The 115,343-nt window shown below is 41.2% G+C and carries 111 protein-coding genes and 6 tRNA genes (2 of these 117 running past the window's edge); 34 read left to right on the forward strand and 83 right to left on the reverse strand.

Annotated features, from left to right (window positions below):
- The 20 genes from QNM16_RS09195 to QNM16_RS09290 all read right to left on the reverse strand — a co-directional run.
- A protein-coding gene (locus tag QNM16_RS09195) for a baseplate assembly protein (protein ID WP_284020206.1) crosses the window boundary here: on the reverse strand, nucleotides 1–92 show its start. Its footprint begins 748 nt before the window's first position; 92 of the gene's 840 nt are visible here — the first part of the coding sequence; the start codon lies at nucleotides 90–92; its stop codon lies beyond the left edge, outside the window.
- A gap of 52 nt (nucleotides 93–144) precedes the next feature.
- Entirely contained in the window at nucleotides 145–438 is a 294-nt protein-coding gene (locus QNM16_RS09200) for a tail fiber assembly protein (protein WP_284020207.1), read from the reverse strand.
- Nucleotides 439–1,407, reverse strand: coding sequence for a hypothetical protein (locus QNM16_RS09205; protein ID WP_284020208.1), 969 nt, complete (start codon nucleotides 1,405–1,407; stop codon nucleotides 439–441). It lies immediately after the preceding gene.
- 62 nt (nucleotides 1,408–1,469) lie between these two features.
- Entirely contained in the window at nucleotides 1,470–2,384 is a 915-nt protein-coding gene (locus QNM16_RS09210; RefSeq protein ID WP_284020209.1) for a hypothetical protein, read from the reverse strand.
- A 3-nt stretch (nucleotides 2,385–2,387) separates the two neighbouring features.
- The gene (locus tag QNM16_RS09215) at nucleotides 2,388–2,942 is read right to left on the reverse strand and encodes a phage tail-collar fiber domain-containing protein (RefSeq protein ID WP_284020210.1); all 555 of its coding nucleotides are present in this window, start codon (nucleotides 2,940–2,942) and stop codon (nucleotides 2,388–2,390) included.
- A 16-nt stretch (nucleotides 2,943–2,958) separates the two neighbouring features.
- Complete coding sequence (locus QNM16_RS09220) at nucleotides 2,959–3,765, reverse strand: phage tail protein I (RefSeq protein ID WP_284020211.1); 807 nt, start codon at nucleotides 3,763–3,765, stop codon at nucleotides 2,959–2,961.
- Nucleotides 3,758–4,789, reverse strand: a complete 1,032-nt coding sequence (locus tag QNM16_RS09225) for a baseplate assembly protein (protein WP_284020212.1) — start codon at nucleotides 4,787–4,789, stop codon at nucleotides 3,758–3,760. The genes QNM16_RS09220 and QNM16_RS09225 overlap by 8 nt, the downstream gene beginning before the upstream one ends.
- A 353-nt stretch (nucleotides 4,790–5,142) precedes the next feature.
- Nucleotides 5,143–5,499 (reverse strand): hypothetical protein, encoded by a 357-nt coding sequence (locus tag QNM16_RS09230; protein ID WP_284020213.1) that lies wholly within the window; start codon nucleotides 5,497–5,499, stop codon nucleotides 5,143–5,145.
- An 11-nt stretch (nucleotides 5,500–5,510) separates the two neighbouring features.
- Nucleotides 5,511–6,098, reverse strand: coding sequence for a hypothetical protein (locus QNM16_RS09235; protein WP_284020214.1), 588 nt, complete (start codon nucleotides 6,096–6,098; stop codon nucleotides 5,511–5,513).
- Nucleotides 6,099–6,206: 108 nt separating this feature from the next.
- The gene (locus QNM16_RS09240; RefSeq protein WP_284020215.1) at nucleotides 6,207–6,668 is read right to left on the reverse strand and encodes a hypothetical protein; all 462 of its coding nucleotides are present in this window, start codon (nucleotides 6,666–6,668) and stop codon (nucleotides 6,207–6,209) included.
- A gap of 14 nt (nucleotides 6,669–6,682) precedes the next feature.
- Nucleotides 6,683–7,459, reverse strand: a complete 777-nt coding sequence (locus tag QNM16_RS09245; RefSeq protein WP_284020216.1) for a hypothetical protein — start codon at nucleotides 7,457–7,459, stop codon at nucleotides 6,683–6,685.
- A 61-nt stretch (nucleotides 7,460–7,520) separates the two neighbouring features.
- Nucleotides 7,521–7,790 carry a hypothetical protein gene (locus QNM16_RS09250; RefSeq protein WP_284020217.1) on the reverse strand — a complete coding sequence of 90 codons (270 nt, stop codon included), beginning with the start codon at nucleotides 7,788–7,790 and terminating at the stop codon, nucleotides 7,521–7,523.
- A 9-nt stretch (nucleotides 7,791–7,799) separates the two neighbouring features.
- Complete coding sequence (locus tag QNM16_RS09255; RefSeq protein WP_284020218.1) at nucleotides 7,800–8,354, reverse strand: phage tail-collar fiber domain-containing protein; 555 nt, start codon at nucleotides 8,352–8,354, stop codon at nucleotides 7,800–7,802.
- Between the two features lie 25 nt (nucleotides 8,355–8,379).
- Nucleotides 8,380–9,390 (reverse strand): phage tail protein I, encoded by a 1,011-nt coding sequence (locus QNM16_RS09260; RefSeq protein ID WP_284020219.1) that lies wholly within the window; start codon nucleotides 9,388–9,390, stop codon nucleotides 8,380–8,382.
- Between the two features lie 2 nt (nucleotides 9,391–9,392).
- The gene (locus tag QNM16_RS09265) at nucleotides 9,393–10,229 is read right to left on the reverse strand and encodes a baseplate assembly protein (RefSeq protein ID WP_284020220.1); all 837 of its coding nucleotides are present in this window, start codon (nucleotides 10,227–10,229) and stop codon (nucleotides 9,393–9,395) included.
- Nucleotides 10,230–10,347: 118 nt separating this feature from the next.
- Complete coding sequence (locus QNM16_RS09270) at nucleotides 10,348–10,596, reverse strand: hypothetical protein (RefSeq protein WP_284020221.1); 249 nt, start codon at nucleotides 10,594–10,596, stop codon at nucleotides 10,348–10,350.
- On the reverse strand, nucleotides 10,593–10,991 hold the full coding sequence (locus tag QNM16_RS09275; RefSeq protein WP_284020222.1) for a 3TM-type holin: 399 nt from the start codon (nucleotides 10,989–10,991) through the stop codon (nucleotides 10,593–10,595). The genes QNM16_RS09270 and QNM16_RS09275 overlap by 4 nt, the downstream gene beginning before the upstream one ends.
- Nucleotides 10,988–11,407, reverse strand: a complete 420-nt coding sequence (locus QNM16_RS09280) for a glycoside hydrolase family protein (protein WP_284020223.1) — start codon at nucleotides 11,405–11,407, stop codon at nucleotides 10,988–10,990. The genes QNM16_RS09275 and QNM16_RS09280 overlap by 4 nt, the downstream gene beginning before the upstream one ends.
- Before the next feature lie 15 nt (nucleotides 11,408–11,422).
- The gene (locus QNM16_RS09285) at nucleotides 11,423–11,782 is read right to left on the reverse strand and encodes a hypothetical protein (RefSeq protein ID WP_284020224.1); all 360 of its coding nucleotides are present in this window, start codon (nucleotides 11,780–11,782) and stop codon (nucleotides 11,423–11,425) included.
- The gene (locus QNM16_RS09290; protein ID WP_284020225.1) at nucleotides 11,757–12,032 is read right to left on the reverse strand and encodes a helix-turn-helix domain-containing protein; all 276 of its coding nucleotides are present in this window, start codon (nucleotides 12,030–12,032) and stop codon (nucleotides 11,757–11,759) included. Before QNM16_RS09290 ends, QNM16_RS09285 begins: the two co-directional genes overlap by 26 nt.
- A gap of 585 nt (nucleotides 12,033–12,617) precedes the next feature.
- Between QNM16_RS09290 and ettA the strand changes: the two genes are divergently transcribed.
- From ettA to QNM16_RS09315, 5 genes are all read left to right on the forward strand, one after another.
- Nucleotides 12,618–14,282 carry an energy-dependent translational throttle protein EttA gene (gene ettA / locus QNM16_RS09295; RefSeq protein ID WP_284020226.1) on the forward strand — a complete coding sequence of 555 codons (1,665 nt, stop codon included), beginning with the start codon at nucleotides 12,618–12,620 and terminating at the stop codon, nucleotides 14,280–14,282.
- Between the two features lie 110 nt (nucleotides 14,283–14,392).
- On the forward strand, nucleotides 14,393–14,755 hold the full coding sequence (locus tag QNM16_RS09300) for a PilZ domain-containing protein (protein WP_284020227.1): 363 nt from the start codon (nucleotides 14,393–14,395) through the stop codon (nucleotides 14,753–14,755).
- Nucleotides 14,756–14,778: 23 nt separating this feature from the next.
- Nucleotides 14,779–15,183 (forward strand): DUF350 domain-containing protein, encoded by a 405-nt coding sequence (locus tag QNM16_RS09305; protein ID WP_063360354.1) that lies wholly within the window; start codon nucleotides 14,779–14,781, stop codon nucleotides 15,181–15,183.
- Between the two features lie 9 nt (nucleotides 15,184–15,192).
- Nucleotides 15,193–15,786, forward strand: a complete 594-nt coding sequence (locus QNM16_RS09310; protein ID WP_284020228.1) for a DUF1190 domain-containing protein — start codon at nucleotides 15,193–15,195, stop codon at nucleotides 15,784–15,786.
- Between the two features lie 28 nt (nucleotides 15,787–15,814).
- Nucleotides 15,815–16,984, forward strand: coding sequence for a glutathionylspermidine synthase family protein (locus QNM16_RS09315; RefSeq protein ID WP_284020373.1), 1,170 nt, complete (start codon nucleotides 15,815–15,817; stop codon nucleotides 16,982–16,984).
- A gap of 29 nt (nucleotides 16,985–17,013) precedes the next feature.
- Here QNM16_RS09315 and QNM16_RS09320 read toward each other — a convergent pair whose 3' ends face one another.
- A complete protein-coding gene (locus QNM16_RS09320; RefSeq protein ID WP_063360357.1) occupies nucleotides 17,014–17,847 on the reverse strand; it encodes a CheR family methyltransferase in 834 nt (277 codons plus the stop codon).
- 16 nt (nucleotides 17,848–17,863) lie between these two features.
- Nucleotides 17,864–18,796 carry a chemotaxis protein CheV gene (locus QNM16_RS09325; RefSeq protein WP_039608536.1) on the reverse strand — a complete coding sequence of 311 codons (933 nt, stop codon included), beginning with the start codon at nucleotides 18,794–18,796 and terminating at the stop codon, nucleotides 17,864–17,866.
- Nucleotides 18,797–18,936: 140 nt separating this feature from the next.
- On the opposite strand from QNM16_RS09325, the gene flgA reads away from it, so the two are divergent.
- From flgA to flgN, 3 genes are all read left to right on the forward strand, one after another.
- Entirely contained in the window at nucleotides 18,937–19,644 is a 708-nt protein-coding gene (gene flgA / locus QNM16_RS09330; RefSeq protein ID WP_284020229.1) for a flagellar basal body P-ring formation chaperone FlgA, read from the forward strand.
- 71 nt (nucleotides 19,645–19,715) lie between these two features.
- Nucleotides 19,716–20,039: a flagellar biosynthesis anti-sigma factor FlgM gene (gene flgM, locus QNM16_RS09335; RefSeq protein ID WP_284020230.1), complete on the forward strand. Its 324-nt coding sequence runs from the start codon at nucleotides 19,716–19,718 to the stop codon at nucleotides 20,037–20,039.
- Nucleotides 20,032–20,460, forward strand: coding sequence for a flagellar export chaperone FlgN (gene flgN, locus QNM16_RS09340; protein ID WP_284020231.1), 429 nt, complete (start codon nucleotides 20,032–20,034; stop codon nucleotides 20,458–20,460). The genes flgM and flgN overlap by 8 nt, the downstream gene beginning before the upstream one ends.
- Before the next feature lie 53 nt (nucleotides 20,461–20,513).
- Here the strand turns inward: flgN and QNM16_RS09345 are convergent, their stop codons facing one another.
- The gene (locus tag QNM16_RS09345) at nucleotides 20,514–20,984 is read right to left on the reverse strand and encodes an LPP20 family lipoprotein (RefSeq protein WP_284020232.1); all 471 of its coding nucleotides are present in this window, start codon (nucleotides 20,982–20,984) and stop codon (nucleotides 20,514–20,516) included.
- A 131-nt stretch (nucleotides 20,985–21,115) separates the two neighbouring features.
- Here QNM16_RS09345 and QNM16_RS09350 point away from each other — a divergent pair, with 131 nt between their 5' ends.
- Nucleotides 21,116–22,306, forward strand: coding sequence for a flagellar assembly protein T N-terminal domain-containing protein (locus QNM16_RS09350; RefSeq protein ID WP_284020233.1), 1,191 nt, complete (start codon nucleotides 21,116–21,118; stop codon nucleotides 22,304–22,306).
- A 397-nt stretch (nucleotides 22,307–22,703) separates the two neighbouring features.
- Here the strand turns inward: QNM16_RS09350 and QNM16_RS09355 are convergent, their stop codons facing one another.
- Nucleotides 22,704–24,596 carry a DUF4365 domain-containing protein gene (locus QNM16_RS09355; RefSeq protein ID WP_284020234.1) on the reverse strand — a complete coding sequence of 631 codons (1,893 nt, stop codon included), beginning with the start codon at nucleotides 24,594–24,596 and terminating at the stop codon, nucleotides 22,704–22,706.
- Between the two features lie 249 nt (nucleotides 24,597–24,845).
- On the opposite strand from QNM16_RS09355, the gene QNM16_RS09360 reads away from it, so the two are divergent.
- Complete coding sequence (locus tag QNM16_RS09360; protein ID WP_284020235.1) at nucleotides 24,846–25,061, forward strand: hypothetical protein; 216 nt, start codon at nucleotides 24,846–24,848, stop codon at nucleotides 25,059–25,061.
- Between the two features lie 42 nt (nucleotides 25,062–25,103).
- Here the strand turns inward: QNM16_RS09360 and QNM16_RS09365 are convergent.
- A tRNA-Arg gene (locus QNM16_RS09365) sits at nucleotides 25,104–25,180 on the reverse strand.
- A gap of 385 nt (nucleotides 25,181–25,565) precedes the next feature.
- On the opposite strand from QNM16_RS09365, the gene QNM16_RS09370 reads away from it, so the two are divergent.
- The 5 genes from QNM16_RS09370 (at nucleotide 25,566) to QNM16_RS09390 (ending at nucleotide 30,759) form a co-directional block, all read left to right on the forward strand.
- Entirely contained in the window at nucleotides 25,566–26,177 is a 612-nt protein-coding gene (locus tag QNM16_RS09370) for a hypothetical protein (protein WP_284020236.1), read from the forward strand.
- 173 nt (nucleotides 26,178–26,350) lie between these two features.
- Nucleotides 26,351–27,685 (forward strand): MvaI/BcnI family restriction endonuclease, encoded by a 1,335-nt coding sequence (locus QNM16_RS09375; RefSeq protein WP_284020237.1) that lies wholly within the window; start codon nucleotides 26,351–26,353, stop codon nucleotides 27,683–27,685.
- A 42-nt stretch (nucleotides 27,686–27,727) separates the two neighbouring features.
- Nucleotides 27,728–29,479 (forward strand): DNA (cytosine-5-)-methyltransferase, encoded by a 1,752-nt coding sequence (gene dcm, locus QNM16_RS09380; protein ID WP_284020238.1) that lies wholly within the window; start codon nucleotides 27,728–27,730, stop codon nucleotides 29,477–29,479.
- Nucleotides 29,480–29,538: 59 nt separating this feature from the next.
- Entirely contained in the window at nucleotides 29,539–30,066 is a 528-nt protein-coding gene (locus tag QNM16_RS09385; RefSeq protein WP_284020239.1) for a hypothetical protein, read from the forward strand.
- Nucleotides 30,067–30,084: 18 nt separating this feature from the next.
- Nucleotides 30,085–30,759: a hypothetical protein gene (locus QNM16_RS09390; protein WP_284020240.1), complete on the forward strand. Its 675-nt coding sequence runs from the start codon at nucleotides 30,085–30,087 to the stop codon at nucleotides 30,757–30,759.
- Nucleotides 30,760–30,796: 37 nt separating this feature from the next.
- Here the strand turns inward: QNM16_RS09390 and QNM16_RS09395 are convergent, their stop codons facing one another.
- The 18 genes from QNM16_RS09395 to QNM16_RS09480 form a co-directional block, all read right to left on the reverse strand.
- A complete protein-coding gene (locus QNM16_RS09395; RefSeq protein ID WP_284020241.1) occupies nucleotides 30,797–32,170 on the reverse strand; it encodes a relaxase/mobilization nuclease domain-containing protein in 1,374 nt (457 codons plus the stop codon).
- Nucleotides 32,167–32,751 carry a hypothetical protein gene (locus tag QNM16_RS09400; RefSeq protein ID WP_284020242.1) on the reverse strand — a complete coding sequence of 195 codons (585 nt, stop codon included), beginning with the start codon at nucleotides 32,749–32,751 and terminating at the stop codon, nucleotides 32,167–32,169. The genes QNM16_RS09395 and QNM16_RS09400 overlap by 4 nt, the downstream gene beginning before the upstream one ends.
- Before the next feature lie 81 nt (nucleotides 32,752–32,832).
- Nucleotides 32,833–33,264 carry a hypothetical protein gene (locus tag QNM16_RS09405; protein WP_284020243.1) on the reverse strand — a complete coding sequence of 144 codons (432 nt, stop codon included), beginning with the start codon at nucleotides 33,262–33,264 and terminating at the stop codon, nucleotides 32,833–32,835.
- A 554-nt stretch (nucleotides 33,265–33,818) separates the two neighbouring features.
- Nucleotides 33,819–34,799 carry a ComEC/Rec2 family competence protein gene (locus QNM16_RS09410; RefSeq protein ID WP_284020244.1) on the reverse strand — a complete coding sequence of 327 codons (981 nt, stop codon included), beginning with the start codon at nucleotides 34,797–34,799 and terminating at the stop codon, nucleotides 33,819–33,821.
- Complete coding sequence (locus QNM16_RS09415; RefSeq protein WP_284020245.1) at nucleotides 34,786–35,481, reverse strand: response regulator; 696 nt, start codon at nucleotides 35,479–35,481, stop codon at nucleotides 34,786–34,788. The genes QNM16_RS09410 and QNM16_RS09415 overlap by 14 nt, the downstream gene beginning before the upstream one ends.
- The gene (locus QNM16_RS09420; protein WP_284020246.1) at nucleotides 35,478–37,631 is read right to left on the reverse strand and encodes a sensor histidine kinase; all 2,154 of its coding nucleotides are present in this window, start codon (nucleotides 37,629–37,631) and stop codon (nucleotides 35,478–35,480) included. Before QNM16_RS09420 ends, QNM16_RS09415 begins: the two co-directional genes overlap by 4 nt.
- Before the next feature lie 179 nt (nucleotides 37,632–37,810).
- On the reverse strand, nucleotides 37,811–38,221 hold the full coding sequence (locus tag QNM16_RS09425) for a hypothetical protein (protein ID WP_284020247.1): 411 nt from the start codon (nucleotides 38,219–38,221) through the stop codon (nucleotides 37,811–37,813).
- A 62-nt stretch (nucleotides 38,222–38,283) separates the two neighbouring features.
- Nucleotides 38,284–38,925 carry a hypothetical protein gene (locus tag QNM16_RS09430; RefSeq protein ID WP_284020248.1) on the reverse strand — a complete coding sequence of 214 codons (642 nt, stop codon included), beginning with the start codon at nucleotides 38,923–38,925 and terminating at the stop codon, nucleotides 38,284–38,286.
- Between the two features lie 97 nt (nucleotides 38,926–39,022).
- Nucleotides 39,023–40,606, reverse strand: a complete 1,584-nt coding sequence (locus tag QNM16_RS09435) for a tyrosine-type recombinase/integrase (RefSeq protein WP_284020249.1) — start codon at nucleotides 40,604–40,606, stop codon at nucleotides 39,023–39,025.
- A gap of 637 nt (nucleotides 40,607–41,243) precedes the next feature.
- Nucleotides 41,244–41,885, reverse strand: coding sequence for a FlgO family outer membrane protein (locus QNM16_RS09440; RefSeq protein WP_284020250.1), 642 nt, complete (start codon nucleotides 41,883–41,885; stop codon nucleotides 41,244–41,246).
- 5 nt (nucleotides 41,886–41,890) lie between these two features.
- Nucleotides 41,891–42,547, reverse strand: a complete 657-nt coding sequence (locus QNM16_RS09445; RefSeq protein WP_284020251.1) for a FlgO family outer membrane protein — start codon at nucleotides 42,545–42,547, stop codon at nucleotides 41,891–41,893.
- An 11-nt stretch (nucleotides 42,548–42,558) separates the two neighbouring features.
- Entirely contained in the window at nucleotides 42,559–43,149 is a 591-nt protein-coding gene (locus tag QNM16_RS09450) for a FlgO family outer membrane protein (protein ID WP_284020252.1), read from the reverse strand.
- A gap of 127 nt (nucleotides 43,150–43,276) precedes the next feature.
- Nucleotides 43,277–46,033 carry a SpaA isopeptide-forming pilin-related protein gene (locus QNM16_RS09455; protein ID WP_284020253.1) on the reverse strand — a complete coding sequence of 919 codons (2,757 nt, stop codon included), beginning with the start codon at nucleotides 46,031–46,033 and terminating at the stop codon, nucleotides 43,277–43,279.
- Nucleotides 46,034–46,193: 160 nt separating this feature from the next.
- Nucleotides 46,194–47,003: a fimbrial biogenesis chaperone gene (locus tag QNM16_RS09460; RefSeq protein ID WP_284020254.1), complete on the reverse strand. Its 810-nt coding sequence runs from the start codon at nucleotides 47,001–47,003 to the stop codon at nucleotides 46,194–46,196.
- 9 nt (nucleotides 47,004–47,012) lie between these two features.
- The gene (locus tag QNM16_RS09465) at nucleotides 47,013–47,438 is read right to left on the reverse strand and encodes a DUF4402 domain-containing protein (RefSeq protein ID WP_284020255.1); all 426 of its coding nucleotides are present in this window, start codon (nucleotides 47,436–47,438) and stop codon (nucleotides 47,013–47,015) included.
- 76 nt (nucleotides 47,439–47,514) lie between these two features.
- Nucleotides 47,515–48,111, reverse strand: coding sequence for a DUF4402 domain-containing protein (locus QNM16_RS09470; protein WP_284020256.1), 597 nt, complete (start codon nucleotides 48,109–48,111; stop codon nucleotides 47,515–47,517).
- 147 nt (nucleotides 48,112–48,258) lie between these two features.
- Nucleotides 48,259–48,852, reverse strand: a complete 594-nt coding sequence (locus QNM16_RS09475; RefSeq protein WP_284020257.1) for a hypothetical protein — start codon at nucleotides 48,850–48,852, stop codon at nucleotides 48,259–48,261.
- Between the two features lie 270 nt (nucleotides 48,853–49,122).
- The gene (locus tag QNM16_RS09480) at nucleotides 49,123–49,974 is read right to left on the reverse strand and encodes a thymidylate synthase (RefSeq protein WP_284020258.1); all 852 of its coding nucleotides are present in this window, start codon (nucleotides 49,972–49,974) and stop codon (nucleotides 49,123–49,125) included.
- A gap of 229 nt (nucleotides 49,975–50,203) precedes the next feature.
- On the opposite strand from QNM16_RS09480, the gene QNM16_RS09485 reads away from it, so the two are divergent.
- The gene (locus tag QNM16_RS09485) at nucleotides 50,204–50,347 is read left to right on the forward strand and encodes a hypothetical protein (RefSeq protein WP_284020259.1); all 144 of its coding nucleotides are present in this window, start codon (nucleotides 50,204–50,206) and stop codon (nucleotides 50,345–50,347) included.
- 414 nt (nucleotides 50,348–50,761) lie between these two features.
- Here QNM16_RS09485 and QNM16_RS09490 read toward each other — a convergent pair whose 3' ends face one another.
- The 7 genes from QNM16_RS09490 to rppH form a co-directional block, all read right to left on the reverse strand.
- Nucleotides 50,762–53,902: an efflux RND transporter permease subunit gene (locus QNM16_RS09490; RefSeq protein WP_284020260.1), complete on the reverse strand. Its 3,141-nt coding sequence runs from the start codon at nucleotides 53,900–53,902 to the stop codon at nucleotides 50,762–50,764.
- Between the two features lie 12 nt (nucleotides 53,903–53,914).
- A complete protein-coding gene (locus tag QNM16_RS09495) occupies nucleotides 53,915–55,639 on the reverse strand; it encodes an efflux RND transporter periplasmic adaptor subunit (protein ID WP_336620301.1) in 1,725 nt (574 codons plus the stop codon).
- A 94-nt stretch (nucleotides 55,640–55,733) separates the two neighbouring features.
- Complete coding sequence (locus QNM16_RS09500; RefSeq protein WP_284020262.1) at nucleotides 55,734–56,222, reverse strand: DUF411 domain-containing protein; 489 nt, start codon at nucleotides 56,220–56,222, stop codon at nucleotides 55,734–55,736.
- A 139-nt stretch (nucleotides 56,223–56,361) separates the two neighbouring features.
- Nucleotides 56,362–56,790, reverse strand: a complete 429-nt coding sequence (locus QNM16_RS09505; protein WP_284020263.1) for a hypothetical protein — start codon at nucleotides 56,788–56,790, stop codon at nucleotides 56,362–56,364.
- A 96-nt stretch (nucleotides 56,791–56,886) separates the two neighbouring features.
- Nucleotides 56,887–57,681 carry a prolipoprotein diacylglyceryl transferase gene (gene lgt / locus QNM16_RS09510; protein ID WP_284020264.1) on the reverse strand — a complete coding sequence of 265 codons (795 nt, stop codon included), beginning with the start codon at nucleotides 57,679–57,681 and terminating at the stop codon, nucleotides 56,887–56,889.
- 460 nt (nucleotides 57,682–58,141) lie between these two features.
- Nucleotides 58,142–60,427 carry a phosphoenolpyruvate--protein phosphotransferase gene (gene ptsP / locus QNM16_RS09515; protein WP_284020265.1) on the reverse strand — a complete coding sequence of 762 codons (2,286 nt, stop codon included), beginning with the start codon at nucleotides 60,425–60,427 and terminating at the stop codon, nucleotides 58,142–58,144.
- 13 nt (nucleotides 60,428–60,440) lie between these two features.
- Nucleotides 60,441–60,959 carry an RNA pyrophosphohydrolase gene (rppH, locus tag QNM16_RS09520; RefSeq protein WP_063360376.1) on the reverse strand — a complete coding sequence of 173 codons (519 nt, stop codon included), beginning with the start codon at nucleotides 60,957–60,959 and terminating at the stop codon, nucleotides 60,441–60,443.
- A 425-nt stretch (nucleotides 60,960–61,384) separates the two neighbouring features.
- Here rppH and mutH point away from each other — a divergent pair, with 425 nt between their 5' ends.
- A complete protein-coding gene (gene mutH, locus QNM16_RS09525; protein ID WP_284020266.1) occupies nucleotides 61,385–62,059 on the forward strand; it encodes a DNA mismatch repair endonuclease MutH in 675 nt (224 codons plus the stop codon).
- Between the two features lie 68 nt (nucleotides 62,060–62,127).
- Here the strand turns inward: mutH and eno are convergent, their stop codons facing one another.
- From eno to rlmD, 5 genes are all read right to left on the reverse strand, one after another.
- Entirely contained in the window at nucleotides 62,128–63,420 is a 1,293-nt protein-coding gene (eno, locus tag QNM16_RS09530) for a phosphopyruvate hydratase (protein ID WP_284020267.1), read from the reverse strand.
- Between the two features lie 146 nt (nucleotides 63,421–63,566).
- Nucleotides 63,567–65,201 carry a CTP synthase gene (locus QNM16_RS09535; protein WP_284020268.1) on the reverse strand — a complete coding sequence of 545 codons (1,635 nt, stop codon included), beginning with the start codon at nucleotides 65,199–65,201 and terminating at the stop codon, nucleotides 63,567–63,569.
- A 114-nt stretch (nucleotides 65,202–65,315) separates the two neighbouring features.
- A complete protein-coding gene (mazG, locus tag QNM16_RS09540) occupies nucleotides 65,316–66,095 on the reverse strand; it encodes a nucleoside triphosphate pyrophosphohydrolase (RefSeq protein WP_284020269.1) in 780 nt (259 codons plus the stop codon).
- A gap of 9 nt (nucleotides 66,096–66,104) precedes the next feature.
- Entirely contained in the window at nucleotides 66,105–68,261 is a 2,157-nt protein-coding gene (gene relA / locus QNM16_RS09545) for a GTP diphosphokinase (protein ID WP_284020270.1), read from the reverse strand.
- Nucleotides 68,262–68,267: 6 nt separating this feature from the next.
- Nucleotides 68,268–69,581 carry a 23S rRNA (uracil(1939)-C(5))-methyltransferase RlmD gene (gene rlmD / locus QNM16_RS09550; RefSeq protein WP_284020271.1) on the reverse strand — a complete coding sequence of 438 codons (1,314 nt, stop codon included), beginning with the start codon at nucleotides 69,579–69,581 and terminating at the stop codon, nucleotides 68,268–68,270.
- Nucleotides 69,582–69,663: 82 nt separating this feature from the next.
- Between rlmD and barA the strand changes: the two genes are divergently transcribed.
- Nucleotides 69,664–72,432 carry a two-component sensor histidine kinase BarA gene (gene barA / locus QNM16_RS09555; protein ID WP_284020272.1) on the forward strand — a complete coding sequence of 923 codons (2,769 nt, stop codon included), beginning with the start codon at nucleotides 69,664–69,666 and terminating at the stop codon, nucleotides 72,430–72,432.
- Nucleotides 72,433–72,516: 84 nt separating this feature from the next.
- On the opposite strand, the gene QNM16_RS09560 is transcribed toward barA, so the two are convergent.
- The 8 genes from QNM16_RS09560 to pspA form a co-directional block, all read right to left on the reverse strand.
- A complete protein-coding gene (locus QNM16_RS09560; protein WP_063360383.1) occupies nucleotides 72,517–72,861 on the reverse strand; it encodes a 4a-hydroxytetrahydrobiopterin dehydratase in 345 nt (114 codons plus the stop codon).
- Nucleotides 72,862–72,871: 10 nt separating this feature from the next.
- A complete protein-coding gene (phhA, locus tag QNM16_RS09565; RefSeq protein ID WP_237135288.1) occupies nucleotides 72,872–73,669 on the reverse strand; it encodes a phenylalanine 4-monooxygenase in 798 nt (265 codons plus the stop codon).
- A gap of 213 nt (nucleotides 73,670–73,882) precedes the next feature.
- Nucleotides 73,883–75,061, reverse strand: a complete 1,179-nt coding sequence (locus tag QNM16_RS09570; protein ID WP_284020273.1) for a trans-sulfuration enzyme family protein — start codon at nucleotides 75,059–75,061, stop codon at nucleotides 73,883–73,885.
- Between the two features lie 175 nt (nucleotides 75,062–75,236).
- Nucleotides 75,237–76,253, reverse strand: a complete 1,017-nt coding sequence (locus QNM16_RS09575; RefSeq protein ID WP_284020274.1) for a TIGR01620 family protein — start codon at nucleotides 76,251–76,253, stop codon at nucleotides 75,237–75,239.
- Nucleotides 76,250–77,656, reverse strand: coding sequence for a YcjX family GTP-binding protein (locus QNM16_RS09580; RefSeq protein WP_284020275.1), 1,407 nt, complete (start codon nucleotides 77,654–77,656; stop codon nucleotides 76,250–76,252). The genes QNM16_RS09575 and QNM16_RS09580 overlap by 4 nt, the downstream gene beginning before the upstream one ends.
- A gap of 53 nt (nucleotides 77,657–77,709) precedes the next feature.
- The gene (gene pspC / locus QNM16_RS09585; protein ID WP_063360388.1) at nucleotides 77,710–78,111 is read right to left on the reverse strand and encodes an envelope stress response membrane protein PspC; all 402 of its coding nucleotides are present in this window, start codon (nucleotides 78,109–78,111) and stop codon (nucleotides 77,710–77,712) included.
- Nucleotides 78,108–78,341, reverse strand: coding sequence for an envelope stress response membrane protein PspB (pspB, locus tag QNM16_RS09590; RefSeq protein WP_063360389.1), 234 nt, complete (start codon nucleotides 78,339–78,341; stop codon nucleotides 78,108–78,110). The genes pspC and pspB overlap by 4 nt, the downstream gene beginning before the upstream one ends.
- A gap of 75 nt (nucleotides 78,342–78,416) precedes the next feature.
- Nucleotides 78,417–79,076 carry a phage shock protein PspA gene (gene pspA / locus QNM16_RS09595; RefSeq protein WP_284020276.1) on the reverse strand — a complete coding sequence of 220 codons (660 nt, stop codon included), beginning with the start codon at nucleotides 79,074–79,076 and terminating at the stop codon, nucleotides 78,417–78,419.
- A 183-nt stretch (nucleotides 79,077–79,259) separates the two neighbouring features.
- On the opposite strand from pspA, the gene pspF reads away from it, so the two are divergent.
- The 6 genes from pspF to QNM16_RS09625 are packed head-to-tail and all read left to right on the forward strand — an operon-like array spanning nucleotide 79,260 to nucleotide 85,667.
- Entirely contained in the window at nucleotides 79,260–80,345 is a 1,086-nt protein-coding gene (gene pspF, locus QNM16_RS09600) for a phage shock protein operon transcriptional activator (protein ID WP_284020277.1), read from the forward strand.
- Nucleotides 80,346–80,359: 14 nt separating this feature from the next.
- Nucleotides 80,360–82,003 carry an ABC transporter substrate-binding protein gene (locus QNM16_RS09605; RefSeq protein ID WP_284020278.1) on the forward strand — a complete coding sequence of 548 codons (1,644 nt, stop codon included), beginning with the start codon at nucleotides 80,360–80,362 and terminating at the stop codon, nucleotides 82,001–82,003.
- The gene (locus QNM16_RS09610; protein WP_284020374.1) at nucleotides 82,000–83,034 is read left to right on the forward strand and encodes an ABC transporter permease; all 1,035 of its coding nucleotides are present in this window, start codon (nucleotides 82,000–82,002) and stop codon (nucleotides 83,032–83,034) included. Before QNM16_RS09605 ends, QNM16_RS09610 begins: the two co-directional genes overlap by 4 nt.
- Nucleotides 83,021–83,914 carry an ABC transporter permease subunit gene (locus QNM16_RS09615; protein WP_284020279.1) on the forward strand — a complete coding sequence of 298 codons (894 nt, stop codon included), beginning with the start codon at nucleotides 83,021–83,023 and terminating at the stop codon, nucleotides 83,912–83,914. The genes QNM16_RS09610 and QNM16_RS09615 overlap by 14 nt, the downstream gene beginning before the upstream one ends.
- Entirely contained in the window at nucleotides 83,914–84,921 is a 1,008-nt protein-coding gene (locus QNM16_RS09620; RefSeq protein WP_284020280.1) for a peptide ABC transporter ATP-binding protein, read from the forward strand. The genes QNM16_RS09615 and QNM16_RS09620 overlap by 1 nt, the downstream gene beginning before the upstream one ends.
- Complete coding sequence (locus QNM16_RS09625; RefSeq protein ID WP_284020281.1) at nucleotides 84,906–85,667, forward strand: ATP-binding cassette domain-containing protein; 762 nt, start codon at nucleotides 84,906–84,908, stop codon at nucleotides 85,665–85,667. Before QNM16_RS09620 ends, QNM16_RS09625 begins: the two co-directional genes overlap by 16 nt.
- A 69-nt stretch (nucleotides 85,668–85,736) precedes the next feature.
- Here QNM16_RS09625 and QNM16_RS09630 read toward each other — a convergent pair whose 3' ends face one another.
- The 11 genes from QNM16_RS09630 to QNM16_RS09680 form a co-directional block, all read right to left on the reverse strand.
- The gene (locus QNM16_RS09630; protein WP_284020282.1) at nucleotides 85,737–87,650 is read right to left on the reverse strand and encodes a SurA N-terminal domain-containing protein; all 1,914 of its coding nucleotides are present in this window, start codon (nucleotides 87,648–87,650) and stop codon (nucleotides 85,737–85,739) included.
- Nucleotides 87,651–87,809: 159 nt separating this feature from the next.
- On the reverse strand, nucleotides 87,810–88,082 hold the full coding sequence (gene hupB / locus QNM16_RS09635; protein WP_039608493.1) for a nucleoid-associated protein HU-beta: 273 nt from the start codon (nucleotides 88,080–88,082) through the stop codon (nucleotides 87,810–87,812).
- A gap of 209 nt (nucleotides 88,083–88,291) precedes the next feature.
- Nucleotides 88,292–90,661, reverse strand: a complete 2,370-nt coding sequence (lon, locus tag QNM16_RS09640) for an endopeptidase La (RefSeq protein WP_284020283.1) — start codon at nucleotides 90,659–90,661, stop codon at nucleotides 88,292–88,294.
- A 122-nt stretch (nucleotides 90,662–90,783) separates the two neighbouring features.
- Nucleotides 90,784–92,067 (reverse strand): ATP-dependent protease ATP-binding subunit ClpX, encoded by a 1,284-nt coding sequence (clpX, locus tag QNM16_RS09645; RefSeq protein WP_284020284.1) that lies wholly within the window; start codon nucleotides 92,065–92,067, stop codon nucleotides 90,784–90,786.
- Nucleotides 92,068–92,299: 232 nt separating this feature from the next.
- Nucleotides 92,300–92,908 carry an ATP-dependent Clp endopeptidase proteolytic subunit ClpP gene (clpP, locus tag QNM16_RS09650; RefSeq protein WP_284020285.1) on the reverse strand — a complete coding sequence of 203 codons (609 nt, stop codon included), beginning with the start codon at nucleotides 92,906–92,908 and terminating at the stop codon, nucleotides 92,300–92,302.
- A 189-nt stretch (nucleotides 92,909–93,097) separates the two neighbouring features.
- The gene (gene tig, locus QNM16_RS09655) at nucleotides 93,098–94,405 is read right to left on the reverse strand and encodes a trigger factor (protein WP_284020286.1); all 1,308 of its coding nucleotides are present in this window, start codon (nucleotides 94,403–94,405) and stop codon (nucleotides 93,098–93,100) included.
- A 274-nt stretch (nucleotides 94,406–94,679) separates the two neighbouring features.
- Nucleotides 94,680–94,756: transfer RNA gene (locus QNM16_RS09660), tRNA-Pro, on the reverse strand.
- A gap of 21 nt (nucleotides 94,757–94,777) precedes the next feature.
- A tRNA-Pro gene (locus QNM16_RS09665) sits at nucleotides 94,778–94,854 on the reverse strand.
- 22 nt (nucleotides 94,855–94,876) lie between these two features.
- Nucleotides 94,877–94,952, reverse strand: a tRNA-His gene (locus QNM16_RS09670).
- Between the two features lie 28 nt (nucleotides 94,953–94,980).
- Nucleotides 94,981–95,057 (reverse strand) — tRNA-Arg (locus QNM16_RS09675).
- A gap of 49 nt (nucleotides 95,058–95,106) precedes the next feature.
- A tRNA-Pro gene (locus QNM16_RS09680) sits at nucleotides 95,107–95,183 on the reverse strand.
- A gap of 392 nt (nucleotides 95,184–95,575) precedes the next feature.
- Between QNM16_RS09680 and folD the strand changes: the two genes are divergently transcribed.
- Nucleotides 95,576–96,430, forward strand: coding sequence for a bifunctional methylenetetrahydrofolate dehydrogenase/methenyltetrahydrofolate cyclohydrolase FolD (gene folD / locus QNM16_RS09685; RefSeq protein ID WP_284020287.1), 855 nt, complete (start codon nucleotides 95,576–95,578; stop codon nucleotides 96,428–96,430).
- 19 nt (nucleotides 96,431–96,449) lie between these two features.
- Here the strand turns inward: folD and QNM16_RS09690 are convergent, their stop codons facing one another.
- The 4 genes from QNM16_RS09690 to cysS all read right to left on the reverse strand — a co-directional run bounded on the left by QNM16_RS09690 (nucleotide 96,450) and on the right by cysS (nucleotide 99,594).
- A complete protein-coding gene (locus tag QNM16_RS09690; RefSeq protein ID WP_284020288.1) occupies nucleotides 96,450–96,863 on the reverse strand; it encodes a hypothetical protein in 414 nt (137 codons plus the stop codon).
- A gap of 130 nt (nucleotides 96,864–96,993) precedes the next feature.
- Nucleotides 96,994–97,275: a hypothetical protein gene (locus QNM16_RS09695; RefSeq protein ID WP_284020289.1), complete on the reverse strand. Its 282-nt coding sequence runs from the start codon at nucleotides 97,273–97,275 to the stop codon at nucleotides 96,994–96,996.
- 119 nt (nucleotides 97,276–97,394) lie between these two features.
- Nucleotides 97,395–97,853: a RidA family protein gene (locus tag QNM16_RS09700; RefSeq protein ID WP_284020290.1), complete on the reverse strand. Its 459-nt coding sequence runs from the start codon at nucleotides 97,851–97,853 to the stop codon at nucleotides 97,395–97,397.
- A gap of 361 nt (nucleotides 97,854–98,214) precedes the next feature.
- A complete protein-coding gene (cysS, locus tag QNM16_RS09705; RefSeq protein ID WP_284020291.1) occupies nucleotides 98,215–99,594 on the reverse strand; it encodes a cysteine--tRNA ligase in 1,380 nt (459 codons plus the stop codon).
- 207 nt (nucleotides 99,595–99,801) lie between these two features.
- Between cysS and QNM16_RS09710 the strand changes: the two genes are divergently transcribed.
- The gene (locus QNM16_RS09710; RefSeq protein WP_284020292.1) at nucleotides 99,802–100,296 is read left to right on the forward strand and encodes a peptidylprolyl isomerase; all 495 of its coding nucleotides are present in this window, start codon (nucleotides 99,802–99,804) and stop codon (nucleotides 100,294–100,296) included.
- A gap of 52 nt (nucleotides 100,297–100,348) precedes the next feature.
- Entirely contained in the window at nucleotides 100,349–101,068 is a 720-nt protein-coding gene (locus QNM16_RS09715; protein WP_284020293.1) for a UDP-2,3-diacylglucosamine diphosphatase, read from the forward strand.
- A 47-nt stretch (nucleotides 101,069–101,115) separates the two neighbouring features.
- Here QNM16_RS09715 and QNM16_RS09720 read toward each other — a convergent pair whose 3' ends face one another.
- The 5 genes from QNM16_RS09720 to QNM16_RS09740 all read right to left on the reverse strand — a co-directional run bounded on the left by QNM16_RS09720 (nucleotide 101,116) and on the right by QNM16_RS09740 (nucleotide 106,255).
- Nucleotides 101,116–102,039, reverse strand: coding sequence for a glycosyltransferase family 2 protein (locus QNM16_RS09720; RefSeq protein WP_284020294.1), 924 nt, complete (start codon nucleotides 102,037–102,039; stop codon nucleotides 101,116–101,118).
- Nucleotides 101,996–103,135, reverse strand: coding sequence for a polysaccharide pyruvyl transferase family protein (locus QNM16_RS09725; protein WP_284020295.1), 1,140 nt, complete (start codon nucleotides 103,133–103,135; stop codon nucleotides 101,996–101,998). Before QNM16_RS09725 ends, QNM16_RS09720 begins: the two co-directional genes overlap by 44 nt.
- A 225-nt stretch (nucleotides 103,136–103,360) precedes the next feature.
- On the reverse strand, nucleotides 103,361–104,050 hold the full coding sequence (locus QNM16_RS09730) for a sugar transferase (RefSeq protein ID WP_284020296.1): 690 nt from the start codon (nucleotides 104,048–104,050) through the stop codon (nucleotides 103,361–103,363).
- Between the two features lie 2 nt (nucleotides 104,051–104,052).
- The gene (locus tag QNM16_RS09735) at nucleotides 104,053–105,309 is read right to left on the reverse strand and encodes a WecB/TagA/CpsF family glycosyltransferase (protein ID WP_284020297.1); all 1,257 of its coding nucleotides are present in this window, start codon (nucleotides 105,307–105,309) and stop codon (nucleotides 104,053–104,055) included.
- A gap of 202 nt (nucleotides 105,310–105,511) precedes the next feature.
- Nucleotides 105,512–106,255: a hypothetical protein gene (locus QNM16_RS09740; RefSeq protein ID WP_284020298.1), complete on the reverse strand. Its 744-nt coding sequence runs from the start codon at nucleotides 106,253–106,255 to the stop codon at nucleotides 105,512–105,514.
- A gap of 237 nt (nucleotides 106,256–106,492) precedes the next feature.
- Here QNM16_RS09740 and QNM16_RS09745 point away from each other — a divergent pair, with 237 nt between their 5' ends.
- The 7 genes from QNM16_RS09745 to QNM16_RS09775 form a co-directional block, all read left to right on the forward strand.
- Nucleotides 106,493–108,121: an LruC domain-containing protein gene (locus tag QNM16_RS09745; RefSeq protein ID WP_284020299.1), complete on the forward strand. Its 1,629-nt coding sequence runs from the start codon at nucleotides 106,493–106,495 to the stop codon at nucleotides 108,119–108,121.
- 13 nt (nucleotides 108,122–108,134) lie between these two features.
- The gene (locus QNM16_RS09750) at nucleotides 108,135–108,746 is read left to right on the forward strand and encodes a hypothetical protein (RefSeq protein WP_284020300.1); all 612 of its coding nucleotides are present in this window, start codon (nucleotides 108,135–108,137) and stop codon (nucleotides 108,744–108,746) included.
- Nucleotides 108,747–109,003: 257 nt separating this feature from the next.
- Complete coding sequence (locus QNM16_RS09755) at nucleotides 109,004–110,452, forward strand: sigma-54-dependent transcriptional regulator (protein ID WP_284020301.1); 1,449 nt, start codon at nucleotides 109,004–109,006, stop codon at nucleotides 110,450–110,452.
- 175 nt (nucleotides 110,453–110,627) lie between these two features.
- Nucleotides 110,628–111,869: an oligosaccharide flippase family protein gene (locus tag QNM16_RS09760; RefSeq protein ID WP_284020302.1), complete on the forward strand. Its 1,242-nt coding sequence runs from the start codon at nucleotides 110,628–110,630 to the stop codon at nucleotides 111,867–111,869.
- Between the two features lie 10 nt (nucleotides 111,870–111,879).
- Complete coding sequence (locus QNM16_RS09765) at nucleotides 111,880–112,887, forward strand: glycosyltransferase family 2 protein (protein ID WP_284020303.1); 1,008 nt, start codon at nucleotides 111,880–111,882, stop codon at nucleotides 112,885–112,887.
- Between the two features lie 206 nt (nucleotides 112,888–113,093).
- Complete coding sequence (locus tag QNM16_RS09770; RefSeq protein ID WP_237139613.1) at nucleotides 113,094–114,365, forward strand: polysaccharide biosynthesis/export family protein; 1,272 nt, start codon at nucleotides 113,094–113,096, stop codon at nucleotides 114,363–114,365.
- 10 nt (nucleotides 114,366–114,375) lie between these two features.
- Nucleotides 114,376–115,343, forward strand: the 5' portion of a protein-coding gene (locus tag QNM16_RS09775) for a GumC family protein (protein WP_284020304.1). The gene runs 433 nt beyond the window's last position; only the first 968 of its 1,401 coding nucleotides appear in the window; its start codon is at nucleotides 114,376–114,378; the stop codon falls past the right edge of the window.

The raw sequence follows: 115,343 nt of genomic DNA on the forward strand, positions 1-115,343 counted from the left end.
TCCTTACGGGCTTGATATATACGTTCATAGTCCAGTGGCTCAATGATATCTGGCGCTGGGAGCGCAGAAAAATCAAAGTACTGGGAGTTCATAGGGGATCTCTAGGTGGGTTTTATAAATAAAATTTAAGCTTTATACTGAAACTTACGGAGATACAGGCCACTCGATGTCTTGTGGCTCAACCGTTTGAGCAGGAATATCACGCAACGCTTGACGATAATCAAGCCACGCTTGTTTTTGCTCTGATGTCATATCGACGTCTGTAATTTGTGTCCAGTCACACTGAGCAAGCAATTGATTGCGCTTAACTCTAGCGCCCTCCCAAGCTTGGTTTAACAAAGACTCCTGTATTATAGATTCAGGAACCCCCTCAGCTAACAATGCATCTGTATTGAAGTTAATATATTCAATATTGTTGTAAGTTAATGAGATATCCATTTAAAGTACTCCATGGAAATGAGTTGTATTATTGGCTTGAGTAAATTTAGTTTGTGTTAAATCAGTGCCATCATTCCAAACTCGAATAATGTCGCAGACCTTACCCGTTTCCGTGCTTCCGACCTGTTTACAACCATGTTTAGTACAAGACAAGTAACGCCCTTGATGTGACCAAGAGCCGGCCCCTAACCACGCACAATTTTGTTTAGAAGTAAACCATCCTGGGTTCGAAACTCTGTGAAGCTCACAACCTACAAAAGTCACTGAAATGTTGCCAATACCAACACCTTCTGGATGTACAATACAGTCATAAGTTTTAAAAGTAGTATGGCTAAAATAAAAACCGATATCTCCCATATCGCTATTATAACTTGGAATATTAAACATCCCATGACGATAAGGTGCAGCAGTTGCGCCTTCCAGTATTTCTTGCTCTAAAGTCACAGTGCGAACCCTGATATTCGCTCCAGCTGACAACCTCATTGGTGCAATATAATGGTATGACTTATCATCATATTGCTTGTGAAAAGCCCTAAATTTAATTTGGCTCGTTTCTTGATTTGAACCTTGAATAGTCAAACCACAACCAACTGGGATCATGATAGTAGACCCCCAGTAACACGTTGTATTTTCTGGAATATTTACTTTCACATTTTGATTACCAGCTTCAAACAGCTCATGTACTTTTGGCGCAATATCAACTCCAGATTCAGCGTTTAATTGTGCATCAATGACAGCCCCCGACCCTTGATACTTTCGATTGGCGGTGTTCATAAATGTATTAAAGTTGTTCTGAGAATCGATGAACTTTGTATCTAAGGCGCTCTTTGCTTGAGCAACTTTTGTGTCAATATCCTGCATTTTACCAATCACGGTCGCAGTCAACTGTTCGTTCGCAGACACCAACTCACCATTAATCGAATACAGCTCAGTGAGCTGCTCTTCAAGCGTTTTAGCTTGTGTAGCCATAAATATTATCCTTAATTTAAATTAGAAATATAAATAAGTAATTGGAAAGGGAAACTATTTGATTAGGCGCTTGCTGTAACCGGTGGGGCAATGTGATTTAACCCCGTTACTTTCGAGATCAAGTAACATCCAGGTGCTAGCTCAGCACCCGGATTAGACAATTGATCACAATGCATATCAACGTTATTAAATACTGCCAATACGGCACCGCCCACTGGAGCTGTATCCAAGCGTATATGTGGCATGGGTTCATAAACAGCTTCACCTGCAATATTGACTACTTTCGAAGCAAATACGACATTACTCATTGATAACAAGCCGATTTTGCTAAACTTAGCGTAATTTGCTGCAACAAAGTAAGGAAAGAACTGACCTGACGTACTTCGATGAAACACCACCACTGGGTAGGTTGTAGTATCACTACACAATGAATAAGTTGCTTTGCCTAAGTTTTCAAATAATCGATTTCCCGCCATCAAAATGGTTTTTTGGAACTCGCCAAACAGTTCAAGCGAAATAGATGCATTGTCACCACTGGTATTAAATGCAATAGCACCTGAAAAATGCATTTTCAAGCCGGTGGATTGCCAATCAGCTTGAGTATACGTATTAAAAATAACAGTGCAGTCTGGGACCAAAAGAGTCGATGAAACATGCTCAACATTATTTGCAGCCAGCATAATGCGAGCAAAGCAGCCTGGTATGAGTTTAGCCACTGCGGCTTTTATCGTATTTAACGGTGTTTGCGCACTTAACCCATCGTTGCTGTCGCTACCAACTGCGCCATCAGCATTAACATACAAAGTCTGCTCCAATGTATTTTTTATTTCACCGCCCACTTTGGAAAACGCTGTATCAACTTTAGTATCAACATTCTGTAACAGATGATTGATGTCACTTGTCAACTCACTACATCGCTGAACCAAAGTCGCATTGTTATTGGCAAGCTCTGCTACGCTCTTAGATAAACTAGACATTACCTACCCCTCTAACTTTAAAAGGCGATCATTAAAGTGAATCTGCCTTAAATTAGATTGAATTTGTGCTGTGAGCGCTTTGGTTTGTGCAATGGTCAACGCAGCAAACTCATCGGCATAATATAGACTCAAATCGCCCGTAACATTAAAATCTAAGCTTTGGGGCGGAACAGCTGTTAAAAGCAAATCGAAACCTTGCACAATTTTTGCGATTGGGGTTTGGAAAAACAGTACATTTTCAGGGTGAGACCAGATTGCAAACAAAGTCCGTTGACTTTCTTGTTCATGATCGTTTAAATAAAACCCTACTTCTTTGACAGCATATTGCTTATCATCAGTGAACTCTGCAGTCACATGGAACTGACCATTACCAACTACTTCAGCACCCGATACTGATGCTGTATTTTTTTGACTTTTCAACGCCGTTTGATGTCTATCAGGTGTATACCCTGAATCACCAACAGCGATATGACCAATTTGAATTTTAACCCCTTGTTCAAGGGCACTGACCGCCGCATTTATCCCCTGCTGGGTCACAACAGGCGTATATACATTCATAATTTGTACCTCAGATTTATAAATTAAGCGTGATATTTTGCATTAAAACGGTATAGGCACCGCTCGTGATTGAACTTTTTGATATGTGTTGTGAATTTGGAGCGTCTTTAAAGAGAGCATTCGATAACGATGCCGTAACTGCAGTAGATGCCACTCTCACTTTGCTTAAGCTAAAGTCAAAACTTGGCTTATCCACTAATTTCGGCATATTTAAACTGACGCTCTGGGTTGCTGCAAAATTGCAAATATTAACTGGTGCAAAATTAAATACTGGATTATCTCGATGCAAAGCGGCTTGCATCAAGGTGCTTTGCCCGCCACCGACAGCTTGAACTTCCGTATGTAAGTTAACACCAATATTAAAGTCAATATGAGTGCGCAGAGGTTTAGTCGCCACCACAGAGTGCCACATTTGCGCCTGTAACTTAGGACTCAAAAATGTGCTGCCATTACTATCCAGATTCTCATTAGCAATGGCTGATAATTTCGCACTATGAGGAACGCCTCCATACTGCCACCACTCTTGTAGTTCGACTTTCGCGTTAAGCACCTTTAATGCGTTATTTACCGCGCTCACAGTTCCTTTGTATCTGTGTCTTGGCACACTATCCGCTATCACTTTACGCTGCACATGCTCAGGCCATCGACTATCCCAAACATCAACACTTAATGCATCCGCCAACCAAGGCAAGAATGCGACAGGGCATTTCCAAGGGTCCCATAACTGCTCGGTAGTTACGGGAATATCTAATATACGGTCACTGCAATGTTCAAGCGCAAGCTCTAACTCAGTGGTACTCCCTTGCAACGTATAGTTAGACATGCTCCTCTCCCAACGAGATAATGGCTCGAGAGCAAAACGCAGCCTGATGCGCCTGCACGGCAATATCCCACTGCGGCACCTGCAGCTCAACTCGCTGCACTCCCTCTCGATGTAAGACCGCATATAAACCAGACAGAGAAATGTCATGGCCCAATTTATGGTGTTCAGCCAACCACGCCGCTAAACTTGCTTTGGCTTCCTCAACCAGTGCAGGCCCATCCATACCTGGATAAATATGTAATACCGCATCTAGTTCAAACTCGATGATATCTGCAGATTTAATATGCACTCTATCAGTCAGTGGTCTCACATTTTCCTTGTTTAACTGCGTTCTGACTTGCTCCATTATGTCGGTCGTTGCGTGACCATTTCCTTGACTTGTAAGCAGCGTCACCACCACATCTCCTGGTACAGGCTCTGACGGTTCAGCGCCTGACAATACTTCTGGCGTTAAACCTGCGTCATATGTACACACCAGTAGCCGTGCACTTGGTGGTAGTAAACTCGATACTTGCTCCGGCAGGTCGACATACGCAAACTCAGGCGCATCTACAAACACATCCTTGACATATTGCGAGCCCTTTAGTGCATGAAATGCATATGCGCCTGCGGGGCCCGCGGTGCTGAATCCTTCCAGCGCAAGTGCAATACGTTCACGATACCGCTCATCACTTTCATAAATAGCGGCTTTAGGTGGTATCTGTGTATTGTCAGCTGGCTCTAATACTGCGCGCGCAACTTCAAAGCGATTACCCAAATAATCAAGCTCGCTACTTGTAGCATGAGCAAGTAATACGCCATGTGCACTATCATTAATACGCTGACGCAGCAATAACTCCCTGTAAGCAAATGACTCCACTAACTTAACCACCGGATCACTGATTAGGTTAAGCTCTGCGTCGGGAAAACGTGTTTTAAAATCATCTAAAATCTCAGCCCTAATCTTTTCAAAGCTTAGTGACTCAATGAGGTTTGGCGCCGGCAAACGGCTGAGATCTATGGCGCTAAAGTTTGTCAATGACATAACTAAGCTCTTAAATTGATTATTGAAAAGTGCCTGCCGAACTAGTTCAGGCAGTGTATGAATTGGTATAAGCTTAATACTTTGAATGGCTTGCTATCGAGTTATAAATTAAGCACCGCTAGCAAAGTTGTTTTGAAACCTGACATATTTGATAGCTTTTTAAAACTCAGCCAACTTTCAACAACGATTTGATAAAGCCTTTTCCCCAGTGCTATGTCCGTAACTCGAATACCAAAAATACTTAGCCTTGGTATCAGCAATTTTGATGTAAATACACTCCTTTACCCACCTTCAAAATATCCAACCCACCTAATAAATGGGCTGGTTTATTTATCGTTCAGTACATTGATTTTTTACAGTAAATTACTGACACCATGAGCCCGCGTAAGCGCTTCATCTAACGCTGCAGTCTGACCTTTTACTTGATAAGGTAAATTAATCTCGCCACTGGCTACTTTTCCTTCAACAGCACCAATGATATTTTTTAACGACTCAGCTGATGACTTTATTTCTTCAAGGGAATTGGCTGCCGTTAATTTATTGACAAAAATGCTCAGCTCATAAAGTAATATGTGGGTTACATCTGAAGTAGAACCCAATAAACTACCATCATCAGCAACGCGATTATTTATTTTCTGTCTAGTAGAGAGACGTTGATTTGCATGGCTTATTTGGTTTTCTACTTCTGTTGATAGTTTTTCTGCATTCATGACCTATCTCCTTATAGTAAAGCTTCTGGGTTATCGATTATTTCTACATCACCTTGTTTAAGTAATGTGCCATTACCCACTTTCAACGCATTAACATTTAAAGTAAGGAAGTACTTGTTTTTGAATGACAACCTGAGATAAATATGATTATCTTTGCCAATATAAGATGCTGGCTCATGTGACCCTAAACACTGTACATTTAAGTGCGTCTGTGAGTTTGTGTAACAATAGCCGACAAAAGTAGCATCTATGATACGTGGCTCATTTTCATTATCATGGGCTGCACCATAAGCGTAACCTTCAACGGTTAGATGGTACATTGCATGGTCCCTGTCAACTCTATAGGGAAGCTTGATATGAATATTTGTAGGGCCGACTTCAGTTACGAAATAGTCAGCAATTGACATACTTTTCCTACCAAATACTCTGGTATTTGCCAATGACTCATCAACTCTTGCAATCTCTCTTGATATCGTTGTATTGACCTCAGCAACTTTGTTATTTACTGTCGTGTTAATATCTTCAATTTTTGTATCTACGATGCCAGTTAGCTGCTCTGCTGCACTGACTACATTTGCAATGTCTTGCTCTAAAGACATAATTTACCTCCAATTTAAAATAAAAAAGCCCACCAAATGGTGGGCTTCACGTTTGCGTTTTTTAACTCTGCATCAACACGGTGTGCTCAGAACCGTGTAATGCCTGACTTACTTTGCTTTAATAACAGTATCAACGCCGTTTGCACGCGTCATAATATCTGTCATCACCGCATCTTGACCTTTGGTCTGATAAGGAAAGCTCAGCTCACCTGCTGCAACTTTTGTTTCAATATCGCCAATTGCCGCTTTAAGTGATGTCGTAGAAGTACGCATCTCAGCTAAGGTGGATGCATCGCTTAATTTATTCACAAAGCTACTCAACTCATTAAGTAACATATGAACTGTGTCTGACGTTGTGCCCAGCAAAGACTCGGTATCAGCTACTTGCTGCTCAATAGATAAACGTACATCATCACGGCTCTTTTGCTGTGCTTCTTCAACTGATAATTCGACTGAGAACGTGCTGCCTTTACCAAAGTTTTCTTCAACCAATTGAGCTACAGCGTACTGCTCCATACCGGCATCAAAAAACTGCTCGACCACTTGTCCATTTACGATTAATTTAGCCATTTAATTTTTTCTCCTTATGCAATCACGTCGTATGCAGCGTCACCGATGTAAGCAAACTGACCCCAAGATTTATCCAAAGGTACATGACCTGTCACAACCGCTGGCAGTGCAACCTGAATAACGCCTGTTTGATCAGCCGGTAAGTTTCTGCCTGGCACATAGGGGTGGCAATGCGTATAGTGATTTCGACTATTGTGGTGAATATGAAGTCCGCATACTTTGGCAGGCTCTCCGGCTTTAAGACCGTGACACCAAAAGTTTGTAGGCACAGGTCCACGAATGTGCTTAACAATGGCACCTGCTGTTATATGCGTTGGCCTTCTTAAGTACTGATACATTAAATAGGCATCGACATGGCTGCTATCACCGCCTCGGTTCGGTGCATATTCCAGCTCCCAAATATTGAAGTTTTGTGCAAACCACTTTGTATCTGAATTAACGGCTTTGAGGAACTCTCTTGCCAATGGCGTACGCTGATCAGCTTCTACACCCGTTTCAACCTTTTCTAGCAAAGTCGCTTTTGTTACTAAGCCACCAGCCCAAGCTTCTGGGAAGCTACCAGCTTGATTTGCCACTAAGGCTTGGTTTTTTGTCACGCGAAAATGTGACTGGCGCTCTTCATAAGAGTTCAGTAAGGCATCAGCGCTGGCTAGATGGGCATCCACCTTGGTTTTAGTCTCAGCCACCGCGGTGTTTAATTTGTTCGTGATTTCACTGATCTGATTATCAACGGTTGCTGTCAGCCCTTCAGTGGCCTCAACAACGCGTGTGATATCTTGTTCTAAAGACATTTACATTCTCCATTTATGCAAAAAGCCCGCTTAAAGCGGGCTTTTTAAAATCTGTTTTGAATTATTTTTCATGAAATTTAGGATAACGCGCCTGCACAAACTTTCGCGCATGGAGCCATGCTTGTTTAGCATCACATGCTTGTTGACTATGCTCGCCATATTCAGCCTTTGCCGCCAAATATTTGAACGCTAAACCATCACTTTGTTGTTGGTAGCCCAAAATGCGAGCCGCCTGACATTGCGCTTGTTGCTGCAGTGCTTTCGCTTCTTGCATCAACTTAAGGGCTTCCTCTGCTAATGTTTGTGCACGCTGGTTATCTACTTTTTTCATGAAATTTCCTTACAAAATACCTTTGTCAATTAATGCAAACTTTTGTTTTAAATGACGATACATATTCATGATCTGTGAACGCGCCATTTTGGCAAGCTCAGGGGCTATCAAGATATTAAAATCGACCCCTTTATCAATAATGGTGATAGCATCGCCCGGTACACCTGTCAGTGTCAGGTCAAACGCCAATAACAGATCAATATCATTTGATTTATACGCAATCGGATCTATTGCTGAATAAACAGCAAATAACACATGACGTATTTGTCCGTTTACTTCTTCTTCAGTATAAAAACCGACCTCGTTGACAAAAAATCCGTCATCCGCCACTTTAGAGTCGTCGCGTACGGTTAAGTGAAGCTGTTTATTTGCTTCATCATATTCTGCACAGTCAATATCCAGACGATATCGCTCTGCTTTCAGATTGGTGGTGTTTTCATCCACTTGATGCACACCTGAGCCAATCCCGATTTTGGTGATTTTGGCTTTAAAGCCATTTTGCTGTGCTCTGAATACAGCAGCCAGTCCCGCTGACGTGATCACCGGTTGTAAAATCGTGCTCACTATTGCACTCCTTGTTTATCAAAATTTACGATGCAGACACTGCATTGAAGTACAAACGACAGACCGTCGTTTGCTTTGCGCTGTTTGACATAGCGCCCGTAAGACGGCCGCTAAATTCAATCAAACGCGAAGGCATGGTTTGATCACTGCGTATATAGGTCCTAACAACTTGGCCTGACCCAGTAGAGAGTGCCGCGCCAAACCCGAGTTTGGCACCCGCTTTTAACTTTCGCTCACTGGCAGTGTTGATGCGCTGGCGACTAACCAAAGGCACCTTTTTTCTAATAACAAGGGCGCAGCCTGTTTGAGCTGATGATGTGATCTTGCGCTCAGAAGAAGAGGCTGCATAATAGCGAGAAGAGGCTGTGCGATGCCCAGAAATAGCACCAGCGATTGAAAGTGTATTGCTGCCCGCACGTTCTTTAGTGTGCGGCATAACCTTGGCATAAAGTCGACTTGAGGCAAAACCGTGACCACTGGTGGCCGCAGCAATTGGCGACGACATCTTCATGCCAACTAAAAAATCAAAATGTGCCCGTTGAGGCTTGGTTTGGTTAGTCACACGATGTATCGCATCATACAGCTTTTGGTCAAGCACCACAGCGCGACTGGTATAAGGCACTGCGTTTGCCCACGCAATAAACGTAAACGTATGTGGCTCGCCACTGTGATGTGGCGCTATATAAACATCATCGATATCTTCAAACCATTCAAAAAACTCTATTTCTAGACCGAGCGATGCCAGTGCGCGTTTAACCGCGCCCACCGTCCCTTTGTGCTTATGCACAGATACAGAGTTAGCTATCATTGCCCGCTTGGTTTCTACAGGCCAATCTTCTTTCCATTCATCAACCGACAGCGCCCATGCCAACCATGGCAATAACGCTTCAGGGCAAGTCAACGGGTTCCACTGCGAGCCAATATAGTCAGGGATCACAGTTGTAGTATTAAATTGCTCACGTGTATGTGATAACTGCTGCTCAATTTTTTTTTCTAATTGAGTCGTATTGTGAGGCAAGAGTGACTTTTCGCTCATAGTTATGCCTCATCGGGAAATTGTAAATTAATATTCAAGCTATATGCTTGATTAACCGCAGGCTGTAAGTCTTCCGTGGGCGTCAATAACTTCACTTTTCGCACTCCTGGCTGATGCAATGCATCAATGATACCCGAGTGAGGGATCTCTGAGCCTAACTTACAATGCTGGGCAATAAAAGCATCGAGTGCCTGCATAATCGCCAGTTCAACTTGTTGCTTATTAGCGCCAATATTTAAATAGATTTGTGCACTCAGCGTCTCAATTGTTGGCATTACCCACAGGGTGACAACTTTGTCTGTAATAGGTCTAATATCTTCGTCATTAAGCCTGTTATCAATATCTGCTTTAATTTCGTTGGCTTGCGATTGTGTCATGGTATCTATCAGCGCATATATATTTACATAGCCGGGACTATCCGAGTCTACATAAACATCTCTAATTTTATCGTTGGCAGAGAAGGTATGATATTCATATGCCCCTTTAGTACCAGCCATGCTATAGCTCTCTAACGATAGAGGGATTCTTTGGCGATAGCGTTCATCACCTTCATTTTCGGCGCGTCCAATGCCAAACAAAGCACCTAAATTATCTAAGTCGCTGCCTTGCGAAAACGCCAACATCACTGATTTTGCCGCGTCATTAATCCTTTGTCTGAGTAAAAGTTCGCGATACGACGCAACTTCAATTAATTTAATCGCTGGATCAGAGGCTAATAAAGCATGATCCGGCAACTTTTCGAGCAGAGCCTGCTCCATTTGCTTATAAATCTCATCATAACTAAGCGCTTCAATAACCTGAGGTGGTGGCAGTTTAGCTAATTCGATGGCTGTACTCACAATTCGTCTCCTGATAATACGTTTGCGCACGAACGCACATGCAATCTCATAGCTTGTGCACATGAATTTAAGTGATTAATTACAAAAAAGGGATTTTTAAACAGTGCCCACGTAGGCCTTATGGGTTAGTACGCTTTGCACTTAACAGCGCATCCAATTTTTTATCAATTGAATCAAGACGCTTTTCAATCCGTTTTTGATCTTCCTTACGGATCTGTTTTAAGTGGGCTAGCTCTTGAGAATTAGAAGTAATGCGTTTATCTAAATCGCTTAGATACAAGATGCTTGATACAACCAAGGCAATCGTTGTAAGAATGTGGGCTAAACTCAATTCCTTTTTCATTTGCCAGTTTTCAGGTTGTCTCACTTTGCCACTCCTTTCAACTTTTCAATGGTGCGAAGGCCTGCTAACCCCAACATACCTAAAGTCAACTCCAACATCACTTCAAGTGGCAGCACAGGTACTCCTTGCTCAGGAAATAACCACTGTAAAATCGGGTTGATCACAAAAGCAAATAAAAAACCAAACCCACATACCCACATCAAGAATGGTCGAGCACCGGCAACGAACCGACTTCGATGACTTGCTTGTACTGAGTTAATATGTGCTTGTATTTCACTTTGCTTATTAAGTAGCCTCGCTTTGATTACATGCTGTTCGAGCACTTCTTCTTCACTTGTATACAGCTCATCTATAATTTCACCGACTACCTGCAATGGCTCTCTCACACTGCCAGTGAACAAATTTGTAAGCCAGTTCATGATTGCCACTCCCCACTTAGCATTTGCTGCGCTAATTCTTGTGCTCTGCTTGGCACTTGATTTGCCCAGCGACTATCAAGCATTTCAACAGCGGCACTTTCAAACTCTCCTTGTTGCACATGTTCAAGCATCCTTTTAAATCCCATCAATCCTTGCAAACCAATATTGAATGCCATATTTGTCAGCACGGCTATGCGCGCCTCATTACAATGTGATATATCAATACGACGCTTTACGCCTGCTAATGCATTTTTAATATCTTGTGCAAGTAAATACTCTGCCTCTTCTTTATCTACTCCTTTACTGTCTATATTTCTGCCATAACCTATCGTTAATCTGCCTCCCGTACAGTAATACGGAAAGCGTCGATAGCCCTCATGTTTCTTGATTTGCTCAACCGTATTCATGATCGACATATGTTTTCCTACGTGTTAATAGCTCAGCTCCAACATGAGTGTTTTTTCGGCCTTAACTAACCAAAACTCTGCAGAGCGCTTTGTATCAAAGCCAAGCATTTTTGCCGCTTGGCTTAACTCAACATCCAACAAATACTTTGCTCGTATTGCACGGATGCATTCTGGCCGCAGTTTGCTGATTAACTGCCCCAGTAATTCAATTTCTTCTGGTACATTCATCATGTCACTAGAGAAGTAATTACTATGACCCCCTCCAGTTTGCTCTGTTATTGCTTGGCGGCTAAAGCCCTTGCCCTGCTCTTGCTGTCGCCAGTATTTACCCCAGCGCCTCAAGGCACTGCGAATTTGTTTAATGGTTATTTGTGTCGCAATCATTGAGCTTTCCTATTACTTCTATAATATCGAGTGAATAAACGTCTTCCACCAGGCCCACCACATCGTTCCACTTTGGGCTATATTCCCTATTTTCCCAGCGCCTCAGCGTTCGCTCTTCAATGCCATAGTTGGCGGCTGATTCCGCTTGAGTGAAACCGCGTATACGCCTTGCGAAACGGAGGATTTCCGCGCCAAGCGGTGTTCGTTTATCTTTAAAAATTCTGTTTGATGAGCAACTTGACTGTGTCATTGCGATCCTTACTGATTGTGCAGTTAAGCTTCGTGGTGATATGGAGTTATTTTCAACTTACTGTGAGTGATTGGAGCCATAAGCTGTGAAGTTGTGATTGACTGTCTAGTTAGGCAATTAGATAAAACACCTTGTTCAGTCCCCTCCTTTTTAAAGGCGGCATTAATACTCATTAAGGATATGAGTCTTTATTTTTTGCTCGGATTGAAATGAAGAAAGTTAACAGCTTTTCTCAATAACTTTGCTGAGCATAGGTAAATAATACCTTTTTTTAGGGATTCAAACAGGTCAAAAATGCCCTAACAATAAAGACTTAAAGAATATGCGTATTTTCATACATAAAAAACAGATACATGTATTTCCATTTTGCTTTCATATGTAAACAAAAATAACAAGGCAAATTTATTGCAAAAAGCAACGAGCGTTTGGTGGTTTTATTTACTTAAACCTAGCTATGTTTACACAAAAAACGTTCATTTTAAAAATCTGCGCCAACGCTTATTTAGTGAATCTACTTACTTACGTTGAATGCACCGTAAGTTGTAACTACAATAGCGGAAATAAAAAATAAGTCGGACTATATTTATGGCTCAATATATATATACAATGTCGCGGGTGAGCAAAGTTGTGCCGCCTAAGCGTACTATTCTTAAAGATATCTCTTTGTGCTTTTTCCCAGGTGCCAAAATTGGTGTGCTTGGTCTTAATGGTGCAGGTAAATCAACATTACTGCGCATTATGGCAGGGGTTGATACAGAATTTGAAGGTGAAGCACGCCCACAACCTGGCACAAAAATTGGTTACCTCCCTCAGGAACCAGTACTGGATGAGAGCAAAACGGTGCGTGAGACCATCGAGGAAGCAGTAAGTGAAGTAAAAAATGCACTCACTCGTTTAGACGAAGTCTATGCAGAATATGCTATGGACGGTGCTGATTTTGATGCACTAGCGAAAGAGCAAGGCGAATTAGAAGCCATTATCCAAGCACATGATGGTCATAACCTAGACAACGCGCTTGAGCGTGCAGCCGATGCACTGCGTCTACCAGAGTGGGATGCAAAAATTGAGCACCTTTCAGGTGGTGAAAGACGTCGAGTGGCAATTTGTCGCCTACTCCTTGAAAAGCCAGATATGCTTCTACTGGACGAACCAACCAACCACCTTGATGCTGAGTCTGTCGCATGGCTTGAACGCTTCCTACACGATTACGAAGGAACAGTGGTGGCTATCACCCACGACCGTTACTTCTTAGATAATGTTGCTGGCTGGATCTTAGAGCTAGACCGTGGCCATGGTATTCCATGGGAAGGTAACTATACGTCTTGGCTTGAACAAAAAGATGCACGTCTTAAGCAAGAAGAAAAATCTGAAAAGGCACGTCAAAAGTCAATCGAGAAAGAGCTTGAGTGGGTGCGCTCAAACCCTAAAGGTCGTCAGGCAAAATCAAAAGCGCGTATGGCACAGTTTACTGAGCTACAGCAGTCTGATTACCAAAAACGTAATGAGACCAATGAGCTCTTTATTCCACCAGGTCCACGTCTGGGCGATCAAGTTATAAAAGTCAATAACCTGAAAAAAGGCTTTGGTGATCGAGTCCTAATCGATGATTTAAGTTTCGCAATGCCAAAAGGTGCGATTGTCGGCATCATTGGCGCCAACGGTGCGGGTAAATCAACACTATTTAGAATGTTAAGCGGTGAAGAGCAACCAGATAGCGGTGAGATCAAACTAGGTGACACGGTTGAGCTAGCTACTGTTGAGCAGTTCCGTGACAATATGGATGATGGCAATACCGTTTTCCAAGAGATTTCTAACGGCCAAGATATTTTAAAGATCGGCAATTTCGAAATCCCAAGCCGCGCCTATGTAGGCCGCTTTAACTTCAAAGGCAACGATCAACAGAAGTTTGTTAAAGAACTTTCAGGTGGTGAGCGCAACCGCTTACATCTAGCCAAGCTACTTAAAGCGGGTGGTAACGTTATCCTACTGGATGAGCCAACCAATGACCTTGACGTCGAAACTCTCCGAGCACTGGAAAATGCGATTTTAGAGTTCCCAGGCTGTGTCATGTGTATCTCGCACGACCGTTGGTTCCTTGACCGCATCGCGACGCATATCCTAGATTACCGTGACGAAGGGAAGATTAATTTCTTCGATGGTAACTACACAGAATACGAAGAGTGGTTAAAGAAAACATTTGGTGCAGAGGCTGCTGAGCCTAAGCGCATCAAATACAAAAAAATTGGTTAAGTCTATACACAATTAAACAAAAGCCCTGAAAAATTTCAGGGCTTTTTTATAGCTGGTTAGTCAGCCAAAAAATGACTAAACTTGATATATCCATACGACGAGATCGACTTATGACAGAACGCAGAAAGTTTTCCAGAATCTTATTTTCTAATACCGCCTTTTTAATGACAACAACTGGCGATTACCAGTGTGAAATTATAGATTTGTCCCTAAATGGTGCACTTATCACACTACCAACTGGGCTTTCGCCCCTCAAGGGACAACCTGCGAGTTTAAAGTTTCATTTACCCGGTAGTGAGATAGAAATAAATATGGAAGTCGAAATTCGCCACATTGAAGAAGCACATTTAGGGCTGCATTGTGCTCAGATAGATATCGACAGTGTAACCCACCTCAAACGTTTGATAGAATTAAACATTGGAGACGATGATATTCTCCACAGAGAACTAGAGCATTTATTACTTCACGAATAATAAAATAATAGGTTAATACAATAATGATTTTGGAATCTTTACAGGGATTTATTCCATTTATTTTATATTTTCTAATTGGCTATTTGCTAATATTGTCATTTTTATACGTCTATACGAAAATTACGCCTCATTGCGAATGGAAACTGGTTAAAGAAGACAACCCCTCAGCTGCCGCAGCTTTCGGCGGTACTCTCATTGGCTTTACACTGCCTATTGCCAGCGCTGCAGTCAATGCAGTATCACTAGTAGATTTTGCTATTTGGGGCATTATTGCCGGTGTGATGCAGTTGCTTACTTTCTTTTTAGTACGACTGTATATGCCAAAGTTATCAGAAAAAATAGAAAATAATCATATTAGCGCAGGCCTGTTTTTAGGTGGAGCATCACTGGCTACAGGTATTCTCAATGCCGCCTGCATGACCTACTAAGGAGTGAGTATGAAACGCAGTAAGCAGATCAAACTCACCTTAATGATGGGCACTTCTGTAGGCTTGATCGGGTGTTCAGACTCAGAAGAGTCAACATTGCTTTTTAAAGATGTAGATGATTGTACGTCATTTGGGGTAGAAACAGAGTCATGCCTTTTTCATTACGAGCAAGCACAAGATCAACACTTATCTGAAGCTCCTCGTTATGCCACTGAGCAGCTCTGCGAGAGCGATTTTGGTTATGAGCGCTGTGAAAATAATGGCGGCTTATGGAGACCAGTCATGGCCGGTTTTATGGTGGCACTGCTCGCTGAAGCGGTTGATGAAGGTCTCGACGCGATGAAAAAGCGCAAGAAAAGGAAAGCCGCTTTTTTAAGTGGCAAATACTATTCAGGTGCGAAACCTCTCTATCGCAGTAAAGATGACTTTTTTAATTATCGTAATGCGCAAAACAGTGTCGTCGCCAGTGTTAACTCTGCAGGTACCACCACAGTCAAAAGCAAAATAGTTAACTATAAGCCAAAACCGAGCAAAACAATCACCCGTACCAAAAGTCGCGGTGGATTTGGTCGCAGTGCCAGTTCAAAAAGTTGGGGCGGTTAAAGCCCCCTTTAAAACATCACACATTACCATGATTAGAGTTCCTATTGAGCCAAGAGCTGACTGGCAAGCCCAAGCCAATGCCCTGGGTTTTAAATTTCATACAATGCACGGTGCCCCTTATTGGGACGAAAGCGCGTATTACCAATTCACCCTGTCACAAATTGAACGAGACATCGAACAGCCAACGCAAGAGTTGCATGACATGCTGTTATACCTTGTAGACAAGATATGTGATGATGACGAATTAATGCGGCGATTTGCTATTCCTGAGCCCTACTGGCAGATGATAAGACGTTCATGGCTGCGTAGAGACCCTCATTTATATGGACGTTTCGATTTTTGTTATGATGGAGTCTCAGCTGCTAAACTCTTAGAAGCAAACTATGACACGCCAACTTCTCTATTTGAATCAGCATACTGGCAATGGATGTGGTTAGAGCAACAGGTAAATACTGGCGTACTTCCACCGCACAGCGACCAATTTAATAGTATTCAAGAGCAGCTAATTGCGCGATTTTTACATATTCACAAATTTAACCGCACTAAAACACTGCACTTTAGCTGCTGTAAAGAGACAGAAGAAGATAAAGGCACTGTAGATTACCTAAGAAGTTGTGCATTAGAAGCCGGCATTCCCTGTCAATTTACCTTTATCGAAGATATTGGCATCAATACTTTGCAGCAATTTGTTGACTTGAATGACAAGCAAATAGACTGGTGCTTTAAGCTCTACCCGTGGGAGTTTATGTTTGATGACGAATACGGCAAGTCGCTCAACAACATGTCTACACAATGGTTAGAACCAGCATGGAAGTCACTGCTCTCAAACAAAGCTATATTAGCGCTACTGTGGCAATATTTTCCAAATCATCCCAATTTGTTACCCGCTTACTTTGACGATCAAAAACACTTACTCAATAAGAATAAGGGTATAGTAAAAAAGCCTATTTTCTCTCGTGAAGGGGCAAGTATAGAAATCATCAAAGCAGGTAAATTACTCGCCAAATCAAGTGGAGAATATGGTAAAGAGGGCTTTATCTACCAAGCATTTAAAGCACTGCCTAAATTTGCCAATGAACATGTTGTGTTAGGAAGCTGGGTGGTCGGTAATAGTCCTGCCGGTATGGGATTACGTGCAGATCCCAGCCTTATCACGCAAGACCTCAGCCGCTTTGTGCCACACATAATTTTGGCTTAAAAAAAGCAGCCTGTAGGCTGCTTTTCAATTTAAGACTTTTTCTGATAAATGATCCCAGGGTTGCACCTGAGCATTTCAAAATCATCACTTAACCCAGCCATTGACTCCGAAGCGCCTAAAAATAGGTAACCATTCGGGTTTAATGCTTGTGCAAACTGAGAAATAATTTTTGCTTTTACTTCAGGCGAGAAGTAGATCAGAACATTTCGGCAGAATATCACATCAAATTTGCCCAGTAAGGCATAGGAGTCCAACAAGTTCAAATGACGGAAATTCACCATTTTACGGATCGGATCAACGACTCTGGCCATACCATTACCACTGTCAATAAAGAACTTTTTGCGTCTCTCCGGCGATAAGCCACGAGCCAATGCCAATGCGTCATACTCTGCATTTTTACACATATCCAGCATAGTGTTAGAAATATCAGTGCCCACAACCTGAGCGCCCATTTTCATCGCACCTGGATTCTGAGATTGATATTCACTCGTTGACATCGCTATAGAGTAAGGTTCTTGACCTGACGAACTCGCTGCAGACCATATCTTCACCGGCCTTCGCAAATCTTTAAACTCTGGATAAATTTTCTTTTTAAGTAACTCAAACGGATATTGATCTCTAAACCACAATGTCTCGTTCGTCGTCATTGCATCCACAACTGCAGCACGCAACTGCCGTTCATGCGGACTCAAGGTTTTTGTCACTAGCGATGATAATGAATCAACATTAAATCGAGACATCAAAGGCGCAAGGCGGCTTTTCACCAAATAAAGCTTATTATCACCAAGTACTATGCCACACTGCTGTTCTAAAAAGGTGCGAAACTGATCGTACTCGCTCTGCTCTAAATGTTTATTTTCCAATGTTTACCACCACTTATTAATCACAATGGACCCACTTTTTCACTGCCGAAGCCAGTTCATCAGGGTTAAATTTAGCAATAAAGTCATCTGCTCCCACTTTTTCAATCATTGCCTGATTGAATACGCCACTAAGAGACGTGTGCAAGATAACATGCAAAGGTGCAAGCTTTGGATCTGCCTTAATCTCTGCGGTCAACGTATAACCATCCATTTCAGGCATTTCAACATCAGAGATAAGCAAACCGACACGCTCTGTGATGTCATTTTGGCAATCAACTTCTGCAATCTCTTTCAGTCGAATGAGCGCTTCTTTACCATTTTTGGCCAGTTCAGTTTGCACGCCTAACGGCTCAAGTGCGCGTTTTACCTGATTTCGCGCAACCGCCGAGTCATCAGCGATAAATACGATTCGCTCACCGAGATCTTTTTGCATCTCACCGTCAGCGACAATCTCTTCACTAACTTCAGTATTAATAGGACAGATTTCATTCAAGATTTTTTCAACATCCAGAATCTCTACAAGCTCTTCTTCTATCTCAGTCACTGCTGTTACATAGGAGTACCTGCCCGCACCAGATGGCGGTGGCATGATGCGCTCCCAATTCATATTGACAATTCTTTCTACAGCGCCAACTAAGAAACCTTGAACAGAACGGTTGTACTCTGCAATGATCACAAAACAGTTTTTAATATCTTCAATTGGAGGGCCACCCACGGCCAGAGACATGTCAATAACGGAAATGGTTTGCCCACGAATATGCGCGACACCGCGCACATATGAATTTGATTTTGGCATAGCTGTAAGAGGTGGACACTGAAGCACTTCTCTTACTTTAAAAACATTGATACCGAAGCGTTGCCGCCCCTTCAAACGAAAGAGTAATAGTTCAAGTCGGTTTTGACCCACCAACTGAGTTCGTTGGTTAACTGAGTCTAAAATACCTGCCATTTCATTCTCCTACTCAAAATACAGCTTATCGGAACAATGTTTGCTTGTTATATAGCATTCAAAGTTGCCCTTGAAGCGGTGAAGCAATTCACGCAAAATCTTTATACCTTGTTTCACCCCATAAGCATAGTCGAAACATCATGAGTTTGTTAAAAAATACAATTGCAGTTCAATTCTTTCTCATTCTGGCTTACTTTTTAGCCAAGCAGCCAGTGTATGCTCAGAACTACGAGCCAGTAAAAATTCAGGAACTCGCAATAAAGTATGTTCAAGCGCACAGCACGCAAGACCCTAAAGGGGTACTGAATATATCTGCGTTACCGTTAGATACAAGAATCCCAAGTAGGCAATGCCAATCTCCATTAAAAGTTTCCAGCAAAGCAAGCCCGCCATTTAATCGACAGGTCACTGTACAGGTTAGATGTACAGATAAAAAGAACTGGGTACAGTTTGTGCATGTCAAAATAGAGACCTTATATCCTGTCATTGTAACGACACAACAACTTGATAAAGGTACAGTGTTACAGGCTGAGGATATGAAAGTAGCCATGCGACCTAAACACTTTGTTCGCGCATCTAATATTGACAGTATTGATATGCTAGTTGGTAGTAAAACAAAGCGACGAATTCAAGCAGACAAGGCAATTAACCTTCGCCAAATATGTATGATATGCAAAGGTGACTCAGTCATCATATTTGCAGGTAACGAACATTTTGCGATTAAAACCCAAGGTATTGCCTTGCAAGATGGCAATATAGGCGAACAAATTCGGGTAAAAAACGTTAAATCTGGAAAAACTATCAGAGCAAGAGTAAAAGATGTTGATTCCGTTGCAGTCAATATTTAAAATTTTTGCTAAAGTTAGTAGTGGAATGGTCGATAAAAAGACTGAAACAACTATTTATATGGGTCACTATCATGGTTAATAACATTAACGGTCAAAACCAGCCGAACAATGTTGCTAATAATCTTAAGCAACAACGTGCTGAATTGCAAAGAAATGATGCAAATAATGCAGCGGCCAAACCTGCCGCTCAGCAAAAATCAGCTGCAGACTCTGTCAGCTTGACATCACAAGCGCAGCAATTAAAAGGACTGCAAGATAAAGCGCAACAAGCGCCGGCATTCGATAGCAAAAAAGTCGAGGAGCTTAAAAAGGCCATTGCAGAGGGTAAGTACCAAGTTGACGCTGAAAAGCTCGCAAAAAATATAGCCGCATTTGAATTTGATTTATATGGATAAAGCACTTGAGCTGTGTGTACAGCAGTTAACAACACAAATTTCTTCATTAGAAGCGCTGACCCTGCTTCTTGATGAAGAGTTGAATGCGTTAAGCTCCCGAAATGGAGATGGTCTAAAAGACATCGCGCGGCAAAAAATTACCCTGTTAAATAGCATTCAAAAAACAGACAAAGACCTGTCATCATATACAAAAGAGTTGTTTCAAAGCCCAGACGTTACCCCGTTAACTGAACAAATAGATTTGCTGCTCATCAAATGTAAAAATCAAAATGAGGTCAATGCAAAAGCGGCACACTTAGCGCAAATGACAGTGCGTGAGTTAAAAGAGATTCTTATAGGTAGACCGACATCTACAACCTACACAGAAGATGGTAGTGTAGTAGAGAATGTTGGTGAAATCGTTAAGAACTTAAAGGCTTAAGTTTTAAGTTTGTAAAATAGAGCACGGCTAACACCGTGCTTTTTTGTTCTCAATTAATAGTAAGTGACTCTTTTAATCTTTTTAGGCTTAACTTGCCCGATATAAAGGTCATATACGGTCTTCATATCCAGCTCTAGCTCAGTGGTATAAATGTCACCGACAGCATATGATTTGAGTACACGCGCACCTCTTATTACACCTTGGACCTGACTACGTAGACCATCATTTTGAGCGACGACACCGCGCACTGTAGTTGTCGCATTGAGTTGGTGGCCATACACTTGCTCTGCAAGCTCACGGTATGCCTCTAGTTTAGACACCTTGATTGCCATCAACATTTTCTCACTATCTGTTGCTCCAGGCTGTGCATCCAGCGGTGCATAACCAATTGCTTTTAATACGGGGTAATTATCAGGTTGTACATGACTATATTCCACATGTTTGTCGATAATTGAACTACAGCCTGCAAGACTAACAACTACACTGATGGCAAAAATTTTGCTAACTTTAAGTAACCCACGCATACGTTACCGACTCCTAATTACATAAGTTTGCTTCTGTGCTCGAATACATGCACAAATTAAGCCAATACGGTTGGCACAGGACTTGCTGAAGTAAATATAGGATAGACTAAGTTTTGATACGGTATTAAACGATGAAAAGAGCGAGCATTACAGTCTTCACTGCCTGTTTATTAAGCTTTGGTGCCCAAGCTGAATGGTTTGAAGTAACTGGATACGCGAATGCGTATACCGCAGACCGCGCAGCAGCACGTCAAGAAGCTGTGCAAGATGCAATAACACAAGCGCTGATTTTCTCTGGTGCTACCGTCACTAGCGTGCAAACACTGGCTGATGGTGTGCTTGCTCAAGATCACATCAAAATTAAAAGCCATGGTGAAATACAAGAGATCAACCTCGTATCTGAAAATACCAAAGATGGTGTAATGAGTGTCACTTTACACCTAGACATTTTTCCTAAACAACAGCAATGTCCAGAAGAATCCTTCAATAAACAGATCACAATTACGCAAAGCCAGCTTATGCAACCGCACCAAGCAAGACTTGGTCAAATTTTTGACATACATAAATCAGCCAGCGAACGTATGTATCAAACCCTTATGCAGCGTAATATGACTGTCAAACCAATCCCCTTTATTGATAAAAGTATCAACGTACGGGCTTTTTTCTCACAAAACTTTGATTACGATGATAAGCTTATCGACAGCTTAACAACTACAAGCAATAGCCAATATGTTCTCCTTAGCCAAATCACAGATTTGGCTCAGACACATCAATTGAACAGTGAATATGCTTTTTGGCAAGATGATGAATATGTCAGGAGCTTTAAGATAGATTTCGTAGCCTTTGACGCGATAAGCAAAGACAAAGTATGGCAGCAACACTATAGCATAACGGGCATTTGGCCTTATGAGAAAACCAAAATAGTCGACGTATATAGTGATACTTTTTGGCATACAGATTATGGAAAACGCATTCAAGGCGTATTTAATAGCCTCGCTCAAGATTTAAATCAAGCATTTGCGTGTTTACCTACGCGAGGGCGCATACTTCATAAAGACCACGATCAATTGGTCATCAACTTAGGGCGTGCGCATGGCCTCAAGGTAGGTCAGGTACTCAGTATTGCACATAGGAGCGATGTGGCAGGAGAAAGAAACCAATTCTTCACTCGCAGTATTCAAACCATCAACCGTGTCAAAGTCACTCAAGTCAACGCTCAAAATGCCATCGCCACAAATATTCAAAGTAGGCCAATGAATAACATTCAAATTAATGACATTGTGGAGCTAATTATCACGCCTGCTGAGGATTTTGCTTTATAGCAGGCCGATTATTTCGTATTGAATAAGCATGATGGCGTCCCTGGTAGGAATCGAACCTACATCAAAGCCTTAGGAGGGGAATGTCAAGCGCCTTTAGAGAACAAAAAACTGATGTTTTACAGTGTTTTCATTTTAAACCATAGCTTCACCGTAGTATACAAGCCACTAAATTATATTCGCTAGAGCTAATATATGGTTTTGAATTAATAAACTATCAAGTCGAGGCACTACTATCGGCTTGAAGTTTTATACTGACAAAGATAGCTAATGATTGTTTATTTATGAAAGCCTCTATGATTTGTTAAATTCTATAAGAACAAACACATCCGTAACGCTAAAAGTACCAAGATTTAATTAGAAAGCGTGCCCTTTGACCTTTGAGCACGCTCCGATATTATCAAACTCTACGCTTCTCAATCGCTTTCATACTTTTCATCAGTGAGTTGGCTGAAGTTAAATGAGTACAAAGCTTTTCTAAATCTAGCTGAATGTCACAATTTCGATCATCCAAGAGGAATTGGTAACACCTCAAAATTAGATCTAATCTGAATGAATTACTTGTCCCGGAATCTGCATCTTCAATTTTAGATTGTATGTGTTCTTCAAGAAGTTGAACTGTGATTTGCTCATTTCCGCCGTTAAATTGAACTCCTAAGTTGCCAGCTATGTAATGTGTATCAAATTCTCGAACTTCTGAAATTAAATAAAGTAAGCCTTGGTATAATTCAATGATACCACCAGCCCTCAGGTATAAATCCTGATTCAAATGAAAGAACCTCTGTAATTCGTCGATAGCTTTTTTGAATTCACGAAAAGTGTTTTGTGGATTTAAGGTTAAACTATCGTCTTTAAAGTCGCGAACGATATAATAGTCTATTGGGCTGATTGACTGCTTAGTTTGTTTTGAAGACTCAAAAAACTTTAAGACTTTTGCCTTCATCCCCTGTTTAGGGTTTTGAGCATCGTTTAGTTTAGATAGCCATTGGAGTACCTCAGGAATTAATTTATCTTTCAACCAATAGTGAACTTTGTCCACACTTTCCAAATGTTCTATCGACTCATATTCTTCAATACCGTTCCATACTAAAACAACTTCATCATCATATTTGCGGTAATTCGTATAAAGTGAGTCAATCTCTGGACTTATTACGATGTTCCCGCCCCAATTGAATTGCTTACCTCTGATATGAGCCCTTAATGAAAATTGATCACCTCCAAATATGTTCCATTTCCCGTCGCCGCTACCTTGTTCATGTTCCCATGCGAAGTTCAAAATAGCATCCCACAGCCACCTCTTAACTTTTATTAATTTGTACCCTTCATGATAATTACTGGATAGGGGGAACTGAAGAGAACATATAGTACTCTCAAATTTAGATATTCTTTGAGTATACGCGTCCATTAATTCGTCAAGAATATAGCTTAAATCGTTAATTACACTTGCGGGGACTGTTAACCTGTTATTGCCAATATCTATACAATATCCACTATCTGTTTCAGAGATAAACCATTTCCTTGCGGTGTCATTTGCTTTTGAACGGTAACCCGTAAACAGAGTTTTAAGAACTTCTTCTTCACCGATAGATATCATTGCACCAGAGACCCTAGGTAAATTAATCCATACTAAACAGCTTATCTTCCTACCTTTGTTATTTGGTAATATCGCTCTAAGTGATACATACCCTTGATTTTGAATGTATTCGAATTCAGTTATTTTCTTCGTTGCCTCAAATTGCTCCCCAGATTCCAATATTGGCATATTACTGTGCGACTGATTAAGCGAAGCTACTCTCGTCATTCTGTAGAGCCCATATGCGTGCTCCTCAACAACATTTTTGATATCTAAATGCTGGTCTATTTTGTTTTGCTTACTGACTTTAACACTATAGGTTTTTGGAGGCTCTGAAAGATACCTATTGTTGCCGTTTAGGTTATATAGAATGTTGTGCAAATACTCATAGTAATATTCGTCATTATTCAGGTCACAAACAATAACCATTACTAAACCTTGGTTCGCATAATAGTTAAGAGTAGATGTTTTTAAATCTATAACAATGGAATCTTCTCTTATTCTTTTTTTATCTTTTGTTCCTTTTAATTGAGCCAAAAAGTTGTATTTTATCGAGCCAAAATCTTTTAGTTGAATAAAGTAATCAATCCCAAAATCCTTATCCCCATCAATTTCTTTAACTAGCCATGTCTCTGGCTTCACACTTCCAAATTTATCAGCGGCTAACCTTCCAAGCTCTTGAGAGTTGCTTTCTTTCGGAAAGCTATTGTTTTCTTCCATTTGATATGGACTCCTTAATATTATTGTTTTTAGTGACTGTCTAAACAAGTGAGCCTATTTTACGTAAGAACAATTAATAACGTAAATCATAATAGGAAAATCATTTTGAAAAACTGGTAGTTATAAATATTAATGAATTATATTATCGAACGATGATTACTGATTATTTTCTTTTGGAAGTCACCTCATTGTTCAATAGTGCGATTAAGTTACTAGGTCACTGTAGTTTGAATATAAATAGGATTAGATATGAAAAAAGGAAAGGTAATTGAGCATATAAAGGAGTATCACTCTGACCTGTATGATGAACTAATTAGGATGTTCAAAGATGATTGGGTTATTTGCAACTGGTCAACGACATCCAAACTAATGTTAAATAACAAAAGTCCTATCGATTTGTTAGATTCGGAACCTGAAGAGGTTGCAGATTTCATGCTAAAACTAAAAAAAGGTGACTTGTCTTAGTGTAAAACCGTAAATTTTAATTTACAAAATAGGTCCAGAAAGTGGCGTCCCCGGTAGGATTCGAACCTACGACCTGTCTCTTAGGAGGAGACCGCGCTATCCAGCTGTGCCACGAGGACTTAAAAGTAACGTTATTAAGCTACCAACAATTGACTGTCATATCCATATTTAAGCGACTGAGAACTAGTGATTTTTGTTCACAAAGATTAGTAATGTCCCACAATACCTGTACAAAACAACTTGAGTTCTGAGCTTGATTCGTTGCTACAACACATTATACAAAAGACTGTATAATATTGATTTAAATGGACTTTTCACTCGAAATGTGATAAAATCTAAATAAAATTAGATTTACTATTTAGCTTTTAACTTAAATGATTTAAGTCTTATTTACATTTATATTGATGATTTTATAAATCTGGATTTTATTCAGCTTCTGTGAAGCTGGCCTAATACTAAAGGGGGAAGATCTAAATTTTTTTCAAACGATCAGGCTCTCCACACATGAAGGTTCAATACGACACGGATATACTAAAAACTGTATTTTTCGATAATAAAAATAATCTAAATAAACTTGAACAGTTGCTATCAAAAGCGATCACCAAAGACTACCTTCTGATTAGAAAACTAGATTCAGCCCCTTCTAAAGCGAGAGAAGAAATAGCAGAAGAGCTAGTTATTATTTTACGTGACATTGCCACTGAAATAGCCCCTCATAACCCATCTGCATTTTTTCATTGGAAAGAGAGCCTTCTAAATCACATTATTGAATTGTCGAGCGAATTGACGCCTCCACTTTGTTATGTGATAGAAGAAGAAAAATATGACAGCATTGACACTTATATCGCTCTTCAGAAAACGATTAATGATGCCGCCATAGCGATTTATGACACACTCGAGCTATACGTAAAAGATTCAGAGTTCCCTATCTACGCTCAATTTATGGAACTATTTGACCTCAACGTAACGAAAATTTTTCTCTTAGCAATATGCAAAATCAATGATGAAATATTTAAGCTTGAAAAGCGACTAGCTGAACGCAACATGGTTTCATTTAGTTTAGAGGATACAACATTTACTGAGTTAAGTTTGAGAGAGGCCTATAACCATCAATAAACCTTTGTTTTAACTTTTGTAAGACAACTATCTGAATCCTATGGTAAATTAGCTTTCAAGATAGGATGATTTGTTTTACGAAGATGGACTACCAATATAACCACTTAGACCTTGCCCACATCACATCTACAGATGATGTTTTCAATACATTAAAAGCACATGGCTGCGAGTCTTTGGTCATCAAACGCTTAGCAAAAAATAATAACGACAAAAACCAAGTATATATTCATAAGAGTATTGGTGTATTTAACTCGATGTTCTCACTCAAATTTAACGAGAGAGATGAGAGTTCAAGTACAACTAAAAGAGCTTCCAAGCCAGGCAAAAAAATACCAGAGGCCGTTTTCACAAAGTTTTCTTGGGTTTCTAGTGATTCATCGCTACATGAAGTTAAGTCGTGTAAGGCAATTCTATACGCCCAATATCCTGAAACTAGACTTTCTGGCTTCCAAACTATTCATAATGAAATGCCTAGATCAATGTCTATAGAGTTCACTAAGATTGAAGGGATCCCTCCTAGATATTTAGCAATTGGAGCCACTAAAAGTGGTGATGCGGTTGCGATGATGATCGTTGACCCATCAGCTCAGTTTGAAGAAGAGTTTGATGGGCTAGAAAACGCGGTATCGTCTGGTGTTATTAAATCTTCTGCATTAGGAAAAGCTGACAATCGAACTCAAGACCTTATTGTTCTTCTAAAAGAGAAGGTTGCAGGACAGACGTTATTGGGATGTAGACTAGACAAAGATGGCAACACCATACCTTTTACTGGAACACAGGTTTGCGGCTATACGTTAGAGCATGCTTTAGGTATTAAGCCTAATGCTGATAAAGATGGTGATATTTTTGGTATTGAGTTGAAAGCCATCTCTCAAAAGAAAGTGACGTTGTTTACACCTGAACCTGATGGTGGTTTATATAAACAAAGCTTTCCAGACTTCATGAAAAAATACGGATACTTAAAAGGCACTGATGAATATAGGTTCACAGGTATCCATAGAGCAAATTCGAGAAATGAAAAATCTGGGTTAACTTTAAAAATTCTTTTCTTGAATAAGGGTAAGGCTAAAGACGAGTTTTTTGAATCTGAATATGATCCTAGTAAAAGCATAGATAAGCAATCAAGGAACCTGAGGGTGTCACTTGTTGATGATCAAGGTTTTGAGGCCGCAACTTGGTCTTTTGAGCGGCTTCTTAATAGTTGGGGTGTAAAGCACAATGAAACCGTTTACTACCCGGTAAAAAAAGTTTTGAATGAAAATGCAAGTGGAATTGAAAAAGGGTACAAGTTTCTTGTTGAGTTTGATTCGAAAGCTCTTTGGTGTCAAAAAACGCAAATATCTAAATTATTTAACGCAATTCATGATGGAACAATTATCTTAGATCCAGCTCCCAAATACGTTGAGAGCAACCCCAAACTCAACAAAAGGCGTTCCCAATGGCGTATAAACGATATCTATAGAGATTCTGCCAAGCTTTATGATGAAGTGGAGCTGATCGACCTATAAACAACTGTTCATTTAAACAGTTATTTATATAAAAAGGGAAAAATGTGTGATACATTGTGTCAAGTTTTTCCCTTTTTTAAATTTCACATGTACCACAAAGAAATCATTCAAGCCGACAAAGCTGCTGAACAACGCATCCATGAGCAAAAAGAAGCAACTAGTCGACTTCTTAAGTTACTACTAACTATTTATGATCAAAAAACATTAGCCTTAAAGCTAAATGATGAATCTTTGGGTTTGAGTTTAAAAGAAATAACTCGGGAAAAGCTAAACCAGTGGAAGAAATCTCCAGACAACACAAATATCATCATAAACGAAGAAACTATAGAGAAGATCAAGGCAGCTTTATTACCTCAAAAACCAAACCATTGGGATAATCCAAACTTCAAGTTTATAGACTTGTTTGCTGGTATTGGAGGATTACGAAAGGGGTTTGAAGAAATTGGTGGTAAATGTGTTTTTACAAGTGAATGGGATGCTGACGCACGTAAAACGTATCTTTCTAATCACTATGTAGATGAGTCTGAGCTGCCTTATTTTATTGACTCTGAAGAAGATTCACCTGAAAAAAATGTTTCGCTCATGGATATAACTCAAATTACGAAAAGTAAAGAGGTTAATACTTCTGATGAGGATAAGTTAAACAGCATTTTAAGCCATATTCCAAAGCATGACGTATTATTAGCTGGCTTTCCTTGTCAGCCATTTTCCTTGGCCGGTGTTTCCAAGAAGAATAGCTTGGGGAGAGCGCACGGCTTCAATTGTGATACACAGGGTACTCTTTTCTTCGATGTTGAAAAAATAATTGAGGCAAGAAAGCCTAAATTCTTTGTTCTAGAAAACGTGAAAAACTTGAAGAATCATGATTCTGGTAACACATTTGCAACCATAATTAGAGCATTGGACGCATTAGGTTATCATATTGCAAACGTAACAACTGAAGGCGATGACATAGAGAGTGCAATTGCTAAGGTCCGAAAAAGAAAGCCTGAGCCTATAGTGATCAACGGCTCACATTTTACACCTCAACACAGAGAGAGAGTTGTCATTGTTGGGATTAGAAACGACTTAGTCGAAGCTAACCCTGAATTTTCTGACTTTTCATTAGAGAAAATTCAAGAACTATTTCCAACTAAACGTTACACGCTTGCTGAAATCCTCTGCGAATTAAGCGATGAGCAACGCAAGAAATATACGTTAACGGAAAATCTTTGGAGTTATTTATATCACTATGCCTTAAAACATCAAACTAAAGGCAATGGGTTTGGCTTTGGACTGGTAAACCCTAGAAACCCGGAAGCAGTTACAAGGACACTATCTGCTCGTTACTATAAAGATGGCTCTGAAATTTTAATAAACCAAGATGATTTAGAGCCTGAATACCTTGACTCTAGAAAGCAAGGAGCAATTGAAAAGAATCAAACAAGAGAAGCATTCTCAACCAAATATGCTCAAGAAAAGTTTGAGTCACTCGGTTCTGAAGACTTGGTTGAATTTAAAAAGCTGGTCAAAGAAGCTGAAAAAGAGTTTGATGAAAAGTATGGCAGGTATAGCAACGACTTTGACGCATCATATAAAACGCCACGAAGGCTAACTCCAAAAGAGTGCGCTCGTTTAATGGGATTTGAAAAGCCTGAGAAATATAGAGCTACAGAATTTGATACTGACTTTAGAATTGTGTGTGCTGACAATAAAGCGTATAAGCAATTTGGTAACTCTGTAGTTGTGCCTGTATTTAGAGCTGTCGCTGATTTATTATCTCCATTGATTATGAATACAGTAAACAAGGACTAATTGCGTCAGCCATTTGAGGTAGCTCGATTGCAAATATACGAAATCGAAGGAGTGATTAGATGAAATATAACGAGGCAGTCAAATTATTGTCAGACAAATATCCAGAGTTAATTGAAGAACTGGCTAATACGGACGAACTTGAGCTTTGGGGAGGCAAAGTAAAAGATATCCAGCAGACTGATAAAAAAATAATTTTCGAAATCGCTGAAGCTAAATGGATTAAAAGAAAAATTAACGATAACTCACTTCTTTTACATCCAGACGCGAGGAAAGAGCTCATTGAGCGCAATTACAAGCCTCTTAGTAAACATCGCAAAATGATTTGGGCCAGTATTTTGGTTACGTATGAAGGCGGCGATAGTAAACAACATTACCAGAATATTAAAAATAAAATTATAAAAAAACATAGTAGCCTCTGGTGGAGAGATGTTCATAATAAAATTAAGCCAACATTTGCCGCGAAGGAAAGGTTAAAAAATCAAGGCTTTGGAGCAGCTTTCGAATTTGCCTCCCAAAGGAGTACATTTCTGGGGGGAGTAGCACAAAGTTCTCGTGACGATATTTTAAGGATGATACCAAATGACTAAAATTATTTTGGAAGTGCAATGCGCGATTCTTATATAGAGTTTCTGAGACACCTAGGCTTATCAAAGCAAGATTTTTTTCAGTTTGGGCTTAATGAAATTATCTATGCAAAAGAAGAGTTAGCGGACCAATCTTGGTCTGATTTGAAGCGACGTATTGAGGCTAATCAAAAAGTCTACATCCGTGGGTTTGGCCGAAACGCAAGCGGTACAAGTCTTTTCCAAAACTTATATGCTGACGTTTTACAAAATCAGCACGTAGTTAAAGATCCAACAAATAATGCGGAACCTACAAAACTCATTAAAAAACTCACGGGGTACTCCAAAACTCCGAGCAAACAATTTGAAACGTTGAGAAATTATCAAATATCACATGTCTTTGGTAAAACTAAAAACGTTTATGCATTTACCGCTCCATGGAATATAGTTTACGTCCCTAAAATAATTGACCCATTTACAGGCCATGAAGCCAAAGGGTCGATGGTAGAAGAATTTACAACTCTATTTCAAAAAGCTGTACATAAACGTTTCAATAAACAGATTGATGAATTCAATGAAATAATGGTTAATCCATTATTTCTTTCCTCTATTGCAGAGCATATAGAAAAGCTTAAGATTTCTAATGGTTCCTGTGATGGTGAAGTTAAACAAATGGAGAAAGCCGTAATTGAAGAGTTTTCACCTATTGAGCTATAGAAGCAGAAAACCCACCTAAAGCAGGAGGGTTGTTTCTTCAAAAGCTCACTTCAAAGTCAACATTATCCTGACTTGGGTCCGAGTACTGTGTCTCAACAGGGTTCTCAAATACAAGTTCATTTGATTTAAACGCTTGATGAATCGCTAGCCTTTCCATTTGAACCCTAGCCATTAGCTCTACAACCCTTGCTTCTTCTGACTTTGAACCAAACAACAGCTTAACCATTTCTAGCAGCATTTTTACAAGCCATTTCGCTCGCGCTTCGTCTGCATTTGCCGCATTAGTAAAGTCAACAAACACTGACGACTCTTGTTCAGAGATCTTTCGGAGCTCAGCTTCATGTTTGTTTTTGAGCTTTTTGATCGACTTTAAATTCACTCGAATTGAAGAAGATGCCAGAGTAACTGATATATGTTCAGGAGCTGGCGCAAGCTTCAACGCAAAATCATCCCTTTCAGCTTTATACTCAACACCATGTTTTTGAAGCGCATTAAACGTCAATTGAGTGGCTTTTAGCTTTGAACCAGAAATTGGAAACCTATGTTCTTCAGGAAGATCCATCAAAATATATGAAATCCCTATAGGTGAGCCGTCAGCGTTTTTGCTAATGGACACATCTATATTTCGTTTTCTAAGAGCCATTACAAAGTTAGTCATTGTGGAGGGGTAACACCCTCCATGCTCATTTCTAATGGCGTTGATGCGAGCCCTAATTATTCGGCCAACGTCTATATTATGTGTTCTAAGTGTACTTCGAACTTGCTCTTTGGATAGCCCTTTTAAAACTTGAGTTTTAAGTTTAGCGAATTCATAGTCGTGAGCGTTAGCTCTCCCACCGACAGAGACAAGTTCTCGTTTTGTATACTCTGACCCTAGGCTTACTTCCGGATTTTCTAAACGGACAAGATCAAACATGATCTCGTAGTCCCTCATTACCTGAAAAACTTTCTGTGCCTCAGCATGAAGGTGCAGAAGACTACCATCATCTTTGACACGACAAGCGGCAATGTAAATGTGGTTCTTTTCGTGCCTGACAGCGGTCCACTTAGTTGACTCGTCATACCCCATGACCTTCATTGTGTCATTGGCTATCTGCATCCAGTGATAGTCATTCAACTTATCCTGATCTTCATCGGGAAGGCTCACTACATAGTGCTTATAGAGCTTGTCTGAAATTCCTTTATACTTTTCAGCCTGCTCTAAAAATTCGTTTTGCATGCTATCAATATCGACAACTAGGGGAAATTCATTTTCATCCGTTACAACGGGTGAGTTTGAAAGTATATTGCCTCCAATATGAGCTATCTTTTCAATCTTGTGTTCATGCCTATCCTTTCTTTCATCACCTCGATATATATAGTGCAATAACGCTCTAATATTACTTCGGTGTTTAAGTGCTTTAAAAATCATCTCATATCACCGAGTTGCTGCATTGTTAAAATTTGCTGTGCAATTGACAACAACATCTGAGGGTCATCCTTACCGATTGACTTAATCAACTTAATGACTACTGAGTGGCTATAGTGCTTTTGATTTAACTGTGAGATGTCAGCATCTTCAATTATTCCAAATTCGTAACCTTTTGCGGATAACGACAACTGAACCAATTTTAACTGCTGTAGAAGCGTCTCTTGTAACTCTATAACTGAGTTAACTTTTCTTTTCGCATCGTCCGAAGAACTAAATAATGACTCTGCTAGCGCAGAAGAAAACAACTCTCTGTTAGAGGTAAGTTCAGCTTGAAGTTGGTTACTCAAACTATTCACGGCATTCAAGGTTTGCAAAGTAGAGACATTTTCATTGTGCTTTTCTTCTGCTGATTCCTTTAACTTGTGGTGCAAAAAACCACTTAGCGTTTTTTTGTTTCTGAGTTGAGTCACTCTACCGTTTTTTATTGCTTCTTCAACAAACTTATTACGTGCAATCTCTAATCCCTTTTTTTCTTGAGGAGTTAAGTACACTTTGATTGGTTTTTTCTTTAAATCAGACATGATAATCACCATTTATTTTTGTTTTACGTTGATGATCATAGGGCTACACCAAATGTTGCCCATATGACTACTACAGTTGGATTAATGAATAGTTTTGGTAGGAACAGGAATCAGAGGCGCTGCGGCTGTGTCGATATTGCTGCTGATTAACGCTTTCATCTCAGCAAGTACTTGTCGCGCCTGATTCATCTCTTGAGATATTTTGTGCAGATCATTTATGTCCCCAAAAATATGAAACGCGTTCATTGCTTGGTTAACATTGTTTGCCATCCCCGAGATCTTTCGTTCTAAATCTTTTGAGATTGGCCTTTCGGTTTGAATTAATATCTGCTCATTTACCGAAGATTTTATAATTATACTTCTAACGAAGTTTGACATTGATGGTTCGTTGCTCTGATTTTTAAGAGATTCGATCCAGTTTTTTTGCTCATCGGTAACATAGACTTTGATAAGCCCACTATATTTCTCTGAGTCTAGTTTGTATGGTTTATTGGGTTTAGTTTTATTAGACATGATAATCACCAGTTTATTTTAATTTTTGTTTTGATGACCATGGGATGGCGAAAGCTCATCCTCAAAGGTAAGAATGTTTGATTGGCTAAATGTCTTTGCGGAATTATGTAGTAGTCACGTTGTCGTAACCGTTCTTTTTACGGCTTATGACAAGTTATGTAGTAGTCGTCGTATTTAATAGTTTTTATACAGAGCGCAGAATCCAACAGGATTTGAGCACCCAGTTCATTTTGGTATACAGATTGATAAAGAGCGAAGCGATTTAGAAATTTGGTACCAGAATGTATAGCTGGCTAATAATTTCTTAAACATAACATCATTATACCAGGTTGCAACAAAGCGCTACAACCCTTATTTTTACTGGCTTTTAATGGAATTGGTATACAGCCCCTTGAGATGGCAAAGCAAGTGCCAAATCAGGCAACTGCTCTACCACGGTGCGCTAAAAAATCGAATATGGCCCCTTAGAGCAGCAATAGGGGCTCCGTATATATTTAAATCCAGCTCATTGCACAATTGAGCGAAGGAAATTGAATAAATCCATTTATCAGTAATTACTGACACTTCCTTTTTGGAAAATTACTCACATAATTCCCATGGGCATTGAGCGGTTGGTTAATGTCAGTGTTGCTTCCCTGTAAAGCGATGGTAACGCTCCCTGCACAGCTATGATTTTTAATTTTTCCTTTACTTGGGAAGCTGTCGCTAAGGTGTAAATTTGACAATTGAGCCTCATTATCACAACAGCTGGATGACATTTGTGTGCACGCCAAATATGCCCCGCAATTTGAACTTTTCACACCCGATATTACTGAAGGAATAGGGTTATCGTGTTTATGACGTGAATTAGAAAACAGAACTAAATCAGGATCTACTTTTTCACAAAGCTCTTTAGCAAACTTTTCTGGGTCGTCATTTTTTGGCTTCCCTCCATGGTGAGGAAACACCAAAATTTTAGCATCTAAACACTTATTTTCGTTTTTAAGAAATTCTAAAGTGTCACCATTCATATCCCCCGGAATGAGGGCTACATTTGCACCATCATGAATAAGCCTAAGTACTATAGACATTGAATTCGAATCCAGTATCTTTCCACTTATTCCTGTTGAACCAGGGCCAGTTATACAATCTACGGCTGAAGGAGCCAATACTTCCAATTTATAATCAGGGTAAACTATATCTTCAGAATCGCTATTCATAGCAGTTACTACTATTGTTTGGTGTACTGTTCGCGAATGAGCTACAGCTGCTCTGAAATCCCCCCATGTGTCAGTAGATTTTATTCCATCAGGGTTAAGATGAACTCTCTTAACAGCAATTTCATCATCTAAAAGGATTGCAATAGCTCCTCCTACATGATCTTTGTCAGAATGAGAAATGATTAAATCATCAACTTGCTTTATTTGCTTTTCAATTAAGATGTTTTGGACATCACTTCCCTGAGCTGCATCTATAATTGTATAAGCATTTGTTGATTCAATTATGGAGCAATTACCATGACCAATATCTAGAACTGTGAATTTAGTCAAGTCCATCTATTCCCTCAAAACTTGGCGCTAAATGAATATCACTAATGTAAAGCTCTCTTGAATCGACAGCTCCTGTGTTGACGAATGCTAATAGCCTGTTGACCTTATCTCTATTCATTTGAGATTGAACATTCTTTGGAATCAATTCAGTCGGAAACTTAACTGTCACATCTGAATTCCAGTTTGTTATAATACCCTCAATTAATCCTTCACCTATCGAACGTTGCATATTGTCAATACGAATTAATGCCCGATGAGGCTTCCTCTCGTGGCTTGGTCCTTCTTTGAATTCCTTCTCAGACATTTTCAATAAGTTACCAATTAAATCGTAATCATCGCTTCCACCTCGCCCAATTACTGCTGGGAGCTTTTGTCGGTATTTACGAATTGATGTGTCTGCGTCTTGATCAAAAAACTGAGTAATAAGAATATTTGGAATTTGATTATCATATAAGTCAGCCAAGAGCTCTGCACCAAAAAAACTTGCCATCTTTCCTGGTGATAAATGGTGATCAGAAACAACACCATATAAGTCTAACCCTAGTATGGTGTCTATAAGCCTTTTTTTGTTATTTCCAAACGTTCCTTCAATTATGACTGGTTCAAACCCAGAGTCTTCCACTCTGAATTTCATATTTTTTCGAGAATTAGGATCGTCATCCACTATTGCTATTTTTCTTATATTCATACTGTAACAAACTCAAAATAAAATGTTGCGCCGCCCATGTGACCTTTAGCCTCCACACGACAGCTCCCCCCTAAATCTGCAACTGAATCCCTAACAATAGTTAGTCCAAATCCAGTGCCATTGTCTATGGTAGTTTCGCCCGGCAACCAGATGTCTTCAGTACTAATATCCACAATTCCAGGTCCATTATCACTGAACCTAATTAGCAAAGAACTTTCAGCCTCTTCAGTAAGGACTATCTCGATTACACGACTATCAACATCAAAATTCTCTTTACGAAATGCTCGCATAGAGTTGGTGATACAGTTGGTAATGATAGCTTCCAGAATACATACGGACCCATGTAACTTGGGCTGCTTAACAGTTGAATATTGAAAATCAATGTGAATGTGTTCCCTGTCGAGCAAAGGTTTAAAATTCTTTTTAAGGTTCTCAATTACAGGGATAACTTCAATAGTTTCATTTCGCCTTTTATTTCTTTTTAGTAAATCTAGTTGTAATTCAGCAAAATGACTTAGCCTGCTTAAATAACCCAGTATATTTTCTGTTCTCTCTTTGTATCGTTTGAATATCGAGGAATCAGTATTCCTCTTCACTAGGTTTTCTGCACTAGTCAACGACTCGGGAATTTCTGCAACTGGCTTAGATATTTCATGAGAAAAAACAGCGGTTATAGTTCCTGAGGTAGCTAAAGAACGATAAAGCTTCAAATCTTGCTTCAAATGTTTTGTTTGTCGATTGTTTGCAGCTTTTGATTCTCTAATTGCTTTGTCAACTTCTTGCTTTACTGCTTTATCTGTAATTTTTTTTAGAGCTTCCTTTATTGCACGTTCTTTATCTTTGATCTGCTTTTCATTTTCATCTTTTTGGGCTTTTTTGAGTTTTGCAGCGTAAGCTGCTCTTTCTGCGGTATACCAATTTAGAGAGTCTTTAACAAACCTTCTTAACTCTTTGAACGTGTCATCCTCTCGAAAACCTACGCGATCGGTTTTTTGTTTTAGCTGCTTATCAGCATCATGAACACGTACTCTGCCAATGGACGTATTTGTTGAAGGCCTAATAGAGGGATTGTTTACACGCTCTAGATTCATATCAAGCCAATCCGAGCCTTCATCACCATAAGGATGAACACGAAATTCATTATGATAAATATGAACACCGCCAACGGCCTTTAACCAAGCTGAAACTTGTTTTTTGTTTATGTTTCTAGTCGCAAAAGTTGAACTATCAAGGTGGAAAATATTTAATTCAAAGTCTGCTTGAGGAGCATTATAAATTGGGTTGTTTTTCTTCTCTCGAAACCATTCTTTGCTGGTAGTTTCCCATCGTACAGTACCTTTCCAATCTAATATTTCTGCCGTTGCTGTGCCATCTGACAGTAATGACGCTTTTAGTATATATTCAGCTTCGTTCAGATAACCTTTTTGTACAAGAGCCTCTAGTTCGGGGTAATCAGGACAAACAAACTTTAATTTAAAGTCATTCGCTTCTTCAAACGGATTAGAAAGTAACATCAAGCTTCTGGCGAGCCTTTCCACTTCAAGTTTAGTTATCTTTTGTTTTAAGTTCTGTATATGAATTGTAGTTCCAGCTGATTCATCTCTATCTAACTTTTTAGAAATTACATCTACTTCCACTTCATCTACAGTCGAGCACTGATCAAATTCGCACCAATCAATATCTACACGGTGCTCAAAATTTGCCTTCTTTGTGTTTACTTCAATTGAAGGTATTTCTGGGCGTGATTTTAAAACAACGTAATGCCCCATGCGGAGAGCGGCCAAACGGCCAAGCCCTTTATCTCCCACTTGGATTCTGCCATTGGGTGTTGTGCCCGATTCTCTTTTCGATGAGTGCCCAAGAACTAACCAAGCTGAACCGATTTTCTTGTCGTCCATGCCATGACCGGTATCACTAATAGTAATAGAGCCGCCTGGTTCAGTTATATCGTTCAGGGTTACAGTACATGTTCTTGCATCAGCATCATATGAATTCCTTACTAGTTCGATGATACCTTGGTCAAAATTCGGCAGTAACTCTTCGCCTAACCTCGCTAGTATGGAAGGCGCGAACTTTAAATTATATTGGCTAATCGTTTTTTCTCCTGCAATATCAAGTTCTTCGACTAAGGGTAAATATTGTTGGTACATTAAACTAGAGATTCAGAGCTAACGGAGTTATTTTTATTAATCACCGTAACCTTGATTCATTTTAAGCCGAACGACTCAATAATAGCTAGCGATATATTGCTGAAATATCATATAAAATCTAATTTAAATCGTGGTTTTAGCCAATAGTCAAAAAAACAAATTTGACTCTTACTCAGGTACTAAGGGGGGCCAAATAAACCGGATTTCAAGGTTTCGTGACAAGCTTGTAACTCGTTTAAGTGACCGGATTCGATATGGCTTATAGGTGACTTTCCTTTAAAAAGTGGATTATTGTTTTTCATACTCATAAAGCCATAGATATTCCTTGGGTTCGTAAATTTGGCTCTGAGAATGGCGTGAATATTGGCGACATGGGAGCAGCGAATTAGTTGTTCATCTGATAATTTAATATCTACAAAACCTGCTTCTATCTGCTTTATTTTTATCGCTAGAATTTGCTCTTTTTGTTTCGATGAACAACCCCACTTATCAAGTATGTTTAAGGCTAAGCTCAAGGCTTGAGTATGGTCGATTACCTTGCTTACACCAGTTGCTTTTGGCGTATCTGATACTTCATGTTTAGACGTCAAAAAACCTTCCTCTAATTTTGTCTGTTATTTAAAAAGTGTAAAAGTGTTGACACTTTATGAGCCTAATACGAATTTCTGTAGTCGGATACCGCTACTTGATTGTATTGGTTATCTTGAGCCCAAAGCCCGAAGCTAACCTTAATTGCGCTCACCCAATTATCTTTAGTAATCAAAGTAAAGATCTTTTCAGCGACGTCATTACATTGCTTCACTTCAGTATTAATAGATAGAATAACCTGCTGACAATGAGGTTCCAATATTGGAAGCCATTTGAAAATACGGCCTCCGGAATTAGTGCCGTGAGTGAAAATTATAGTCGTTTTCTTGGTCGCATTTTCAGAGACTAATTTTAGTAGTAAGTTTAGTTTGGTTATATCGGTCCAATCCCAAACTAAATGGCCCTCAGTGACACCGTGTTGAATATCAGAAAACTCAATATGGTTGCCTAGTGGTAGCTCGTTGTATTCAAAAACGTTGTCGCATACGACTCTCACGACCAATATCTCTTGATCCTTTTCTTTTTCAATGTCAAAAAGTCTTTTAACTAAATGCCTTTCACCTGAACCACCTTTTGTTCTCAAAGCAGCAAAGCACGTTACTAGATCTGAGGTAACAAGGTTTTGACTCTCACTAAATTTTCTTGTCGTTTCCTTGGGTTGAGATATGGGCTTGCTAGATGCATTAAGAAGTCTGTGTTTGGACATGCTGTTCTCACTAGTATTTGAAATATTTTAATGGCTCAATCAACAATAAAGTCAGTCTTTTGAGCTTAAGAGTATCTGAATTTTTGGCCCAAGCAGCTTACGCTGCTTGAATTTGAAGCCACAGTTGCGAATCTGCATCGGAGATTTGATCAGGCATCGATTTGATTAGCTTTAGAAAGCCTTGATAATCGGCTGTAGACATTTTCCCGTTATTGACTTTACCCAGTTTATACATACCAAAAATGCGCTTTACTTCGGTTGGCATAAACGACTCATCAATGTCTACTCGCGCATCTTCCTGATGAACTTCAGTTGAAGTAGTCTTTTTTTGTTGGTGCATTCTCTTAATTGCATCTCGTCCTGCTTCAGGATCTTTGCTGAAATAGTATTTTGCTACGGTGTCGATATCATCACCCAGATAATAGGCAACTTGAGCAATATCGTGATTTTCTTTACGAAGGTTGTTAGCAAAAGTATGGCGTAAATCATAAGCTCGCTTGTTAGTAGGTATACCAAAACGAACTTTTACTTTTTTCCATAATTCCGCTGTACAGTTTTCACTAGCATGGCCTGTTTTTGAGTGTGGGTTGGGCAATAAAAATGATTTGTCGGTTTCGTAGTAATACTCAGGTCCCATAGAGAAATACCTTTCCATCATGTCCCAGTACAGATCATTTTCTATAGGAATAATACGAGTATCGTTTGTTTTTAATATTATCTCGCCAGGAATAGTAATAGTGCGATTAAATGAATTCCAATTTGTGCGAAAATTCCGGTAAACCTCACAGTTTCTTACGCCGGTTAGTACCATAGTCGCAAGCACTATCTTTCCGTGCATTTGTTTTGGAGTATCTTCCGGTAATTCATTAATTATGTATTCAACCAATTCTACTGTTGAAACTTCATTAATCGTGTTTATCTGGCGTTTTCCCATGCTCTTTGCTGCGTCGTGAAAATCACTAGCGCAGTTAGCGAAGGGGTTCTTGCGAATGTACCCAGCTGTGTCCCATATACCCATCATTGCATTTATCATAGTGAAGTACTTTCGCTGAGTATCTTTCGATTTTAATTTGCTCTTACTGTTTCCTTGAGATACATATGCCTCATTCCAGTCTTTCTTTAGTAGGTCCAACCAACCAATACTTACGTCACAGATTTTGAAATCTAAAATAGATCTCGCACCGTGAGCAATTGCCCCAACGATACTTGCTCTCAAAGGCTTAACTTTATTATTTTTAATTTTGAATTTACTTCGATCTTTTGTGTATTGACCGGTCTCGAGGTACTCGCGAATTGTCATATTTGCGATAGCCGTTTCATCTAAGGTTGAGTACTTAATTGATTCAAAGTGCTCTGCTGCCAGCTCTCTAGCTTTACCTGTACTTAGAGTCCCAGCTTCATAATGACGACTATTCGTTCGCTTTTTCCAAACGCCCAGTTTCACCATAGATTTTTTTGGCGTTTTTACGTAGAAGGTTTTCTGTGTTGGGGTCAATCGTAAGATTAAGTTGTAGCCTCGTTCAGGAAAATATGAATCCCTTAATTCAATGACTTTACCTTTGACAAATGGCAACTTGTCGATTCTGTCATCTTTGAAATCGAAAAGCCTGTCAGCGAATCGATTAGTTTTTGCAACATAATCCTCTAATTTAAAATCTACATGGTTAATTGGAGTTTTCATATATACCTCTAAAACGTTTATTTAAGTTAAAGCGGAATATATTTTGGCGAAAAAATCATAGCAAATAGCAGGTGCTAATATTCCTACAACCTATTGAAAGGCAAAGAGTTATATATTTATAGTATTTTAGAATAACACAATAAGATATTGATATTTAAACCAATTTCATTAGTAAGTACTAATAAATTTTGCTACCACCAAAAATCACCAATTTTTGAGTCCATAGTTTCCTCCATAGTAAACTACGTATATAAGTACCTATATAGAACAATTTACGAACGATTAACCCGAACACCAAACATGGTTAAAAAAAGCACAAAAAAGGCTATGAGCACTGGCTTTATTGGCTTTGAAACATATTCCGAATTGAAATAAATTAGCGGGTATTAATAACTAAACCCCGCTTGAGAGGTAGAATAGGCGCTTAGGAGGGCCCCGTTTTATCCATTAAACTACAGGGACACAAACTTGTGTCCAAATACCATAAGCGTTTGTTTATGAATTATATTTATAACAGTGTAATGGTATCAATGACAAGTCATTTGAAAAAATAGATGTTACAGTATGTAGATATTTAATCTGGTCAATCTAAGAAGAAAATCAACCTAGCCGATGGCCACTGCTGCGACCATCTTTATCATTTGTAAGTTACTGTCGCACTTGGGTGAAGAATAAAATAGGGAATAGTGACATTGCTACTAGCAACAACTAACCGATTGTCAAAATCAAGCAGTCGGGTATTCACCTCAACACCTCGATCTCGGTAGATCATAGTCCCCGTTAAGACATGGCTCGGTGACGGGCTTTTAGGGAGCCTTTTTGCGTCTCGAGATAAAACAAAGTCGCCATTTACAGTCACGGCAATACCGCGGTGAGATTTAAAGTCTAGCGCAGGATACCCCATTTTTTGAAATTGATGGATCATGGACTCAGCCAGCTGGTTACCTAGCTGATTACTCCTTCTGAGGCTTCTATCAAAGCTGACAAAACTCGTTATCGCCACGGCTCTAGGTGAAACCCCAGTCATAGAATCGGTTAACTCTAATGCGATTTGACCCGCATAATTAGATAGCTGTTTATTATGCTCGTAGGTAACAAACCCCGGATCTGGATAGGTAACATCCGACTGTGTATTTAACTCATTTGCCAAAGCTGCCAACTGCTGCGCTTGCTGATCCTTTACTGATTGCTGACCTTTGGGAACAATTTGCGCGTGCCGTGAGCTTTCGCACCCCACCATAAGCGCTAAGCAGCTCAATATTAAAATACTCGTTTTCATTGCCACTACCTACTTGCTCTCTCTAGCCGGATACCATCATGACCAATCCCATCACGAAGTGCGTTGACAACTGATTGAGGTAAAAAGCCCTGTGCAGTCCCTACTACAGCCTTGCTCTTCACACCAACAATACGCGCATTAACCAATACACCACCTTGATGGTTTGCCAGTGTCCCTGCCAGTACATAATTAAAAGTGTGCTCATCTGACAGTTCTAAAAAGTCTCGACTGAAGATGAAATCACCTTGTTTAGTCACGCGCATAAAGTCAGTAGTTTTAAAGTCAACAACTGGGACGCCAAAGTTATGCAGCTCATGAACAAAGCTCTCAGACAGTTGATTCCCTAGTAAAGAGCCATAATTATAGTCTTCATCAAGAAAAACAAAGGTCGCAACTGCAATAGGTGTTCTATCGTTTACATACCGCAAATTACCTATCATATCTTGCATTAGGTTTTGTACATAATGGGTCACATTGCGACTGGCCATTTGCTGAGATACAGTCATACCATGCATGCCGCCTGGGTGAACTTGAAACTGACTCTCAGAGCTTGCAAACGCGTTTTTATCCACCATTACCGCATTGCCCTGATACCGCTCACTGTCTGTATTCATACAGCCAAATAACATAGGCAACAAAAGTGATAACGCATACTTTTTCATATCTTTCTCCGTTAATATTGGCTGCGATGCAGTAAGCCATCGCGCATTTGCACTTGCTCTTCCCCCCAGAGTGTTTCTTTGGGTAGGCTTATTGATGCTGCAGATACGGTTTTACTGCTTACCATATCAATCAATCTCGCATGTATCGTAAAGGAATCAATACTTTCACTCACACTGCCAGTCAGGATCAGGTCAAATTTATGTCGCTCTTTAAGCTTATCGATGTCGCGACTCAAAATACTGTCGGCTTCTGTTGATAAATTAATCGATCTTTGTATACGAAATTCAACCACCTGCAAACCCATCTGCGTTAGATAAGTGATAAAACTTTCCTGTACTTGATTACTTAATCCTGCACCTTGGTTATTTAAAGTATCGGCACCTAATTCATTATCTTTAAAAAAGCTTGTTACTGCGACCGAAGCTCCGGGCTTTAGAGGCCGGCTATATTGACTTAGCTGCGTAGCCATCTCTCCCACATAACTGTGGAGACTACGTGCAGGAGGAGCTTTTTTTTCAACCTTCTCTGGCTTTGGTTGTAGCCAGGAACTTGAACTGCAACCAGCTAACAAGAACATAAACACCAAGATTAGAAATCGCATTTTGACATACCTCTAAGTTACCGATCTGTATCTATGCAAAAATCGAACCAGTCTACATAAAAATCTAAGATATGTACTTTAAATTTAGGGGATTGTATTTACTGTAGTTTTTCTAAGGAACCCATGCTTAATGAAGCTTTGGCATTGGTGCGCTGTAACATTTAATTCCGATCGCTGTAAATTTTAGGCAAGTACTTGCCGCTACTTGAACATCCTCGGAATAATGATAGCCAAGTAAATATTTTCTTCGTTTCTTATCTTGCACATAGAACGGCTTAGCCGAAAATAGTTGAGGAAACCTTCGTGTTAAAATAGAGACATAGGCTTTAAGCACTTTTAACGAATTAAACTCTCCCCCGGCTGCAAAATATCCACTTAAAGGTTCTGCTGTTTCTACCACTAAATCAACTTCAAGTAACACATCACCTTGGTTTGAAAGAACGACTTCAACCTTTTTAGCTTGAATAACGTTACTTGCTGACTGTTTTTTTACCCTTGCTTGATAGTAGCCTGGACGTATATCACTAAATACATAATACCCATCATATGCCGATTTAACTGTCGCAACCACCTTATGCTCTTTATCAACTAACTCAATTTCAGCATAAGCTAGCGGTGTTTCATGACCATCAGCATCTTTTTTGAATACCATCCCCTCCAATTCACCAGCATGGACAACTGGATACTCTAAATAAGCAATAAAGCCTTTTCGAGGTGTAATAGAGCGGCCGTCATGAGCAGAGATATAAAAAGGATCGGGAAGAGAGTCTTCATCAAGAACAATATCTGTTTGGCGATTTAATGGCATATTGCCCAATAATGCTGTGCCATTATCATCTGTAAAAGCTTGTGCAAAGCTATGAACAGATTTAATTCTTACCCCTTCTAAAACGACGTCATTACCATCAAATATCGCATTATTATTTTGGTCTAGAAAAACCTTAACCAGTACAGAGCCAGAACTCGCAAGACGCCTATCAGTAATAAAAAACTCATTGCTATAACTTTCATAACCCAAACTAAACTGACTTGTTAAGCCAACTTGCCAATCATCGTTTTGAAAGTAGCTAAATTGTCCAGTTAACCTGAATTTATCATTATGCCAATTAAGGTTTGCACCAACTTCATAGCCATCATTAATGAGAGATTTGACGTAGTTAAACTCTATATCAAGCTGCTCATCGAGCACCCTATTCAATTGTACTTGATAGTCAGTGAGCCTGCGTCTAGGGTGTAACTGATACCCGAAACCGATACGACTATAAGCACCATAAAGTCGCCCTTGCCATCGCGCGGTTCCTTTTACATCATGGCCTTGCTGCCCATCAGCCTGAATATAATCCAACTGATGGCTAAAAGTACCTAGCTGAGTCGCCAAAGATAGTAAGTTAGAAGCTAAAAAGTCTGTATCAGCAAAGTCCTTTCGCCAGTTCAATGTATTTTGATAATTTAGACGCAAATGGTTATGGTTATATATATTTCCAGCTGCTCGAAAAGCAAATTCTTGAATACGCTGTTGATGTGAACCAGTTGCATCCCTGCTTGTTTTATTGTCTGTAAAAACGGCACTTAGAGCTTGCTGATAGAGCTGTGTTCTAGCTTGAAGCAATAGATATTGCGCTCCTTGTTCATCGCGACTAAAGTCGAAGTTTAATATGCCTTTGCTCCACATATCAAACCCCAAGCCTGCGCTGAGCTGATAGGTATTTTTTTGCCCTTCCAACCCTAAACGTATGCCGCTATATACCGATATATCATCACTGAGTCCATGGTCGTACCGGCTCAGTATATTCCACCCTGATACACTTGAGACACCAGCAGTTTCATCTAATATTGTTTTACCTGATTCAACAATTGATGTATCAAAGTACCCTTCGCCTTTTGCAAGGTTTCCTCCTCCCACGTAATAGGAACGATGATCATGTCGTACTTGACCTTGTGGTCCATACATGACCAATTCAAACTCATTACTACCAAAATAAAGCTCAATAAGCTCAAAATCATACAACCCAGATTGTACATTTAATCTTTGGTCAATCATGATGCCATTGTGGTACAACTCAACATCCCAACCGACTTGTATCGCTCCGCTGATCCTAACCGTTTGCGTATCTATCTGCTTGTAGAGCGGTCGGTCACTCAATCGAACCCCACGTGAATATGAAGCTCGATAGTGGCCGCCTATACGAGTCTCTAATACATCACCAACTTCGAATTGAGTTGCCTTAACAGAACCAATATACACACCTTCTTCCTCCTCCCGAGTCAAATTTAAGCGACTTTCACCAAGAAGATCTCCTGAACGACCACTGAGAAAATAATTAGCATTCCAAAAGGCTACATCTTGACTTCCAAGTAGAGAAATCGATGCATCACTTTTATTATTGTTTGTTGTAACCAAAGAAGTTTGAATATCTACAAGAGGTGGGCTCCATACTTGATAGGGCGTCTCTTTCCATGGCAAAACAGGCTGTTGTGTGGATAAGCTAGGAGCAAAGTAACGGCTTTTCCTAGCAAGGCGCTTCTCAATCGGCAACGATTGCTCACTGCTAATCAAAATTTTCAGATCTTGATAATCTATACCGAATTGCAATCCAAACCATTCAGCAAGCAATGATGCTTCAACATATAGCTCACCATTGCGCTCTAAAAGGTCCCGTAAATTGAGATTAGCTACTCGCTCAGACACATAAACCTTGCGCTGTGCTAAATCTAGCTCGAAATGCTGAGCTTCATCAATATACCATCCCGTATATCGCTGCCCTCTCTCATCTGCAACGATGGCAAAATCTAATGCCGAGAAAATACTTTGCAATTCGAGCACAACGCCTTGGTCACTCTTCACTGCAAATACTTCAGAGATATAATGGTCTTTAATGTACACCGAGAAAAAGAGCTCTTCCCCACTTTTGATGCGGCCCTCCCCATAACTGCTTACTCGCTCAACCTGGGTTTGAACATAATCTAGGTTAGCGAAACAAATAGCAGGAGCCGCAAAACAGAGCCCTAATAATGCACTTATATAGAGTCTAACGATCACTTATTCACTGAGAGGTGATATCAAACGTGCGCTGCGAAAAAGCGTGATCGCGAAATTCAGCTTGCCCAGTATAAGTGACCCTAAGCTGACCCTTACCTGTAATAACCTTTTCGGATAAAATATTAAGTTCTACCTGCGCCTGAGACACCTCAGGATAAATAGCATAGTTGTTAGCGGTTGCTACGTTAAGCCACTGCTTAGCGCCTTCTGGCTTCCAATCTGCTCGCAACTTGCCAAAAGCACTTGCGGCTCCCTTTCTGAACATATCGACTGTGATGACTGGTTTGCCACTTAAATTTTTCGACAACTCAACGGCAGTAATTTTAACTTCAGGTGGTGATACGTTTTTTCGATAAATAACAGGGATGCTGTAGCTTAAAATCATATTTAAACTAACCCCTATTGCTTCAGACTGGCTTTGTTTTTCTGTAGGCAAAGCTTGGAATAGTAAGTGAGAGCGATACTCTCCATCATCCATGCCTTGCTTGCGACGTAATGCCAATTTAACCACTTGGCGCTCACCTGCCTCTAGATGAACTTGCCTAGGAGTCACCCTCATTAAGTGACTAAGTTTCCATGGTCCCACTTGATTAGGAAGAAGATCAAGATAGCCACCAGCTGGCAAAGCCTGTTTTTCCTTCCAGCCTAAACGATACGTTTTTGCTTCACTACCATTGTTGATTAAAAACACTTTTGCAGTACGTTGACGCTCATCAAATATCACCCGTGTTGGAGATATCATCAATGATGCTTGAGTAACTTGACTGAAGAGTAATATGGCCAATGGGCCGATTGTTAAAAAATACTTTTTCATATAAATAGCTTAGTAATTTACTTCAATATCAACCCACACTTGGTAAACCCCGTCAGGATATTGAAAAGGTTGAGCATTTATCTCTATTGTTCCCCCAACTTTCAATGACGCATTACCTTGTGTATCACTAAATACACGATCTACGTGCTCCAATTTAACTAGGCTTATCCCTTGCACAGCTAAGTTACTGTGAGAAAGTTTTGACGTTACGATATTGGTAGACACTGAAACGTTTTGTAATACGGGCAAAGAAGAGATTATTAATTCAGCAGCCTGTCCCCCAGATACCAAGTGTACTGGACCACTTGTCACATTTCGTCCATTAACACCAATTTGAACACGGCTGATGTTGGTATGATCAGAAATAAGAATAGTCCCAAAATCCAAAGGCGTGATAACCTCAATGCGCGCGCTAACCAAGTTACTAACAATCATGAGTAAGCAACTTATAAAAACGCCTAGATACCCTTTTTGGCACGCCTTCTTCAAATGAGTATTCAGTATCAAAACACTAGTAGCTCAATTCCAGCGTAAAAGTACCAACATAAGCACCATCTAAATAATTGGCTGCATTACCAGTTGTTGTTGATAAAGTTGCTCCCACATTGAAAACAGCCTCACCATTTGCATCTACTTGGATCTGCTTACCAACAACAGGTGAAGAGCTTGACGCACCTGTTTCAATATAATAAGTAAATGATCCAAGGGTAAACCCTGCTGCTCCTGTACCACTACCAACAGACAATGAGACATCTGTCTCAACCGGATCCGTAATAGATAAGCTCGCGAACGGTACGACTCCTGATATTTTAAATTGTGCAGGGCTGCCAGCAGACAAAATCGCAATTTCGGCATTACTGACATTGGTAGAAGCTACCGTAGGTGACTGAGTCGAATCAGCAGGAATAGTTAAAGTCGCAGTATCTGTACCAGTATTATCCGCAACAGCGCGAATTGTGCCAAAATCTAAATCTTGATTTTTAACCAACTCAAATGCATTTTTTACCGTAACTTTTGCATCAAAAGTCGCTTTTTGCGCGGCCACAGAATAAAGCGGTAACCCAGTAAAAATGGCAAATACGGCCAGATGATTTAAACTCTTTTTCATACTCTTATCCTTTAAAGGCCCTACTAAAAACAAGTAGTGGCGTTTTATATTTGTTGCTAGCGCATTGCAAGAGCTATTACTCTAAAAAATACAAAAAGCTTTGTTGATTGACACTCGCCAATGTACCCAATAAGAATACATTTATATCTAATTTTTCAACTCAGAGCAACGCTTTGTAACATTGGACATCACTTTACAAAAAACCGTAACCTCTTCTGCGGAAGTAAAACCATTGGCTGTTACATAAAATAAGTTTCTGTTTGGTTCGGGCTCAGAAATACTCGCGATAATACGATTAAATACAAGAGGGTAACTTTGTCGAACTATATCGATTCGATCTTGTATAACTTGTACTTGAGACGTCGCATTCTCCTGTCTCAAATGAATACCCAATAAAACGACTGGTATATCTAAACTCAGATCATTAATCACACTTGAGTGCACTACTGGATCGTCTGCTATAGCATTAGACGCATTCATCTTCATATTTAAATCATTTGAGTGTTTTACAACAGTTTGAGCTGGCTGTAAGTAGCTATGAACATCTCGCACTTCTGTTTGTGTAGAGAGTAACTCAAGCAATTGCGTTAAGTCCTCTTCCAAATCAGCCAACCTCTCAATACTGGCTTTGTTCTCTTTATATGAAGCTAGCATCGCTTTTTGCGCATATATTGCTTCTTGCTGGGCAACTTTTTCGTCTAGTGATAACGCCGAACTCGCACATCCAGTTAAATAAACCATTATAAAAATCGAAGCAAAAATTAGCGCTACGGACTTGAAAGGCATACAACTCATTCCACCTAAACGACAGCTACAAACATCACATACTAAAAAGCTAATGCATTAGACTGACTAAAAAAGACTAATTTGTCCAATAAAACGGATAAAAAGATGAGTTTAAGCTCAAAAAGTAGGCACATGTAAAGTGGGTAAGCAAGAAAAAATACCTATTATTAATTTAATAAGCAAAAAGAGGTGGCTACAGAGCCACCTCACAAAATCTATAAATTCTTAAACAGAAAACGGATATTGAATCGCATCATGGTGCTGATAATTAGTCACTTCAAAGTCATCCAAAGTAACCCAGGTTTCTAAGTCTTCAAACGTTTTGATATCAGGGTTAATGTGAAGCTCAGGTGATGTAAAAGGCGTGCGCTTTAGCTGCACATCACGCATCAATTCTAGTTGATCTTCATAAATATGCGCATTCACAATTTTATGAAACGCTTTGCCTGCTTCAAGCCCTGTGATCTGCGCAACTAGCTTTAGTAAGGTAAAAACTTGTATTGCGTTAAAATTACCACCCAATGGCACATCTTGACTTCGCTGGTAGCTATTCAAATATAGTACACCATCTAAAATTGAAAACTGATGCTGGAACATACATGGACGCAAACACCCTAAATGAAATGATCCAGGGTGATAAAAAGTGATAATTTCGCCACGATTATCGATGCCCTTTGAAAGGTCTTCGATCACTTGTTTGATTAAATCAACACTACCACCATCTGGCTTAGGGAAATTTCTAGCCACTGCACCATAAACAAACCCCATATCATCTTCACCTTTGCGATTTGGGTTCTTTAGCCAGTCTTGGTTTTCATTTGCATTGGCGTTCCAAGTATTACAGCCTATCTCTCTAAATTGAGCCGCGCTGTCATAACCACGCAAATACCCAAGCAGTTCAGCAATTGCAGCTTTCCAGAAGCTCTTTCGAGTTGTATCGAGTGGAAACTCATTTTTATCGACGTGATAGGTTAAATCAGCATTGATTACCGTAAGGCATCTTTTTCCTGTTCTTTTGTTCTCAACCCATTTTCCCTCATCAACAATGCGCTGACATAAGTCTAAATATTGGCTCATTACCTAACCCTATCACTATTCTAAATTCAACTGTGGCTTATCATACACTGCATATTAAAGCTAAACCATCACTGTAGGGATGATATTGAACAGGTATTTAAACAGAAGCTCTTGGAGAATTCCCATAAACTCTAAATGCATTAGAGTCAACTATTCATTATTTACTTTACCGTTCAATTATTGCTAGATTAATCATGATTTAGTTGAAAAATAATAAATAAGGAAAATCATGAAACTAACAATTAAGAAAAACTCACTCAAGAAATTATCTAACAGCAAAGTCTTACAGCCTAAGTTAACAAACTTAGTTGCTGGTGGAGAACCTGATTTGTGCCCTACTGACGGTCAAAATGCGTGTTTCCAACTACAATAAGTAGCCTTGATTAATAAATTACCGAAAAAGACGAAGTTGACTGATTTTTGAACTTTTCTAATATCAATACAGCTGTTAACGCAAGAAAAAACCAAATAAATAAAGAAGGACTTATGAAAAAACAACTCACTTTAGCAGAAATAAAAACAGTCGCTGGTGGTCGTGGTGGCGGTATGGTTGTCCCAATGCCAAAACCGGTGGAAGATTAATTAACAGCACCTAGTTCTAAAGACTTCCTAGGTTGCGCTACGCTTAGCGCAACCGACTAATGTAAAATCTCTCGAAAGGTCTAACTAACCCTCTTTGATTAATACCAAAAATGCAAAGGCACTTTAGAGCACATTAAGCCATACTTCAAAGTGCTATGACACTGCTTTTTACACAATGCCTCCAGATCCATAATAGATGAACGCTTTATTCAAATGCTCTATTAAACTGCTCTAGCTCTTTTCGTTTCAATAGACTATAAATTGCAGGTAACACAATCAATGTCAGCACCACAGCACTGGTCATGCCACCAACCAAAGGCGCTGCGATTCGGCTCATCACTTCAGAGCCTGCACCAGTACCGTATAAAATCGGTAGCAACCCGACAATAATGGTCGTCACGGTCATCATAACGGGCCTCACTCTGAGACCAGCGCCATGAAGTAGAGCATTTTGATACTCTTCTCGCGAAATTGAAGCGCCTGTCTGCGAAGCGCGCTCTTTGAGAGAGTGGAGTGCTTGGTTTAAATATACCAGCATTATTACCCCTATTTCTACCGCTACACCTGCTAGTGCAATAAACCCAACGCCAACAGCCACAGAAAAGTTAAACCCTTCAAAGTACATCAGCCATATCCCTCCAATCATGGCCATTGGCAGTGTCACCATAATCATCAAAACTTCAGTCATGGCTCTGAAATTCAGATATAGCAAAATGACAATGATTGCCAACGTTAATGGCAATACATAAGATAATTTCTCTTCTGCCCTTTGCATATATTCATATTGACCAGCCCAAGTGAGGGAATAACCGGTTGGTAAATCTAACTCTCGCTCTAAAAAAGCGCGTGCATTGTTCACATAAGAACCGATATCAACACCTTCGATATCAATGTAAGTCCAGCCATTGAGCCTCGCATTTTCACTTTTGATGCTAGCCGGTCCCGTATCAATATAAATACGAGCCACATCTCCCAGGGTGATTTGAGCGCCTGAAGGTGTCACTATAAGCAACTTGGCTAATGACTCTGGGGAGTCTCTATAGTCCTGAGGGTAGCGAATATTCACTGGATATCGCTCTTGACCCTCTATAGTTTGGGTGACAGTTGCTCCACCTATGGCGCTAGCCACTACCTGCTGAATATCAGAAATATTGAGCCCAAAGCGGCTGGCCTGAATGCGAGAAATGTCCACTTTAATATAACGGCCTCCAGCAACACGCTCAGAGTAAACGGAAGCAGTTCCCTCTAATGCGGGTAAAATTGCTTCAATTTGCTGGCCGATCTCTTGAATGACGTCCAAGTCAGGGCCTGCGACCTTTATACCCACAGGCGTTTTGATCCCAGTTGCTAACATATCTATGCGCGTTTTTATCGGCATGACCCAAGCATTCGTTAAGCCAGGGAATTTAACCAAGCTATCCAATTCCGCCTTTAAGCTTTCTGTTGTAACCCCCTCTCGCCATTGGGACTTTGGTTTTAATTGAATGAAGGTCTCAATCATAGTCAATGGTGCAGGATCAGTTGCCGTTTCTGCACGTCCCACCTTGCCAAATACATTGTTAACCTCAGGCACTGTGCGAATTAGCTTATCAGTTTGCTGCAAAAGCTCACGAGCTTTGGCAATAGAAATGCCGGGGTACGTAGTCGGCATGTACATCAAGTCGCCTTCATCCAGTGGCGGCATAAATTCACTTCCAATCTTATTAACCGGATAAAAGCCAGCAACCGTAATGAGCAAAGCCGATATAATCGTGATTTTAGGAAAGCGCATTACTTGCTTTAATACAGGCATATACACTGCCGTTAAGACTCGGTTTAACGGGTTTCTCTTCTCGGATATCACCTTGCCACGAATAAAGTATCCCATCAATACAGGCACCAAAGTAATAGCTAAACCGGCGGATGCCGCCATGGCGTAAGTTTTAGTGTAAGCAAGAGGTTCAAACATCCTGCCTTCTTGCGCTTCTAAAATAAACACAGGTAAAAATGATACAGTGATGATAAGAAGGCTAAAAAATAATGCAGGCCCGACTTCACAAGCGGCTTTAGTCACAATTTCCCAGCGATTTTCATCCGTCAGCGGCGTTTTTTCCATATGCTTGTGCATATTTTCAATCATCACAATCGCCCCATCTGTCATCGCGCCAATGGCTATCGCAATGCCGCCTAATGACATGATATTGGCGTTTATTCCCTGTAAGTGCATGATGATGAATGAGGCCAAAATGCCAAGCGGCAATGAAACGACAGCCACCACCGAAGACCTCAAGTGAAATAAAAACACAACACAGATCACAGCCACCACTAGCAGCTCTTCAGCTAACTTCTGCCATAAGTTATCCACCGCGGCTTCGATTAACTGAGCGCGGTCATATACAGGTACAACCTCAACGCCTTCAGGTAAAGATCCCTTCAAAGAAGCAAGCTTTTCCTTTACTCCTTCAATGGTTGCCTGTGCATTTTCACCGGAGCGCATCACCACAATCCCGCCGACCACTTCTCCCTCGCCGTTAAGTTCAGCAATACCACGGCGCATTTTCGGTCCCAAACGCACATCAGCCACATTTGCAATGGTCAAAGGCACACCATTTTCACTCACCCCAAGCGGGATCTGGGCAATATCAGAAAGCTGATCTATGTAACCTGTCGCTGTTACCATATATTCAGCTTCAGCCATTTCTATTACAGAGGCGCCCATTTCTTGATTGCCTTGCTTCAAAGCAATTTCAATCAAGCTTAAAGGAATGCCATAAGCTCTGAGTTTGTCAGGGTCAACTTCCACTTGATACTGTTTAACCATGCCCCCAACAGTAGCCACTTCTGACACGCCGGATACCGTCTGTAATTCATACTTTAAAAACCAATCTTGAATACTTCGTAGCTGACTCAGGTCATGGCGACCCGTTTTATCTGTCAATGCATAGATATAAATCCAACCTACCCCAGTCGCGTCCGGTCCAAGCTGCGGCTTTGCAGAACTAGGTAAGTCACTGGCAGCCTGATTCAAATACTCAAGCACGCGGCTGCGTGCCCAGTACATATCTGTATCATCCTCAAAAATAATGTAGACATAAGAGTCACCAAAAAATGAAAAACCGCGCACCGTTTTTGCGCCAGGCACTGACAGCATAGCGGTACTCAATGGAAAAGTGACTTGATCTTGCACCACTTGTGGCGCTTGCCCCGGGTAGCTTGTTTTTATAATCACCTGTACATCCGATAAATCGGGAATGGCATCCACTGGCGTTTGCTTTAATGAATACAAGCCGCCAAAAGTTAAAATAACCGTCAGCAATAGTACCAAAAACCGATTGCTCACCGACCACTTGATAATTGATTCAATCACATCAAACTCCTATCAATGGCCAGTATGAGCATCATGCTCACCGCTGTTAACGCCTTTTATGTCAACGATGACTAAATCGTCTCTGACCTCAAAAGTAAACGTAATTTCCTGAGCAACTTTAAAATCTGCAAGTGGCAGTGATTCGTCCACCACAAAGTCCATAGTTGCAGCTGCTCTGTTCCACTTCTCAATTGCCTCACGACTGATGTTTACCGTGCGATCTCGGTGAGAAACATGATTAATTACGCCTTTAACAGTCGCCGTAGGGATTTGCGGCTCAGCCATAATATGTATTCCTGTCACCTGATAGCTACCTGATTCAAGCAGTGTCACCTCAAAGTGCAGTGTTTGACCCACTTTTAATGCATCGAGATCAACCTCTTGCCCAACATCAAAATCCATCGTCATCTCTGGCCAATTCCATGCATCAACAGGCCCATGTGTCACATTTATCTGTCTGCTTTGCTCTGTTACGCTATGCACTTCCCCTTGCATCCATACTGATTTTGGTTTTTCATCAAACGTCATACGCTTAAAATCAGAGCTTTTACTCGACTCTGAATCAATCAAAAACTGAGCAGAAGTCACCACCGTCTCGTCTTCATTTAGCCCTGATATAATTTCAATATGCATTTCATCAATGCGGCCAATTTCAACTGCAACCGACTTAAATTGTCCCTCTCCCAACGCTAATACCACTCGATTTTGAGAGCCGGTTCTGATGACAGATTCTTTTGGTACCAAAAGTGTATTTTGAGTACTATCAGACTGTATCTGGACTCGAGCCAACATATTGGGCTTGAGGGCTTTATCAGTATTCGTAAATTTAAGCCGCACGCGTAAGGTGCGGTTTGAAGCATCCAAACTAGGGTATATATAATCAACCTGCCCTTGCCACGATCTACTCGGTAAATAATCTAACGTCATCACAACGGGCAGCCCGACTTTGATAAGACTTGCTTCACGCTCAAATACTTCAACCTCCACCCAAACATGGTCAAGCTGACCTATACTCATCATCGTCGTACCTGGCTGAACATAGTAGCCTTCACGAATTTTCAGATTTTTAACAACGCCTGATTGTGGTGTATAAAAGGTGACAGTTTGGCGGACTTGCTTGGTTTTTATCAACTGTTCAATAAAATCGGTCGACATTTTTAGTGCACGTAACCGCTTAGAGGCTGCCTCAATCAATTGTTGATCAGCTTGATTCAGTGCAACCAACATTTCTTTTTGTGCATTAACCAACTCAGGCGAGTATAAGTCGTAAAGGGCTTGCCCTTGCTCAACCTCATCACCTACAGCCTTCACATATAGATTGTCTACCCAGCCATCTACACGAGGGTGAATGTGCACTAATTTATGTTCATCATATTGCACATAGCCCACGGTATTAATATGTTGCTGCAATGCGCCTGATATCACTTTACCCGTTCTGACACCAAGATTATTGACAACATGAGGAGAGATTTTTACCACCCCAGGGCCAAACTTGTCCTCACCTTGAGACTCTTCATACACTGGAACAAGATCCATGCCCATTGGCGATTTACCTGGCTGGTCACGGCGATAATTCGCATCCATTGGCGCAACCCAGTAAAGCGGCTTTTTTTCATCAGCTCCGCCTTTTTGGGCATCGACCATAGTATGTTGACTATCACGCAATGTAACAACACCTGCGCCAATCACAATACCTACTGTCAGAGCCATTATTATTTTTACAACTGGCGTACTCATCATACTTTCCCCCAATCCATCTCTGGCATTACATCATCTGGCTGAAAATTATTGAATACACCAGCAGTCATTAATTGAACAATTAAAACCCGCATTAAAATTGCTCCTCATATTTACTAATTTCAGCAAATACTTGGCTACTGCCATCAGCCATCAACACCAACACTTGATATGGGTGAAAACGCTGACCGACTTCCATGCCTGGGGAGCCAAGTGGCATAGCTGGCACAGATAAACCGATCGCCCCTTTCACCGGTGTAGCTAAAAATTGCTTGATGAATTTCGCAGGTACATGGCCCTCAAATACATAACCACCGTCACTCACACCTGTATGGCAAGACTGATAACGCGGCTTAACGTTTAATTGACTTTTCACACCACCTAAATCCGGCAAATCATATACTTGATAGGTGATACCTTGTTGAGACAAATGACTTAACCATTTAACACAACACCCACATGTCGGCGTTTTGTATACCTTGAGCTGTGGCTGCTCAACAACTTCTTGTGCTTGAGCTAAATTGTGAAAGTTGCATATGGCAACGATGAATAACACATACGTGACAAACTTAAATTTAAACATTCTGGAACTCATTTTTATTTGAAAAATGCCATCGCTGGTGTTTCAAAAGTAATTGAAAATACTTTTTGCACTATAAAACGCAATACAGCGGGATGGCTGAATATTAAAAAGCTATTTTTTGGGCACAATAACCCTAGAGTTAGGCCAGAATGGGGGGCTTATAGACAGTGTTTATTAACTGATTTGGTGAACCTGTGTAGGCAGATAAAGGCTTTTCTGTTACCTGTTTAAACGTGGTAAATACGGAAGATTCACCCATAAAAAGAGAAAATGGCGCACATAAGCTGGTAGGACATGCACACTCTGTTTCACAGCAATCCATTTCATGGTGAGATGGCATAGAATGATTCATATTACTGTGCTGATGTTGATTATCAGAGGCATCATGACTAGGCAAATGCATAGACATCGTGGCTTTTGCCCCTGGCATATCGTGATCACAGATCATCTGAGCTTGTGCAATAGGTTGAAACACAGACATCACAAACACAATAGCAACGAGCAAAAGTTGCGCGGCACTGTATGTTTTTTTTGATGCGGATGAGTAATTCAAGTGTTTCAACTTCATTTAGCGTAATTGCTATTACTATAACGCTAAATTGACCATTAATAAATTGCTGTTTGTGTTTAGCGAAGCATCTTCTTCGCTAAACACCCTATTTAACTATGCTGTTTTTGTCGCTTCACGGCGGTGTGCCCACACCATCAAGCCAAGACCACCGATGATCATAGGTAGTGATAAGATTTGACCTTGAGAAATCACACCTGCATACAAACCAATATGCGCATCTGGTTCACGGAAGTATTCAATCGCAAACCTAAATGTACCATAACCCAATAAGAACAGGCCTGCGATGCTACCTGCAGGACGAGGCTGATTGCGATACCAGACTAAAATCAAAAACAACACTAGCCCTTCAAATAAGGCTTCATACAATTGAGACGGATGTCTTGGTATATTACCACCTGACGGGAATATAAACGCCCATGGGACATCCGTTTGACGACCCCAAAGCTCGCCATTTATAAAGTTGCCAATTCGACCGGCTAAAAGCCCGACAGGTACCATAGGCACAACAAAGTCTCCCACAGCCAAAGGTGATTTATTGGTGCGCCATGCAAAAATGAAAATTGCAGTTATTACACCTAATGCTCCACCATGGAAAGACATACCTCCTTCCCATACTTTAAATAGCATAAGCGGATCGGATAAAAAGGCAGAGAAATTATAAAACAACACATAACCAACGCGGCCACCTAAAATAACCCCCAGCATACCGTAAAAAAGCAGATCACTGACTTGGTCCTTGGTCCATCCCGAATTGGGCTTTTCCGCTTCTTTATTTGCCCACCACATTGCAAATGCAAAGCCTATTAAGTACATAAGGCCGTACCAACGGACACTTAAAGGCCCGACTGAAAAAATAATCGGATCGATTTCCGGAAACTGCAAAGCCATCGCTTTCCCTCATTAAAATAACGTTTTGCTTGTATTCTTACTCAAAATGAACACAAACACCTTTTTAATTGTTGCTACTGGTCAATTATGTGTGGCTTTCACACTCCATCATGTTCAAAGCCAAGAAGTCAGTACCATACCAAATAAATCAGTTAAGTAAACATACCTTAAAAGGCCCTTATTAAAAGTTAACTTTTCACTACGGGACATTTTAATAATAGTAAGCCACTAATCTCATCTATAAATTAACTCTTTTAGATTATCAATATCCCAAAGGTTGGTAATAGCAGGTGTCATATTTACTTTTAAATCGGTGCGAGAAATAGATATGTAAGTGGTCACTTCACTTAAATATCAGAGTCTTTAAAGAGGATATTGAGTTGAGCTTTGCGGTTGTCTAAAAATAATCCACTATACCTTGATAAGTCACAACCTGAGCGTGAATAACTATAACAACAAATTAGAGATTATCAGCTCCGCTTTGGGTATAAATAATTTCGCTTAGGCCTTGCTCAATAATAAAATCCCTTAAATAGCGATGTACTTGGATTGCACTCGACGCTTGCAAGCACTGTTCAAGCAATGCCTCCATATCCGTTACATGCAATCTTCTAAGAACCCATTTAACTTTGTTTAATGCTGATATATTCATGCTCAACTTGCGATATCCCATCGCGGTGAGCAAAATAGCACCTTCAGGCTCAGAGCCAAGCTCACCACACAGGCTAAACGGCAATTCCAATGCTTGGCACTCTTTTGCGATGCTATTTAACGCCCTTAACACGCTGGGGTGATAGGGCTCAAATAACTTAGCCACCCTTGAATTCGCTCTATCTACAGCCAATAAGTATTGGGTCAGGTCATTGCTACCAACAGAGCAAAAATCAACTTTATTAGCCCACTCAGGCAACAAAAAGATACTGGAAGGGACCTCTATCATGACCCCAACTTCGGGTTTATCTATTTGATAAAATTGATCTGCCCACTCCTCTTGTAGTTCAAAGTAAGCTTGTTCCAGCAATGCTAAAGCTTCATCGACTTCTTCTGTGTGGCTAATCATCGGCAACATAATCCGTAAGTTACCCAAACCAGCATTTGCCTTAATCATGGCTTTCAATTGATCTAGAAAAAGTTCTGGATGGTCTAGAGTAATACGGACGCCACGCCAGCCTAAAAATGGATTCTCTTCTTCAATATCGAAGTAATCTAAAACTTTATCACCACCAATATCCAATGTTCTCATCACAACAGGTTCTGGGTGATATGATGCCAGTACCTCTCTATAACATTGCTCCTGCTCAGCTTGAGATGGGAACTGTCCGCGCTGCATGAACCAAGACTCTGTACGATATAGACCCACACCATCACTAAATTTAGCGCTAACATGCTCTGTAGATAGATCAAGGCCTGCATTTAGCAATAAGCTGATCCGCTCACCGTCTAGAGTAATGGGAGGTAAGTCATGTTCAGCATCAAACTTATCATGCAGCTGGCTCTCTTTTTGCCGCAGTGCCTCATACTCTTTTTTCAATACTTTGGAAGGGGAAACATATACCTTGCCAGCGTAAGCATCCAGAATGATGTGTTTATCTTCAAATTGTAAGAGCGGTAGATTTTCGATACCCCAAATCGCAGGGATCCCCATTGCGCGAGTCAAAATCGAAGCATGAGAGTTCGCTGAGCCATGAACACTGACTACACCGACTAAGTTTTCCTTAGGGACTTGCGCTAGCATCGTTGGTGTCAAAGTTTCAGCTACTAGGACAGTTTGCTCATGGTAAGATTTTGATACGGACTCGGTGCTTACAAGGTGATGAAGTACCCGCAGCCCTAAATCTTTTACATCAACGGCGCGCTCTTTAATATAAGGATCTTGCATTGCTTCGAACTGTTGAACTAAATCTTCAATCACATGTTTCAATGCCGATTTAGCATCCCATCCAAGTTCCATTTCCTTTGTTACTTGCTGGCCTAGGCTACGTGCATCTAATAACTGTTGGTATACCTCAAATACGGCTAAAGCCTCTTTGGGTAGCGTTAAAGAGAGCCGACTGGCTAAAACATGAAACTCGTGACGCGTTGCCTCAACAGCCTGCTTAAACAGTTTTTTTTGCTCCGAGTGGTTATCACTCTGATTAGATTCAATACTTGAGAAGTCAAGTTTAGGAAGCACCACATAAGCTTTACCCAATGCAATGCCTGGTGTACTTGCAACGCCTTTTAATACCGATGTTTTATGATTATTGGCATCTTGTTTAAGCAATGTTTGCAGCTCAACGTGAGCGAGTTGTGAAGCGAGCTGCGCAGATAAAGTGATCAGAAAAGACTCTTCGTCGTTACTAAATTCTCGGGTATTTTTTTGTTGGACAACAATGACCCCTAAAACCTTACGCTGGTGGACCACTGGCACTGACAAAAAGGCATTGTACCCTTCTTCTTTCACTTCTGGAGAATGTTTAAAGCGGGGGTGAATTTGCGCTTGTGCAATGTTAATCGTTTCTTCACGCTGGGCAACAAGGCCAACTAAACCTTCGGTAAAACCAATACGAAATTTCCCCACCGCGTCGGGATTAAGGCCATCACTGGCCATTAGAACAAAATTATCTTGACTGTAATCTGCAAAATAAATAGAGCAGCAGTCTGTTTGCATTGCTTTTTTGACCATTGCAACGAAAAGGTTTAAAGCGTCACTTAAATTGTCCTGCTGAGAGACCGATTGAGCTATTGACCTTAACGTTGCTAGCACTTTGACACCCTATTTACCGTCTTCGCCAATGATCTTTATGATTATGTTCTTTTCGGTTAAAAGGCATAGCAAAAGGAGCAAATTCCTTCATAACTCGACGATAAACGTCTCTTTTAAACGAAACAACTTGACGAACAGGGTACCAATAGCTCACCCAACGCCAATCATCAAATTCTGGATGATGCGTTCTGAGTAGATCTACCTCTTCATCTTTGCACCTTAACTTAAGTAGAAACCACTTTTGCTTTTGCCCAATGCAAACAGGACTTGAGTCTTTGCGGATCAGCCTCTTAGGTAGCTTATATCTCAACCAATGTTTTGAACTTGCAACAATTTCTACATCTTCAGGTCTGAGCCCAACTTCTTCATGAAGCTCTCGATACATGGTTTGTTCAGGGGTCTCACCTTCATCCACGCCCCCTTGGGGAAACTGCCATGAGTGCTGACCGTAGCGCCTTGCCCAAAAAACTTGCCCTTGGTTGTTACATATGACAATTCCCACATTGGCACGAAATCCTTCGGCATCAATCACCTTAGCGCCTCATTCTTATGTCTATTTTATTTGATTGTTCCATATCTCGATGGCATCAGCAAATATTATTCCTGCTTTTACTCAAGTTACTCACAGCTTGTGCATAAGTAAGAGCAAACAAGTCGATTTTACAAACAAATCCACAGATTTAGTACCAAAAACCCAACTTCTCCACAGAAACTGTGGATAATATTGTTTATATATCTGTATTTATCCAATTTATTACCTAAAAGGTGATATACCAAACCTCGCAAAAACACATAAAACCAATATATATCAATATCTTAAACTATTCACAACGCTATTTGCATTGGATAAAATAGCAACAACACTCACCAGTACAAAAAACACCCAACCCAAGTTAATCCACAGTTCCTGTAAATTCTGATAAAATCTCGCATCAAAATCACTATAAGATCCTAATTATGCTTCGACCCACTCCCCCAACAAGCATCACTGAATTACTGCTACGCGTTGAAGCTATCGCAGGGTTAACACTGGGCGAGCTCGCAGCTCAGTATCACTTTAAAACCCCGAATGACTTACTCAGAGAAAAGGGCTGGCCTGGCCAGCTGATTGAATATGTATTAGGTGCCAGTGCAGGATCAAAGCCAGTGCCTGATTTTGAACATATTGGTGTAGAACTCAAAACACTCCCCCTCAGTTATGCTGGCAAGCCATTAGAAACCACCTATGTTTCAGTAGTGCCATTGACGAACCTAACAGGTCTTACTTGGCATAACTCCAGTGTGCGGAAAAAACTTAACCACGTGTTATGGCTACCTATACTAGCTGAGCGAGACATTGCCCCTGTAGATAGAACAGTAGGCAGTGGCTTTTTATGGCAACCTAATGTTCAGCAAGAAGCGCAATTGCAACGTGATTGGGAAGAACAAATTGAATTAATAGCGCTTGGCCGGGTAGAAGAAATATCAGGCCACCTTGGAGAAGTCATGCAGATCAGGCCAAAAGCAGCAAACAGTAAAGCTTTAACTGATGCAATTGGACCTCAAGGGGGATTAATCAAAACCCTGCCCAGAGGTTTTTATTTGAAAACGCAATTTACCCAAAACATATTGGCACAGCATTTTAGTCATTAATTGGTGCATTGGACACGCATAAAAAAGCCATGCAATTGCATGGCTTTTTAAATTCAAATAAAAGTCGATTACTGACCTTTGATCTCTGAACGGCCTTTGTAAACAGCCTTATCACCTAGCGCTTCTTCAATACGTAGTAGCTGGTTATACTTAGCTACACGATCTGAACGACATAGTGAACCTGTTTTGATTTGACCAGCAGCAGTACCTACAGCAAGATCTGCGATTGTTGCATCTTCAGTTTCACCTGAACGGTGAGAGATAACAGCTGTGAAACCAGCGTCTTGTGCCATCTTGATAGCATCAAGTGTCTCTGAAAGAGAACCGATTTGGTTGAACTTGATCAAAATTGAGTTACCGATTTGCTCATCGATACCACGCTTTAAGATCTTGGTGTTAGTTACGAATAAATCGTCGCCTACAAGCTGTACTTTGTCACCAATCTTATCCGTTAGGATCTTCCAACCATCCCAATCGCTCTCATCTAAACCATCTTCGATAGATACGATAGGATAACGTGCAGCAAGATCTGCTAGGAAGTCTGCAAAGCCTTCTGAATCGAATGCCTTACCTTCACCACTTAGGTCATATTTGCCATCTTTGTAGAACTCTGAAGACGCACAGTCTAACGCAAGCGTTACGTCTTTGTTCATTTCATAGCCAGCTGCGGCAACCGCTTCTACGATAACTTCTAGTGCTTCTTCATTTGATTTAAGATCAGGTGCGAAACCACCTTCATCACCTACTGCAGTGTTTAAGCCACGTGCGCTCAGTACTTTTTTCAAGCTGTGGAAGATCTCTGCACCCATACGTAGCGCTTCACGGAAACTTGATGCGCCCACAGGCTGAACCATGAACTCTTGAATATCAACATTGTTATCAGCATGCTCACCACCATTGATGATGTTCATCATAGGTACTGGCATAGAGAATTGACCTGCAGTACCGTTAATGTCTGCAATGTGCTCATATAAAGCAACACCTTTCTCTTGCGCAGCCGCTTTAGCTATTGCAAGCGATACTGCTAAAATTGCGTTTGCACCTAGCTTTTCTTTGTTTTCTGTACCATCTAGGTCAAGCATAATTTGGTCAACTGCACGTTGCTCTAATGCATTTTGGCCTTCTAGCGCTTGTGCAATTTCTTTATTTACGAAGTTTACTGCGGTTAGTACACCTTTACCCAAGTAACGAGACTTATCACCATCACGTAATTCAAGTGCTTCGCGAGTTCCTGTTGATGCACCTGATGGTGCACATGCGCGGCCCCAAGCACCCGAGTCTAAATGAACATCGGCTTCAACGGTTGGGTTACCACGTGAGTCCATAACTTCACGGCCAATCACTTTTACGATTTTTGACATCTTGATTCCTCTTTTCCCAAAGTGGTGAGTGTTTTTATTTCTGCTTAATTCGCATTGCTATGCAACCGTATTAGTGTGTTTCAGTCGCATAGCAATACCATAGGTATTAAAACAAAAAAGCCGTGCACTCGTGCACGGCTTTTCTTTTATGAGTTCTCTTTTTGGTAGCTGAATGCTGCACCAACAAACCCTTCAAACAATGGGTGTCCATCACGCGGGGTAGAGGTAAACTCAGGGTGGAACTGAGCCGCAATAAACCAAGGATGATCTTTGTTCTCAATGATCTCCACCAGCTTTTTATCTTCAGATAAGCCAGTGAATGCCAAACCTGCTTGCTCTAGTTTATCAACAAAGTTGTTGTTCACTTCGTAGCGGTGACGATGACGCTCAGTAATTTCTGCATTGCCATATACTTCACGAACCTTTGAACCTTCAGCTAAGTGACAAAGCTGAGCACCTAGACGCATTGTGCCGCCTAAATCAGACTGCTCGGTACGTGTTTCAACATTACCGTCTGCATCAAGCCACTCTGTGATCAAACCAACAACTGGATTAGGCGTATTTGTATCAAACTCTGTTGAGTTTGCGTTTTCAAGACCTGCAACATTACGTGCATACTCGATAAGTGCAACTTGCATACCCAAGCAAATGCCTAAATATGGTACTTTGTTTTCACGTGCATATTTAGCAGCAAGGATCTTACCTTCAACACCACGGTTACCAAATCCACCAGGGACAAGGATCGCATCTAGGTGATCAAGAAGCTCTGTGCCTTTACTTTCAATATCTTGAGAATCAACGTACTCGATATTTACCGTTACGCGGTTTTTCAAACCTGCATGCTTTAACGCTTCGTTCACTGATTTGTATGCATCAGGTAGTTCAATGTACTTACCTACCATACCAATCGTCACTTCACCCGTAGGGTTAGACTCTTGATACAGTACCTGCTCCCACTCAGATAAATCTGCTTCAGGGCACTCTAGGTAGAAACGACGACAAACTAGGTTATCTAGCTCTTGTGATTTCAATAATGCAGGGATCTTATAGATGCTATCTACGTCTTGTAGAGAGATAACCGCTTTTTCTTCTACGTTAGTGAAGAGCGCAATTTTTGCTCTTTCATTTGCAGGCAGCTTACAGTTTGAACGACAAACAAGGATATCAGGCTGGATACCGATTGAACGTAATTCTTTAACTGAGTGCTGAGTCGGTTTAGTTTTCACTTCACCTGCAGCGCCAAGGAAAGGTACTAATGTTAGGTGCATAAACAAAGCGTGCTCACGACCAAGTTCTGTACCTAACTGACGAATTGCTTCAAGGAATGGCTGTGATTCAATATCACCAACCGTACCACCGATCTCTACGATTGCAATGTCATAGCCTTCAGCGCCTTCAACAACACGACGCTTAATATCATTGGTGATATGAGGAATAACTTGAATAGTTGCGCCTAGGTATTCACCTTTACGCTCACGACGTAATACGTCTTCAAATACACGACCTTGCGTAAAGTTATTACGACTTGTCATTTTAGTGCGGATGAAACGCTCATAGTGACCAAGGTCTAGGTCAGTTTCCGCCCCGTCTTCGGTTACGAAAACTTCACCATGCTGAATTGGGCTCATTGTGCCCGGGTCAACATTGATATAAGGATCCAGCTTAAGAATAGTCACGTTAAGGCCACGTGCCTCTAAAATCGCAGCTAATGATGCAGCTGCAATACCTTTACCCAAGGAGGAAACAACTCCGCCCGTTACGAAGATAAATTTTGTACTCATGCGAACCCTAGAATATCAAGGAAAATGGAATTTAAATAAGAATCAAGACGGGGCGATAGTATAGCAAAAACGTGATTAGCAATCCAGCAAAAATTGCCTACTCTGGCAGCGGATTTACTTCACACGCTTTTTTATCAGCTCCCAAGCCTCATCCATTTGTGCAAGGCTTGATTCTTCTAAGGTTAAGTTTTGCTTAGCCAAAACCCCTTCAATCTGCACAAAACGGTTACTAAACTTTCGCGTTGCTTGGCGTAACAATTGTTCAGGATCGCGTTTCGTATGACGAATTACATTCACCGTGGCAAACAATAAATCACCGAGCTCTTCAGCACTGTGTTCAGAGTAGGGGTCGTGCGCCAAGGCTTCTTTAACTTCATCAACCTCTTCTTCCACTTTGTCGAGCGCGCCATGATAATCTGGCCAATCAAAGCCTAATGATGCCGCACGCTTTTGAATTTTTTTAGCACGAGTGAGTGCAGGTAGGCCTTGGATCACATCTGCACCAAACTCGGGCTTTTCTTTACGCTCCGATTGCTTAATCGCTTCCCACTGCGCATCTAGTTCCTGCTCTGTCAATGACGCTTTTTTTTCGAAAACATGCGGGTGACGTCTGATCAGTTTGTCATTCAGCCCAGCAACAATGGACTCAAAATCAAATAGTCCAGCTTCTTTACCGAGCTGAGCATAGAAGACCACTTGAAATAACAAGTCTCCCAACTCGTCTTTAAGCGCTACATAATCTTGCTGCTCAATGGCCTCAGCCACTTCATGCGCCTCTTCAAGCGTATGAGGGACGATAGAGCTAAAATCTTGCTGTTTATCCCAATCACACCCTTTCTGTGGGTCTCGAAGCGTGGCCATGATCTCTAGTAGTCTATGTATGTTATCACTCATTGCTTACTCTCAATGTTGTCGCTTCGCTTCAAACACACCTTCGGTTTGCAGCAATTTTGTCAGCAATCGATTTGTCGCAGATAAATCGCCCACTTCAATTTTCATTGTAAAAATGGCAACCCCTTTTTCATGCTGTGTTTGCACATTCATATTGAGCACATTGACTTTTTCATTCGCTAAAATCGCACTGATATCACGAATAAGGCCTTGTCTGTCATTGGCTTCGATGCGAATCGTTATCTCATAAAATGATTGCACATCTTCTGACCAGCTTACTGCAATTTCTCGCTCAGGGTGCTGCTGTGTAATATGCGCAAAAGAGTCACAATCAGCTCTGTGTACCGCGATACCTCGACCTTGCGTAATGTAGCCTACTATTTCATCACCCGGTACAGGCTGGCAGCATTTGGCAACATGACTCAGCAAACTGCCCACGCCTTCAACAACAATCCCGTTTTTATCGCCTTTATGTTTTTTGCGTGTACTAAGTTTTAACTTAGGCTCAGCCTCAGGCTTATCCTGAATAAAGTTTAAGAATTGATTAATACGCACATCGCCCGCACCAACAGCGACCATCAAGTCATCTAATTCTTTAAAGTTGAATCGCTCAATGGCTGGCTCTAATTCTTTATAACTGATATCCAGCTTTTGTAAGTGGCTATCGAGAATTTCTTTACCTGCTTGCAGGTTTTTATCTCTATCTTGCTGCTTAAACCAGTGATGGATTTTACTACGCGCCCGCGAAGAGTATATATAGCCCAAAGATGGATTAAGCCAATCACGACTTGGTGATGGATTTTTTTGCGTTAAGATCTCTATTTGATCGCCAGTGGATAGCTTATACGTAAACGGGACTATTTTGCCAAAGACCTTAGCGCCAATGCAGCGATGACCAACATTCGAGTGAATATAATAAGCAAAGTCCAGTGGTGTTGAACCCAGTGGCAAATCAAAAATATCTCCGCGCGGTGTAAATACATACACGCGGTCTTCCACGACTTGGTTTTTGAGCTCCTCGGCAAACTCACTACCATCGACCACTTCCTCTTGCCATTGCAGTAGTTTTCTTAGCCAACTAATTTTTTGCTCATAACCAGAGCCGCGCCCCGGCAGTGCACCTTCTTTATACATCCAGTGTGCAGCAACACCCATTTCAGCATCTTTATGCATATCATGAGTACGGATCTGGATTTCGACTGTCTTGCCCTCAGGCCCAAATACAACGGTATGAATAGACTGATAGCCATTGGGCTTCGGCGTTGCAACATAATCGTCAAACTCTTTATTCAAGTGACGCCAGTTAGTATGCACAATACCGAGTGCTGCGTAACAATCTTGCAATTGGTCAACCACGATACGCATAGCGCGGATATCAAATAGCTGCTCAAACTCATAATTTTTTTGCGACATCTTTTTATAAATACTAAAGATGTGCTTTGGACGACCATACACCTCAGCTGTTACATTGGCATCAGCTAGCTTTTGCTGCACGGCTGAGACCATATCGCTCATATACGCTTCACGCGCAAGGCGTTTATCAGCCAGCTTTTTAGCAATGGTTTTATAGCTCTCTGGGTGTAAATAACGAAACGAAAGATCTTCAAGCTCCCACTTTAGTTGGCCAATACCCAGGCGATTAGCCAGCGGGGCGAAAATATTAGCGGTTGTTTTTGCTGCAACCACACGCTCTTCTTCAGAAGCATCTTTCACACTTCTGAGATAACAAATCTGCTCCGCAAGTTTAATCACTACTGCGCGCACATCTTCTACCATCGCCAATAGCATGCGACGAATTTTATCAATTTGGACATTCCCTTTGCTCTGATGAGCCAAGGTACTGATTGACGCCATTTGCTCAACACCTTTGAGCAACAGGGCGATGTTTTCCCCGAGCGCTTTTTCAACCGCCTCAATATCAAGTTGCTGAGCAATAAAGTAAGGGGTTAAAAATGCCCCAGCAAGGGACTCTGAGTCAAAATTCAGCTCAGCCAAGATCTCAACCATCTCGATGGCTTTTTCTAACAGATCTTCATTGGTTTCTGCGGGGCATAAAGCGTATGCCTCGCTGAGTCGATCGGTTTTATCCTCTGACAACTTTAATAACGCTAATCGCGCATCAAAATCTGCTGGCAAAGTGGTGTGGTGAGATTGGCGAGTCGCTACCATTATTGACTACCTCCTTTGGAACAACGCCATTGTTTCAATATGTCCTGTGTGTGGGAACATATCCATCAGTGCAACCTTACTTACAATAAATCCAGCCTGCAAAATTAACGCGCTATCACGAGCCAAAGTAACGGGATCGCATGACACATAGAGCACTTGACTAAATTGCTCCAATGGCAATTGCTTTAAAACTTCGTATGCGCCTGTGCGAGAAGGGTCTAATACCAATGTGTCTAGTTCTTGACTAAACCACTGTGCTGAAGCCATTTCTTGCGTTAAATCAAACTGGAAAAACTGTGCATTGTCGATTTTATTAGTGTGCGCATTTTGCGTCGCCATTGCAACAGAAGAAGCCACTCCTTCAACACCAATTACTTCCTTAGCTTGTTTTGCGAACAATAATGAAAAATTACCAATGCCACAAAACAGATCAAGGACTTTTTCTTTACCTGTTAACGCCAGCCAACTCAGAGCTTGGTCTAGCATGGCTGAGTTAACCGCAGCATTCACTTGAATAAAATTATTCAGCCTAAATTGAAAATTAATACCATTCACTTGATACTCTGGCAATTCTGAGTAATTCGGATCTTTATTGCCATCATCCCAAACAGTTTGCCACCCTCGTTGCTCGAACTGAACGTGTACTCCTTGCTTAACTTCATCGTCTATCGCTTTGGTATGACGTAAAAGAATATACGGGGCATTGTCTGCTTCACATAATTGAATGTGACTGACACTGCGCAGCTGTACGTGACCATTTAATACCTCTCTCAAGTCAACAAAAACTGATTGATACACTCGAGTCAATACACCACAGTCAACCACATCGACCAACTTCTTTGATTTTGCTGCTCGAAAGCCAAGCTTGAGTACTTTCTCTTTTCTATCAAAATACGTCGCAATGCGGGCCGCTCGACGATAATGTCTGCCGTCACTTTCAATTGGGTTAACCCATGGTAGTGCATCAGTACCTGAAAACTTAGAAAACAACTTTTCCACCGCTAATTGCTTGTGCTCAAGCTGCGCTGATTTGCCTAAGTGCTGCAATGAACAGCCGCCACATTGTTGATAGTGACGACAAAATGCATCAACACGCTGCTCACTTGCGGTGATCACTTTTTCAACCACCCCTTCAAAAAGTTTCGCTTTTTGTTGAGATACCCTGATTTTGACTCGCTCACCAGGCAAAGCACCTTCAATAAAACCAACTTTACCTTTGTATTTTGCTACACCTCGCCCTTGATGATCGAGTGAGTCAATACCCACTTCCATAACCTCACCTTTACCAGATGTTTTTTTAGCACGGAAAATTTGTGCCATGTACCGCCCCTTATACATTGCTAAACACCTATGAACTCGCTACTCTAGAGTTCATAATTATCAAAGTTTTATATCGCTCAATATGTCTAAATTAAGCTTACGCGATAGCGTTTTATTGCTTACCCTGATCCCGACGGTGTTAATCGGTTTAATACTTGGGGGCTATTTTACTATAAATCGCTACGTAGAGCTTGAACAAATCCTTAAACAGCAAGGCACCAGTATTGCCAATTCACTGGCGATGACAGTAGAGCAGCCCTTAGACTCTAAAGACAAAGCCAAACTCCATAGCATCATTACCAAAGCACACAATCAACACGCGTCGCTCGTTAACAGCATTGCGGTATTTGACTTGCATAATCAGCTCATCATGACCAGCAACTATCACAGTGAATTTAATGATTTGCACTATCGAGGAAATGTTGCGGCACTGCATGCCACAGAAGCCCAAAAATTACGTAACAACTACGTTATTTTTGCGCCAGTAAAATACTATGGTACGGGAGAAACTTGGCAAGATGCCCATGCTAAAACAATCGCGGTATTAATGGTTGAAATCAGTCAAGATCAAGCCATTATCGGGCAACAAAAAGCATTATTACTCAGTGGCACGATAATTCTTGGCGCCTTATTTTTAAGTGTATTCCTGTCCACTCGCTTAAGTCGCATGTTCTCCACCCCGCTCTCTCAATTACAACTTGCAACAGACAAGCTCATTGAAGGTAAAACGGATATCGGGGTCAGTGAGCAAATGCAAGGCGAGTTTGACATGATGCGACAAGGCCTTGTCACCATCAGTGAAAAAATGGTCGGACAAAGAGATGAAATGCAAAAGCATATTGATCAAGCCACCAGTGACTACCGAGAAACCTTAGAACAGTATGAAACGCAAAATATTCAGCTCAATATCGCTAAAAAAGAAGCACAAGTGGCTAACCGCGTTAAATCAGACTTTTTAGCAAAAATGAGTCATGAACTCAGAACCCCGCTTAACGGCGTAATTGGTTTTACAAGGCAGCTTTATAAAACACCGCTTAATAAGCATCAAAAAGACTATCTGGATACCATCGAGCTCTCTGCAAACAGTCTACTTACTATCATCAGTGATATTCTGGATTTCTCTAAACTTGAAGCCGGTGCGATGGAGCTGGAAAACATCCAATTCCAACTGCGCGATGCAGTTAATGAAGTGATGACATTGCTTGCACCAAGCGCTTATGAGAAACAATTAGAATTATCAATTGCTGTCAATCGCCAAGTACCTGACAACCTAGTCGGTGACCCCACTCGCTTTAAACAGGTACTCATTAATTTAATCAGTAATGCAATTAAGTTTACTGAAAAGGGCTCAGTTAAAGTTGATATCAGCCACCGCTTAAAGGGAGACTCCCAAACCTCTTTACTCGTTTCAGTTAGTGATACAGGCCTCGGTATCGCACAAGAAAAACAAGACACCCTATTTACGCCTTTTGCACAAGCAGACACCAGTATAACTCGTAAGTTTGGCGGTACGGGCCTTGGCTTAATTATTACTAAACATATCGTTGAGGTCATGCAAGGTAGGATCACGTTAAACTCAGCGTTGGGTAACGGCTCATGTTTCACATTTAATGCCATTTTTAATCTGCCTAGTCGTTTATTTAATGATGACTTACCGTGTCGACCTTTAGAAAACAAACGAGTTTTGTATTTCGAACCGCAAGAGCACACGCGTAATGCCGTTATTACGCAAATTGAAAGCTGGCATATGCAAGTGACAGTGTGTGATAGTGATGAGGCATTCTTTGCAGCTCTGGAACAAGAGTTTAGCTATGATATTTGTCTGGTCGGTAATATGGCCACCGTTGACGATATGCAAACTGTTAAAAACTATATCAACCGTGCTCGAGAAAAAGCTGATTATTTATACCTTATGGTAAATACCATTTCTCACAATATGCGTGAATCCTTGATTGGAAGTGGCGCTGATGCCTGCATCAGTAAACCACTGCATCACAGAAAGTTGTGCGAAATGCTCGCAGCACCATATCGTTTAGATCACCCAGATTTGTCTATAGAAACGAGTAATGCAACTCACTTGCCACTAAAAGTGCTCATTGCCGATGATAATGACGCCAACTTAAAGTTGCTATATACCTTATTAGAAGAACAAGTTGAAACCATTGAAACGGCACATAATGGCGCACAAGCTGTTGGGCTGTGTAAAACACATAAATATGATTTAATATTTATGGATATTCAAATGCCAATTATGGATGGCATAACCGCTTGTAAAAGCATCAAAGAGTCATCGATGAATGATGACACGCCAATCATTGCCGTGACTGCGCATGCACTCGCAGGAGAAAAAGAGCAGTTAGTCAAAGATGGGTTTAGCGGCTATATGACGAAACCTATCGATGAAGACATGTTGAAGCAAATCATTTGTGATCACAGCGCATCTTCTCCCCTAGAGCGCGAGCAGAAGGAAGAACAAATGGTCAGCAGTGTGGCCCCCTTTGAGAGCCATTTGCTTGACTGGAATCTTGCATTGCAACGCTCTGGAAACAAACCCCATTTAGCACTTGAAATGCTAAATATGTTACTGCAAAGCGTGCCTGAGATAATAGACCATTTAAATGAAGCGTGTGAAAAAGAAGATCCTGAACAGCTATTAAAAATTGTGCACAAATTCCATGGTGCTTGTTGCTATACAGGAGTTCCCAAGCTCAAAACTTTGGCTGAGACCATTGAAACCGCATTGAAACAAGACAAAGGGTTTGACTATGTCGAACCAGAGGTTCTAGATCTTATCGATGAGCTCACGAATCTGAATCGAGATGCTGAAATAACCGCTTCTTCAAGCTTATAAACAACAAAGGAACAGATAGTGTTCTGTTTCCTTTGGGTATTAAAAAAGGCGCACATGGCGCCCTTAACATTCCGAAATAAAATCTTATAGTGCTGCGAAAACTTCGTCAGTTTTTGATGCACAGATAAAGTCATTTTTGTGAAGACCTTTAATTGAATGGCTCCACCAAGTCACAGTCACTTTACCCCACTCAGTTAACAAACCAGGGTGGTGACCTTCATCTTCAGCCATATCACCCACTTTATTTGTAAACTCAAGTGCTTGTTTGAAGTTCTTGAACTTATAAACTCTTTCTAATTGCATGATACCGTCACGTACTTCAGGTACCCAATCAGGGATCTGCTTAATTAATACTGCTAACTCTTCATCTGACACTTTTGGCGCATCCGCACGACACGCTTCACATTTTTGTGCACTTAAATCAGACATGGGTGGTTCCTTAACTTGCTAATTTGTTTTTAGGTGGAAATTTTGGCTCAAACAGCCCTAACTCTTTTGCTTTTTCTACTAATGCCATTATATCCATTTGAGAAATATCAAACAGATCATCTATCGAATTAATGGTGTAGTACAAAGGCTGCATGATATCAATACGATATGGTGTACGTAGTACATCTAAAACTTCAAGTTTATTAATCTCTGGTGTATCAGAATACACGTACTGAGTTTCACCGGGACTAGATAAAATACCGCCGCCGTAAATACGCAACCCGTTATCGGTTTGCATCAAGCCGAACTCAACTGTGAACCAGTATAAACGAGCAAGGTATACACGGTCTTTTTTCTCTGCTGCGTAACCTAGTTGACCATATTTATGTGTGAACTCAGCAAACGCTGGGTTTGTTAACATGGCACAGTGGCCAAATATTTCATGGAAAATATCAGGCTCTTGAAGGTAGTCAAATTCTTCACGAGATCTAATAAACGTGGCTACTGGGAATTGCTTGTTGGCAAGTAATCTAAAAAACTCATCAAAGTCGATTAATGCAGGTACTGGTGCAACTTGCCACCCAGTCTCTCTTTCAAGTACAGCATTAATTTCGTGCAGTTGAGGAATACGGTCGTGAGGTAGATTGATCTTCTTTAGACCTTCCATGTATTCGTCACATGCCTTGCCTTCGATACATTTAAGCTGTCTTGCAACCAGCTCAGACCAAATTTTATTTTCTTCTTCACTCCACTCAATGATGCCTTGCTCATTAGGCTGCTTGGAAGTGTATTTACTAGATTTAGCCATAGTAACCTTCTTTATCTTGATCTCCACTTCTGGTGGTGGAGCGTTCAAACCTGTTATCTCGATACTATGTAAAAGTGAGCAAAATATTAATAGGTAGACCTAAAATGGCCTACCTGAAGAACCTTAAAAACGTAAATTTATAATTACACTTTTGAACACAAAATAATACACGCCCTATTTATAGAGACTCTTAGAGCAATTAAGTGTAAACAATTAAATACACTCAAATGCACTTTTTAGGTCCAAGATGATATCTTCCACCGCTTCCAGACCGACAGAAATGCGAATGAGCCCGTCAGAGATCCCAGCGGATAAGCGCTCTTCTTGTGTATAAGGTGAATGCGTCATCGATGCAGGGTGCTGTATTAAAGTTTCAGGGTCACCCAGACTAACCGCTAAGGTACACAGCGAAGTAGCATTGATAAACGCTTCGCCATCCGCCAAAGTGCCCTTGATTTCAAAAGCAATAACACCACCTGCGCCTTGCATTTGCTCGCCTAGGTATTTGTGTCCAGGATGAGATGCTAGTCCCGGGTAGTACACCTTTTCTACTTTTGCATGGCCCTCTAAGAATTCAGCGACTTTTTGGGCGCTTTGACAGTGACGTTCAATGCGAACATGTAGCGTTTTTAAACCGCGATTAATCAACCAAGCATCATGTGGGCTGATCGTCGCACCAATGTCCTTCAATACGGTCAGCTTGATGGTTTCAATATGTTCTTTACTGCCACATACTATCCCTGCCACCACATCACCATGACCATTTAAGTATTTAGTGGCGCTGTGGATCACAATATCAATGCCATAACGCTTTGGCTTTTGCAGCAGTGGCGTCATAAAGGTATTATCAACTACGCTTACTAAGCTATGCCTTTTAGCAAACTGGCCCAGCATAGATAAATCCAATACTGTCATATTTGGATTGATCGGTGTTTCTGCAAATAACATTTTACTATTTGGCTGAATGGCGTTTTCCAGTGCAGCTTCATCCGTCATATCGACAAAACTGACCTCAATGCCAAATTTAGGAAGCATGTGAGCAAATAAAGCAAAGCTGCAACCGTATAACGCACTAGAGGCGATTAAGTGGTCACCTTGCTGTAAAAAGCTTAATACCGATGCAGACACGGCTCCCATCCCCGTAGCGGTTGCCGCCGCATCTTCCATTTCCTCTAACTGGGCGACCTTTTCTTCAAGCTCTCGCGTTGTTGGATTACCAAGGCGCGTATAAATATAACCCGCTTCCTCTCCTGCAAATCTTGCTGCGCCCTGTGCTGCATTCTCAAATTTAAATGTCGAGGTTTGGTACAAAGGTGCGGTTAAGGCACCATGTGGATCATTTGCGTGATTTGGACCGTGTATACAATTAGTATGATCATGTAACTTTTTCATTGCTTGCCTGTTGTTATTATTCAAAATGTTTATATCTTATGTAATTAGATATTCCATGATGGATAAATGTACAAGCATGCTGGAAGTTCAGAAGTCTAAGTGAGAAACATTAATAAGCTTAGGCTGTACACATATGTTGTCACTAAAATTCAACTCCATATGTGTACCACGGGGTTTAATTTTGTTTAATTAGCTGACTTGTCAGTTTTTTTGCAAAGTCAGATAAGAAGCTGGTTTTATTTTCCAACCGCGGAATTGGCCTACACAGTGCCATTGCTTTATAGCCAAGTCTCGCAGTAAAGACACCTGCACTGAGCCCTTGAGCCGAACGGGCAGATAGCTTACCTAGTAGCTCTGCACCTAAGCTCGTCGCGGCAAGATCGCTGAGTAATTCAGATGCGCCCACAAAAACAATTTGCTGAGCGAGCAATTTATATAATTTAATACGACTACGGTAGCCTAATGTGATCCCATAGTGCGCACTTAACTTTTCAATCAAACTCACACCGCGCCATAACACAGCAAGCATGTCTGTAATTGCCATCGGACTGAGTGCGACCATTAACGCTGAGGTTGTCGCATAATCCGTGATCATTTTTCTGGCCTGCTCGTCTTGCGTTTGCAACACCGTCACTTCATATAGCTGCAGTACTTCTTGATCTGTGTAATGGCTTTTCAAGCTTTGCTGAAATTTTTCCACTGCCTCCTCAGGCTGCTTTGCTAATACTGGCGCCAACCAAGCTTGTGCCTCTCCTATTTGATTACTATTTAATAGCCTTTGAGCTTGTTCTCGGCGCTGCTCTAATTGCTTAAGTGTTCGCAGCGCCCTTGCTTCGCTTATTAAAAACTTTCCGCACCAGCCAGCAATGGAAACCAATAAAAGTAAGTACACACTTGCTAGTATAACGCTTTGTTGAAAAGCACTGTTAATTGTCAGTACCAACTCAACCGGGATCAATACCGCCAGACTAAAGAATAAACAATGGCGCCAACCAAACTTTGATTTGCTCGGCTGTAACCCCTGATCAACAGACTCATCATCAGAGAAAGGTTCAAACGTTTGCTCTGTGCTGGCAGGTACCAAGTCACACTCAATACGCTCTCCCACTCTGGACTCAGAAAGTATAGCGTCCTCGTTTCTCTCTGGCGATTCTATACGCCTACCGGCGTATCTTTTTTGCGAGTCTGTCACGTGAGCTTATCTCCAATTAAAAACTGTAAAGTATGATCTAAGCGGATATGTTCCAGCTGCCCCTGATAAGCTGGGTATGGGTAAAAAGAAAGGAAATTAAACCCATTTTCTGGCCATTGAGCATCCGAAAGAACATGATCCGGCGGCTCTGGGGGAAGGTAAGTAATATATTCAGACTCAGTCAAAGGGCGACCATAAACACAGTGCAAAAGGTTTCCAGATTCATTAACTTGCTTAGGTTGACAGCTCTTTACCGAAGAAATCGTCATGGTATCGACGGTCACGCCTGAAAACTTCAATTCATTTTCTTGTTCACATAAAAGCGTATGTAATAGGCGTGTCAGGCTATCTTGCTCAGATAAAGCAACTGCGTCGCACTTATTAGCCGCAAACAATACCTTGTCTATTTTGGGTTTAAATAAACGCTGTAACAGACCACTTTTGCCATGCTCAAACATGTCCACGGTCTCTTTTAAGGCCAGTTTGGTTTGTGCGAGAGTATCGGGGCCATCATTTAACGCACCTAAAATATCAACCAGCACAAGTTGCCTATCAAACGCACAAAAGTAATCTTTATAAAAAGGTGTGATAACCTGCTTTTTATAAGCTTCAAAACGGCTTTCTAGTTGTGCGTATTGACTGTCTTGATGCTGCTGCCCATGCGTTAATAAAGGAAAAAACTGGATTATCGGTGCACCCGCTAAATCACCTGGGATCAGCATCCTGCCAGGCTGCAGTTGCGACAACTTAGTATGTTTTTTTAACTTCATTAATGTTGCTTGATAAAGCTCAGCAAGCTTATTCAGCGTGGACATGTCGACTGGCGCCGTGGCATCAAAGTGGTTTAATTCAGATAGAAAAGCGGCACAATGCTCCCTATATGCCGGTGTCGATAATACAGCTAACTGCGTTTTGCACCACTGCTCATACGTCATATTTAATAGCGGTAAGTCCATCAACCACTCACCAGGATAATCAATTAACTCCAAATACAAAGTATGATCGCTTGCCACATGCTGACGTAGCCCGCTATGACTGCGAAATTTTAAAGCAAGGGTAAGTGTATTTATGCGCTCGGTAGAAGGCGGCCAACGAGGTGGATTGTCTAATAAGTGGGCTGATGCTGACGCATAGTCAAAAGTGGGAATATCGAGCGCTTTTTGTGGCACTTGCTTACAAGCAATTAAGCGCTGCTCTCTCACTACATCAAAAAACGGCAGGTTTTGACTGTTTGCTTGGGTTGTTAAATGCTTGACCAGGGCCGTTATGAATGCAGTTTTACCACTACCACTAAACCCTGTCACCGCTAATTTGACATGTTGATCTAAGGAGCGCTGCAGTGTTTTTTGCGCTTTGCTTTGTAGTTTTTCAAGGGCTTTGTGAGTAACCCGTTTCACACTCATGCTGATTGTAAATCCCTATTAGAAGTGGCGTGGCGAAGGCTCGCCACGTACCATTATAATTTGTTAATTTCCCTTTTTACTGTGAATTCAGGAGAAGTAACATAGCGTTCCATAGACTGAATGCGGTTATCTAACTTGCCCAAACGGTCTTTTAAGTCAAATAAAGCTTGGCGTGGCGGCTCGCCTTTTTGCCATACTTTAAACTTCACTGAGACAGGATCTATATCATGGCTACTGGATGCCTGATCGTGTTCAATTGTTTTACGGTCTAAGATAAACCAGCAGGCGATATAAATAACCACAAATAATGGGCCGCCCGATAGTAAAACAGCCGTCATAAATAGAATGCGAACCAGCCAAAGCTCCATGTTAAAATAATCACTTAAGCCTGCACATACCCCAGCTAACTTACCGCGTTTTGGGTCTCGGTATAACTCTCTGCGCTTATGACTCATACTTTGCGCCTCCAGTCCGGTGATTCTTGATCTAACAGCGCCTCCAATGTTTCAACGCGCTCAGCCATTTTTTCTGCTTTATTTGCCAGCTCAATTAGCTGACGATGTTCGTGTTCACTTAAGCCCTGACTCACCTGTTTTTTACTTTTGTAATGAAGAATGAGCCACAGCGGAGCCACCACGATCATAAAAACCATAATTGGGGCTACTAGTATCTCTGCGTCAAACATAATCTTCTCCTATTTATTTAGTCTTGGCAGCGTATTTGTGTATTGCACCTACTGTAACAGTAGGTGCCATTATGTTCATTTATTTGCGAGCTTCTTTTTTAAAGCTTCGAGCTCATCATCTACTTTTTCATTTTTTTGCAGATCTGCGATTTCATCCGCTAACGACTTTTTGCCCAAGTCATATGACTCAACTTGAGCTTCTAAGCCATCAATTTTATTTTCGTAACGCTCAAAACGATTCAATGCATCTTCAACTTTAGTGCTGTCTAATGCCTTTTTCACATCTAAGCGAGACTCTGCTGAGCGTTGACGTAGCACAATCGCTTGCTGTCGTGCTTTCGCATCGGCTAGTTTCTCTTGTAATGTAGTCACTTCTTGTTGCAGCTTCTCGATATGAGACTCTACATGGCTTAGCTCTTGCTCAACACTTTGTGCCGCATCGGACGCTTTTTGCTTTTCAAGTAGCGCCGCTCTTGCAAGATCTTCGCGTTCTTTGGTTAAAGCCAATTCCGCTTTTTCTTGCCAATCATTAGCTTGACCATTTAACTGCTCAACACGTCTTTCTAACTCTTTCTTCTCTGCCAGTGTTTTCGCAGACGTAGAACGCACCTCTACAAGTGTGTCTTCCATTTCTTGGATGATCAACTTGACCATTTTTTCTGGATCTTCTGCTTTATCCAAGATTGCATTAATATTAGAATTTACGATGTCAGCAAAACGTGAAAAAATTCCCATAATCTTTTACCTCATTGGTTGTGATTTATATTGCTGATAAGTATGTATCAATAAGCTTGCCAACTTTAAAAAGAAAAATAAACAATAAATTTCAATAACTTATAATTATAATAAAAAACTATCCATCCCGTTTTTTTTCAAATAAACTAGATGTTAGTCAAAAAAACTAAGAGTTAGTCAAATATGAGTCAATTCCGTCAACAGGATAACTTACTCGGCCAGTCTGATAGCTTTTTAGCTGTATTAGATCAGGTCTCTCAACTTGCTCCACTGGAAAAACCCGTGCTTATCATTGGGGAACGCGGCACAGGTAAAGAACTTATTGCTGCGCGGTTACACTTTTTATCGGAGCGCTGGGATCAGAACTACGTCAAGCTTAACTGTGCAGCATTAAATGAGAACTTACTTGAAAGTGAGCTATTCGGTCACGAATCAGGAGCATTTACTGGCGCCAGTAAGCGACATGAGGGACGCTTTGAACGTGCCAATGGCGGCACTTTATTTTTAGATGAACTTGCCAACACTTCAGCCATGGTTCAAGAAAAGTTACTACGCGTGATTGAATATGGGGAATTTGAACGTGTTGGTGGCAAGCAAACGGTCAAGGTAGATACACGCTTAGTATGTGCAACCAATGAAGATTTGCCTAGTCTTGCTGAGAATGGTGAATTCAGACATGACTTACTCGACAGGCTTGCGTTTGATGTCATTACGCTCCCTCCACTGCGTGCTCGACAAGAAGATATTTTACTGCTTGCGGAGCATTTCGCTATCAATATGGCCAGAGATCTCGGATGGTCACTATTTAGCGGGTTTACTCGCAAAGCAACTGAGGCACTGCTTACATATGATTGGCCGGGTAATATTCGAGAACTGAAAAATGTCATTGAGCGAAGCTTATATCGGCATGGTAATGAACACCTTCCAGTTCATCACATTACTTTTGACCCTTTTGAAAGCCCTTATCGACCTCAACAAAGAATAAAAGCGCAAAAAACAGAACCTTTATTGTCAGTTCCCCAATCGCAGACCAATGCAAGCGAAGTAACAGAGGTTGCAGAAATCCAATCTTTGCCAGTTACATCACAAACCTTTCCATGTGACTTAAAAACACTCTCAAGTGACTACGAAATTGAGTTACTAAAAAAAGCTCTAGAGTTTAGTCAATTTAACCAAAAGAAAACTGCACAAAACCTTGGATTGACGTATCATCAGCTAAGGGGATATTTGAAAAAATACAATTTGTTAGACTCACAACAAGAGGCTTAACTGTGGTCGCCAAAATGACTGAGCTTTTACACATCTGTCAAAATTATACCAAAGCTGCTTTTGCCGCAGCTACAACCATACTTGTGTCCGCATGTGGAGAGGTGCCAATTACGAAACAGACGAATAAAACCCAAGGTATCGTCTATTGCGCAGAAGCAAACCCAGTCTCATTTAATCCTCAAGTTACAACAACTGGTTCCACCATAGATATTATTGCTAACCAGCTATATAACTCATTAATCAGTATCGACCCTGTAACAGCAGAGTTTAAACCTGAACTGGCAACAGACTGGTTGATCAGCGATGACGGCAAAAAAATTACTTTTAAACTTAGAAAAGATGTGCAGTTTCACAGCACAGAATATTTTAGCCCCAGCCGAACTATGAATGCGGACGATGTGATCTTCTCTTTCAGTCGTCTGTTTGATGTCTACAACCCTTATCACTTTGTTCACGATGCGAATTACCCTTACTTTCAGAGCGTCGGTATGGACCAATTGATCAGAAAAATAGTTAAGGTTGATGACTATACTGTCCGTTTTGAACTATTTAGTGCAGAAAGTAGCTTACTATCCAATATTGCCACTGATTTTGCGGTGATCTTATCTGAAGAGTATGCAATGTTACGGGCATCTCAAGACAAAAAACATTTATTTGATTCCTTACCCGTAGGAACAGGTCCATACAAGTATAAGCATTTTTTAAGAGATAACTTGGTGCGCTTCCACAAGCATAACGGCTATTGGAAACACGATTACGCTGTCGATCAACTGGTTTACGACATAACTACCAATAACACAACTCGTATTGCCAAAATGCTCACCAAAGAATGCGATATAACCTCACACCCAAGCGCGACACAGCTAGAGGCTCTATCACAAAGGCAAGATATAGTAGTGGATAAAGCCGTTAATTTAAATGTCGGATACTGGGCATTTAACACTGAAAAACCGCCTTTTGATAATGTCCTAGTCAGAAAAGCACTTGCACATAGTATCGACTTTGACAAAATCATGCAGGCCGTATTTTATGGTAATGGTATCGCCGCACAGTCCATTCTTCCGCCCTCTTCATGGGCGTTTACTGAACAAGAAATGCCTTTTTACGACCCTAATATAGCAAAACAATATTTGTCAGAAGCGGGCTACCCTGATGGGTTCGAAATGACGCTCTGGGCAATGCCTGTATCTCGTATATATAATCCAAATGCACGAAAAATGGCCGAACTTATTCAAAGCGATCTTCGCCAAATTGGGATCAGAACACGTATTGTTGAGTATGAGTGGAATACGTTTATTGAACGGATTGGCCAGCATGAACATGACAGCGTTTTATTAGGCTGGGCTGCTGATACGCCAGATCCTGACAACTTTTTTAGTCCATTATTAAGCTGTACCGCTACTTTTACAGGTAAAAATCCAGCCAATTGGTGTAATCCAGAATTCGATCTTCTATTGACTCAAGCATTAGATACTAATGACCTTAAAATGCGTAAATTTTACTACCAGCAAGCTCAAGAAATGTTGATAAAAGAGCTCCCATTAGTACCTATTGCACACGGTGTTAGGTTTCAGGCCAGAAGTGTTGAAATTGCAGGTGCTGAGTTACGGCCCTTTGGCGGCGTGTCACTGGCGAATGTCAAGAAGGAAGCGCAATAATGCTAGATTATCTTTTTAGACGATTAAGCTTGTTGCTCTTCATGTTATTTGCTCTCACTGCATTTACATTTAGCTTAAACTATTTGTTTCCGGGCGATTTACTCACCAACTTTAGTGGCCAAGTCAATACAAGCTTTAGCCAGTCACAAATACTAGAGGAGAAATATCACATTGATGATAATGCCCTAGTGCAATACGGAGCCTTCGTAGGCCGCTTATTTCAAGGTGACTGGGGAGTATCACTTTCTTCGGGGCAAACGGTTGCTTCACATGTTGCGCTGCTGCTGCCTGCTACACTAGAGTTATGCTTTTATGCCTTAGTTGTCGCCATTTTACTTGGCATTCCAGCTGGAATCATTACCAGCGCTTATCATAAAAAATGGCCTGATAAAATCATAAGTACGCTCACACTACTTGGCTTTTCTATCCCTGTATTTTGGCTAGCACTATTGCTCATTATGGTGTTTTGTCTTGGCTTTGGCTGGTTCCCAATGTCAGGTCGTATTGGCTTATTATATGAAATACCTGCCGTCACCAACTTTATTCTCTTAGATATCTGGATACTTGGCTTTCCTTACGGTGGACAAGCATTTCTTGACGCTTTGCATCACCTTGCATTGCCAACAATCGTACTTGCCATGTATCCAACAACTGTACTTACCAGATTTACCAGAGATTCAATGCTTAATGTGCTAGAGCAAAATTATATAAAAACAGCCAGAGCAAAAGGGCTGAACCGCAGGCAAATTATATTAGATCATGCACTGCGTAATGCGCTCTTACCCGTCATTAAGCAAATTGGCTTACAGTTTAGTACGCTTATTACGCTGGCTATGGTGACCGAAGTCATTTTTTCTTGGCCCGGTATTGGTCGCTGGTTGATAGACAGTATTTATCAGCGCGATTACCCCGCAATTCAGGGCGGCTTGCTTGCGGTTTCTATGTTCGTTATTTTTGCCAATATGCTAGCCGATTTAACCCATTCCATACTCGACCCTGTATCTAGGAACCAATCTCATGGCAAAGTTTAGCTTATACAGTGAAGAGTCGAACCGCTCACCACTATCAAGGCTGTGGCGAAATTTCAAAGCAAATCACCTTGCATTAGTTGGGCTATGGATGTTTATTGGCTTAACTTTATTGGCTATGACAGCCCCTTTGCTAGCACCTTATGGTATCGATCAGCAACATGGGGAGGCGCTGCTATTGCCTCCCTCATGGCACGATGACGGGGATGTGCACTTCATTTTAGGCACAGATGATCTTGGCCGAGATGTACTCTCAAGGTTAATGAATGGCGCAACTTACACATTTGGCTTATCCATTATCGCAGCGTTAGTCACGACAATTTTTGGTGTAATACTCGGTACTTTAGCGGGGATCAATAAAGGGTTTAAATCGAGCATATTAAACCACTTACTTGATATTACCCTTGCCATTCCGTCACTCCTACTCGCGATCATCATCATCGCAATCTTGGGTCCTGGTTTACTCAATACAGTATGGGCGATTATTTTAGCACTACTACCACAGCATATTCACTCTATCAGAAACCTTGTCGTTGAAGAGCTCAACAAAGATTATATTGGCGCATATAGACTCGATGGTGCCAGTCGAGGACAAGTTTTATTTCGTGGTGTATTTCCAAATATTTACGAACATATCGTGGTGATTTTCACCTTGGCATTATCAACTGCTATTTTGGATATTGCAGCGTTGGGCTTTTTGAAACTCGGTGCCCAACCACCAACAACTGAATGGGGCGCCATGCTGGCTGAAAATTTAGGGCTCATTTACCTCGCGCCATGGACTGTTGGCCTGCCCGGTGCGCTATTGTTTTTATCAGTATTAGCCACTAATCTTGTAGGTGATGGGCTAAGAAAAGCACTCCAAGCAAGAAAGGCAACCTAATGCAACTACTTGATATTAAAAACCTCACTATAGAGCTGCCTACTGAAGATGGGGTTATTCGTGCTGTAGATAAAGTGAATCTGAGCCTCAAAGAAGGTGAGGTACATGCACTTGTTGGAGAGTCGGGTTCAGGGAAAAGCTTAATTGCCAAAGCCATTGTCGGTGTCCTCAACGAACGCTGGCGAGTCACCGCAGACCGAATGCACTGGCGCGGCGTTGATCTAATGCGCTTAAGCCCTGAAAAGCGACGCAAAATTGTTGGCCGTGATATGGCAATGATTTATCAAGAGCCTAGAAGAAGCCTAGATCCGACCGCTAAAATTTTTGAGCAGGTCGCCGAGTCGCTACCCGACGAGTGTTTCAAAGCAGGTTTTTTTGGTCGTAAAAAAGAACGTAAAGTTAAAGTTAAAGCTTTATTACACAAAGTTGGTATTCGGGATGATGAAAAAATATCTAGTAGTTACCCTCATGAATTATCAGAAGGTGTTTGTCAAAAAGTCATGATAGCCATGGCCATTGCTAGAAATCCGCAATTGCTCATCGCAGATGAACCAACAACTGCACTTGAAAGTACCACACGCGCACAAGTATTTAGGCTGCTAAAAAGTCTAAACCAGCTTAAAAACATGTCTATATTAATGATTTCTCACGAATTGGAAGAAATTACACAATGGTCTCATGCTATTCATGTTTTGTACTGTGGACAAATGGTGGAAGCCGGACCAACAAAAAAGGTGTTTACCGATCCCTACCATCCATACACGCAGGCGCTGGTAAAATCGCTACCTGATTATGCACATGGACTAGGTCACAAAGCGCCCTTTTATGCACTAAAAGGCACAATCCCTCCCCTGCAACATTTACCTATAGGGTGCAGGCTAGGACCTCGTTGTCCACAAGCACAAAGAGAGTGTGTGGCGACACCTGTGTTGGTAAAATCACATGGGCATTCTTATGCATGTCATTTTCCACTCAATAGAGAGAAGAAAAAATGCAACCCGTGCTAAAAGTACAAGCACTTAGCAAAACGTTTAAAACTCGCTCGGGTATTTTTAAACGAGATAAAGTTAAAGTATTGAAGAATATTTCATTTGCAGTATTGCCTGGACAAACATTAGCTGTCATTGGTGAAACTGGATCAGGTAAAAGTACCCTTGCCAAAGTCTTGGCAGGCGCAGAAGAGGCTGATTCTGGGCAAATCTTATTGAATGGAGATATGATTGTCGACGATGGCGCATCAAAAAGGGAATGCCATCATATCCGGCTTATTTTCCAAGACCCGACTCGCTCTCTAAACCCAGGCTTAACTATCGGTGAAATGCTGGATGATTGCTTACGTTTTAATACCAAGCTTACCGAAATACAAAGAGATAAAAAGATTGAGCTGACTTTATCACGTGTAGGACTGCTCTCAGAACACTATGAATACTATCCACATATGTTTAGCGGTGGTCAGCTACAGCGTGTAGCGCTTGCCAGAGCCCTCATTTTAGATCCAAAAGTCGTTGTGTTAGATGAAGCATTATCATCACTAGACCCCTCTGTGCGAGCGCAAATCGTAAACCTATTATTAAAGCTTCAAGAAGAAACGGATTTAACCTATATATTAATCACTCACCATCTAAGTTTAGTTAAACATATGAGCGATAAGTTGCTTGTACTCAATAATGGTGAAACCGTAGAGTATGGTTGCTGCGAGACTATCTTTAACCGACCACAGTCTAAGGTGATGAAAAAGCTGCTCGCGGTATAAGTAAGACACCTAAGCAATAGATACAAAAAAACCACCAAAAGGTGGTTTTTTTATCTTAAAAGTAAAACCTTAGTTTTCTTCTGTTACTTCAAAAGAGCTTGGCTTTACAATTTCAGCAGTACCTTCTAACGCACTTAGTAACGCAAGGTAGTTTTTATTCACCTGCGCACGCGTCACGCTTTGCTTTTGCTGTGGCTCGAGCTCATCAGTGACTTCAGCAAGATTAACCGCTTTAACAACTAGTAAAGCAGCATCACCGTTATTCAGCTCAACCATTGCTTTAGACGAAGCGCCTTCACTCGGGTGAGGCATTTTAAATGCTTTACTGACAAGCGCTGGTGAAACAGCATAAGTTTGACGCGCAAGGGCTGCTTCTGACTTCACTTCAAGCGACTCTGACGCAGCAATATCAGAAAGTGATTTACCTTCCTCTAACTGTGCGAACAAGGTATGTGCTTTGTCTTTTGCTAGTTCAGATGCTTTCTCATTTTCTAAACGCGCTGTAATTTGCTCTGTTACTTCTTCAAGTGACTTAACAGCTGCAGGCTTGTGCTCAAGAACACGAACAACAACAACGTGCTCAGGTGCCACTTCAATGACTTCTGAGTTTACGCCATCTTCAAGCAGCTCTGGTGTAAAAATAACACGAGACACAGCAGGCTGATTTAGAGGTGCAGGTAGTAAGTTACGTGCAACCAATTCAGTCGTTTTAACTTCAAGGTTAGCTGCAACTGCAGCATCATCAAGTGTATCTGCCACTTCAAATGCCAACTCACGTACTTCTTCTTGCTTGCCATAGAATGCATCTATTTTTGCATTTTGCTCTAGTTCAGCACGCAGCTCCGCAGCCATTTCTTCAAATGCCGTTACTTCTTGTGCTTGAAGATCTGTTAGTTGGATAATATGAAAGCCGAATTCAGATTCAACAACTTCGGAGTAATCCCCCACATTTGCTAATGCAAATGCCGCCGTTTCAAACTCAGGATCCATCATGTCGCGTTCGATCCAATCTAAGTCACCGCCTAACTCGCCACTGGCTACGTCATCTGAGTGAGTTTGTGCAAGTTCAGCGAAATCAGCGCCGCTCTGAAGCTGAGAATATAAACCTTGTGCTTTTGCTTTGGCAGCCTCTGCATCTTCACTGCTTTCAACTAGAATATGAGAAACACGACGTCTTTCTTCTTCTAGGTACTGAGCTTGGTTTTCATCATAGTAAGCTCGCACTTGCTCATCTGTCACAGGGTCAACCAGCTCCATATCTGAAGCTTTTAACTCGATATAATTCAGGGCAACCTGTTCTGGTGACATAAACTGATCTTGGTTTAAGTCATAGTAATCTTTGATCTCTGACTCTGAAACAGTGACTTGTGACTTAAGCTTCTCTTTGTCTAAAACGATATAGTCTACGTCTCTCGTCTGCTGCTGAAGAACCAAGGCTTGCTTCACTTCACTATCGAGGGCAAAGTCAGACCCAGCAATCGCTGAAACGAGCTGATCACGCGTCATTTCTTCACGAAGGTACTCACGGAAGTCATCAGGTTGGAAATTCATTTGTCTGATCAACTGTAAGTAACGGTCATTACTAAATTGACCACCAATCTGGAAATAAGGCATATCGAATATCGCTTGCTTGATTTGTGCGTCACTAACACGAAGCCCAAGTTCAATTGCAAGCTGATTTTGTAATTCTTGCTGTACTAAGCGGTCGACCACGCCTTGACGGATCTGCGCCATATACGTTGGATCAGAAGCGATTTGTTCGAAATATTCTCCAAACTGTTGCTCTAATCTGCCACGCTCGTTTTCGAACGCTCTCGCAAAATCTAATTGCGAAATTTTAACACCATTGACTTCTGCAACTGGTTGCTCTGTGGTTTGACCTAGGTAACCACCGATCCCTGCCAGCGCAAAAGACAAGATAACCGCACCAAGAACGATCTTGGCAGCAAGGCCCTGGGAGCCCTCTCTAATCTTTTCAAGCATTTGTTCTATCTCTTATCTAAGTCAAAGCACCAAGGTACTTTGCATCAGTTAGCTCATGTAAAAAAAGCGTATCTTACCAGATACGCTTTTTATTCTGAAGCTTATGCGTCCAATTACATCTACTTAACAATAGTGCAATTGTAAAATATAAGCTCTGTCTTAGTTAACCGCGTCTTTTAGAGCTTTACCAGCTTTAAAAGCAGGGATGTTAGCAGCAGCAATATCAATTGCAGCACCCGTTTGAGGGTTACGGCCTGTGCGTGCAGCGCGTTCACGAACAGAAAAAGTACCAAAGCCTACAAGAGCAACTGAGTCGCCTTCTTTTAGCGCAGCGGTTACTGACTCAATGAATGAATCCAGTGCACGACCAGCAGCGGCCTTAGAAATATCAGCATCAGCTGCGATTTGATCGATTAATTGAGATTTATTCACAATATCATCCTCTTACATTGTTATTATCAAGAGCGATGGTGTATTAAAACTAACATCACTTTTGTTGTTAACTACGAGAAATCTTTCGATTCTCTATTGCTTAAATGTATTACAGCCTAGAAACTACGGGGCTTCCCGTGCCCTAGGCCTAAATCCAGTGCTTAACTTAGCACACCAACGGGATTTGAAAACCCTTTTTATCGACTTTTTTAAGCTTTTACAGCAGTTTTTTGCGTTTCAACAGAAAAACTGTCCACTGGCTGAGCAAGTGCAATTGATAAAACGTCTTCAATCCAAGTAACTGGGTGGATTTCAAGCCCTTCTAAAACATTGTCAGGGATCTCTTTTAGGTCACGTTCATTCTTTTTAGGAATGACCACAGTCTTAATTCCACCACGATGTGCAGCCAGTAGTTTTTCCTTTAAACCACCAATTGGCAGTACTTCACCACGTAAGGTGATCTCACCTGTCATAGCTACATCACTTCTTACTGGGTTGCCAGTTAGACTTGAAACTAAACCAGTAACCATAGCAATACCTGCACTTGGGCCATCTTTAGGTGTAGCCCCCTCAGGTACGTGCACATGAATGTCACGCTTTTCGTAGAAATCATCGTTAATGCGTAGCTTATCAGCACGATTTCTCACCACTGTCATGGCTGCCTGAATAGACTCTTGCATCACATCACCAAGTGACCCCGTGTAAGACAACTTGCCTTTACCAGGAACAGCCGCACTTTCAATTGTCAGTAGATCACCGCCCACTTCTGTCCATGCTAAGCCTGTCACTTGACCAACACGATCGCCATCTTCTGCTTTACCGTAATCAAAACGCTGCACACCAAGGAAGCTTTCCAAATTGTCAGCATTGATCACAACCTGTTTTTGATCTTTGTCTAACAGAATGGTTTTCACAGCTTTACGACACAGCTTAGACATTTCACGCTCTAAATTACGTACACCGGCTTCACGAGTGTAGTACCTAATAGTATTGATAATGGCGCTGTCTTCTATTTCAATTTCACCTGCCTTTAAGCCATTGCGCTTAATTTGCTTGGGAATTAGGTGCTGCTTAGAAATATTCAGCTTTTCATCTTCTGTATAGCCCGACAGACGAATAACTTCCATACGGTCTAGTAGAGGACCAGGGATGTTAAAGCTATTGGATGTTGCAACGAACATAACATCTGACAAATCATATTCAACTTCAAGGTAATGATCGGCAAAACTACTGTTTTGTTCCGGGTCCAATACTTCTAATAAAGCAGACGCTGGATCGCCACGCATATCCGAAGACATTTTATCGATTTCATCGAGTAGGAATAATGGATTTTTAACACCCACCTTACTCATGCTCTGGATCAGTTTACCCGGCATTGAGCCAATGTAAGTACGACGATGGCCGCGAATTTCAGCTTCATCACGTACGCCACCCAAGGCCATACGCACATACTTACGACCAGTAGAACGCGCAATAGACTGACCTAAACTGGTTTTACCTACACCTGGAGGACCAACTAAACATAAGATAGGGCCTTTGAGCTTATTGGTACGTTGCTGCACTGCCAAATACTCAATAATGCGCTCTTTGACCTTGTCTAAACCATAATGGTCCGAGTCTAAAATCTTCTGTGCATTCGCTAAGTCTTTTTTCACTTTAGAGCGTTTTTTCCAAGGCACATTGATTAATGTATCAATATAAGAGCGCACCACTGTAGCTTCAGCCGACATTGGCGACATCATCTTGAGTTTATTAAGCTCAGAAGTGGCTTTTTCTTCAGCCTCTTTAGGCATCTGAGCTTCACTAATGCGCTTTTTGAGTGTCTCAAACTCATCAGGCACATCATCTAACTCACCCAGCTCTTTTTGAATTGCTTTCATTTGTTCGTTGAGGTAATACTCACGCTGTGACTTTTCCATTTGCTTTTTCACGCGAGAGCGAATTTTCTTCTCAACTTGAAGTAGGTCTATTTCACCTTCCATCAATGCCATTAAGTATTCAAGACGTTCAGTGACGTTATACAGCTCAAGTACCTTTTGCTTTTCAGGTACTTTAATTGGCATATGCGCAGCCATAGTATCAGCTAAACGTGCTGTTTCGTCTATACCAGAGACAGAGGTCAGTACTTCAGGTGGAATTTTTTTATTGAGTTTTACATACCCTTCAAACTGGCTCACTGCACTGCGAATGAATATATCTTGTTCTTGCTCAGCAATGTTTTCCGAAGCAATAAACTGTGCATTTGCTAAGAAATACTCATCAGTAACCAAAAACTCATCAATTTTAGCTCTTTGTGTGCCTTCAACTAGAACCTTAACCGTGCCATCTGGTAGTTTCAATAATTGTAATACTGTAGCGACTGTACCGACATCATAGATATCGTCAGTACTAGGATCATCGATGGAGGCTTCTTTTTGAGCCACTAAAAAAATTTGCTTGTCATTTTCCATTGCAGCTTCAAGACATCTAATTGATTTCTCTCTGCCAACGAATAGTGGTATCACCATATGAGGGTAAACCACTACATCACGCAGTGCTAACACTGGAATTTCGACTCGATCCGTTCTCTCAAGCGTCATTATGTTCTCTTTGCACTTCATTTATTTTTAAGATTACAGAGGTATATGGGGATGCCCTCTATAAAGTTCAACTCTTGGACAAAAAAAGGAGCACTAGGCTCCTTTTCTAACTTACTGACAAATCATTCAGATGCAGCTTTATCTTGACCGCTATTTTCGTATATTAAAATGGGATCCGACTCCCCTTTAATTACTGTTTCGTCAATAACAACTTTGCTGACATCTTCAGCTGATGGTAGCTCATACATGGTTTCTAAAAGCACAGCTTCTACAATTGAGCGCAGTCCACGAGCACCGGTTTTACGCTCCATCGCTTTATGAGCAATGGCTTTTAAAGCGTCTTCACGGAATTCAAGCTCAACGCCTTCCATCTTGAATAAAGCACCGTACTGTTTCGTCAACGCATTCTTTGGCTCATTTAAGATCTGTATCAACGCATCTTCATCAAGTTCAGTTAAAGTAGCGACAACAGGTAGACGACCAATAAACTCTGGAATTAAGCCATATTTCACTAAATCCTCAGGTTCAACATCTTTAAATGTTTCACTTAACGTACGCTCACTGTCAGAGCTTTTCACTTCAGCACCAAAGCCAATACCTGTGTTAGTATGACTGCGCTGCTCAATAACTTTATCAAGGCCCGCAAACGCACCGCCGCAGATAAATAAGATCTTAGATGTATCAACTTGCAAAAACTCTTGCTGTGGATGTTTACGTCCACCTTGTGGCGGAACTGATGCAACTGTGCCCTCAATCAGCTTAAGAAGCGCCTGTTGGACACCTTCACCTGAAACATCTCTGGTAATAGATGGATTATCAGATTTACGTGAAATTTTATCTATTTCATCTATGTAAACGATACCACGTTGTGCTTTTTCTACATCATAATCGCACTTTTGCAACAGCTTTTGAATGATGTTCTCAACATCTTCACCCACATAACCTGCTTCAGTCAGCGTCGTTGCATCTGCCATAGTAAAAGGCACATCAAGCAATCTAGCTAATGTTTCAGCAAGCAATGTTTTACCGCTACCGGTTGGTCCGATTAACAAGATATTACTTTTACCAAGCTCTACATCAGCTTTAATACCTTGATTCTTTAAACGTTTATAATGGTTATAAACTGCAACAGATAATACTTTCTTTGCATGTTCTTGACCGATAACATAGTCATCTAAGTGATTACGGATCTCTTTAGGCACCGGCAGTTTATCAGACGCATCATGCTGCGGCGCGATATCCTTGATCTCTTCTCTAATGATGTCGTTACACAGTTCGACGCATTCATCGCAAATATATACTGACGGACCAGCAATTAATTTACGTACTTCGTGCTGACTCTTACCACAAAATGAGCAGTACAAGAGTTTGCTATTCTTGTCGCCGTCTGTAGGAGTGTCTGACATTCAACTACCTCTTAAATTTGGGGAGTTATCTCTGATTTGATAACACAATACATGCTTTAACTATACCAAATAAACTTTCAGTTGGCATAACTAAGCTAAAGCAAAGTGTCGCTGGTCGGTCAAAAGCAGCGGGATTACACCGAAAGTAAGTCAACTTGGACATCCTTAAGATATAGATCCAAGTTTCATTATTTCAAGGTGTAATTATTCACCTTTCTTTAGCTTTTAATTTTTATCGGCTCGTATGAACCGCGTCAACTAAACCGTAATCAACCGCTTCTTGCGCATTCATAAAGTTATCACGGTCAGTATCATTGGCAAGCACCTCATAAGGTTGACCTGTATGCTCAGCCATTAACCTGTTCAATTTTTCTTTAATTGTTAGAATTTCTTTGGCATGAATTTCAAAGTCTGATGCCTGCCCTTGGAAGCCACCTAGCGGTTGGTGGATCATCACGCGAGAGTTTGGAAGGCAATAACGTTTACCTTTTGCACCGCCAGATAGCAGGAATGCGCCCATACTAGCAGCTTGCCCTACACATACAGTACTTACATCTGGCTTAATGAAATTCATTGTGTCGTAAATCGACATACCAGCTGTTACTGAGCCGCCCGGTGAGTTAATGTACAAGAAAATATCTTTATCTGGACTTTCAGACTCTAAAAACAGCATCTGCGCCACAATTAAATTGGCCATATGGTCTTCAACTTGACCAGTTAAGAAAATAATTCTTTCTTTTAACAGGCGCGAGTAAATATCGTAGGAGCGCTCACCTTTCGCTGTTTGTTCAACAACCATAGGCACTAAGGCGTTTAGAGGATCTATTATACCGTCATTCATATTATTGGTTCCTTTATATGCGAGGCAGGCTTGCCGCGATATTCAAGCATCACTACTTGAACGGGCCTTAAATTATTATCGCTAATAACGAAAAAGGCTCGCAGCGCTGCATTTAACAGAGCATTACGAGCCATTTAAGCGTTAGCTTAGCTGTAAGTCAATGCTTTCCTCAAAGACGAGGTAAGAAACTTACTCTGCAGCTTGCTGTGGGTTCATGATGTCGTCGAAAGATTTCTCAACATCAGTAACCGTTGCGCTTGAAAGTACAGCTTCAACAGCTTGCTCTTCCATTGCAACATTACGCATTTGCTGCATTAATTGATCATTTTCTTTGTAGTAGTTAACTACTTCTGAAGGATCTTCGTAAGCAGAAGCAACAGTTTCAATTAGAGACTCAACTTTTGCATCGTCAACTTTGATGTCGTGTGCTTTGATCACTTCACCCAGAAGAAGACCAGTCTTAACGCGTGTTACAGCTTGCTCGTGGAAAAGCTCAGCTGGAAGCTCTGGCATGTTTTTAGCGTCGCCGCCAAAACGCTGTGCGGCTTGTTGACGAAGTGCATCGATTTCTTGATCGATAAGTGCTTTAGGCACTTCAACTTCATTTGTGTCAAGAAGACCTTTGATCGCCTGCTCTTTAACCTTTGCTTTAACAGCTTGGTCAAGTTCACGAGTCATGTTCTTCTTAACTTCTTCTTTCAGTGCGTCAACGCCACCTTCAGCAACACCAAACTTAGTTGCGAACTCATCAGTTAGCTCTGGAAGCTCTTGAACTTCAACTTTCTTCACTGTGATAGTGAACTGCGCCGGCTTACCTTTTAGATTTTCAGCGTGGTATTCTTCAGGGAAAGTTACGTCAGCAACAACTTCTTCGCCTGCTTTTTTACCTACGATGCCATCTTCAAAACCTGGGATCATACGACCTTGACCAAGCTCTAGAGGGAAGTCTTCAGCTTTACCGCCTTCAAACTCTTCACCGTCAACAGTACCTAGGAAATCAACAGTTACACGGTCATTTTCGCCTGCTGCTGCATCTACTTCTGTCCAAGTCGCATGCTGCTTGCGAAGTGTCTCAAGCATGTTAGCAAGATCATCTTCAGTTACTTCAACAACTGGTTTTTCAACAGCTACTTTATCTAGGTCTTTAATTTCTACTTCTGGATAAACTTCAAAAGTAGCTTCAAACTCTAAATCTTTGCCAGCTTCAAGTGCTTTAGGAGCGAAACTCGGTGCACCTGCTGGGTTAATTTTTTCAGAAACGATTGCTTCAATGTAGTTACGCTGCATAAGGTCGCCAGCAACTTCTTGACGTACTGCCGCACCGTAGCGCTTGTTGATCACAGAAACTGGTACTTTACCAGGACGGAAACCGTCAATACGCTGTGTTTTAGACAGTTGTTGTAAGCGTTTTTTTACTTCAGTCTCAACGTTCTCTGCAGGAACGGTGATAGTCAGACGGCGCTCAAGGCCTTGAGTCGTCTCAACAGAAACTTGCATGATATACCTCAATTTTCATTTTTGGCGGCAACGCGCCTTCCTTCACAAACAAGTCGACACAGGAGCGTAATCGGAAACATTGCATACACTGCATGTGTTCACAACCAATTACATGTCGAGCTTGCTGCCTGCCCCATCAGGGCACTATGTTTAACAATAGACGCGGCATTATAACCTATAAAACGGGAGAGTCGAGCAATCAGAACAAATAAATAGTAGGAAAACGAAGAGTAAACTTAATGATTTAGAAAATAAGAGAAATTAAAGAAAGAGATGGTCGGCGATGCAGGATTTGAACCTGCGACCCCTTGGACCCAAACCAAGTGCGCTACCAAGCTGCGCTAATCGCCGATAATATATTTTTTAGAAAAGTGGTCGGCGATGCAGGATTTGAACCTGCGACCCCTTGGACCCAAACCAAGTGCGCTACCAAGCTGCGCTAATCGCCGATATATTTTATGGGTGTGTAGATGGGGCGACTGATGGGGCTCGAACCCACGACAACCGGAATCACAATCCAGGGCTCTACCAACTGAGCTACAGCCGCCACTACATACTTGTGGACTTTGTTTAAATGGCGCACCCGGAAGGATTCGAACCTTCGACCCACGGCTTAGAAGGCCGTTGCTCTATCCAGCTGAGCTACGGGCGCAACACAAACAACACTTGTGTGCTATCCACCCACTTCCTCATGGAGAAAGTGGTCGGCGATGCAGGATTTGAACCTGCGACCCCTTGGACCCAAACCAAGTGCGCTACCAAGCTGCGCTAATCGCCGATTTTGTTACTTACTTAGAATGTTTTGTTTAACACCCCTCGTTGGCAACGGGGTGCATAATAGGGTTTTGAGTTGTTGAGGTCAAACATTTTTTTTATAAATTCGTTCAACTGCCTATTTTTGACTCAAAAGGGTTAAAAAGCAGCTGAAAAAGACAAAAAACAATCAACACTGACTATGACTTATATTAATGCACACATATATTCGCGGAATCTTGCTTGGCTAATTAGCTCAAGTTTGCGAAAATATAGACAATACAGTGACCCTACCTGAATAAAAGCAACTATGAAAATGCAAACTAAGGTAACCGCTGTAAATATTATTACTAGAGCAACCCCATTTAGGCTCTATAATCGTTCAAGTTAATAACCCCTATTATATAAAGGTCACCCATGACGGCAAACATCATTGATGGCAAAGCAATTGCGAAACAGGTTCGCAGTACAGTCGCAACACGTGTTGAGCAGCGCGTAACACAAGGACTCAGAGCCCCAGGATTAGCAGTAGTACTTGTCGGACAAGACCCAGCGAGCCAAGTATATGTTGGCTCAAAGCGTAAAGCATGTGAAGAAGTCGGGTTTGTTTCTAAATCATACGACTTGCCAAGTGACGCAAGCGAAACACAGTTACTTGATTTAGTAGATAATCTTAATGCAGACCCAGAAGTTGATGGTATCTTAGTACAGCTTCCTTTACCTGAAGGGCTTGATGCAGAGAAAATCCTTGAACGTATTCATCCACATAAAGATGTAGATGGCTTCCACCCTTATAATGTTGGTAGACTCGCACAAAGAATGCCAGCACTGAGACCTTGCACGCCAAAAGGCATTATTACTTTACTAGACTCCACAGGTGTTCGTTACAAAGGTATGCATGCCGTTGTTGTTGGTGCCTCAAATATTGTTGGTAGACCTATGTCTTTAGAGCTACTGCTTGCTGGTTGTACGACAACTGTTTGCCATAAGTTTACACAAGACCTTGAGTCACATGTTCGCCGCGCCGATTTACTCGTCGTTGCGGTAGGTAAGCCTGAATTCATTCCTGGCGAGTGGGTAAAAGAAGGTGCAATTGTTATTGATGTAGGTATTAACCGCCTGGAATCAGGAAAACTTGTCGGTGATGTGCAATACGATGTTGCAGAGCAAAAAGCCAGTTTTATTACACCAGTACCTGGCGGTGTAGGCCCAATGACTGTCGCGAGCCTGATTGAAAATACATTGGAAGCGTGCGAAAACTACCACAGCTAATATATTGGAGCACTCATATTTAAGGGTGCTCCACTTTCACTCCTTCTTCATTTTCCTCACTCCCTCCGCGTCTATACTCTTTCGCTAACATCTCTTGTAAAGCGGACATTTGCTTTTCAAACTCTTTTTGATCAATTTCACCGGATTCTAGCCTTGCCATCAACTCTTGCATTTTTGCCTCTATCTCTTTGATCTTATCTTCGTTCACCCCTATACGATTAAACATCATGGATTGGCGAGCTTTTGCTAAGAAGCTGTCATTTAATCGAGAGACTGAGAGATCTTTTTGTCTTAATGATTGAGATAATTCCGTGCCTGTACTGTGGCCGGTCATTTCTTTAGCAAACGCCTGTGACTGACCTTCCTTTGATTGGGACCCTTTTGCTTGCGCGAATTCGGTGGGAGTAATTGAGGCGCTTTTATGTAGTAACATTGTCTTCTCCTTAAACTGTGGCAAATATGATCCTTTCCCACAAACTTTAAGCAAGCAACGCACCAAGTTGGGGGTAGAAACCAACTTGGGGGTAAAAATAACTTAGCCTGTCTCGCGTTTAGAGCCTGACTTATCTACACGTAGACTTAATAATTTCTAATTGTGCTTCCTGTGCCTTTATATCGTTATTTGTGATAGCAACAGCATGATCGACTTTAGCATTTTTACACTTTTCTGTTAGCTCTTTATTCATGAGGTATACCTTATCTTTTTGCGACTGCACAACCCCTTCAACACCTTGGTATTCTGTGCGCTCTTCTGGTGCGGCATCTTTATCAAAAGGCTCACCTTCATTAACCTTACATCCGGTTAAAAGCAGTGCAAATAAACCAATACCAAAAGCAAATTTCATTATCTTTAACTCCTTATTTATTGCTTAGGACGCAAAAATAACATGCACTCTAAGATTAACAAAGCGTTAAACAGATAAACTAAATTAGGAACAAGTCGAACATTTAATGCTTGCCGTTACTATCTTGGTATTGCCGCCATACACTCAACTTCTACTCGAGCCCCTAACGCTAACCCGCTGGTTGCAAAAGCACTTCGAGCTGGATAAGGTTTTGAAAAGTACTTCGTATATATCTTATTGAATTTGGGCCACTCATTTATATCAGCAAGCATAATCGTACACTTCACAATATGCTGCATCGATAAACCATGAGCTTCTAAACTTGCCTGAATATTTTCCATGGTTTGCTTACTTTCACCTGTAATACCGCCTTTCACAAGCTGAGTTGTACCGGGTTGAATACCAATTTGGCCAGATAAATACACCATATCATTTACTCGCACAGCCTCTGAAAATGGCAAATTATGTCCTGCAGGTAAAACAGCATAAGAATTTAAGTGCTCAACCTGCTTGTCAGGTTTAGCAATACAATGCCCCACTGCGGCCAAGAAAGTTAAAGCAATTAATTTTTCCTTCATCACACTTTTCCATTAAGAACACGATACGTCCAAAATACCACTGTTCATAAAAAAACCAAGAAAATTTTTGTGAGTAAATACAAAGATTAACTTACTCTGGTAGCAAAATTAGAATCGCTTCATAACGAAGAGGGCCTTAACTAAGGAAAAATTATAAATCTCAATATAAAGGAAGGAACTTAAATAACTAAAACATGTGCAATTTGATGCTTAAACACCGAATATTACCGATGGTTAACGTACTAAAAAAGGACGGGGCAGCATCACGAAACATGTCACAGTAATCATCTTGACCATATTTATTGCTACAAACAAAAAAGGAGCACTCAGTGCTCCTTTTAAAATATTCATTAAGATGTGCTTATGCTTTACGCCAAGTAGTTTTTCCAGCACTGTCTTCAAGTACGACACCCAGTGCAGTTAATGCATCTCTCGCCTCATCAGCGGCAGCCCAATCTTTATTGGCACGTGCAGTGTTACGCTGCTCGATCAAGGCTTCAATTTTAGCCACTTCATCTTCATCTTGATCACCTTGTAAGAAACTCTCCGGCGTCTGTTGCGCGATACCTAATACTTCAGCCAATTTCACCAAAATATACGCATGCTCACCTGCGGCTTTCACGTCAGTGTCTTTTAATAAGTTTACTTCTTTGGCCAGTTCAAAAATAACAGGTAGAGCTTCTGGCGTATTGAAGTCATCATTCATTGCAGCTTCAAAACGTTCTGCGTAAGCATTACCCTTTAGCTCAACTTCCACCAGCTCCACGCTGCGCAGAGCCGTATAGATGCGCTCCAAAGATGAGCGAGCTTGATCTAAGTTTTCTTGTGAGTAGTTTAACTGGCTGCGGTAGTGACCATTAATTAGGAAATAACGTACCGTCTCTCGGTCGTAAGCTTTTAATACTTCACGTACAGTAAAGAAATTGCCTAAAGACTTAGACATTTTTTCTTTGTTGACCTGTACCATACCTGTGTGGATCCAAGTATTTACGTAACAGCCATTGTTTGCGCAGCAAGATTGTGCAATTTCATTTTCATGGTGTGGGAACTGCAGATCTGAACCGCCACCATGAATATCAAATAAATCACCTAAGTGCTTAGAGCTCATCGCGCTACATTCAATATGCCAACCAGGTCGACCTTCGCCCCAAGGAGATGTCCAAGATGGCTCGCCCGGCTTGGCTTTTTTCCATAGTACAAAGTCAAGTGGATCATCTTTGCCTTCAGCCACTTCAACACGCGCACCGGCTTGAAGCATATCTAGGTCTTGCTGAGATAGCTGACCGTAATCTTTGAACGTTGAAACATCAAACAATACATCGCCGCTTTTTCCAACATAAGCGTGCTTTTTAGCAATTAAACGCTCGATCATTTCGATGATTTCATCCATATGACCCGTTACTGTTGGCTCAATGTCTGCAGGTAAGATATTTAATGCTTCAAAATCATCGTGCATAGCTTTGGTCATACGCACAGTAAGATCGTTGATCTCTTCTTTATTCTCTGCAGCACGCTTGATAATTTTATCGTCTACATCCGTGATATTACGAACATAAGTAACATCGTAACCTAAATATCGAAAATAACGGTTGATTACATCGAAAGATACATATGTGCGTGCATGTCCTACATGACAGAAATCATAGATTGTAATACCACACACATACATGCCGACTTTGCCTTCAACAAGCGGTTTAAATTGTGACTTTTGACGTGTCAGTGTGTCGTATATCTGCAACATGTAGTGATTTTCCTAAATTCGAGTTTGAAACCTTTGCATCATATCACTTGAAAAAGCTCGTCACCACAGTAAAAAGGCGAATTTTACCCTATCTAGGTAACAAAATTTAAACAGCAAAACTGTCAAAGTTATTTCAACACTTTGTAGTTCAGCAGATGTACTATAAAATAGCGTTTTAATCTTATCATTGTAATTCAAGGACCCATTATGGTTGTTTTACAAACAAACTTCGGCGAAATCAAAATCGCACTATTTGAAAAAGAAGCACCTACTACAGTTGCAAACTTCAAAAAATATGTTGAAAGCGGCTTTTACACCGGCACTATCTTTCACCGTGTGATCGATGGCTTCATGATCCAAGGCGGTGGTTTTGAGCCGGGTATGAGTCAAAAAGAAGTTGACGCGCCTATCCAAAATGAAGCAAACAATGGTCTTGCTAACAAGGTTGGTACACTTGCTATGGCACGTACACCAGATCCTCACTCAGCAACAGCTCAGTTTTTCATTAACGTGAATGACAATGACTTCTTAAACTTCTCAAGCGAAACGTCTCAAGGTTGGGGTTATTGCGTATTTGCTGAAGTTGTTGAAGGCATGGACGTTGTAAACAAGATCAAAGGTGTTGCAACAGGTTCATCTGGCTTCCATCAGGATGTGCCACTAGACGATGTAATCATCGAAAGTGCAACCATCACTGAATAACACTGACTAAAAATATGAGCGCTACGGCGCTCATATTTATACAAGAGACATCATGCGCAAGACCTACTTTATTTCTGACCTTCACTTAACCGAACACAGATCTGATATTACCAACGCTTTTTATAATTTCTTAGATGCTTACATAGATGATAGTGTTGATGCTTTATACATACTAGGTGACTTTTTTGAAGTGTGGATTGGCGATGATGAAGGAGACCCACTTGCAATTGAAGTCGCTAAACGACTCAAAGCCATCAGTCTTACAGGTACAAACGTGTACTTTATTCACGGCAACCGTGATTTTTTAATTGGCGAACAGTATGCCAAGTTATGTGGCATGACTTTATTACCTGAGCAAGCTGTGATCGACTTATACGGCACGCCTACACTGATTTTACACGGTGATGAAATGTGTACTCAAGATGTCGAATATCAAAAGTTTCGAAAAAAGAGTCGCGGTTGGTGGTGGCCAAAATTAATGCTCGCAATGCCGCTTTGGTACAGGCGCAGAGTAGCAAAAAATGCCAGAGCAAAAAGCAAGCTTAATCAACAAGGCAAAGCGCCCAGTATATTAGATGTGACAGACGACGCAGTCGCTGAGATGTTTGAAAAGTACAATGTACAGCACATGATCCACGGCCATACACACAGGCCAAAAGTACATAAAAATAAGTTCACTAGAACAGTGCTAGGAGATTGGTATAGTCAAAGCTCATATTTACTTGTGACAGAACAGACTCAATCTTTAGAGCAACACGCTTTTAGCGAATAAAGTACCTAAGTACTTTACTCGCTCAATATTGAACACCTTGTCACAGTCTATGCTGCTTTAGAAAAAATCGACATTGGCGTAGATACCAGCTTGTAAAAGCTCCAATGAACCGGTTTCGTGCGAGATACTGGGTTTGACAGTAACTGTGCGGCATAATTATAAGAGCCATGTTTGATATGGCGTTTAGCCAAATCGCAAATATGTGCGCCAACATACTTTAATACCATCTGCTCTAACTTTGGTGCAATACGCCCTGCTTTCACATCTTCCAACAAACGCTCAGCAAATGGACATAACTCTTTTGGTGGAGCCTTGTCACACGCACTGTTTTGAGTGCCTTGAAAATAAAAACTTTCAATTAACGGAGAGTAGGCAATACGCGAGTACAAAGCAAAGTTAATATAAAAGCTCTGATCTTCTCCCATCCACTCACCGCGCGGGAAGCCACCTAATTCATCAAATGTCGACTTTCTTACAACAATACTCGACATGGTAAATGGTAAGTCCCCACTTGCTGCGACCGCGAAATAGTTATCCATTTCATAGCCGTTAGCATCCCATTGAGTCAACGCAATTTTTGCGTCTTTATAATCATTATCACCGTATACTTTTTGGTAACGCGTTGCATATAAGCCCATGTTTGGGTATTGATTAATTAAATCGGCAATGCGATTCAAGAAAAATGGCGACCATGTATCATCAGCATCTAAAAAAGCAATAAACTCATTCTTAGCGATATTAGCACCTGCATTACGCGCTTCTGATACACCTTGGTTTGCCTGCTTCACTAATTTTACGTTACTGATATTTAAAGCACTGACAATATCTGCACTGTCATCTGTAGAGCCATCATCAATGATAATGATTTCATCTGCTTCATAGCTCTGAGCAACCACACTGTTAATTGCTCGTTCGATGCAATCACGCTTATTGTACAGAGGGATAACAACTGAGAATTTGATGCTGTTCATATTCATTGCTCCAATTATTCATTGATAATGCGACCGCTTGTTCTACTGGTAGTGTTGGTGCTACACAGTGACCCGATACAACCTGATTTGTAATATTGATGACCTCTAGTGGGTCATAGTCATTGGCATCAAATTGATACATGTCTGCCATACCAATTTGCTTTGACCACTGCTTACACTTACTGTGATACTGCAAGTTAATAAACGGCGTATTCACCATGTAGGCATAAACTGCTGCATGTAGCCTCATGCCAATCACTGCTTTAAACATTGCCATGCTTTGTAGTAAGCGCAGTGGATTCACTGTATAACGAATACGTTTAACCGGTACATAACTTGGCATTTTGCGAAGAATTTGCTCGTGCACATTGTTATCGCCTAAAGTGCTGTGGTCGTTAAAATCTACAAGGTAAATATCTTCACGTGTCATTTCCCAAATAGCAGTCATCAACTTAACCGCTTTTCTGATTCTGGCTCGTTCACTTAACTGATCTGCTTCACCAAAAGCGTTAATCGCTTGCTGACAGAAATTAAATGCAACACCTCTGCGCTCAATTGCTTGAATTGAATTGCCGAAGTAATGTAACAGCGAAGGTGCCAAATCAAATGTCTGCGCTATATTGGCATTCGGTGCAATCGCTTTCGCAATTTCAAAACTTTTCGCATCTCTTACACCGGTGAAATGACATTTGTTTAAAAACTTCGCACACTGCTTTTCATCTGCTGTTGTTTTGAAATCCTCAATCCCAACACCAACTGCATAGCTAGATTGCTTGCCACACAGAGTGACCATATGACACTTTTGTGCAATATCTCTGCTTGAATGCAATACAGAGCCACCACCAAAAACAATTTTCTTTGCATTAAACGCACGTTTGTAATGCGTTACTCTTTGGTGGCCTCTAAACAACATCGGCGCTTGACCTTGTACCTCTAGCTGTCTCACTAAGCCATATTGATTGCTGGCATTAACAGCGATGTTGTTACTACCGAATGTGCTTTTTGCACCTTCTATACTTGCTAACATCAGCGCATCGTCTCCGCTGTTGCGCATGCCGTAGTAACCAACAACATATATGTCGTGTTTGCTTTGCATGTGTAGTCCTCAACTCTGTGTCTATACCTAGATATTGCAGGGGTTGTGCCAAAACAAAATTTAATTTTAAATTGTTTATTATCAATAATTTAAACTAGCACCGAAATAAATGGTGGGTATTTTCACTATGAGAATTTGCAGAACGAAAATGCAAAATGCGGGGATTTTTAAAATAAAAAAGCCAGTAAATAAGTTACTGGCTGGATAAAGTGAAGGGATTGAATTTTAATATGCACCTTTTGCACCTACTACACATGGTACGGTTTTTAGTAAAATCTTAACGTCGCTCATAATGCTCTGCTCAACAATATACTGCTCGTCCAATTGCACTTGCTGTTCAAACGTCGTATCTGCACGGCCAGTTACTTGCCAAAGACCTGTTAAACCCTGTTCTGAATTTAAACGTGACAGCTGTGCTGGTTTGTATTGTGCAACTTCCATCTCTAGTGCTGGTCTTGGACCAATTAACATCATGTCACCTCTTACAACGTTCAATAACTGCGGTAACTCATCAATCGAATATTTACGAATGAAACGACCAATACAAGTGATGCGAGGGTCATGGATATACTTTTGACATACACCCTCTCTAGAACTGTCTTTCTGGTCAGGCGCTTGGAAGCGCGGGTCGTCCTGCATATACATTGAACGGAACTTGTACATAGTGAAACGACGACCAAATTTACCTACTCTCGTTTGACGAAATACCACTGGCCCTTTGCTTTCTAGTTTAATCGCCAACATCAATAGTAATAATAGAGGGCTAATAGCTAATAAGCCTAGCGCTGCAACCGCTCTTTGGAACCACACTGGAATGCCGTGGTGGACACCGTCAATATGGTGTTTCGTTACTTTCTTTACTGTTTTAGTTGATGCAGCTGTCACGTTTGTCGCAATTTTAGTTGTGATATCCATGATTAAAGCCCTCTGATAGATTGTTTTAAAATGAAAACTCGGAATAAGAACACTGGGTTGCCAATGACATAGCGATTGAACTTGGATTTTGGCTCTTGCATTAAACGCCATACCCACTCTAAGCCCATTTCGCGCATCCAGAGCGGTGCTCTTGGAATTGCCCCAGAAAAGAAGTCAAATAAACCACCTACTGCCAATGCACACTGGCAATTTAAACGATGTTTGTTTTTAGCAAGCCATAGTTCCTGGCGAGGTGATCCTAGAGCCACCAGCAAAATGGTCGCTCCGCTTTGATTAATTTGCTCGATGATGTCGTCATCACTGTTAAAGTAACCGTGATGCGTGCCGCGAATGTCTAAGCCTGCATATTTTTCTTGTAATGCCTCGCCCGCTTTTTCAGCAACACCTTCTTTTGCTCCTAGCAAAAATAATGATTGTTCTGTTTGTACAGCCTGCTGACACAACAGTGGTAGCATGTCAGTACCGTTAACATTATCCGCTAAATCGATACCTGAATGCTGTGCCGCTATTCGCATGCCAGAACCGTCAACAAAGTTCTTATCGCTAGCACACAGCGTGCTGTGTAATGCTTTATTGCTCGCAGCCAAGTTAATTGAATTCACATTAAGGAAGTAACCGACACGGCAGTTTGTCTGTGTTTGCTCGCTTTGACATACCCAATTAATCGCATCATGCATTTTGGTATTCGCGAACGGTATACCAAACATCTGGCTGTTACCTTGTGTACTGCCACCTTTTTTATACAGCGCCTTACACACAACTAACTTTAAAACCATCATCGCATCTTGAAGGCAGTTATGCTTCGCCTGAGCTTCCAGCAAGGTTAGCTCATCACTTGCAACTAAACCTGTAGCGCGATGTAACTGCAAACAATCATATAAACCCGCTTTTTCGCATGGTGATTTGAAGCGCTTTACATTTGGTATTGACGTTGTGCCGCGAATAATGGGGGTCCCAACAAAGTGAACTTGACCCATTGCAACGTTAATAATGTTTGCGCTCGATTTGAATGGACCCACTTGCCAGCTATATAACTCAACCACATCACCGCCGACATCAATCCAGTTTTCACGTTTGATTGGTGCCTTTAAAACTAGCATGCTAAATAAAGTGTTTAAGATGTATAAAGGAAGCAAAGCGACCATCAAAACGATTGCAAACGTAAATCTAATTACATTGCGTGTTGCACTTGTTTTTCCTGTAAATGCAATCTTGTGTTTGTTAGTTTGAGCAGCCATGTCACCACCTCCATAATCTCTGTTGTAGAGGTAGTTGCGAGGACTGTGCCAAATGAAATAAAAAATTTAAAACTTTGAATTAACTTAATTTAATTCAAATTTTCAATTTTAGAGTGAATAGAATTTCTTAATTTGCAAAGCACAACGAGAAGTGATTTTTAATTTAAAAAATATGGGAGCTACAATTTATTATACTTCCCTACTACTTACTAAATTGTGGATAAATACGACGAACTCTGTTAAATAACGCTGGCAGTTTACTGTTAACAACGGTGAGCTTTTTACCTTGTTGCTGGGCATCATTAAGGTCGCACTTAAGCAGCAGCTTACTCACTTTAAAAATGATTTTATGGACCATTTTATCAAAAAAGCTATTTTTCAAAGGGCCATAATTAAAGTGACGAATATAATCCGTCATGTCTTTAGAGTGCGTGTTATTCCATTTATCCGAAATCAACTGAAATCCATCGGTGCTTTTAGCAAAATGCGCGACATGCCCATTCTCCCCCCAACCAATTCCTTTCGACTCGGCCACTGGGGTTTCAATCTCGCCAAGCACTTGTTCAAACCACGCGACTGCAGCAGAAGTATTGTGCACTAACATCACGCCTGAATTGATTTCGCCACTAAAACCGTGGGCCATATATATGAACTTATCAGCAACAAGTAGCGATTCAATCTGTGGGCAATCATCTTGTACGAATGCATCAGCATCAACAAACAACACATTAATATAGCCCGCCTGTAACGCAGCTTTTAAAAGTAACAGCTTAAGCCAACAGCACTCTACCCCTAACGAGGTAAATAGAGGGCGAGTAATAACTACGTAGTCATACCCCATTTTTTTTGCATATCGCTTTTGACTTTTTATACAGTGGCTATAACGCCATTGGTAACCATTTAAAGCCACGCTAAATACCAGTGTCTCATTTTTATTCTTTGTCACTTACCGCTCCTTAATATGAGTTCGTGCCTTTTTTAAATAAAGCAAACTCAACATAAGTTTGCACAAGAAATATTTTTTCATTTTAAGAAATCTAAAAAATATGCGTATTAATTTGCAAAAAAAACCTCCTTAAAAACACATAAAAAAACACAAAACACTGTAATTTAAACACTTTATTTTCTGGCACAGTTGCTGCTCTTGTTTTATCAACTTAATCGAAAACAAGGTCTACACGTTATGAGCTATTTCACAAAGATGTGCGTTTCTGCTGCACTTTGCACCATGGCATCTAGCGCGGTTGCTGTACAGCTGGTCGATGGCAACTACGTATGGCAGTTCCAATCTGGGCAAGCGTGGCCAGGTGGATATAACCAAAATACAGGTAAACCAGACAGCTTAATTTATGCACGCGACGAGTATAGTAGTGATTTTTTCCAACGTATCAGCAATGCACTACCCGAAGCAAAAGTTAACGAAGCTTTCATAACTGGTGACAGTGGCTCTACAATACACTTAGTAGAAGAAGCAGAAGTCTTTATTACCTTTATTCATGAAGGCGCCGGATATAAAAACTCTTTTGGTTACTTCACTTTCGACCCAGAAAACCCGCCTACGTCAGCGGATCAAATACAAGAAACCATCGTATTTCCTAATTTGAGCTATCCACATTTGACCAACGGTCACCGCGTCAGTATCGGCACACACCCTGCGGGCACCAGTATCGGCTTTTTCGTCGCAGCAAATGGTTTTTGGTACTACACTGGGGTTAAAAACTGGCAGATCCCTTACTACTATTCAATTTCATCGCTCAACCCTGAACCGACTGAAGACTTAAGACAGCATTGCGTGCTTTTATACGATGAGCAAGAACAAGAAGTGGTTATTGGCTTCGAAGACTTACCGCGCACTTGGGGTGACAACGACTTTAACGATGCTGTTTTTAGTGTGCAAAGTAGTCCAGGCACCGCTATTCAATCGAGTAACCTTGTTGTTATGCCCGAAGCCAACGACAGCGACGCTGATGGCATACCTGATGAACAGGACGAATTTCCGAATGATTTTAGACGTTCGCACAGTCAGTATTTTCCTTCACAGACAGGAGTGTCAACACTCGCTTATGAAGATAATTGGCCACAGCGCGGTGATTATGACTTAAATGATTTAGTGGTGAAGCAACGCATACAAACAACTTTTGATGCCAACAACGAGGTCAGTGGGTTTATTTTACATGGTTGGATCACTGCCCGTGGTGCCGCATATGAGAATGGCTATGCGCTTCGCATATTAGACTCAGCACCGGCGCTAATTGAAAAGGCCACTGTCACCATTGACGGTCAGACGTTTGAAAAGAATGTTGAGGAGTATCAAACAAATGCCGTGTTACAACTTTGGAGCAATACACAGCTATTCACTCAAACCGGTGAGTCAGGCAAGTGTACGCACTTTAACACAGTGAAAGAATGCAGCTATTTCGAGCCAATACCGTTTACACTCGATGTGACATTTGAAGCATCTCAACCTTCACTTAGCATCGCGGACTTAGACTTCTTTATCTTCAGAACAGCAGATCGCACCATTGAAGTTCACATGGCTGACTATCCGCCAACAGACTTATTCGACCAAACGCGCTTTGGTAAGGTGGATGACTCATCAGATCCAAGCCTAAACCGTTATTTTAGAACGGCTGATAACTTGCCATGGGCACTGACAGTGAGCGAAGAGTTTAACTACCCGCGTGAATATATTGATGTGTTATGGGCCTACCCTAACTACGAGACCTGGGTTGAATCAAGCGGTGCACAAGCACAGGATTGGTACAAAACCAGTGACAGAGACACCCACTACTACATGCCAGAATCAGAGTAATTAGGAGCGCACCATGAAAACAGTAACTAACTTAACCGCAATGTTCAGCATCACCCTACTGGCTACTCTGATGACAGGCTGTGGAGGTGGAGGCGGCTCTGAATCGAGCTCGCCAGCACCCACTGCGACACAAACCAGTACGCAACCTGCTGCAACAGCAAATACAAGCACTGCAGCGAATGAACCACAGCAAACGGAGCCGGCACAAACACCAGAGCAAGAACCTGCGGCGACCATGGAAGACTTCATGCCGCAGGCTGAGCTTAAAGAGTCTGCAGCAACAGATTCGACAGACCTCTATGTTATGCCTGATTTTAAATTTAGAACCAGCGATGAAGTAACAATGGAGTTCAGTGGTGAAAACGTGTTTGGTGAATCATTAGCTGGAAGAACCATCAAAGTTTATTCGTTTGATGTCGAGGTACCCTCTGTTGAAGATGAACTGATGGGCAATAAAGCGCTTGTTGCCACTTTAAGATTTAATCCGTCAGGGCAGCTACAGCACACTCTCACGTTACCACAGACTGCAAAAACGATGCTGGTTCGCGTGGATAGTATGTTAGAGACAAACCAAGTGCTGTTTCCGCTCGATTCAGACGAGACAATAGTCCATACATTTAAGTAAGCTCTCCAAGCCAAAGTGTGCTCTGCTTACGTGGAGTGCACTTTATTCCACCTTTTCACACGCCCTCACCCTGTCACAACAAAATTGTCGGATCTTTATACGTTAGTCAGAATCTTTGTCTATGCTTGTTGCGGTTATATTTATCACATCGTGATAAATATTAAATATCCGCTACTTTCTGACAAAAGTCTTTGGAACTCTGAGAGTTACACTGCTATATCTTAATAGAGAACAAAAATTAATAAAGGAGCGCTTGAATGGATAAAATAACAGGACTTAATATTTTGCTAGTTGATGACGAGCCACATATTTTGCGCTCACTCAGCCGAGCATTACGCTCCGATCAATATCATATTCATACCGCTGAAGGCGGACCTGCCGCACTTGAGATTTTGGCGAATGAGTCCATAGATGTGGTCGTCACTGATAAAAATATGCCTGAGATGACAGGCAATGAACTACTCGCCATCATCGCCGAACAATACCCAGACACCATTCGCATTATGCTGACAGCTTTCACAGAGCAAGCTGCGCTCATTGACGCGATAAACCAAGGAAAAGTTTGGGGCTATATGCAAAAACCATGGGATAACGATAATCTCAGGATCACCATTGAGCAGGCACTACAGACAAAAATGCTCATTGCTGAGCGCAACATGCTACGCGCTAGTCTAAAACGCTATAAACGAGAACATAGATCTCAGTTCCAACGCTTTATTGGCGGCTCCTTAGCGATGCAAGTTGTTTATAAATGTATCGATAAGGCTGCACCGAGCCGTGCTAATGTGTTTATCACCGGCCCCAGTGGTACAGGTAAAGAACTGGCCGCTGAGGCTATTCACAACTTAAGCCCTCGTCACAACAACGAACTTGTCTGTATTAACTGTGCGGCGATTCCATCTGAATTGATGGAGTCCGAAATTTTTGGCCATATTAAAGGCGCGTTTTCTGGCGCGACCAATAACCGCGATGGTGCAGCAACCCTAGCTGATGGTGGCACGCTGTTTTTGGATGAAATTGGCGAAATGGATATGGCGCTTCAGGCTAAAATTCTTCGCTTCATTCAAACGGGAACTTTTCAACGCGTCGGTAGCGGCAAAGTCGAAAAGGTCGACGTGAGATTTGTCTGTGCAACTAACCGCAACCCACTTGAAGCCATTGAACAGCAACTGCTGCGTGAAGACCTATTTTATCGACTTAACGTCATTGCGATAGATATGCCCGCCTTGTCTGATCGTGATGAAGACCCTTTGCAAATTGCACTCTTCTATCTCAACAAATTTAGCGAAATGGAAAATAAGCTTTTTGTTGGTTTTTCCAAACGCGCAGAACAGCTCATTTTGAATTATGCTTGGCCTGGTAACGTCAGACAGCTAGAAAACCTTATTCACAGTGCCGTGGTGATGTCCGACGGTCCCATGGTAAGTGAAGAAACTCTGATGCAACAATTACATTTAAAACCCAGTGAAGAGCTTTTCAAACCTAAAGACAAATCATCCGCCAATGCCATACCTACTAATGGTGCTGCGCCATCAATGAGCACAGCGACGCCCGATGCCAGCAATATTGTGCCACTGTCAGAGGTTGAGCGCTTCGCCATTGAGCAAGCTTTATTAGTCTGTGATGACAATGTAGTCAAAGCTGCGGGGTTATTAGAAGTTAGCCCATCAACTTTGTATCGCAAAATACAAAAATGGGAGCCTTAGCGGCAATAGGCACTTTGCAAATTAAAAAATATCTGCATTGCAAATTGCGAGTACAGCGTCATTTGATAAAGCTAAAAACCATAAAATAATTAGGTATAACATAAAGTTAAAAATAAAATCAGAGTTGGCGTAATTATTGATTGATATAGGTATCACTTAAAACAGAGTAAACCGGATGCAATCAAATAAACATTCACTGAAGCTCCTACTACGTAACACCTCTTGGCTGGTCGGTGCAGAAGTCGTAGCTAAAGCTACTCGCTTATTGAGCATCATGGCAATGGCAGCATTTTTGGTCCCAGTAGAATATGGCGCAGCTATGTTGGCACTGAGTATTCATGAGGTCATTCGTTTACTGTTACGCTCTGGCACCGGCGCGCAAATCATTCGCGCAAAAGACAGTGAATTACCTGATTATCTATCAAATGGTTTGTGCATACAGTGGTTACTGTGCATAGCGCTTTTCTTAGTACAGTTGCTTGCAGCCTATGCAACCCACTGGCTTTTCCCTGAGCATGACATCACCACCTTAGTGGCGTTAATGGCTTTCACCTATTTGATATTTCCAATAGTCAGCACCCGTGCGTTTTTAGTCCAACGCGACAACCGTATGGCTCTGTTTAGCATGATCAGCAGTTGTTGCATCATCTTAGAGAACATCACCATTGCCGTTGCGTTATATTTTGACGCGGGCTTACTATCAATTGTTTACGCAAAATGGGCATTTGCACTGTTATGGCTTGGCGCTTTTTCACTGGTTGACACTCTGCCTCATAAAATAGGCTTCAAGCGCGATACCTTTTTTTATTTACTCGGTTCTTCTACGCAACTCGCTGCTGCTGAAGGTTTGCGTTCACTGCGTATGAACATGGACATCTTCATTGGAGCAAGATTACTCTCACCTGAACTATTTGGCCTTTATAGCTTTGCTAAAAGTGCGGGCATTGGACTTGCCATGTCAATCAGCCAAGCTTATATCACCGCGCTATATCCATATGTTTGCCAGCAACAAAAAAATGCACAAACGGGCAATTTAAATCAAAAAATCATGTTGGTTACCGCTGCCGTATCTGCCATTTTTGTATGCCAATCAGTTTTGGTGCCAGTCTATGTACCGTTTCTTTTTTCAGCAGATTGGCAGGCAAGTTTTACAACAACCAGTTTATTGTGCCTTATTGCAATCACGACAGTATGGTCAGACACCTACAGCGCAATGCTACGCAGTAAAGGCCTATTTAAGTTAGAAACACAGCAATGTGCATTCTGCCTTATCGTATCAATCATCGGTGTATTGGCTATCGCACCACAGCAGCCAGACACATTTGCCCTAGTTTTACTTTTGAGCAGCATATTATGGCTGGTATTTCCTGCCATCAATGTACTTCTTGTCAAATTCAGCGCCATCAAAGCCGCCTAAGGAGCTTGCTATGAATACTTTAATCAACCCAACAGTTAGTGTCGTTATTCCTATGTACAATGTAGGTAAATATATTGAGCAAAGCATCGGTTCGGTACTGAAGCAAACTTATCAAGATTTTGAAATTTTATGTGTTGATGATGGCTGTAGTGATGATACTCTGGCTAAAGTCGCACAGTTTGATGACTCACGCATTCAGGTCATTCAGCAACTTAATCGTGGCCTATCGGGTGCTAGAAACACTGGAATTCGAGCAGCGAAAGGTAAATACATTGCCCTACTGGACGCCGATGATTTCTGGTCAGCAAAAAAATTAGAATTACATGTCGCACACTTAGACAGCAACCCTAAAGTGGGTGTGAGCTACTGCCCATCTCTATTTGTGGATGAAGACGGTGCGCCTCTTGGCATTGGCCAATTCCCCGCTTTAACAGGCATCACCACAAAGCAAATTTTTTGCCGCAATCCTGTCGGTAATGGGTCTGCTCCGGTCATCAGAAAAGCGGTATTTGATGCAGTGGCATTTCAAGATGGTATGCGTGCATGGACACAATACTTTGATGAAGAATTGCGTCAGTCTGAAGACATCGAGATGTGGTTAAGAATGGCTCTAGATACTGATTTTGAATTTGAAGGTATTGCGCAGCCACTGACTTATTATCGCGTCAATGCATCGGGCTTATCATCTAACCTGCATAAGCAATTTACCAGCTGGCAGTATGCAGTTGACCAAAACCGTATCGGCCATGAGGCGTTCTTCAATCAATATGCCTCACTGGCAAAAGCTTACCAGCTACGTTATTTATGCCGCCGTGCGATTCAGTCAAGAAACAGCACTCAGGCGATTAAGTTAATGCACCAAGCACTTAAAACTAATTGGCGTATTTTAAAAGAAGAGCCAAAACGCACACTAGCAACTTGGGCTTGTACGTATTTAAGTACATTACCTGCCTGTATTTATAACACTATAGAGAACGCAGCGATGCGCGGTGTTTCATACATTCAAAAGTCGCATTAATGTTTACCAAAAACATTCAATATCCCAAAATAGAAAAACCAGCAGAGGCTGGTTTTTCTATTTTGCAAACACCACTCGATGCAAATTGCAAAAAGCCAATATAAAAACCGCAAAATAACATTGTAACCACCTGTTTTTTAATGATTTCGACAACTGGCCTAATTAATGCTTTATTTAAGACAGTATCTTTCATTAAGGAATAGACTATGACAGTCACCAGCATCACAACAAAGCTCAGTATATTAGCACTTGTGTGCAATATCGCGCTGACTGCTGGCTGTGCACATATTGACGGAACAGTAGAGTTAGAAGATAACGACGACCGTTTTTATGGCCACCCTGATGCACAAGGCACAGTGATTAATCCAGCAGAGCCCGGCACAGTATTCGCAGCCGGTTTAGATTGCTCTGGCGCGAACGAATTTGCCATTTCAAAACAGTATCGCGTTGACAAAGCAATTGTTACACACCCTAACAACCAAGCGCCAGTACCAGTACTTGGTGGAAAAGATGCAAATTCTTTACCACTGAGCCCGGGCGACTTGATCGATATTAATATGGAGTTTGGTGAAGGTTTCAATGGTCGCTATATATTAGATAGCTCTGGCCTACTGGAAATGCCTGTGATTGAGCCTATTTTTGCAGCGGGTTTGACCACCAAACATTTAAGTGAGCGCATTGAGCTAGCATTGATCAGAGCGAATATATTCAAAGCGCATACGCTTGATGTAAATATCAAAGTACTAAACTTAGCATCCATAGAAGTGCCAGTATCTGGCGCTGTGTTTGAACCAGGTCGTGTGACAATTAATGCAACGATCCCCTCGCAAGTACAGCAAGAGCGTCTTGCAGCTTCAGGTGACCAAAGTAAAAAGCGTTTATTGTCGGAAGCGGTCAGAACTGCATCTGGTATTCGCCCTGATGCAAAACTCGACCAAGTGATTTTAATTCGTTCAGGTTGGCAGGTAGAAGTAGACCTTACGGGCATTTTAACTGGCGAGCCGGTAACTGATTACGCATTGATAGCCGGTGACCAAGTCATCGTGCCAAGCACAGGCTGTTTTCAACCTCATCTGGTTAGACCCTCGCAGATCACGCCAAAGGGCTTTCGAGTCTTTATGTCCAACTTGATAGATTCTGCAGAGAGTAATTCAAACGCAGCCATCGGTCGTTTTTCAAGTAGCCTGCCTTATGGTACGCGTTTATTGCAAGCCGCAGTCTCTGCAAACTGTGTGGGTGGCAAGTCATATACTAACGCACCTCGTCGCGTGGTGTTAGTCAGCACTCACCCAATTACAAAACAGACACAAGTTATTGAGCGTTCAATCGAGCAACTTATGCGTATGCCTTACAGAGATAAAATCAATCCATACGTAATGCCAAATGACGCTATCGCCTGTTACGACTCTGATATCACAAATTTAAGAGACGTGGCGCAAACCGTTTTAGACTTAGTCGCACCATTCAAGGTGTTTTAGGAGGTGTATCATGGGTACAGCACTTCAAGTTACAACGCCATACAGCCGCTTTAGAGCAACGATTTATCGTTGGCTGCGCAGACCATACTTAGCTGCATGTGCGATTAGCTATGTTGTCATTACATTATTGGTGATTGCCTACTTGCAAAAAGCCCCCACATTCAAAAGTGATTTTGACATTGTGCTACCAGGTACAGGTGCAAACAGCCAAGTTAATATCGACGAAGTAGGTCAAGTTGTCTCGTCGACCAGTGCGCCATTCGGTAAAGGCTATAACCCGCGCGTTAACTACAAAGAGATGATCATGAGTCGTAACCTGCTCGACAGCGCAGCTAAAACAATGAACCTAACAGGTCGCGAGTTTGGCAATCCAAAAGTGCGCTTAACCGAGCAAACCTCTATTTTGAATGTAGAAACAACCGGCGGCTCACCACAAATTGCACAAAACAAAGCATGGGCTATCTACGACGCACTACAAGCACAGCTTGACCATTTACGTGCAGATGAGGTTAAACGTCGTGACGAAAGCATCAAAGCTGTTTTAGACCAATACCGTGAGCGTCTAAATCTAACTCGTAATAATATTATTGATTTTCAACAGCGCTCACTCATTGTTTCTGCTGAGCAATTGCAAAGAGAAACAGCTACTTTATCTTCAATCAGAGAAAAAATGGTGATGATCCAAGCTGAAATCGGCCAAGGCGAAGACTATGTCAGCCAGTTGAGCGTAGACTTAGGTGTATCTCCTGCTATGGCAGGTCAAGCGTTTGTACTTCAGTCTGACAGTGAATTTCGTGGATATCTATCTGAACTTACCTCTAGTGCATCTCAGTTGAGCGAATATCGTTCACGTTGGGGAGAGGGTCACCCTAAAGTCAAAGCAGAATTTGCTCGCTTTGAATATTCAAAACAGTCGCTTCGCAACCGCTCTCAAGGTTTGGTAGGTCCAAACGCAGCGCACATATTCACGTCGCTAGA

Origin of the sequence: Pseudoalteromonas umbrosa, from assembly GCF_030125375.1 — a bacterium.
GTDB lineage: Bacteria > Pseudomonadota > Gammaproteobacteria > Enterobacterales > Alteromonadaceae > Pseudoalteromonas > Pseudoalteromonas umbrosa.

Bases quoted from the DNA above. Each gene is read 5' to 3' on its own strand.
- mazG (WP_284020269.1), bottom strand. From the start codon at position 66,095: ATGAGTGATAACATACATAGACTACTAGAGATCATGGCCACGCTTCGA.
- QNM16_RS09350 (WP_284020233.1), top strand. From the start codon at position 21,116: ATGAAAAGAGCGAGCATTACAGTCTTCACTGCCTGTTTATTAAGCTTT.
- QNM16_RS09450 (WP_284020252.1), bottom strand. From the start codon at position 43,149: ATGCGATTTCTAATCTTGGTGTTTATGTTCTTGTTAGCTGGTTGCAGT.
- QNM16_RS09370 (WP_284020236.1), top strand. From the start codon at position 25,566: ATGAAGGTTCAATACGACACGGATATACTAAAAACTGTATTTTTCGAT.
- QNM16_RS09315 (WP_284020373.1), top strand. From the start codon at position 15,815: ATGATTAGAGTTCCTATTGAGCCAAGAGCTGACTGGCAAGCCCAAGCC.
- QNM16_RS09615 (WP_284020279.1), top strand. From the start codon at position 83,021: ATGGCAAAGTTTAGCTTATACAGTGAAGAGTCGAACCGCTCACCACTA.
- QNM16_RS09750 (WP_284020300.1), top strand. From the start codon at position 108,135: ATGAAAACAGTAACTAACTTAACCGCAATGTTCAGCATCACCCTACTG.
- QNM16_RS09230 (WP_284020213.1), bottom strand. From the start codon at position 5,499: ATGAATGCAGAAAAACTATCAACAGAAGTAGAAAACCAAATAAGCCAT.
- clpP (WP_284020285.1), bottom strand. From the start codon at position 92,908: ATGAATGACGGTATAATAGATCCTCTAAACGCCTTAGTGCCTATGGTT.
- QNM16_RS09300 (WP_284020227.1), top strand. From the start codon at position 14,393: ATGACAGAACGCAGAAAGTTTTCCAGAATCTTATTTTCTAATACCGCC.
- dcm (WP_284020238.1), top strand. From the start codon at position 27,728: ATGTGTGATACATTGTGTCAAGTTTTTCCCTTTTTTAAATTTCACATG.
- QNM16_RS09210 (WP_284020209.1), bottom strand. From the start codon at position 2,384: ATGTCTAGTTTATCTAAGAGCGTAGCAGAGCTTGCCAATAACAATGCG.
- QNM16_RS09200 (WP_284020207.1), bottom strand. From the start codon at position 438: ATGGATATCTCATTAACTTACAACAATATTGAATATATTAACTTCAAT.
- QNM16_RS09390 (WP_284020240.1), top strand. From the start codon at position 30,085: ATGCGCGATTCTTATATAGAGTTTCTGAGACACCTAGGCTTATCAAAG.
- QNM16_RS09700 (WP_284020290.1), bottom strand. From the start codon at position 97,853: ATGAAGGAAAAATTAATTGCTTTAACTTTCTTGGCCGCAGTGGGGCAT.
- QNM16_RS09445 (WP_284020251.1), bottom strand. From the start codon at position 42,547: ATGAAAAAGTATGCGTTATCACTTTTGTTGCCTATGTTATTTGGCTGT.
- QNM16_RS09360 (WP_284020235.1), top strand. From the start codon at position 24,846: ATGAAAAAAGGAAAGGTAATTGAGCATATAAAGGAGTATCACTCTGAC.
- QNM16_RS09440 (WP_284020250.1), bottom strand. From the start codon at position 41,885: ATGAAAACGAGTATTTTAATATTGAGCTGCTTAGCGCTTATGGTGGGG.
- QNM16_RS09690 (WP_284020288.1), bottom strand. From the start codon at position 96,863: ATGTTACTACATAAAAGCGCCTCAATTACTCCCACCGAATTCGCGCAA.
- pspB (WP_063360389.1), bottom strand. From the start codon at position 78,341: ATGTTTGACGCAGAGATACTAGTAGCCCCAATTATGGTTTTTATGATC.
- barA (WP_284020272.1), top strand. From the start codon at position 69,664: ATGTCTAAATTAAGCTTACGCGATAGCGTTTTATTGCTTACCCTGATC.
- QNM16_RS09570 (WP_284020273.1), bottom strand. From the start codon at position 75,061: ATGAAAAAGTTACATGATCATACTAATTGTATACACGGTCCAAATCAC.
- QNM16_RS09355 (WP_284020234.1), bottom strand. From the start codon at position 24,596: ATGGAAGAAAACAATAGCTTTCCGAAAGAAAGCAACTCTCAAGAGCTT.
- QNM16_RS09505 (WP_284020263.1), bottom strand. From the start codon at position 56,790: ATGAAGTTGAAACACTTGAATTACTCATCCGCATCAAAAAAAACATAC.
- ettA (WP_284020226.1), top strand. From the start codon at position 12,618: ATGGCTCAATATATATATACAATGTCGCGGGTGAGCAAAGTTGTGCCG.
- QNM16_RS09620 (WP_284020280.1), top strand. From the start codon at position 83,914: ATGCAACTACTTGATATTAAAAACCTCACTATAGAGCTGCCTACTGAA.
- QNM16_RS09495 (WP_336620301.1), bottom strand. From the start codon at position 55,639: ATGAGTACGCCAGTTGTAAAAATAATAATGGCTCTGACAGTAGGTATT.
- lon (WP_284020283.1), bottom strand. From the start codon at position 90,661: ATGACGCTTGAGAGAACGGATCGAGTCGAAATTCCAGTGTTAGCACTG.
- QNM16_RS09730 (WP_284020296.1), bottom strand. From the start codon at position 104,050: ATGGATATCACAACTAAAATTGCGACAAACGTGACAGCTGCATCAACT.
- QNM16_RS09235 (WP_284020214.1), bottom strand. From the start codon at position 6,098: ATGTCTTTAGAGCAAGACATTGCAAATGTAGTCAGTGCAGCAGAGCAG.
- QNM16_RS09345 (WP_284020232.1), bottom strand. From the start codon at position 20,984: ATGCGTGGGTTACTTAAAGTTAGCAAAATTTTTGCCATCAGTGTAGTT.
- QNM16_RS09755 (WP_284020301.1), top strand. From the start codon at position 109,004: ATGGATAAAATAACAGGACTTAATATTTTGCTAGTTGATGACGAGCCA.
- QNM16_RS09715 (WP_284020293.1), top strand. From the start codon at position 100,349: ATGCGCAAGACCTACTTTATTTCTGACCTTCACTTAACCGAACACAGA.
- QNM16_RS09225 (WP_284020212.1), bottom strand. From the start codon at position 4,789: ATGTCATTGACAAACTTTAGCGCCATAGATCTCAGCCGTTTGCCGGCG.
- QNM16_RS09580 (WP_284020275.1), bottom strand. From the start codon at position 77,656: ATGAGTGTGAAACGGGTTACTCACAAAGCCCTTGAAAAACTACAAAGC.
- flgA (WP_284020229.1), top strand. From the start codon at position 18,937: ATGAGTTTGTTAAAAAATACAATTGCAGTTCAATTCTTTCTCATTCTG.
- QNM16_RS09695 (WP_284020289.1), bottom strand. From the start codon at position 97,275: ATGAAATTTGCTTTTGGTATTGGTTTATTTGCACTGCTTTTAACCGGA.
- QNM16_RS09630 (WP_284020282.1), bottom strand. From the start codon at position 87,650: ATGCTTGAAAAGATTAGAGAGGGCTCCCAGGGCCTTGCTGCCAAGATC.
- tig (WP_284020286.1), bottom strand. From the start codon at position 94,405: ATGCAAGTTTCTGTTGAGACGACTCAAGGCCTTGAGCGCCGTCTGACT.
- QNM16_RS09475 (WP_284020257.1), bottom strand. From the start codon at position 48,852: ATGGTTTATTTAACTGGATGTGCGAGTTCGGCGTTATCACTAGACGAA.
- QNM16_RS09400 (WP_284020242.1), bottom strand. From the start codon at position 32,751: ATGTCTGATTTAAAGAAAAAACCAATCAAAGTGTACTTAACTCCTCAA.
- QNM16_RS09605 (WP_284020278.1), top strand. From the start codon at position 80,360: ATGACTGAGCTTTTACACATCTGTCAAAATTATACCAAAGCTGCTTTT.
- QNM16_RS09765 (WP_284020303.1), top strand. From the start codon at position 111,880: ATGAATACTTTAATCAACCCAACAGTTAGTGTCGTTATTCCTATGTAC.
- QNM16_RS09770 (WP_237139613.1), top strand. From the start codon at position 113,094: ATGACAGTCACCAGCATCACAACAAAGCTCAGTATATTAGCACTTGTG.
- QNM16_RS09500 (WP_284020262.1), bottom strand. From the start codon at position 56,222: ATGTTTAAATTTAAGTTTGTCACGTATGTGTTATTCATCGTTGCCATA.
- QNM16_RS09460 (WP_284020254.1), bottom strand. From the start codon at position 47,003: ATGAAAAAGTATTTTTTAACAATCGGCCCATTGGCCATATTACTCTTC.
- lgt (WP_284020264.1), bottom strand. From the start codon at position 57,681: ATGGCTTTGCAGTTTCCGGAAATCGATCCGATTATTTTTTCAGTCGGG.
- QNM16_RS09430 (WP_284020248.1), bottom strand. From the start codon at position 38,925: ATGTCCAAACACAGACTTCTTAATGCATCTAGCAAGCCCATATCTCAA.
- QNM16_RS09290 (WP_284020225.1), bottom strand. From the start codon at position 12,032: ATGACACAGTCAAGTTGCTCATCAAACAGAATTTTTAAAGATAAACGA.
- clpX (WP_284020284.1), bottom strand. From the start codon at position 92,067: ATGTCAGACACTCCTACAGACGGCGACAAGAATAGCAAACTCTTGTAC.
- relA (WP_284020270.1), bottom strand. From the start codon at position 68,261: ATGGTAGCGACTCGCCAATCTCACCACACCACTTTGCCAGCAGATTTT.
- QNM16_RS09465 (WP_284020255.1), bottom strand. From the start codon at position 47,438: ATGATTGTTAGTAACTTGGTTAGCGCGCGCATTGAGGTTATCACGCCT.
- QNM16_RS09470 (WP_284020256.1), bottom strand. From the start codon at position 48,111: ATGAAAAAGAGTTTAAATCATCTGGCCGTATTTGCCATTTTTACTGGG.
- QNM16_RS09385 (WP_284020239.1), top strand. From the start codon at position 29,539: ATGAAATATAACGAGGCAGTCAAATTATTGTCAGACAAATATCCAGAG.
- QNM16_RS09710 (WP_284020292.1), top strand. From the start codon at position 99,802: ATGGTTGTTTTACAAACAAACTTCGGCGAAATCAAAATCGCACTATTT.
- QNM16_RS09535 (WP_284020268.1), bottom strand. From the start codon at position 65,201: ATGAGTACAAAATTTATCTTCGTAACGGGCGGAGTTGTTTCCTCCTTG.
- phhA (WP_237135288.1), bottom strand. From the start codon at position 73,669: ATGGCTAAATCTAGTAAATACACTTCCAAGCAGCCTAATGAGCAAGGC.
- QNM16_RS09720 (WP_284020294.1), bottom strand. From the start codon at position 102,039: ATGAACAGCATCAAATTCTCAGTTGTTATCCCTCTGTACAATAAGCGT.
- QNM16_RS09480 (WP_284020258.1), bottom strand. From the start codon at position 49,974: ATGAGCCAATATTTAGACTTATGTCAGCGCATTGTTGATGAGGGAAAA.
- QNM16_RS09215 (WP_284020210.1), bottom strand. From the start codon at position 2,942: ATGAATGTATATACGCCTGTTGTGACCCAGCAGGGGATAAATGCGGCG.
- rlmD (WP_284020271.1), bottom strand. From the start codon at position 69,581: ATGGCACAAATTTTCCGTGCTAAAAAAACATCTGGTAAAGGTGAGGTT.
- QNM16_RS09275 (WP_284020222.1), bottom strand. From the start codon at position 10,991: ATGAACTGGCTTACAAATTTGTTCACTGGCAGTGTGAGAGAGCCATTG.
- pspA (WP_284020276.1), bottom strand. From the start codon at position 79,076: ATGGGAATTTTTTCACGTTTTGCTGACATCGTAAATTCTAATATTAAT.
- QNM16_RS09725 (WP_284020295.1), bottom strand. From the start codon at position 103,135: ATGCAAAGCAAACACGACATATATGTTGTTGGTTACTACGGCATGCGC.
- QNM16_RS09745 (WP_284020299.1), top strand. From the start codon at position 106,493: ATGAGCTATTTCACAAAGATGTGCGTTTCTGCTGCACTTTGCACCATG.
- pspC (WP_063360388.1), bottom strand. From the start codon at position 78,111: ATGAGTCATAAGCGCAGAGAGTTATACCGAGACCCAAAACGCGGTAAG.
- mutH (WP_284020266.1), top strand. From the start codon at position 61,385: ATGCTTCGACCCACTCCCCCAACAAGCATCACTGAATTACTGCTACGC.
- QNM16_RS09625 (WP_284020281.1), top strand. From the start codon at position 84,906: ATGCAACCCGTGCTAAAAGTACAAGCACTTAGCAAAACGTTTAAAACT.
- folD (WP_284020287.1), top strand. From the start codon at position 95,576: ATGACGGCAAACATCATTGATGGCAAAGCAATTGCGAAACAGGTTCGC.
- pspF (WP_284020277.1), top strand. From the start codon at position 79,260: ATGAGTCAATTCCGTCAACAGGATAACTTACTCGGCCAGTCTGATAGC.
- QNM16_RS09280 (WP_284020223.1), bottom strand. From the start codon at position 11,407: ATGTCGATCATGAATACGGTTGAGCAAATCAAGAAACATGAGGGCTAT.
- QNM16_RS09760 (WP_284020302.1), top strand. From the start codon at position 110,628: ATGCAATCAAATAAACATTCACTGAAGCTCCTACTACGTAACACCTCT.
- QNM16_RS09395 (WP_284020241.1), bottom strand. From the start codon at position 32,170: ATGATTTTTAAAGCACTTAAACACCGAAGTAATATTAGAGCGTTATTG.
- QNM16_RS09205 (WP_284020208.1), bottom strand. From the start codon at position 1,407: ATGGCTACACAAGCTAAAACGCTTGAAGAGCAGCTCACTGAGCTGTAT.
- flgM (WP_284020230.1), top strand. From the start codon at position 19,716: ATGGTTAATAACATTAACGGTCAAAACCAGCCGAACAATGTTGCTAAT.
- QNM16_RS09435 (WP_284020249.1), bottom strand. From the start codon at position 40,606: ATGAAAACTCCAATTAACCATGTAGATTTTAAATTAGAGGATTATGTT.
- QNM16_RS09735 (WP_284020297.1), bottom strand. From the start codon at position 105,309: ATGGCTGCTCAAACTAACAAACACAAGATTGCATTTACAGGAAAAACA.
- QNM16_RS09405 (WP_284020243.1), bottom strand. From the start codon at position 33,264: ATGTCTAATAAAACTAAACCCAATAAACCATACAAACTAGACTCAGAG.
- QNM16_RS09410 (WP_284020244.1), bottom strand. From the start codon at position 34,799: ATGGACTTGACTAAATTCACAGTTCTAGATATTGGTCATGGTAATTGC.
- QNM16_RS09485 (WP_284020259.1), top strand. From the start codon at position 50,204: ATGAAACTAACAATTAAGAAAAACTCACTCAAGAAATTATCTAACAGC.
- QNM16_RS09260 (WP_284020219.1), bottom strand. From the start codon at position 9,390: ATGAGCGAAAAGTCACTCTTGCCTCACAATACGACTCAATTAGAAAAA.
- QNM16_RS09305 (WP_063360354.1), top strand. From the start codon at position 14,779: ATGATTTTGGAATCTTTACAGGGATTTATTCCATTTATTTTATATTTT.
- QNM16_RS09560 (WP_063360383.1), bottom strand. From the start codon at position 72,861: ATGTCTGATTTAAGTGCACAAAAATGTGAAGCGTGTCGTGCGGATGCG.
- QNM16_RS09310 (WP_284020228.1), top strand. From the start codon at position 15,193: ATGAAACGCAGTAAGCAGATCAAACTCACCTTAATGATGGGCACTTCT.
- QNM16_RS09250 (WP_284020217.1), bottom strand. From the start codon at position 7,790: ATGAAAAAAGTAGATAACCAGCGTGCACAAACATTAGCAGAGGAAGCC.
- eno (WP_284020267.1), bottom strand. From the start codon at position 63,420: ATGTCAAAAATCGTAAAAGTGATTGGCCGTGAAGTTATGGACTCACGT.
- QNM16_RS09325 (WP_039608536.1), bottom strand. From the start codon at position 18,796: ATGGCAGGTATTTTAGACTCAGTTAACCAACGAACTCAGTTGGTGGGT.
- flgN (WP_284020231.1), top strand. From the start codon at position 20,032: ATGGATAAAGCACTTGAGCTGTGTGTACAGCAGTTAACAACACAAATT.
- QNM16_RS09245 (WP_284020216.1), bottom strand. From the start codon at position 7,459: ATGTCTTTAGAACAAGATATCACACGCGTTGTTGAGGCCACTGAAGGG.
- QNM16_RS09415 (WP_284020245.1), bottom strand. From the start codon at position 35,481: ATGAATATAAGAAAAATAGCAATAGTGGATGACGATCCTAATTCTCGA.
- QNM16_RS09285 (WP_284020224.1), bottom strand. From the start codon at position 11,782: ATGATTGCGACACAAATAACCATTAAACAAATTCGCAGTGCCTTGAGG.
- cysS (WP_284020291.1), bottom strand. From the start codon at position 99,594: ATGTTGCAGATATACGACACACTGACACGTCAAAAGTCACAATTTAAA.
- QNM16_RS09420 (WP_284020246.1), bottom strand. From the start codon at position 37,631: ATGTACCAACAATATTTACCCTTAGTCGAAGAACTTGATATTGCAGGA.
- QNM16_RS09240 (WP_284020215.1), bottom strand. From the start codon at position 6,668: ATGGCTAAATTAATCGTAAATGGACAAGTGGTCGAGCAGTTTTTTGAT.
- QNM16_RS09220 (WP_284020211.1), bottom strand. From the start codon at position 3,765: ATGTCTAACTATACGTTGCAAGGGAGTACCACTGAGTTAGAGCTTGCG.